At 33.8% G+C, this 115,343-nt stretch carries 91 protein-coding genes, 1 CRISPR repeat array and 1 riboswitch (1 of these 93 cut by a window edge); of the genes, 55 read left to right on the top strand and 36 right to left on the bottom strand.

Annotated elements, in window-relative coordinates; translation table 11 throughout:
* The 5 genes from EV697_RS09805 to EV697_RS02800 all read left to right on the top strand — a co-directional run.
* On the top strand, positions 1-549 hold a 549-nt coding region (locus tag EV697_RS09805; RefSeq protein ID WP_207904085.1), incomplete at its 5' end, for a hypothetical protein.
* A 6-nt stretch (positions 550-555) separates the two neighbouring features.
* On the top strand, positions 556-3,708 hold the full coding sequence (locus tag EV697_RS02785; protein ID WP_132022346.1) for a type I restriction endonuclease subunit R: 3,153 nt from the start codon (positions 556-558) through the stop codon (positions 3,706-3,708).
* A 157-nt stretch (positions 3,709-3,865) separates the two neighbouring features.
* Positions 3,866-4,480 carry a TetR/AcrR family transcriptional regulator gene (locus tag EV697_RS02790; RefSeq protein ID WP_132022349.1) on the top strand — a complete coding sequence of 205 codons (615 nt, stop codon included), beginning with the start codon at positions 3,866-3,868 and terminating at the stop codon, positions 4,478-4,480.
* Between the two features lie 138 nt (positions 4,481-4,618).
* Positions 4,619-5,815, top strand: coding sequence for an iron-containing alcohol dehydrogenase (locus EV697_RS02795; protein ID WP_132022352.1), 1,197 nt, complete (start codon positions 4,619-4,621; stop codon positions 5,813-5,815).
* A gap of 12 nt (positions 5,816-5,827) precedes the next feature.
* Positions 5,828-6,448 carry a glutathione S-transferase family protein gene (locus tag EV697_RS02800; RefSeq protein ID WP_132022355.1) on the top strand — a complete coding sequence of 207 codons (621 nt, stop codon included), beginning with the start codon at positions 5,828-5,830 and terminating at the stop codon, positions 6,446-6,448.
* Between the two features lie 86 nt (positions 6,449-6,534).
* On the opposite strand, the gene EV697_RS02805 is transcribed toward EV697_RS02800, so the two are convergent.
* Positions 6,535-7,827 (bottom strand): citrate synthase, encoded by a 1,293-nt coding sequence (locus EV697_RS02805; RefSeq protein WP_132022358.1) that lies wholly within the window; start codon positions 7,825-7,827, stop codon positions 6,535-6,537.
* Positions 7,828-8,153: 326 nt separating this feature from the next.
* On the opposite strand from EV697_RS02805, the gene sucA reads away from it, so the two are divergent.
* Both sucA and odhB read left to right on the top strand, forming a co-directional pair.
* Complete coding sequence (gene sucA, locus EV697_RS02810; RefSeq protein WP_132022361.1) at positions 8,154-10,952, top strand: 2-oxoglutarate dehydrogenase E1 component; 2,799 nt, start codon at positions 8,154-8,156, stop codon at positions 10,950-10,952.
* A 73-nt stretch (positions 10,953-11,025) separates the two neighbouring features.
* Positions 11,026-12,258: a 2-oxoglutarate dehydrogenase complex dihydrolipoyllysine-residue succinyltransferase gene (gene odhB, locus EV697_RS02815; protein WP_132022363.1), complete on the top strand. Its 1,233-nt coding sequence runs from the start codon at positions 11,026-11,028 to the stop codon at positions 12,256-12,258.
* 104 nt (positions 12,259-12,362) lie between these two features.
* Here odhB and EV697_RS02820 read toward each other — a convergent pair whose 3' ends face one another.
* Positions 12,363-13,205 (bottom strand): helix-turn-helix transcriptional regulator, encoded by an 843-nt coding sequence (locus tag EV697_RS02820; RefSeq protein ID WP_132022365.1) that lies wholly within the window; start codon positions 13,203-13,205, stop codon positions 12,363-12,365.
* A gap of 115 nt (positions 13,206-13,320) precedes the next feature.
* On the opposite strand from EV697_RS02820, the gene EV697_RS02825 reads away from it, so the two are divergent.
* Positions 13,321-14,157 (top strand): cysteine hydrolase family protein, encoded by an 837-nt coding sequence (locus EV697_RS02825; RefSeq protein ID WP_132022368.1) that lies wholly within the window; start codon positions 13,321-13,323, stop codon positions 14,155-14,157.
* A 159-nt stretch (positions 14,158-14,316) separates the two neighbouring features.
* Here EV697_RS02825 and EV697_RS02830 read toward each other — a convergent pair whose 3' ends face one another.
* Positions 14,317-15,168, bottom strand: coding sequence for a co-chaperone YbbN (locus EV697_RS02830; RefSeq protein ID WP_132022370.1), 852 nt, complete (start codon positions 15,166-15,168; stop codon positions 14,317-14,319).
* A 225-nt stretch (positions 15,169-15,393) separates the two neighbouring features.
* On the opposite strand from EV697_RS02830, the gene EV697_RS02835 reads away from it, so the two are divergent.
* From EV697_RS02835 to EV697_RS02845, 3 genes are all read left to right on the top strand, one after another.
* Entirely contained in the window at positions 15,394-16,707 is a 1,314-nt protein-coding gene (locus tag EV697_RS02835) for a DUF262 domain-containing protein (protein ID WP_132022373.1), read from the top strand.
* Positions 16,700-18,499, top strand: coding sequence for a DUF262 domain-containing protein (locus EV697_RS02840; RefSeq protein WP_132022376.1), 1,800 nt, complete (start codon positions 16,700-16,702; stop codon positions 18,497-18,499). Before EV697_RS02835 ends, EV697_RS02840 begins: the two co-directional genes overlap by 8 nt.
* Before the next feature lie 243 nt (positions 18,500-18,742).
* Positions 18,743-20,686, top strand: coding sequence for an ABC transporter ATP-binding protein (locus tag EV697_RS02845; protein WP_132022379.1), 1,944 nt, complete (start codon positions 18,743-18,745; stop codon positions 20,684-20,686).
* A 572-nt stretch (positions 20,687-21,258) separates the two neighbouring features.
* Here the strand turns inward: EV697_RS02845 and EV697_RS02850 are convergent.
* The 10 genes from EV697_RS02850 to argR form a co-directional block, all read right to left on the bottom strand.
* A complete protein-coding gene (locus EV697_RS02850) occupies positions 21,259-22,626 on the bottom strand; it encodes a sodium-dependent transporter (protein WP_132022381.1) in 1,368 nt (455 codons plus the stop codon).
* A 37-nt stretch (positions 22,627-22,663) separates the two neighbouring features.
* Positions 22,664-23,299 carry an endonuclease III gene (nth, locus tag EV697_RS02855; RefSeq protein ID WP_132022384.1) on the bottom strand — a complete coding sequence of 212 codons (636 nt, stop codon included), beginning with the start codon at positions 23,297-23,299 and terminating at the stop codon, positions 22,664-22,666.
* A complete protein-coding gene (locus tag EV697_RS02860; RefSeq protein WP_132022386.1) occupies positions 23,299-23,988 on the bottom strand; it encodes an electron transport complex subunit E in 690 nt (229 codons plus the stop codon). The genes nth and EV697_RS02860 overlap by 1 nt, the downstream gene beginning before the upstream one ends.
* A gap of 3 nt (positions 23,989-23,991) precedes the next feature.
* Positions 23,992-24,624, bottom strand: a complete 633-nt coding sequence (rsxG, locus tag EV697_RS02865; protein WP_132022388.1) for an electron transport complex subunit RsxG — start codon at positions 24,622-24,624, stop codon at positions 23,992-23,994.
* A gap of 10 nt (positions 24,625-24,634) precedes the next feature.
* On the bottom strand, positions 24,635-25,711 hold the full coding sequence (gene rsxD / locus EV697_RS02870; protein ID WP_132022391.1) for an electron transport complex subunit RsxD: 1,077 nt from the start codon (positions 25,709-25,711) through the stop codon (positions 24,635-24,637).
* 49 nt (positions 25,712-25,760) lie between these two features.
* A complete protein-coding gene (rsxC, locus tag EV697_RS02875) occupies positions 25,761-28,379 on the bottom strand; it encodes an electron transport complex subunit RsxC (protein WP_165906461.1) in 2,619 nt (872 codons plus the stop codon).
* Positions 28,379-28,969: an electron transport complex subunit RsxB gene (rsxB, locus tag EV697_RS02880; protein WP_132022394.1), complete on the bottom strand. Its 591-nt coding sequence runs from the start codon at positions 28,967-28,969 to the stop codon at positions 28,379-28,381. The genes rsxC and rsxB overlap by 1 nt, the downstream gene beginning before the upstream one ends.
* 2 nt (positions 28,970-28,971) lie before the next feature.
* A complete protein-coding gene (gene rsxA / locus EV697_RS02885) occupies positions 28,972-29,553 on the bottom strand; it encodes an electron transport complex subunit RsxA (protein ID WP_132022396.1) in 582 nt (193 codons plus the stop codon).
* A 152-nt stretch (positions 29,554-29,705) separates the two neighbouring features.
* Positions 29,706-30,593 carry a TIGR01777 family oxidoreductase gene (locus tag EV697_RS02890; protein ID WP_132022399.1) on the bottom strand — a complete coding sequence of 296 codons (888 nt, stop codon included), beginning with the start codon at positions 30,591-30,593 and terminating at the stop codon, positions 29,706-29,708.
* A gap of 27 nt (positions 30,594-30,620) precedes the next feature.
* Positions 30,621-31,091, bottom strand: coding sequence for a transcriptional regulator ArgR (argR, locus tag EV697_RS02895; protein WP_132022402.1), 471 nt, complete (start codon positions 31,089-31,091; stop codon positions 30,621-30,623).
* A 208-nt stretch (positions 31,092-31,299) separates the two neighbouring features.
* On the opposite strand from argR, the gene mdh reads away from it, so the two are divergent.
* The gene (gene mdh, locus EV697_RS02900) at positions 31,300-32,235 is read left to right on the top strand and encodes a malate dehydrogenase (RefSeq protein WP_132022404.1); all 936 of its coding nucleotides are present in this window, start codon (positions 31,300-31,302) and stop codon (positions 32,233-32,235) included.
* Positions 32,236-32,309: 74 nt separating this feature from the next.
* On the opposite strand, the gene argS is transcribed toward mdh, so the two are convergent.
* The gene (gene argS / locus EV697_RS02905) at positions 32,310-34,043 is read right to left on the bottom strand and encodes an arginine--tRNA ligase (RefSeq protein WP_132022406.1); all 1,734 of its coding nucleotides are present in this window, start codon (positions 34,041-34,043) and stop codon (positions 32,310-32,312) included.
* A gap of 84 nt (positions 34,044-34,127) precedes the next feature.
* Here argS and EV697_RS02910 point away from each other — a divergent pair, with 84 nt between their 5' ends.
* The 21 genes from EV697_RS02910 (at position 34,128) to hrpA (ending at position 61,364) form a co-directional block, all read left to right on the top strand.
* Complete coding sequence (locus EV697_RS02910) at positions 34,128-34,721, top strand: VOC family protein (RefSeq protein WP_132022409.1); 594 nt, start codon at positions 34,128-34,130, stop codon at positions 34,719-34,721.
* The gene (locus EV697_RS02915; RefSeq protein WP_132022411.1) at positions 34,721-35,062 is read left to right on the top strand and encodes a hypothetical protein; all 342 of its coding nucleotides are present in this window, start codon (positions 34,721-34,723) and stop codon (positions 35,060-35,062) included. Before EV697_RS02910 ends, EV697_RS02915 begins: the two co-directional genes overlap by 1 nt.
* 37 nt (positions 35,063-35,099) lie before the next feature.
* The gene (locus EV697_RS02920; RefSeq protein WP_132022414.1) at positions 35,100-35,564 is read left to right on the top strand and encodes an outer membrane lipoprotein; all 465 of its coding nucleotides are present in this window, start codon (positions 35,100-35,102) and stop codon (positions 35,562-35,564) included.
* A 153-nt stretch (positions 35,565-35,717) separates the two neighbouring features.
* Entirely contained in the window at positions 35,718-36,800 is a 1,083-nt protein-coding gene (prfA, locus tag EV697_RS02925; protein WP_132022417.1) for a peptide chain release factor 1, read from the top strand.
* Positions 36,801-36,899: 99 nt separating this feature from the next.
* Entirely contained in the window at positions 36,900-37,316 is a 417-nt protein-coding gene (locus EV697_RS02930) for an RDD family protein (RefSeq protein ID WP_132022419.1), read from the top strand.
* A 66-nt stretch (positions 37,317-37,382) separates the two neighbouring features.
* The gene (prmC, locus tag EV697_RS02935; RefSeq protein WP_269467713.1) at positions 37,383-38,330 is read left to right on the top strand and encodes a peptide chain release factor N(5)-glutamine methyltransferase; all 948 of its coding nucleotides are present in this window, start codon (positions 37,383-37,385) and stop codon (positions 38,328-38,330) included.
* Positions 38,331-38,338: 8 nt separating this feature from the next.
* Positions 38,339-39,133 carry a SirB1 family protein gene (locus tag EV697_RS02940; RefSeq protein WP_132022422.1) on the top strand — a complete coding sequence of 265 codons (795 nt, stop codon included), beginning with the start codon at positions 38,339-38,341 and terminating at the stop codon, positions 39,131-39,133.
* Between the two features lie 28 nt (positions 39,134-39,161).
* Positions 39,162-40,016 (top strand): 3-deoxy-8-phosphooctulonate synthase, encoded by an 855-nt coding sequence (gene kdsA, locus EV697_RS02945; RefSeq protein ID WP_132022425.1) that lies wholly within the window; start codon positions 39,162-39,164, stop codon positions 40,014-40,016.
* 32 nt (positions 40,017-40,048) lie between these two features.
* Positions 40,049-40,993: a 2-hydroxyacid dehydrogenase gene (locus EV697_RS02950; RefSeq protein ID WP_132022427.1), complete on the top strand. Its 945-nt coding sequence runs from the start codon at positions 40,049-40,051 to the stop codon at positions 40,991-40,993.
* Between the two features lie 59 nt (positions 40,994-41,052).
* Positions 41,053-42,237, top strand: coding sequence for a lipoprotein-releasing ABC transporter permease subunit (locus EV697_RS02955; protein WP_132022430.1), 1,185 nt, complete (start codon positions 41,053-41,055; stop codon positions 42,235-42,237).
* Between the two features lie 27 nt (positions 42,238-42,264).
* Positions 42,265-42,951: a lipoprotein-releasing ABC transporter ATP-binding protein LolD gene (gene lolD / locus EV697_RS02960; protein WP_132022433.1), complete on the top strand. Its 687-nt coding sequence runs from the start codon at positions 42,265-42,267 to the stop codon at positions 42,949-42,951.
* Positions 42,951-44,201: a lipoprotein-releasing ABC transporter permease subunit LolE gene (lolE, locus tag EV697_RS02965; RefSeq protein WP_132022436.1), complete on the top strand. Its 1,251-nt coding sequence runs from the start codon at positions 42,951-42,953 to the stop codon at positions 44,199-44,201. The genes lolD and lolE overlap by 1 nt, the downstream gene beginning before the upstream one ends.
* A 109-nt stretch (positions 44,202-44,310) precedes the next feature.
* Positions 44,311-45,396 (top strand): 3-deoxy-7-phosphoheptulonate synthase AroG, encoded by a 1,086-nt coding sequence (gene aroG, locus EV697_RS02970; RefSeq protein WP_132022439.1) that lies wholly within the window; start codon positions 44,311-44,313, stop codon positions 45,394-45,396.
* Between the two features lie 141 nt (positions 45,397-45,537).
* Complete coding sequence (locus EV697_RS02975; RefSeq protein ID WP_236824053.1) at positions 45,538-46,929, top strand: replicative DNA helicase; 1,392 nt, start codon at positions 45,538-45,540, stop codon at positions 46,927-46,929.
* Between the two features lie 15 nt (positions 46,930-46,944).
* The gene (gene alr, locus EV697_RS02980; RefSeq protein ID WP_132022443.1) at positions 46,945-48,024 is read left to right on the top strand and encodes an alanine racemase; all 1,080 of its coding nucleotides are present in this window, start codon (positions 46,945-46,947) and stop codon (positions 48,022-48,024) included.
* Positions 48,025-48,233: 209 nt separating this feature from the next.
* Positions 48,234-49,880, top strand: coding sequence for a glucose-6-phosphate isomerase (pgi, locus tag EV697_RS02985; RefSeq protein WP_132022446.1), 1,647 nt, complete (start codon positions 48,234-48,236; stop codon positions 49,878-49,880).
* 811 nt (positions 49,881-50,691) lie between these two features.
* Positions 50,692-55,383: a YadA-like family protein gene (locus EV697_RS02990; RefSeq protein ID WP_132022449.1), complete on the top strand. Its 4,692-nt coding sequence runs from the start codon at positions 50,692-50,694 to the stop codon at positions 55,381-55,383.
* A gap of 229 nt (positions 55,384-55,612) precedes the next feature.
* Entirely contained in the window at positions 55,613-56,503 is an 891-nt protein-coding gene (locus tag EV697_RS02995) for a Dyp-type peroxidase (RefSeq protein ID WP_165906469.1), read from the top strand.
* A 75-nt stretch (positions 56,504-56,578) separates the two neighbouring features.
* Positions 56,579-57,031, top strand: coding sequence for a DUF441 domain-containing protein (locus EV697_RS03000; RefSeq protein ID WP_132022455.1), 453 nt, complete (start codon positions 56,579-56,581; stop codon positions 57,029-57,031).
* Between the two features lie 9 nt (positions 57,032-57,040).
* Positions 57,041-57,433: a DUF423 domain-containing protein gene (locus tag EV697_RS03005; RefSeq protein WP_132022457.1), complete on the top strand. Its 393-nt coding sequence runs from the start codon at positions 57,041-57,043 to the stop codon at positions 57,431-57,433.
* A 10-nt stretch (positions 57,434-57,443) separates the two neighbouring features.
* Positions 57,444-61,364: an ATP-dependent RNA helicase HrpA gene (gene hrpA / locus EV697_RS03010; RefSeq protein WP_176672792.1), complete on the top strand. Its 3,921-nt coding sequence runs from the start codon at positions 57,444-57,446 to the stop codon at positions 61,362-61,364.
* Positions 61,365-61,576: 212 nt separating this feature from the next.
* On the opposite strand, the gene EV697_RS03015 is transcribed toward hrpA, so the two are convergent.
* The gene (locus tag EV697_RS03015; RefSeq protein ID WP_132022460.1) at positions 61,577-61,855 is read right to left on the bottom strand and encodes a hypothetical protein; all 279 of its coding nucleotides are present in this window, start codon (positions 61,853-61,855) and stop codon (positions 61,577-61,579) included.
* Positions 61,856-62,159: 304 nt separating this feature from the next.
* Between EV697_RS03015 and EV697_RS03020 the strand changes: the two genes are divergently transcribed.
* Positions 62,160-63,023 (top strand): BRO family protein, encoded by an 864-nt coding sequence (locus tag EV697_RS03020; protein ID WP_132022462.1) that lies wholly within the window; start codon positions 62,160-62,162, stop codon positions 63,021-63,023.
* A gap of 114 nt (positions 63,024-63,137) precedes the next feature.
* Here the strand turns inward: EV697_RS03020 and fghA are convergent, their stop codons facing one another.
* The 9 genes from fghA to ydiJ form a co-directional block, all read right to left on the bottom strand.
* The gene (gene fghA / locus EV697_RS03025; protein WP_132022465.1) at positions 63,138-63,968 is read right to left on the bottom strand and encodes an S-formylglutathione hydrolase; all 831 of its coding nucleotides are present in this window, start codon (positions 63,966-63,968) and stop codon (positions 63,138-63,140) included.
* 29 nt (positions 63,969-63,997) lie between these two features.
* Positions 63,998-65,119 carry an S-(hydroxymethyl)glutathione dehydrogenase/class III alcohol dehydrogenase gene (locus EV697_RS03030; protein WP_132022468.1) on the bottom strand — a complete coding sequence of 374 codons (1,122 nt, stop codon included), beginning with the start codon at positions 65,117-65,119 and terminating at the stop codon, positions 63,998-64,000.
* Positions 65,120-65,135: 16 nt separating this feature from the next.
* Complete coding sequence (gene frmR, locus EV697_RS03035) at positions 65,136-65,414, bottom strand: formaldehyde-responsive transcriptional repressor FrmR (RefSeq protein WP_132022471.1); 279 nt, start codon at positions 65,412-65,414, stop codon at positions 65,136-65,138.
* A 433-nt stretch (positions 65,415-65,847) separates the two neighbouring features.
* Positions 65,848-66,882 (bottom strand): ABC transporter ATP-binding protein, encoded by a 1,035-nt coding sequence (locus EV697_RS03040; RefSeq protein WP_132022474.1) that lies wholly within the window; start codon positions 66,880-66,882, stop codon positions 65,848-65,850.
* 2 nt (positions 66,883-66,884) lie between these two features.
* Positions 66,885-68,555: an ABC transporter permease gene (locus EV697_RS03045; protein WP_132022477.1), complete on the bottom strand. Its 1,671-nt coding sequence runs from the start codon at positions 68,553-68,555 to the stop codon at positions 66,885-66,887.
* A gap of 81 nt (positions 68,556-68,636) precedes the next feature.
* A complete protein-coding gene (locus EV697_RS03050) occupies positions 68,637-69,656 on the bottom strand; it encodes a Fe(3+) ABC transporter substrate-binding protein (RefSeq protein ID WP_132022479.1) in 1,020 nt (339 codons plus the stop codon).
* A gap of 118 nt (positions 69,657-69,774) precedes the next feature.
* The gene (hemH, locus tag EV697_RS03055) at positions 69,775-70,755 is read right to left on the bottom strand and encodes a ferrochelatase (RefSeq protein WP_132022481.1); all 981 of its coding nucleotides are present in this window, start codon (positions 70,753-70,755) and stop codon (positions 69,775-69,777) included.
* Complete coding sequence (locus EV697_RS03060; RefSeq protein WP_132022484.1) at positions 70,752-71,171, bottom strand: hotdog fold thioesterase; 420 nt, start codon at positions 71,169-71,171, stop codon at positions 70,752-70,754. The genes hemH and EV697_RS03060 overlap by 4 nt, the downstream gene beginning before the upstream one ends.
* A 21-nt stretch (positions 71,172-71,192) precedes the next feature.
* Positions 71,193-74,297: a D-2-hydroxyglutarate dehydrogenase YdiJ gene (gene ydiJ / locus EV697_RS03065; protein WP_132022486.1), complete on the bottom strand. Its 3,105-nt coding sequence runs from the start codon at positions 74,295-74,297 to the stop codon at positions 71,193-71,195.
* A 538-nt stretch (positions 74,298-74,835) separates the two neighbouring features.
* On the opposite strand from ydiJ, the gene ompA reads away from it, so the two are divergent.
* The 7 genes from ompA to dapD all read left to right on the top strand — a co-directional run bounded on the left by ompA (position 74,836) and on the right by dapD (position 80,219).
* Complete coding sequence (gene ompA / locus EV697_RS03070; RefSeq protein WP_132022488.1) at positions 74,836-75,885, top strand: porin OmpA; 1,050 nt, start codon at positions 74,836-74,838, stop codon at positions 75,883-75,885.
* 150 nt (positions 75,886-76,035) lie between these two features.
* Positions 76,036-76,617 (top strand): LemA family protein, encoded by a 582-nt coding sequence (locus EV697_RS03075; protein ID WP_132022491.1) that lies wholly within the window; start codon positions 76,036-76,038, stop codon positions 76,615-76,617.
* A 17-nt stretch (positions 76,618-76,634) separates the two neighbouring features.
* Positions 76,635-77,075 (top strand): TPM domain-containing protein, encoded by a 441-nt coding sequence (locus tag EV697_RS03080; protein ID WP_132022494.1) that lies wholly within the window; start codon positions 76,635-76,637, stop codon positions 77,073-77,075.
* Complete coding sequence (locus EV697_RS03085) at positions 77,072-77,830, top strand: TPM domain-containing protein (protein ID WP_132022496.1); 759 nt, start codon at positions 77,072-77,074, stop codon at positions 77,828-77,830. The genes EV697_RS03080 and EV697_RS03085 overlap by 4 nt, the downstream gene beginning before the upstream one ends.
* A gap of 82 nt (positions 77,831-77,912) precedes the next feature.
* Positions 77,913-78,245 (top strand): Grx4 family monothiol glutaredoxin, encoded by a 333-nt coding sequence (gene grxD, locus EV697_RS03090; RefSeq protein WP_132022499.1) that lies wholly within the window; start codon positions 77,913-77,915, stop codon positions 78,243-78,245.
* Positions 78,246-78,318: 73 nt separating this feature from the next.
* Entirely contained in the window at positions 78,319-79,290 is a 972-nt protein-coding gene (gene cysB, locus EV697_RS03095; protein ID WP_132022502.1) for an HTH-type transcriptional regulator CysB, read from the top strand.
* 101 nt (positions 79,291-79,391) lie between these two features.
* The gene (gene dapD, locus EV697_RS03100) at positions 79,392-80,219 is read left to right on the top strand and encodes a 2,3,4,5-tetrahydropyridine-2,6-dicarboxylate N-succinyltransferase (RefSeq protein ID WP_132022504.1); all 828 of its coding nucleotides are present in this window, start codon (positions 79,392-79,394) and stop codon (positions 80,217-80,219) included.
* A 270-nt stretch (positions 80,220-80,489) separates the two neighbouring features.
* On the opposite strand, the gene dnaJ is transcribed toward dapD, so the two are convergent.
* The 4 genes from dnaJ to EV697_RS03120 all read right to left on the bottom strand — a co-directional run bounded on the left by dnaJ (position 80,490) and on the right by EV697_RS03120 (position 85,759).
* Positions 80,490-81,614 (bottom strand): molecular chaperone DnaJ, encoded by a 1,125-nt coding sequence (gene dnaJ, locus EV697_RS03105; RefSeq protein WP_132022507.1) that lies wholly within the window; start codon positions 81,612-81,614, stop codon positions 80,490-80,492.
* A gap of 82 nt (positions 81,615-81,696) precedes the next feature.
* Positions 81,697-82,089 carry a GyrI-like domain-containing protein gene (locus tag EV697_RS03110; RefSeq protein ID WP_132022510.1) on the bottom strand — a complete coding sequence of 131 codons (393 nt, stop codon included), beginning with the start codon at positions 82,087-82,089 and terminating at the stop codon, positions 81,697-81,699.
* Between the two features lie 102 nt (positions 82,090-82,191).
* On the bottom strand, positions 82,192-84,099 hold the full coding sequence (gene dnaK / locus EV697_RS03115) for a molecular chaperone DnaK (RefSeq protein WP_132022513.1): 1,908 nt from the start codon (positions 84,097-84,099) through the stop codon (positions 82,192-82,194).
* Between the two features lie 265 nt (positions 84,100-84,364).
* The gene (locus EV697_RS03120; RefSeq protein ID WP_132022516.1) at positions 84,365-85,759 is read right to left on the bottom strand and encodes an MATE family efflux transporter; all 1,395 of its coding nucleotides are present in this window, start codon (positions 85,757-85,759) and stop codon (positions 84,365-84,367) included.
* Between the two features lie 68 nt (positions 85,760-85,827).
* Between EV697_RS03120 and EV697_RS03125 the strand changes: the two genes are divergently transcribed.
* The 3 genes from EV697_RS03125 (at position 85,828) to EV697_RS03135 (ending at position 89,503) form a co-directional block, all read left to right on the top strand.
* Complete coding sequence (locus EV697_RS03125) at positions 85,828-86,439, top strand: riboflavin synthase subunit alpha (RefSeq protein WP_132022518.1); 612 nt, start codon at positions 85,828-85,830, stop codon at positions 86,437-86,439.
* Positions 86,440-86,814: 375 nt separating this feature from the next.
* Positions 86,815-87,651 carry a formyltetrahydrofolate deformylase gene (gene purU / locus EV697_RS03130; RefSeq protein ID WP_132023169.1) on the top strand — a complete coding sequence of 279 codons (837 nt, stop codon included), beginning with the start codon at positions 86,815-86,817 and terminating at the stop codon, positions 87,649-87,651.
* A gap of 60 nt (positions 87,652-87,711) precedes the next feature.
* Positions 87,712-87,887: riboswitch (Lysine riboswitch) on the top strand.
* Positions 87,888-87,970: 83 nt separating this feature from the next.
* Positions 87,971-89,503 (top strand): Na+/H+ antiporter NhaC family protein, encoded by a 1,533-nt coding sequence (locus EV697_RS03135; protein ID WP_132022521.1) that lies wholly within the window; start codon positions 87,971-87,973, stop codon positions 89,501-89,503.
* Between the two features lie 56 nt (positions 89,504-89,559).
* Here EV697_RS03135 and fdhD read toward each other — a convergent pair whose 3' ends face one another.
* Positions 89,560-90,381: a formate dehydrogenase accessory sulfurtransferase FdhD gene (gene fdhD / locus EV697_RS03140; protein ID WP_132022524.1), complete on the bottom strand. Its 822-nt coding sequence runs from the start codon at positions 90,379-90,381 to the stop codon at positions 89,560-89,562.
* Between the two features lie 176 nt (positions 90,382-90,557).
* Here fdhD and fdnG point away from each other — a divergent pair, with 176 nt between their 5' ends.
* From fdnG to EV697_RS03170, 6 genes are all read left to right on the top strand, one after another.
* A complete protein-coding gene (gene fdnG, locus EV697_RS03145) occupies positions 90,558-93,611 on the top strand; it encodes a formate dehydrogenase-N subunit alpha (RefSeq protein ID WP_132022527.1) in 3,054 nt (1,017 codons plus the stop codon).
* A gap of 1 nt (position 93,612) precedes the next feature.
* Positions 93,613-94,518: a formate dehydrogenase subunit beta gene (gene fdxH / locus EV697_RS03150; protein ID WP_132022529.1), complete on the top strand. Its 906-nt coding sequence runs from the start codon at positions 93,613-93,615 to the stop codon at positions 94,516-94,518.
* Positions 94,511-95,200, top strand: a complete 690-nt coding sequence (locus EV697_RS03155) for a formate dehydrogenase subunit gamma (protein WP_132022532.1) — start codon at positions 94,511-94,513, stop codon at positions 95,198-95,200. The genes fdxH and EV697_RS03155 overlap by 8 nt, the downstream gene beginning before the upstream one ends.
* A gap of 85 nt (positions 95,201-95,285) precedes the next feature.
* On the top strand, positions 95,286-96,197 hold the full coding sequence (gene fdhE, locus EV697_RS03160) for a formate dehydrogenase accessory protein FdhE (RefSeq protein ID WP_132022534.1): 912 nt from the start codon (positions 95,286-95,288) through the stop codon (positions 96,195-96,197).
* Between the two features lie 145 nt (positions 96,198-96,342).
* Positions 96,343-97,590, top strand: coding sequence for a paraquat-inducible protein A (locus tag EV697_RS03165; protein ID WP_132022537.1), 1,248 nt, complete (start codon positions 96,343-96,345; stop codon positions 97,588-97,590).
* Positions 97,577-100,264, top strand: coding sequence for a PqiB family protein (locus tag EV697_RS03170; RefSeq protein WP_132022539.1), 2,688 nt, complete (start codon positions 97,577-97,579; stop codon positions 100,262-100,264). Before EV697_RS03165 ends, EV697_RS03170 begins: the two co-directional genes overlap by 14 nt.
* 85 nt (positions 100,265-100,349) lie before the next feature.
* Here the strand turns inward: EV697_RS03170 and galE are convergent, their stop codons facing one another.
* Positions 100,350-101,366: a UDP-glucose 4-epimerase GalE gene (gene galE, locus EV697_RS03175; protein ID WP_132022541.1), complete on the bottom strand. Its 1,017-nt coding sequence runs from the start codon at positions 101,364-101,366 to the stop codon at positions 100,350-100,352.
* Positions 101,367-101,538: 172 nt separating this feature from the next.
* Complete coding sequence (locus EV697_RS03180; protein ID WP_132022544.1) at positions 101,539-102,558, bottom strand: branched-chain amino acid aminotransferase; 1,020 nt, start codon at positions 102,556-102,558, stop codon at positions 101,539-101,541.
* A 430-nt stretch (positions 102,559-102,988) separates the two neighbouring features.
* On the opposite strand from EV697_RS03180, the gene EV697_RS03185 reads away from it, so the two are divergent.
* Positions 102,989-103,876, top strand: coding sequence for a transcriptional regulator GcvA (locus EV697_RS03185; protein WP_132022547.1), 888 nt, complete (start codon positions 102,989-102,991; stop codon positions 103,874-103,876).
* 2 nt (positions 103,877-103,878) lie between these two features.
* Positions 103,879-104,964 carry a 23S rRNA (cytidine(2498)-2'-O)-methyltransferase RlmM gene (gene rlmM, locus EV697_RS03190; protein ID WP_132022550.1) on the top strand — a complete coding sequence of 362 codons (1,086 nt, stop codon included), beginning with the start codon at positions 103,879-103,881 and terminating at the stop codon, positions 104,962-104,964.
* Between the two features lie 56 nt (positions 104,965-105,020).
* On the opposite strand, the gene mrcB is transcribed toward rlmM, so the two are convergent.
* From mrcB to erpA, 3 genes are read right to left on the bottom strand one after another with little or no spacing between them, the layout of a single operon-like run.
* Positions 105,021-107,390 (bottom strand): penicillin-binding protein 1B, encoded by a 2,370-nt coding sequence (mrcB, locus tag EV697_RS03195; RefSeq protein ID WP_132022553.1) that lies wholly within the window; start codon positions 107,388-107,390, stop codon positions 105,021-105,023.
* A 2-nt stretch (positions 107,391-107,392) separates the two neighbouring features.
* Complete coding sequence (locus EV697_RS03200; RefSeq protein WP_132022556.1) at positions 107,393-107,761, bottom strand: YacL family protein; 369 nt, start codon at positions 107,759-107,761, stop codon at positions 107,393-107,395.
* A 10-nt stretch (positions 107,762-107,771) separates the two neighbouring features.
* Positions 107,772-108,113 carry an iron-sulfur cluster insertion protein ErpA gene (erpA, locus tag EV697_RS03205; protein WP_132022559.1) on the bottom strand — a complete coding sequence of 114 codons (342 nt, stop codon included), beginning with the start codon at positions 108,111-108,113 and terminating at the stop codon, positions 107,772-107,774.
* 145 nt (positions 108,114-108,258) lie between these two features.
* Here erpA and map point away from each other — a divergent pair, with 145 nt between their 5' ends.
* The 3 genes from map (at position 108,259) to EV697_RS03220 (ending at position 112,580) form a co-directional block, all read left to right on the top strand.
* Positions 108,259-109,062, top strand: a complete 804-nt coding sequence (map, locus tag EV697_RS03210; RefSeq protein WP_132022562.1) for a type I methionyl aminopeptidase — start codon at positions 108,259-108,261, stop codon at positions 109,060-109,062.
* A gap of 106 nt (positions 109,063-109,168) precedes the next feature.
* On the top strand, positions 109,169-111,760 hold the full coding sequence (gene glnD, locus EV697_RS03215) for a bifunctional uridylyltransferase/uridylyl-removing protein GlnD (protein ID WP_132022565.1): 2,592 nt from the start codon (positions 109,169-109,171) through the stop codon (positions 111,758-111,760).
* A 109-nt stretch (positions 111,761-111,869) separates the two neighbouring features.
* Complete coding sequence (locus EV697_RS03220) at positions 111,870-112,580, top strand: factor H binding protein domain-containing protein (protein WP_132022568.1); 711 nt, start codon at positions 111,870-111,872, stop codon at positions 112,578-112,580.
* Positions 112,581-112,751: 171 nt separating this feature from the next.
* Positions 112,752-114,351: direct repeats of the CRISPR family, unit length 37 nt; unit sequence GTCTTAATCCCTTTCGTACAGGGCGGTGTCTTTCGAC.
* A gap of 177 nt (positions 114,352-114,528) precedes the next feature.
* Here the strand turns inward: EV697_RS03220 and cas2 are convergent.
* Both cas2 and cas1 read right to left on the bottom strand, forming a co-directional pair.
* Positions 114,529-114,801, bottom strand: coding sequence for a CRISPR-associated endonuclease Cas2 (gene cas2, locus EV697_RS03225; protein WP_132022572.1), 273 nt, complete (start codon positions 114,799-114,801; stop codon positions 114,529-114,531).
* Between the two features lie 17 nt (positions 114,802-114,818).
* Positions 114,819-115,343: the final stretch of a CRISPR-associated endonuclease Cas1 gene (cas1, locus tag EV697_RS03230; RefSeq protein ID WP_132022574.1), read on the bottom strand. 549 nt of this gene lie beyond the right edge of the window; the window shows 525 of its 1,074 coding nt (coding positions 550-1,074); the start codon falls outside the window, past its right edge; it ends in the stop codon at positions 114,819-114,821.

Genomic DNA, 115,343 nt, shown 5'->3' on the forward strand with positions numbered 1-115,343 from the left:
GAGGATGATAGCTTAAGTGTTAGTGATGATAGCTTAAGTGTTAGTGATGATAGCTTAAGTGTTAGTGATGATAGCTTAAGTGTTAGTGATGATAGCTTAAGTGTTAGTGATGATAGCTTAAGTGTTAGTGATGATAGCTTAAGTGTTAGTGATGATAGCTTAGGTGTTAGCGGTGATAGCTTAGGGGTTAATCAAACAGCCTATCGTGATAAAGTGGGGCGATTATGCCATACTCAATTAGACTATCCTTGTATTGATAGTTTGGAATATGTAGATAATGCCTATAAACAACAGCTCTATCACATAGCAACACAAGCTAGAGAAAAGAAACGCTTACCTCCACGAATAATGGAAGCAATATTTTTAAATTTGTGTAATGAACAATTTATCACTATCCAAGCATTAGCTGAGATTGTCGATAGGAAAGCAGATCATATCCGTAAAAAATACTTATCCACGATGGTGAAAAAAGGACAATTAGAACTGGCTTTTCCAACAACGCCAACCCACGAAAAACAATCTTACCGCAAAGTAAGTAATGAGGACTAAACAACAATGAACGAAGAATTTATTGAAAATAATGCACTGGCTTGGTTTGAACAAACTGGTTGGGAAGTTTTTCACGGTAAAGATTTATTACCAGAAGGCACTAATCCACAGCGTAATGAGTTAAGTGCGGTGGTTTTAGAGCCAATTTTTCGTTCTCAATTTGCAAAGCTTAATCCACATTTGCCAGCTTGTTGTGTTGAAGAAGTGTTAGCCAAGCTTAAAAAAGCGGAGAGCCGAGATCTGACTGAAGCCAACCTAGCATTCCATCGTTTGTTGATACAAGGTGTGCCTGTTTCTTATCGTGTTGATGATAAAGATGTGTTTGAAACCGCTTTTTTAATGGACTTTAATCAACCAGATAATAATGCTTTTTGGGTGGTGAATCAGTTTGATATACGAGGCAATAAACTTCGTCGTCCAGATATTGTGTGTTTTGTAAATGGCTTGCCGTTGGCGGTAATTGAGTTGAAAAATCCTAGTGATGAAAAAACGGATATTTGGCAAGCATTTAATCAATTACAAACCTATAAAAATGATATTTTTGATTTGTTGATGTTCAATGAATCTTTGGTGATTTCTGATGGGGTCGAGGCAAAAGTGGGTTCACTCTCTGCTGATGAAGAACGCTTTATGCCTTGGCGAACCATTAAAAATGAAAATGATAAACCACAAGTAGAATGGCAATTAGAAACGATGATTAAAGGGTTCTTTTTGCCTGAACTGTTTTGTGATTATTTACGCTTTTTTATTTTATTTGAAAAAGATGAGAAAAATCGTTTAATCAAAAAACAAGCAGGTTATCATCAATTCCATGCGGTTAGAGAAGCGGTGTGTGCCACTGTAATTGCTTCACAACATTTACTTGAAGATCAGATAAATGAACCAAGAGCCAGCTATGGTAAACGTGTTGAAAAAGGCAGTAAAAAAGCGGGGGTGGTTTGGCATACGCAAGGCAGTGGCAAAAGTATTTCCATGTGTTGTTATGCAGGCAAATTATTACAACAACCTGAAATGAATAATCCTACGTTATTGATTGTTACCGATCGTAATGATTTAGATGGACAGTTATTTGCCCCCTTTTCCAATGCTCAAGGATTATTAAAACAAACACCAGTACAAGCGGACAGTCGAGAAAGTTTAAGAGAATTATTGGCAAGCCGAGAAGCTGGTGGCGTGATTTTTACCACTGTACAAAAATTTGCATTGCAAGATGATGAACAGCAGCATCCTTTGTTAAATGGGCGTCATAATATCGTGGTGATTTCTGATGAAGCTCATCGTAGTCAATATGGGTTAAAATCCAAACTCAATGCTAAAGGTGAGTATCAATTTGGCTATGCCAAACATATGCGTGATGCCTTAAAAAATGCGACCTTTATTGGTTTTACTGGTACACCCATTGAATTTGACGATCGGGATACCACAGCGGTATTTGGCGATTATGTGTCGATTTATGATATTCAAGATGCCGTTGATGACGGGGCAACAGTACCGATTTATTATGAATCTCGTTTGGCAAAATTAGACATCAATCAAAAAGAAATTGAGGATTTATCGCAACAAGTAGATGAAATCTTGGAAGATGAAGAAGTTAGTGACGCAGAAAAAACCAAAGGAGAATATACCCGTTTAGAAAAATTAGTGGGTGCAGAGCCAAGATTAAAAGAAATTGCCAATGATTTAGTCGCCCATTTTGAGAAACGCTTAGCAAGCCAAGATGGTAAGGCGATGATTGTAGCAATGAGCAGAGAAATTTGTGTGCATTTATATAATGAAATCGTGGCATTACGCCCAGAATGGCATAATGAAGATCCGACCTTAGGGGCAATAAAAATTGTGATGACCGGTTCGGCAGCCGATAAGGCTTTATTGCAGCCGCATATTTATACTAAGCAAGTTAAAAAAGATTTAGAAAAACGCTTTAAGAATCCTGATGATCCACTAAAACTGGTAATAGTTCGTGATATGTGGTTAACAGGTTTTGATGCCCCTTGTTGCCATACGATGTATATCGACAAACCGATGAAAGGTCATAATCTGATGCAAGCCATTGCTCGAGTAAACCGTGTGTTTAAGGATAAACCTGGTGGCTTAGTGGTGGACTATATTGGCATTGCCAATGAGTTAAAACAGGCAATGCACACTTACAGCAATGCCAAAGGACGAGGCAAACCAACCATTGATACCCACGAAGCCTTAAAACTGTTATTGGCGAAAATAGATGCGATTCGGGGAATGTTTAAAACGCCTGTCAATGAGCATGTTTTAGATATCAGTCAATTTGAAAGCAAAGCTATTGAATTATTGCCAAAAGTAGCAAACCATATTTTAGGATTAAATGATGGTAAAAAACGTTTTTGTGATTTGGTATTAGCTGCAACGAAGGCTTATGCGTTGTGTGCTACCTTAGATGAAGCGAATGGATTACAAAAAGAGTTAGCTTTTTATTCAGCGATTAAGGCGATGCTTAACAAAGAACAAATAAGCACCGGAAAGTTGAAAAAAGAACGTAAAGATCATCTATTAAAACAAATTTTAGATAATTCCGTTATTGCTGAAGGAGTAGATGATATTTTTGCTTTGTGTGGCTTAGAAAAGCCGAATATTGGGTTGCTATCTGACGAGTTTTTAGAAGATATTCGTGATATGCCTTATAAAAATTTGGCAGTGGAGCTATTAGAAAAATTATTAAAAGATAATATTCAAAGTCGAAATGGTAGAAATGTCGTACAAGAACGAAAATACAAAGAACGTCTTGAGGCGACCTTGACTAAATATCACAACAGAGGCATTGAAACCGCTCAAGTGATTGAAGAATTGATTAAAATGGCAAAGGATTTTCAAGAAGCTTTTCAGCGAGCGGAAAATCTGGGGCTAAATCAAGATGAAATCGCTTTTTATGATGCGTTGGCAAATAATGAAAGTGCAGTAAGGGAATTGGGCGATGAGATTTTGAAAAAAATTGCGTTAGAATTAGTAGGGCAGTTAAGGAAATCGGTAACCGTAGATTGGCAAGTCCGAGAAAGTGTACGAGCTAGATTGCGAATATTGGTTCGCCGAGTGCTACAAAAATACAAGTATCCACCTGATAAAGCCAATGATGCTATTGATTTGGTTCTAGAGCAAGCTGAACGGTTATCTCAATATTGGTCTAAATAGCATTTAGTCAAATAGTTGTGTAAAAGAGCGGTCAAAATTTTTTTAGTTTTAAAAATTCTTTGATCGCTTTTTGTGTTATTAAGAAAATCTATAATTTGTTTGTTAGACAATCGGTCTAATGCTAGAATGAGCCAACTTTTATTTATTGTTTACTATTATGATCAATTCATCATCGAAATATTCCGATACAAAATCTGCTATTTTAGAAAATGGTTATCAGCTTATTGCACAGCAAGGATTTGTTGGCGTTGGCTTAAAAATGATTTTAGATTCTGCAGGGATTCCGAAAGGATCTTTTTATCATTATTTTGAATCTAAAGAGGCTTTTGGAGAGGAATTGATTCGTTATTATTTTTCTCGTTATCAAGCAAGATTAGAATCGTTATCCCAACAGGATATTACTGCTCAGCAGAGAATTTGTGAGTATTTTAAATCTTGGTATGAAACACAGCAATTTGATTCCTCATGCAATAAATGTTTATTAGTTAAATTAAGTGGTGAAATAGCGGATATTTCCGAAAAAATGCGTCAAGCGTTAGCTGAAGGTTATCAGTTATTGCTTACTTGGTTAAGTAAACAAATCGAAATAGGTTGGCAAGAGGGATCGATTAGAAAACAAAAAATTTCTTCTGAATCATTGGCTAATCGTTGGTATTATGCGTGGGTAGGAGCGAGTTTAATGGCTAAAATTAACCATTCTAATTTACCTTTATTAGAAGTTTGGCAAATGACATTAAATGAATTAAGTGTTCCAGAATCTTATCATTCATAAGTTGATTATTATTATATTTCCTAATTAATTTTTAATTTACTAGACGACCGGTCTATTTAGTGTATAATAAAGATAAGTCAGTAAATAATGTTTATATTATTTACTTAATTTTAAATACATAAATATAAAGGAAATCTTATGAATAACTTCCAATATTACAATCCCGTTCGTATCGTATTTGGTGAAGGACAAATTAAAACACTTAGTGAACTTGTACCAGAGAAAGCGAGAGTTTTAATTACTTACGGTGGTGGCTCGGCACAACGGACTGGAACGTTAGATGAAGTTAAAAATGCGTTAAAGGCAAATGGTGAAAGAGAGATTTTTGAGTTTGGTGGTATTGAGCCTAATCCAGAATTTAATACATTGCTTAATGCTGCTGATAAAGTACAGGAATTAAATATTGATTTTATATTAGCAGTAGGTGGTGGTTCAGTTATTGATGGAAGTAAATTTATTTCGCTCGTTTCAGGATTAGTGGACGAAAATGGTCGTATTTCTCGTGATAAAGCTTGGGAAACATTGTTGCAATATGGAAGTAATGTTACCGATTCAGTTGTTGATTTAGGAACAGTATTAACGATCCCTGCGACAGGTTCTGAAATGAATTCAGGTGGTGTTATCAATAATACGGAAAGAAAAGCTAAATTACCTTTTGGTAATCCACTTGTTTATCCTAAATTTTCTATTTTAGATCCTGCTAAAACGTTGACTTTACCTGAAAGACAGGTCGTTAATGGTGTTGCTGATGCTTTTGTTCATGTTATGGAACAATATTTAACTTATCCTGTGAATGCTAAAGTTCAGGATGCATTTTCTGAAAGTTTATTGAAAATTTTGATTGATGAGGGAAATACAATAATTAATGAGCCAAATAATATGGATTCTCGTAAAAATATTATGTGGACGGCAACAATGGCATTAAATGGGTTGATTGGTGTGGGTGTACCACAAGATTGGACGGCACATATGATTGGTCATGAAATCACTTCATTATATAAAATCGACCATGCAAGAACCTTAACTATTGTTTTACCTTCGTTAATGCGAGAGCTTAAAAACAGCAAAAAAGAGAAATTATTACAATATGCTCATAATGTTTGGAATATTGATAGTCAAGAAAATGATGATTTAGTAATTGATAAAGCAATATCACTTACAGAAGCATTTTTCCAAAAATTAGGTTTACCAATAAAATTAAGTGATGTTGACCTAAATGAAACGGCAATTGATTTAATTATTACACAATTAGAGATGCACGGAATGGTTAAATTGGGTGAGCATAAAGGTAATGATTTAGATGTATCAAGACGTATTTTACAGAGAGCACTTTAAAAAGGAGATAATATGATTCGTTTACATCATTTGAATAAGTCGCGTTCATTACGTATTTTATGGTTACTTGAGGAACTTCAAGTACCATATGAACTAGTTTCTTATAAAAGAAATCCAGAAACACAGCTTGCACCAGAAAGCTTAAAACAAATTCATCCATTAGGCAAATCGCCTGTTATCGAAATTGATGATCAGGTAATTAGTGAATCTGGTGCGATCACGACAATTTTAATTGAGAAATTTGCACCTGAGAGATTACGTCCAAATTTAGATTCTCCAGAGTATGCAAAATATTTACAATGGATTGAATTTGCAGAAAGTTCATTAATGGTACCTTTATTATTAGAGATTTTTACTCAGGGCGCAGGTATAAAGGACAATGTATTTCTAACAAATTATATAGCTAAAGAAAAAACTAATTTATTAACTTACTTAGATAATGAACTAGAAGGTAAATTGTATTTATTAGGTGATAAATTGAGTGGAGCAGATTTTATGCTATGTTTTAGTTTGATTGCGTTAGAGAGAAAGAAAGAGTTGGATAATTATCTTAATATTAAACGCTATGTGCAGAATTTATCTACATTAGAAAGCTATAAACGCGCAATGGGAATAGAATATGCTCAGGCTTAATGAGTTATAATTAATAGATTTTAATTTGAGTTAAAAGAGCGGTCAAAAATTCGTTAATTTTTTTGACCGCTCTTTTTTGTACTATTTTACTTATCTAATGGTTGGAATGATCTTTCTGTATATCCCTCGTATAGCTGACGTGGTCTAACAATTTTCATATTACCCGGTTCAAACATTTCTTTCCAATGGGCAATCCAGCCCACTGTTCTTGCAAGAGCAAAAATAACTGTGAACATGGATTTTGGAATGCCAATAGCACTGAGAATAATACCAGAATAGAAATCGACATTAGGATAGAGTTTATGATCGATAAAATAAGGATCGCTTAATGCTATTTTTTCTAGCTCCATTGCGACATCCATTAGTGGTGTTTGAATATTTAGTTCTTGAAGTACTTCATGACAGGTTTGACGCATTACTTTTGCTCTAGGATCATAGTTTTTATACACTCTATGTCCGAATCCCATTAAGCGGAATGGATCATTTTTGTCTTTAGCCCTTGCAATGTATTCAGGAATACGATCAACGCTACCTATTTCTTCTAACATATTAATACAAGCTTCATTTGCCCCTCCGTGAGCTGGTCCCCAGAGTGATGCAATACCAGCTGCAATACAAGCAAATGGATTTGCACCTGAAGAAGCCGCTGTTCTTACAGTAGATGTTGAGGCATTTTGCTCATGATCAGCATGTAAAATAAAAATAGTATTCATTGCTTTCTCTAATACGGGATTAACTTCATAAGGTTCACAAGGGGTTGCAAACATCATATGCAAGAAGTTACCTGAATAAGATAGTTTGTTAAGTGGGAACATAAAAGGTTGCCCAATAGAGTATTTGTAACACATTGCTGCAAGAGTTGGCATTTTAGCAAGAAGTCGAATTGCGGTAATTTGGCGATGTTCAATATTATTAATATCTAGTGAATCATGGTAGAACGCAGCTAAGGCACCACTTACCCCACACATCACAGCCATAGGATGTGAATCTCGGCGAAATCCATGAAAAAAGCGAGAAATTTGTTCATGTACTAGAGTATGTTTTTTCACTAATTTCGTAAATTCCTTATACTCTTCTTCATTAGGTGCTTCTCCGAATAAAAGTAAATGAGCTACTTCTAAATAATCTGCTTTTTTCGCAAGATCAGCAATAGGGTAGCCTCGATGTAATAGGATACCGTTATCACCATCTATATAGGTTATTTTGGATACACAAGATGCGGTGGACATGAATCCTGGGTCAAATGTAAAAAGTTTATTTTTAACAAGTGACTGAACATCAACGGCATCATAACCTAATGAACCTTGATGAATAGGTAAGTTAAACTCTCTACCATCACTGAGTGTTAATTTTGCATTCAATTTTTCACTTGTAGACATAAGATAATCCTCTTTTTGTAATGAAAATGATGTTGTGTAATTATTATTTAATATTATGTTGCTGGTTAAATATATCGCTATATTTTCTTGATGTCTTTATAAATTTTAAAAATTTGCAGATTAAAAGTAAATGAATTGTTAAATTTGCGGGTGAGATCAAAATTTTGTAAAAAATATTGGAGATATGTTAAAAATATGTTGAATAAATTCAAGAAATTAATTCTAATCTATGTATTTATTCAATTAGGGATCCGCATAAAGCGATGTATAATATTCAAAATTTATAAAATGCATCGCTATTAGAATGTGAGAATTAGGTGGTTACAATGAAAAAAAATAGCACAATTAGTGAGTGGTTATCTTCAAGTGCCTTGGGTGGTGCAAATCAGTCTTATATTGAAGAACTCTATGAGGATTTTTTGGCTGATCCTTTTTCTGTTGATGAAAGTTGGCAAGAAATTTTCAATGCTTTACCTAAACCAAGTAATCTAATTGAGCAACCTCATTCTCAAGTGCGAGATTATTTTAAACGCTTAGCAAGAGAATATTCTGTAAATGGTGCGACGGTCATTGATCCAAATGTCAGTGCAAGATTAGTAAATGTATTAAAGTGGGTAAACGGACATCGTAATCGTGGACACCTCCATGCTGATCTCGATCCATTAAAAATATGGCAGAGAATGGATGCACCTACACTTGATTATAAGTTTTATGGCTTTAGTGATGATGATCTTGATGAAGTCTTTGATATTGGTGGTTATGTTTATAATAAAGATAAAATTACTTTAAGAGACTTAGCCTTTGCTTTGAAAAATACTTATTGTAGTACTATTGGTCTTGAATTTATGCATGTAAATGATTTAGAAGCAAGAACTTGGTTACAACGAAAAGTAGAGAATTTGTTAAATAAGCCCTTATTCAATAAAGAAGAGAAGATAAAGTTTTTAAAAGAATTAACTGCGGCTGACGGTTTAGAGCGGTATCTTGGTGCCAAATATCCTGGTGCAAAAAGATTTTCTCTTGAAGGAAGTGATTCTTTTATTTTATTAATGAAAGAGATTATTCGCCATGGTGGGCGTAATGGTATCACCGATATTGTAATGGGAATGGCTCATCGTGGTCGTTTAAATATGTTGATTAATGTATTAGGTAAAAAACCTTCTGAATTATTTGATGAGTTTGCTGGTAAATATAATGGTACGGGAACGGGGGATGTGAAGTATCATCAAGGCTTTTCATCTGATTTTATGACCGATAGCGGTGTAGTTCATTTGGCATTAGCATTTAATCCTTCACATTTAGAAATTGTGAATCCTGTTGTGCTTGGTTCTGTTCGAGCTAGACAAGATCGTATTGGTGATATTCATCGCTCTCAAGTACTTCCTGTTACGGTACATGGTGATTCTGCTGTTGCTGGACAAGGGGTTGTTCAAGAAACATTGAATATGTCTGCTACTCGTGGATATACAGTTGGAGGAACAATCCGTATTGTTATTAATAATCAAATAGGTTTTACCACTTCTAATCCTCATGATACAAGATCAACGGAATACAGTACCGATATTGCTAAAATGATTGAAGCTCCTGTTATTCATGTGAACGGTGATGATCCTGAAGCAGTGGCTTATGCTGCTCGTATGGCAGTTGAGTTTAGAACTAAATTTAAGCGAGATATTTTTATTGATCTTGTTTCTTATAGACGGCATGGACACAATGAAGCAGATGAACCATCAATGACACAGCCATTGATGTATGCACAAATTAAAAAACATCCGACACCACCAAAAGTCTATGCAAAACGACTTATAGAAGAAGGAATCATTACAGAAGAAGATTTTATTGAGATAGTTAATGAATACCGAGATGCTTTAGATAATGGTGATATAGTTGTACCAGAATTAACCGAAATGGATCCTGAAACACAAGATTGGCGAAAATTTCTAACACAAGAATGGTCGTCTTATGATGGTAGCTTTGAAAAAGATCGTTTTATGGGATTAGCACAAAAAGTATGCGAATATCCAGAAAATCATATTATTCATAACCGAGTGAAAAAAGTTTATGATGATAGAGCTTTGATGGCAAAAGGTGAAAAGTTATTTGATTGGGGAATGGCTGAAACAATGGCTTATGCGACGCTCCTTGATGATGGTCATAATATTCGTTTATCTGGAGAAGATGCCGGACGTGCGACTTTCTCTCATCGTCATTCTGTGTTACATAATCAAAATGATGGTACGCTTTATATTCCACTTACTCAACTTCATAGTCAGCAAGGGCATTTTGAAGTTTGGGATTCTGTTTTATCAGAAGAAGCGGTATTAGCCTACGAATATGGATATGCGACAGCGACACCAAGAACGTTGACCATTTGGGAAGCACAATTTGGTGATTTTGCTAATGTAGCACAAGTAGTAATTGACCAATTTATTAGCTCAGGTGAACAGAAATGGGGGCGTATGTGTGGCTTGGTAATGTTACTACCTCATGGTTATGAAGGGCAAGGTCCAGAACATTCTTCTGCAAGATTAGAGCGTTATTTGCAACTTTGTGCACAGCAAAATATGCAAGTTTGTGTACCTTCAACACCAGCCCAAATTTATCATTTATTACGTCGTCAAATGCTGAGAACAATTCGTCGTCCATTAGTTGTGCTCACACCAAAATCTTTGTTGCGTCACCCATTAGCAGTTTCCTCAATTGATGAGTTAGTGAATGGAGAATATCGAAATGTTTTACCTGAATATGATGATTTAGATCCAAAACAAGTGAGAAAAGTAGTAATGTGTTCGGGTAAAGTTTATTATGATCTTCTCGAAACTCGCCGTAAAAATAATCAGACTGATGTTGCAATCCTGAGAATAGAACAGCTTTATCCTTATCCTCATGAGGAAATGGAAAAAGTCTTAGCTGTTTATAATCACGTAAAAGATTACGTATGGTGTCAAGAAGAGCCACAAAATCAGGGCGCTTGGTATTGTTGTCAACATAATTTCCTATCTTCTTTACCAAAAGGTAGTGAGTTACATTATGTTGGTCGTCCTGCTTCGGCTTCTCCAGCAGTTGGTTATATGTCCTTACATATACAACAACAAGAAACATTAATTTCAGAGGCGTTGGCGTAGAAAAAATATATTATATGGTAATTAAAAATTAAGATAAAAATTACCGCACTTTTTAGATAATAAGGAATTAAATATGAGTAATTTTGACATTTTAACCCCCGTTCTTCCTGAGTCAGTTGCTGATGCGACCGTTGTGGTATGGCATAAAAAGGTTGGAGATAATATTAAACGTGATGATATTCTCGTTGAGATAGAAACTGATAAAGTTGTTCTTGAAGTTCCTGCAATGTCAGATGGTATCCTTGATAGTATTTTAGAACCTGAGGGGGCTACAGTAACCAGTAAGCAGCTACTAGGTAAAATGTCAGAGTTAGCGGTCTCTGGTGGGGTAACTAGAGCAACGACTCAAGTATCGGAAAAAACACCTTCTGATCGTCATTCAGCTTCATTAACAACAAATACAAAAAGTAGTGATACGGTTAGTCCTGCTATTCGTCGATTATTAGCTGAAAATGATTTAGATGTATCACAAATTAAAGGATCTGGCGTTGGTGGACGTATTACTCGTGAAGATGTTGAAAAAGTATTGTCGTCAGAGAACGAATTGTCAAATAATCAAGAAAATGCAGATGTTAAGCCATTAACTCCATTTAATCATATTGGAGATAGAGATGAAAAACGTGTTCCGATGACTAGATTACGTAAGCGTATTGCTGAGCGTTTATTGGAAGTCAAAAATAGTACTGCTATGCTCACTACATTTAATGAAGTAGATATGCAACCTATTATGACATTGCGTAAAACTTATGGTGAAAAATTTGAAAAGCAACATGGTGCTCGCTTAGGTTTTATGTCTTTTTACATAAAAGCGATTGTTGAAGCCTTAAAACGTTTTCCTGAAATTAATGCGTCTATTGATGGCGATGATATTGTTTACCATAATTACTTTGATATTAGTATTGCGGTTTCAACTCCAAGAGGTTTAGTTACGCCAGTATTGCGTAATTGTGATAAATTAAGTATGGCAGAGATTGAAAAACAAATAAAATTACTCGCAGAGAAAGGTCGAAATGGTAAACTTACCGTTGAAGATTTAACTGGAGGTAATTTCACGCTCACAAATGGTGGAGTATTTGGATCATTAATGTCCACACCAATTATAAACCCACCACAAAGTGCAATTTTAGGTATGCACGCCATCAAAGAACGTCCTGTTGCGATCAATGGTGAGGTAGTGATTCGTCCAATGATGTATCTTGCCTTATCTTATGATCATAGATTAATTGATGGTAAAGAAAGCGTGAGCTTTTTGGTGGCAATCAAAGATCTTCTTGAAGACCCAACAAGATTATTATTGGAAATTTAGCTCATTAATCTAAAAGTTTGTTAATGCTTAGTATTATACAGTATTAACAAACTTTTTTATTTATATGAGGAGATTACCTAAAGCAGAAAAGTCTTTTGTAATGTTTATTTATTGTCGGCAACTTTTATTTTTTCTTGTTGGAGTTTAAACCATTCTATTGGCGATTGACCTACAATACGAGAGAATGCACGCGTAAAAGATTCATTATGACTATAACCAACTCTATCGGCAATAAGCATAATAGGGAGACCTTTTAGTAGTAATGTTTGTGCAAGGGTTATTCGCCAATGAGTAATATAATCTATAGGAGACATTCCAATAATTTGTTTAAAGTAACTTGCAAAGCGAGAACGGGACATTGATGCTTTCTTGGCTAAAATATCAACTTGCCAATTGTATTCGGGTTTTTCGTGAATCTCTAATAAAACACCACTTAATTGTTTATCCGTTAATCCTTTTAATAGCCCTACTTTAATATGTTTTTCTTCTAAACAACAGCGAACAACTCTAAGCGTAAGATAAGCACATAGATGATGGATTGTTGAAGCATATCCTAACGCCATTTTTTCAGTTTCTTCATAAATTAATGATGTGATTGTATCTAGCTCTGGATGAGAATGTAATTGTAAAGTAACAATATTTTGTATCGTATGAGTAAGTGGATTATTTATCCCCTCTCCAAAATCAAAACTAATACAAAAAATATCTAATTCATCATTTAGGGGATGAATATGATGGGATATTTCAGATGAAATAAAGACTATACAAGGATAATCAATACGTTGAACAGGCTGATTTTTAACTTTTAACAAACAGCTACCTTGGCGAATAATATGTAAATGACCTTTATTTTGAGTTTCAAATTGGGTCAGGTGGCATAGTCGTCCAATAAAAAATAGATCTGTTCTAAAAGGGAAATAATGAAATAAATGACTTAATACATCCATTTTGAGATTCTCGGTTAATAAATTTAGAGTATCGGTTAAAACAGTGAAGTATATTCACTTTAGAATAATCACATCTCAAGAGGAGATATTATCAATTATTATTTAAGGAGTTATTATGACAGATAAACAAGCAATTGAACAGATTGATCAAGAACGTCGTTCAACATTACAAAGTGGCTCACGTATTGCAATGGCTGCAAGTGTACTGGGAGCTATGGGGTTAAGCGGTGTTGCAAATGCAAGTAATTCAAAATCAGCTTCAACTGCTTATGCTGAGCCAGAACAATATGCTATGCCAAGAAAAGGAATGTTGATTGATAAAAAACGTGTGGCATTGGTTGTAGTTGATCCACAAATTGATTTTTTAAGTCCTGATGGTGTAACTTGGCCAGTAATGAAAGAAAGTATTATGGAAAATAATACAGTCGAAAATATTGAGCGTTTATTTAAAGCTGCTAAATCAGTAGATATGCCTGTAATTGTTTCACCGCATTATTATTATCCACAAGATCATCAATGGGAATTTGGTGGACCAGCTGAACATTTTATGCATGATAGTGGAATGTTTGCTCGTAAAAGTGCGTATAGTATGGAAGGTTTTGAAGGTTCTGGTGCCGATTTTATGCCACAATATAAACCTTATATTTTTGATGGGAAAACAGTTATTGCATCACCACATAAAGTATTTGGACCAGAAACTAATGATGTAGTACTTCAATTACGTAAACGTAAAATTGATCAAGTGATTCTTGCTGGTATGTCGGCAAATTTATGTATTGAATCGCATTTACGTCAATTAGTTGAACAAGGGTTTGAAGTAGCAGTGGTGAAAGATGCGACAGCAGGTGTTAAATTACCAGAAGGTGATGGTTATTTATCTGCATTAATCAATTTCCGACTCATTGCTAATGATTTATGGACAACTGATGAAGCCGTTAAAAAAATAGCGTAATAAAAATATTTAGAGTAGGACATAAATAAGCATTATATTTATTTAATCCTAATGTAGCAAAGTTAATGTATTTTACTAGTGTCTTTAATTTAATAAGCAATCTGATTTATTTAGATTGCTTATTTTTTCATTGATATTCTAGCCTAGCTATACAAATTTTTAATATAAAATAGAATAAAGTAAACGACGGTATTTATTGGTTATAGGATCGCTATTTCCAATCGCCGATAGAATGGATAAAAATTCTTTTTTTACTTCACCATTTTCTGCACCTAAATCTGTTTTTAAAATAGAGAATAACAATTCTAATGCCTCTTCATTGCGATTGGCTTGGTGTAGTTGAATAGCCAATTTTAAGGCAATTTCAGCGGTTGGGCTTTTTCTATAATCTTCTTGTAATTGCTGAATTTCTGGCGTATCCGCTGCTTTAATTAATAATTCAATTTGAGCTTGTAATCCTTGCCAGCGGCTATCTCTATCTTGTAAAGGGATTTTGTTTAAAATTTCTTGAGCTGGTTCGGTACGTTTCATTGCAATATAGGTTTCAGCATAAAGTAATGCAATATCACTGTTTTTTTGATCTGATAATTCCCAAGCTTCTTTTAACAAAGGAAGAGCATCATTATAGTTTTCTACTGCCAATAAATCTAAGGCTTGATTAAATTTAATTTCCTCTTCTTTAGGGAGAATAGCTGATAAACGTTGTCGAAGTGTTTCTTCATCTAAAGCCCCAGGAAACGCATCTAAAGGGCTACCATCTTTAAATAAATAAGTGGTAGGCAGTGCTTGTATTCTAAATTGAGCGGCTATCATTTGTTCAGTTTCACAATTTACTTTCGCTAAAATAAATTGCCCCTGATAGTTATCTGCATAGCGTTCAAGAACAGCTAAAAATTCCATTGATTGCTGATGACTTGGAGCATAAAAAGTTATCACTAAAGGGATATCTTGAGAACGCTGTAAGGTTTCCGTAAGGTTTTGTTCATTAATTTCAATAATGTATTCAGACATCGTAATTCCTAATAATTAATAGAGTATTTGATTGTAACAAAGTGCGGTTGTTTTTTTAATAGTTTTGTTTGAGGTATTGGTTATATATTAATTAAAGGATTTATATTTTTCATTTTAAGCTTGTTTATTAAAAATAATATACTACGTATCATTTTGATTAAATAAGAACTTATAGTTTAATATAATAAAATTATTTTTTATGTTGTAGAAAAGTTAGGAAATAGAATGGCATTACTTGAGAAAGAATTAGAAATAATAAATTTAGAACAATTATTTGGTTTAACGTTATCTATCCCAGATTATCAAAGACCATATAGATGGACTACTAAATCTACGAATATATTATTTTCAGATACTTATGAAGCATTTAAAAATAATTTAGAAGAATATCGATTAGGTTCTGTAATACTGCATTTGGATAAAAATGAATACAATATTGTAGATGGTCAGCAAAGATTAACTACTCTAGCAATATTACTTTATTGTTTAGATGAGAAAGCTAATGATCTTTTACAAGAAAAATATAATGAATTATCGGTAGAGGCTGTAAAAAATAATAACCAGTTGCTTTCTAAATTAGTTGGAAAACTAGAGGAACAAGAAAGGCAAAGTTATAAAGAATACATTTTGAAGAATTGTAAAATAGTTAAGATTGTTACTGATAATGTACAAGAGGCTTTTCAATTTTTTGATTCGCAAAATTCTAGAGGAAAAGAATTAGAGCCTCATGATTTATTGAAATCATACCATTTAAGAGAAATGAATAATGAAAGTAATGCTTTGAAATTAGAGATTATAGAAAAGTGGGAGAATGTTAATTCATCAGAATTATCAAGCTTATTTAAAGATTATTTATACCCAATTAAACAATGGTATAAAGGAAAAAATGGGCTAGGATATAATGAGAAGAAAATTCATCATTTTAAAGGAATTAAAATGAGTTATGAATATAATTATGTCCACTATCACAAAGCAAGTGCTATTTATATTGAGAATTTTAATGGGTTTTATCATCTTGATTCATTAAGTCAATTTCAATTGACTCAGCCAATAATATCGGGAAAACGTTTTTTCTATTATGTCTATCATTACTATGATTTATTAAATGCAATAAATGAAAAGATAGAAGATTTTTATAAATCGGAACAAATAAATTTAGATAATTTGAGTAGAGGTGCTGGTAATATTTATATATTAAGGTTATATAAATGTGCATTGTTATTTTTTGTAGATAGGTTTGGTTTGGATTTTTTGGATGTTAATGTAATGAGGCAATTATTTTATTGGAGCTACTCCTTAAGGTTAGTAATGAACTCTGTTTATCTCGAAAGCATAAATAAGTATGCAAGAGGACGACATGAAAGAATTAATTCTGGATTAAATATATTTAATGAAATTAGTGAAATGAAAGAGCCAAAAGATATATTGTTATTAGATTTTGAAAATATATTATCTAAAGATAATTTAGATAGTAATGGAAATTACGAAGATATAATAAAAAAAATAAAATTATGGAATGGAGTAAAGAGCAATGTGTAAAAATCCAGAAAAGATTAACATATTAGATATATTTAATGATGTTAGATATATTGTACCTATCTATCAGCGTAATTATGCTTGGGAAAGTGTAAATATTGAGCAATTAATAGAAGATATTAATAATAGTGAAATAAATTATTTTTTGGGAAGCTTAGTCGTTAATGAGCGTGATGATGGCTCATATGAAGTAATTGATGGTCAGCAAAGACTAACGACTTTATTTCTTTTAAATAGATATTTGGGTATTGATATTGATAAATCATCATTGCGATTTGAAGTTAGACATAAATCTAACAAAACATTAGATAATCTTGATTTGATTAAAAAATCAACTCAAGATATAGATAATAAAGAATACTCTGAAAGTATTATTGATGGTTTTAATTTTATTAAACAATATTTCTCTGAAAATGAAGCTAATATAAATGATTTTAAAAATAAACTAAATAATGTATTTATTGTTAGAATAAAAGTACCTAAAAACATAGACCTAAATCATTATTTTGAGATTATGAATACGCGAGGAGAACAATTAGAGTTACATGAAATCGTGAAAGCTAAAATATTAGCAACTTTTGGTAATGATAATGATAAAAGCATTGGTGCTATGATTTGGGATGCCTGTTCTGATATGAATAGCTATGTACAAATGAATTTTAAATCTGATATTAGAAATATTATTTTTAAAAATAATTGGACTGAGCTGTCTGTTAGTACATTTGAGGATTTGGTTAGTAAAATAAACATAGGGAAAGTAAAAGAAAATAAATCATTGAAGGAGTTGTTAATTGATAGTTCTAATGAGGGAAAATTAGACAATACTAAAAAAGTCGATAATGAAGAAAATGAGAGATTTGAATCTATAGTGTCATTTCCTAATTTTTTATTGCAAGTTAATTTAGCTTTAGATTTAGATTCTTCCAAGTCCTTAGATGATAAAAAGTTTATTGAAAATTTAGAAAATAATTGGAAAGATGAAAAAACCGGAAAAGATTTTATTTTTAATTTACTTAAATATAGAGTTTTATTTGATAAATTTATAATCAAAAGAGAGTTTAGTCGAGATTATAAAGATATTGGTAAGTGGTCTTTGCTTAAATTAAAGGAAGAAGATAAAACAGAAAACGCAGAAAAGAGAAGTAAACCTAGCTATCCAAATTCTTTGGATAATGAACTAAAAAATTCACAATTAAAAGTGCTACAATCTTGCCTTAGGATTACTTATACATCACCACAAACAATGGATTGGATTGCGGAATTTTTAGAATTTGTTGGCTCAGATGATAATAAAATAACTAATGAGAGTTTAATAACTCACTTAGAAAATTATTGTCGTAAAAAAGTTAAAGGCTCTGGTTATAGTGATAGGACAGGATTTAATATCCACCGAATTGCTTTTTCTTATTTAGATTATTTAATTTATAGAGATGATCAGAATAAATGTTCCAAGTTTGAATTTCAATTTAGAAATTCCATAGAGCATTTTTATCCTCAAAATCCAACGGATTTAGAAAAATGGATTGATAAAGATAAAGATAAAGATAAAGATAAAGATAAAGATAAAGATCTTAATTGTTTCGGTAACTTAGCATTGATTACTGTATCGGGTAACTCTCGATTTTCAAATTTGTCACCTAAAAGTAAGGTAGATACTTATCCTACAATTATCGATCAAAGTTTAAAGTTAAAAATTATGTCAAAATTGGCAGAGGGGTGGACTCCAGAGGTTGCTAAAAAACACGGGCAAGAAATGATTAATAAATTATCTGAGGATATTAAAAAACTTTCTTAAAATATCACTAAATAAAAATCGTTAAAGTAACAATAATAGAAAATGAGATTACCTTGTATAAGGTTTTAGCGTAAAGTGCGGTAGTTTTTTCGAGTGGTTTTAAACTACCCATAAAAGTAAGAATAACAATTTCTCTTTTCTAAAAATCTTATAATCCATATCTCTTTCTCTTATTCTCTATAAAAACCTCCATAAAACTGGTAGAATTCAGACTAATTTTTACAGAATAATTTAGGAACAATCGTGGCATTAATTAGTTTAACAAATGGCTATCTTTCTTTTAGTGATCATCCTTTGCTTGATTATGCAGAATTACATATTGAGGCTGGTGAAAGGCTATGTCTGGTCGGGCGTAATGGGGCGGGAAAATCTACGTTAATGAAAATTCTTGCTGGTGAAATCATTATGGATGATGGGCGTTTACTTTTAGAGCAAGATATTGTTATTTCTCGTTTGGAACAAGATCCACCAAGAAATGCTCAAGGTAATGTATTTGATTATGTTGCTGAGGGTGTTGAGCATCTAGCGGATTTATTGAAAGAATATCATCGAGTTTCCGCTTTGTTAGCCACTGATTGTAGTGAGCCGGTATTAAATAAATTATCTGAGATTCAAAGTCAGTTAGAACATTCTAATGGCTGGCAATTTGAAACTAAAATTAATGAAGTATTGCAAAAATTAGAATTAAACCCAGATACATTATTATCAGAACTTTCTGGAGGTTGGTTGCGTAAGGCGGCATTAGCAAGGGCATTAGTATGTAATCCTGATGTATTACTTTTAGATGAGCCGACAAACCATTTAGATGTTGACGCGATAGAATGGCTAGAAAACTTTTTACAAGACTTCTCAGGAAGTATCGTATTTATTTCCCATGACCGTTCATTTATTCGTAAAATGGCAACTCGAATCGTCGATCTTGATCGTGGTAAATTAGTTTCTTATCCTGGAAATTATGATCTGTATTTGACAACAAAAGAAGAAAATTTGCGAGTAGAAGCGTTACAAAATGATCTTTTTGATAAAAAACTTGCACAGGAAGAAGTTTGGATTAGACAAGGTATTAAAGCAAGAAGAACACGTAATGAAGGACGAGTGAGAGCGTTAAAAGCATTGCGTGAAGAACGTAGTCAACGTCGTGAAGTATTAGGAACGGCGAAAATCCAATTAGATACTTCAAATCGTTCTGGCAAGATAGTATTTGAAATGGAAGATGTGAGTTATAACGTTGCAGGTAAGCAATTATTAAGCCATTTTAGTACCACGATATTGCGTGGTGATAAAATAGCATTAGTAGGAGCAAATGGTTGTGGAAAAACTACCTTCATCAAATTATTACTCGGTGAAATTCAGCCAACTTCTGGGCGAGTACATTGTGGAACAAAATTAAATATTGCTTATTTTGATCAGTACCGAGCAGAGTTAGATCCTGAAAAAACCGTTATGGATAATGTTGCTGACGGAAAACAAGATGTGGAAGTTAATGGGGTTAAGCGTCATGTATTAGGTTATTTACAAGACTTTTTATTCCCGCCTAAACGAGCAATGACACCAGTTAAAGCATTGTCTGGTGGTGAACGTAACCGATTATTGTTAGCAAAATTATTATTAAAACCGAATAATTTGTTGATTCTCGACGAGCCGACCAATGATCTTGATGTAGAAACATTGGAATTATTAGAAGATATTTTAACGGAATATTCGGGTACATTGTTGATAGTCAGCCATGATCGTCAGTTTATTGATAATACCGCAACAGAATGTTATATGTTTGAAGGCAATGGGGTATTAAATAAATACGTTGGTGGTTTCTATGACGCGAAACAACAACAGGCGAATTATTTTGCAACAAAGGCAGAAAAGCAAAATGATAATAAAAATGTAATAAATAAATCCAATAAATTAGAAAGTGCGGTAGAAATTTCACAAATTTCTGCGAATAAATCTAAATCAAAAAGCGGTAAATTGTCTTATAAAGAGCAAAGAGAGTTAGAGGAATTACCAAAGCAATTAGAAAAATTAGAAGAAAATATTACCGCACTTCAGACAGAAGTCAGTTCTTCGGAATTTTTCCAAAAATCCCACGAATACACCTCCGTAAAATTACAAGAGTTATCAGAGGCAGAACAGGCATTAGAAACGGCATTTATGCGTTGGGAAGAATTGGAAGAAAAGAAGAATAGGTAAAAGTTAAAATAATTTTTTGCTATTATAAAAGTCTAACTTATTAAGATAGTTAGGCTTTTTTATTTATATGGAATAAGACACCTAGTTAATAACAATATTGATATATAAAATATAATTAATAAGTTGATTTATTTTTTTCTTATTTGTTTATAACTTTCCCAAAATAAACTAATGATAAAAATTATTGTTAGACTGATCATTATTTTGGGGAAAATGATAAATAAAAGCCTAATAATTAATATAATTGTAAATAGTTTTAGTATGTTTGCTATACTTTGTCCAAATCCACCACTCCATACCCAGTAGAATATAAATAACCAAATAGCAAACTCCATATAGGGCTCCATTATGTTGATAATTTAGAATTAATAAGATAAATACTAATATAAATAGTTATTAAATGATAACAAACATCAAAAAGGTCGGCAATGTCATGGATAATAGGAATAAAACAGAGATATTTGATAAGCGGGACGATTTTTTATAACTGATAGTAAAAGAATGTATAGTTAAGTGGTAGCTTGTCATTATATAACTAAGGTACCACTTATTATCATTGGATATTTCGTTATTTAAATCAAATTACTCACAAAAATAACTAAAATAATTAATGGAACAACAAATTTAACATAGTTAAACCAGATTGTTGTAAATAATGAATTAGGATTTTCTGGTGAAAGCTCTTGTTTGGCTTTATCTTTAAGTATAAATCCAACAAAGATTGCACAACCAAGTGCGGTTAATAAAAATAGAATATTGCCACTTGCATAATCAAAAGCATCAAAAATATTTTTATCAAAGAAAGTAACATCAGCAAGAACATTATTACTTAATGCTGATGGAATATTACCGAATAGGAAAATACCACCTAAAGTTAAAAAAATTGCTTTGCCACGACGCATTCTTAGCTTTTCTTGTAATGCGGTAATAAGCACTTCATAAATAGTAATTGATGTTGTTAATGCCGCAATTAATAACAAGCTAAAGAAAATAATTGCAAAAATACGCCCAGCCCATAAGTGAGAGAAGACAATCGGCAAACTTTGGAATACTAAGGTCGGTCCTGAGTCAGGAGCTATACCAAAGCTAAATAATGACGGAAAAATCATAAAGCCAGCTAAAATAGCGATAATGGTATTGGTAAAACCAGTAATTACCGCTGTTTGAATAAGATTTTCTTCTTTACTTAAATAACTCGAAAGTGTAATTAATACGCCAAAGCCAAGGCTTAATGCAAAGAATACTTGACCAAGAACCATAATAAAAAGTTTTGCATTAATTTTTGAAAAATCAGGTTTTAAATAATATTCAATACCTTCCATTGCTCCTGGTAGAGTAACATTGCGAATAACCATACCAATTAGGAAAATAAATAATAATGGCATAAGATATTTTACAGAACGCTCAATACCGCCAATAATCCCTTTTGCAAGAATGATATAATTACATATTACAAAAAGTAAGGTATAAAAAATAATTTGTATTGGGCTATTATTGATACTCTGATTGTAAAAATTCTGTGCGGTTTCCTTTGTTATACTGGAAGATATATCCAGACTACCTGTAATTAAACTAATAATATAGTTAATTACCCAACCACCGATAACCATATAGTATGCCATAATGCCAAAAGCACCGAGTAGCCCCATATAACCAATAATTTTCCAATATTTAGAAATTTTTTGATTTTCTAGTTTATCCCCAAAAGCATCAATAGAATTCACACGCAGACGGCGACCAATCACATTTTCAACTAAAATCATTGGAATACCAATAACGATCATTGCAATACAGAAAAGTAGTACATAAGCACCGCCACCATTTTCACCAACTAAATAGGGAAATCGCCAAGTTGCACCAAAACCAACTGTTGCTCCAGCAACTGTCATAATATAAGTCAAACGACTTGACCAAGTTTGTCTTTCAATTTTTGTTGTCATAGTTTTTCTCTAGTTTATTTTTATAAAATTGATTTTATTATTCATCTACTTTTTCTTTGTACTCACAAAGATCTTCAATAATACAAGATCCGCAACGAGGCTTTCTTGCAATACAAGTATAACGTCCGTGTAAGATTAACCAATGGTGGACATCTACTTTAAATTCAGCGGGAACCACTTTTAATAATTTTTCCTCCACTTTGACGACATCTTTTCCCGGAGCAAAGCCTGTTCGATTAGATACACGAAAAATATGGGTATCCACGGCAATAGTCGGATGGCCAAAGGCGGTATTAAGAACAACGTTCGCTGTTTTGCGACCAACTCCAGCAAGCGCTTCTAATGCCTCACGATTTTCAGGAATTTCACCATTATGCTTTTCGATTAAGTCTTGGCAGGTTTTGATAATATTAGTGGCTTTACTATTATATAAACCAATGGTTTTAATATAGCTTTTTAAGCCATCTAAACCAAGATCTAAAATCGCCTGTGGGGTATTGGCAACAGGAAATAATTTTTCTGTGGCTTTATTGACACCTTTATCCGTCGCCTGTGCAGAAAGGATTACCGCAATTAATAGCTCAAAAGGTGAGCTATAATTTAATTCTGTTGTAGGGTGAGGATTTTGATCTCTCAAGCGTGTGAGTATTTCAATTCGTTTTTGTTTATTCATTATTTTATTCTATTATCAATGATATTTTTTAAGGCAAGGATTAAGCCTAATCCTAAGAATGCACCTGGTGGTAAGATTGCGAGTAAAAAGTAATTATCCAAATGAAAAAATTCAATATGTAATACTTTTGCCCAATCACCAAGTAAATGTTCTATACCAATAAAGAGTTTGCCAGTCCCTAAAATTTCTCGCAAAGTACCAAGCACAAACAAGCTGAACATCATTCCGATACCCATTGCAAAACCATCAATAAGAGAATGTAAAATTGAGTTTTTTGAGGCGAACGCTTCGGCTCGTCCAATAACAATACAATTAGTAACGATTAATGGAATGAAAATACCTAAAGATTGATAAAGGGTGTAGGTATAAGCGTTCATAATTAATTGAACCATTGTTACTGTCGTTGCAATGATCATTACATAAATTGGTATACGGATCTCATTAGGTATTTGTTTTTGAAAAATTGATACCACAGTGTTAGTAAACATTAATACGATGACCGTAGCAAGTCCTAATCCCAAAGCATTCGCTGCGGAATTGGAAACGGCTAATAGTGGACAAAGTCCCAATAGCTGAACAAGAGCTGGATTGCTGTGCCAAAATCCTTGTTTAAAAAGGGCTGACCATAATCCACTTGGATTTTGTTCTATCTTTTTTTCTGTTTCTAAGCGAGCCTTATTTTCTGTCATATTTTATTTTTCTAATGTTGATCGATTTAATTCTTTTTCTTGGATATGTTTAAGCATAGCTAAAGATGAATTTTTTACCTGATTTACTACTGCTCTTGGTGTAATTGTTGCCCCTGCAAATTGATCAAATTTACCTCCATCTTTTTTTACCGCCCATTCTGATTGGTCGTTTGGGGTAATTATTTTATTTGTAAAAGATAAAATCCAATCGGATATACGTAAATCTATTTTATCGCCTAATCCAGGTGTTTCTTGATGTTCTACAACACGTACCCCTAGTACTTCACCAACTGGAGAGAGTCCAATTAATAAACGAATATTACCAGAATAACCATCTGGTGCGATGGTTTCAAAAGCATAAGCTGTTATTTTTCCATTTTTCTTGGCAGTGCAAATTTTATTGATATTTTCTGTTTTGATAGTTTCAATAGTTGAATCGGAACAACTAGACAATAAATCATTATCATAATATTTTTGAGGAATGACTTCAGTCAGTCTTTGTTGTTGTTGTTTTTCTATTTCGCTGTCTATTTTGTTTTTGGTTAAAAAATAAATTCCCGTAGAAAGTGCGGTACAAATTAATGCAATAAATGCCAGTAAAATACCATAGTAAGAGGTTGTTTTTAAAATTTGCATTTGTGTATCCTTATCTGTTGTAGCCAGCCACTCTTGGACGAGTATAGTGATCAATTAATGGTACACAAATATTGGCTAACAGAACTGAAAATGCGACACCATCGGGATAACCCCCATAATAACGAATGATGTAAATTAAAAAGCCAATTAATGCACCAAATACTATTTTACCTTTTGGGGTAATAGAAGCCGTTACAGGATCCGTTGCAATAAAAAATGCACCAAACATTGTTGCACCAGTAAAAAATTGCCAAATTGGTGTAGGGGCAATATCAGATAATAACCAATTTATCATACTTAAGATAAAAAGTGCGGTCAAAAAAGCAAAAGGAATTTGCCAATGAATAATTTTTTTCCAAATTAAAAATAGCCCACCAAGCATAAAAAGAAGATTGATTTGTGTCCAACCTAGCCCTGTAAATAAGTAAGTTTTATTTAATGGTAGGATAGATTGAAAAATTGGCGAATGATTAATTTCACTTAATGATGTTACGCCATTTTTTAGCCCTGTTTTAACCGCATCTAGAGGTGTTGCTTGAGTAATGCCATCAATGCTCAATGTTAATTGAGATAAATTAAAGCCATCGCTAGTTATATTGCTAAAGATTAATAAATAAGCATCAGTAAAAGATGGAGGCTCATTGAGTAATTGTATTGGAGGGAGCCAACTTGTCATTTGTAATGGAAATGAGACCAGTAAAATGACATAACCAACCATTGCTGGATTGAATAAGTTTTGCCCTAGTCCTCCGTAGATATGTTTACTTAAAATTACTGCACAAAAGATCCCAATTAAGACCAGCCAATAGGGTGAGTAAGGGGGAATCGCGATAGCTAAAATGATAGCTGTCAACGTAACACTAAAATCACCAATGTAAAATAGTTTTGGTTTTTTTCGTAAAACAGTGACGATAAATTCAAGAAAAAGTGCAAAGGAAATGGCTAGTCCTATTTGAATAAGGACACCGTAGCCAAAGTAATAAACTTGGGCTGTAATAGCTGGAATCATAGCGAGGATAACCCATAACATTATTCTCGCAGTCAGTTTGCCAGAATGGGTATGAGGTGAGCTGATCATCTTAAACATCTAAAATCTCTTCTTGTTCGTTATGCGAATAAAGGATAGTTATAATCAATTATATTTTCTTTTCTTGTTGTTGAGCTAATTTTTTCGCTTTTGCTCTAGCAATAGCTGCTGCAACCGCTGCTTTTTTCGGATCTTTTTCAACCGGTTCAGTGGATTTTATTTCTACTTCTTCAGTATGTTGACTTTCTTGTTGAGCTAATTTTTTGGCTTTTGCTCTAGCGATAGCTGCCATAACTGCTGCTTTTTTCGGATCTTTTTCAACAGGTTCAGTAGATTTTACTTCTACTTCTTCAGTATGTTGACTTTCTTGTTGAGCTAGTTTTTTGGCTTTTGCTCTAGCAATAGCTGCTGCAACCGCTGCTTTTTTCGGATCTTTTTCAACCGGTTCAGTGGATTTTATTTCTACTTCTTCAGTATGTTGACTTTCTTGTTGAGCTAATTTTTTGGCTTTTGCTCTAGCTATAGCTGCCATAACTGCTGCTTTTTTCGGATCTTTTTCAACAGATTCAGTGGATTTTACTTCTATTTCTTCGGTATGTTGACTTTCTTGTTGAGCTAGTTTTTTGGCTTTTGCTCTAGCGATAGCTGCCGTAACCGCTACTTTTTTCGGATCTTTTTCAACAGATTCAGTGGATTTTACTTCTACTTCTTCAGTATGTAGACTTTCTTGTTGAGCTAGTTTTTTGGCTTTTACTCTAGCGATAGCTGTCGCAACCGCTACTTTTTTCGGATCTTTTTCAACCGGTTCAGTGGATTTTATTTCTACTTCTTCGGTATGTTGACTTTCTTGTTGAGCTAATTTTTTCGCTTTAGCTCTAGCAATAGCTGCCACAACCGCTGCTTTTTTCGGATCTTTTTCAACAGATTCAGTGGATTTTACTTCTACTTCTTCGGTATGTTGACTTTCTTGTTGAGCTAGTTTTTTGGCTTTTGCTTTAGCAATAGCTGCTGCAACCGATATTTTTTGAGTATTATTCGTATGATTAAGTGCGGTTAAATTTTTATCTGTTTCTGATTGCTGTGTTGCTTGTTTTGCTAGACGACGAGCTTTACGTTCAGCCATTATTGCTGAATTATCTGGTAATTTTTCGCCTGATTCAGTAATAATAGTTTTTACTTCATTTATTTTTGAATCTTGTTTTTTAGCTTTTAGTCGAGCTAATGCGGCTTGTACAGGATCAACGCCTTGTTGTTTTGCTATTTCCTCTCGTCTTGCTTCAGCTGCACGTTGTGTTCTTTCTTTACGAGCTTGTTCTTCTTTTTCTAGTCTAGCTTGGCGAGCTTCAAAACGAATTTTAGCTTCTTCGGCTTTTTTAGCTTTATCTTTAATTTCCCAAATTTTTGCCTTTTCTTGACGAAAATATTGAATTAAAGGGATATGGCTTGGGCAAACATAGGCACATAGTCCACATTCCATACAATCTTTTAGGGCATATTGTTCTGATTTTTCATGATCTTCACTACGAGCAAACCAATAAAGCTGTTGTGGCATTAAATTTACAGGACAAACATCAGAACAGGCAGAACAGCGAATGCAAGATTGTTCTGGTTCTGGTGGTGCATATTCAAAATGATCTGGGGCTAATAGGCAATTTGTTACTTTTGTTACGGGGGCATTAAGATTAGGAATAATAAATCCCATCATAGGCCCGCCCATAAAAACAGGGAAACGATCATCATATTGGTAATTTACTTGCGCTAATAACTGTATAATTGGTGTACCGATACGAACCCATTGATTTCCTTTATGATGAATTTTATCGCCAGTTAATGTTACAACACGTTCAATTAATGGTTCATCATTAATGACTGCACGTTTTATTGCAAAAGCTGTTCCAACATTATGCATTAGTACGCCAATGCTCGATGAACGTTGTCCATTAGGAACTTCTATTCCTGTTAAAATCTGAATTAATTGTTTTGATGCACCCGATGGATATTTGGTTGGAATTACTCTTATATCTATGTCATTTGCACCGCTAAGTGCTTTTTTCAATGCCTTAATCGCTTCAGGTTTATTATCTTCTATGGCGATAACTGCTTTTTCTGGACGTAGTATATACCTTAATATTCTAATGCCTTCAATGATTTCGTCTGCATAATCTCGCATTAAGCGATCATCACAAGTGATATAAGGTTCACATTCTGCACCGTTAATAATCAGTAATTTAACTTTTTTTTCTGCTGACTGAATTTTTGCTGCCGTAGGGAAAACTGCACCACCTAAACCAGCAATACCTGCTTGATAAATTCGATCAATTAATTTTTCAGGGCTAGAGGTTAAAAAATCTTCTATTGGTTGCTTTTCTCGCCATTGATCTAAACCATCGGCTTGAATTTCAATGGATATTTCAGGTAAGCCTGAAGGATGGGCTGCAATATAAGGGATAATATTAGTAACAACGCCAGATGTAGGCGCGTGAACAGGTAATGCTCGTAGCCCATCACCTAGGGTAAGTTGTTGACCTTTTAATACTTTATCACCAGTTTTAACTAACAGATTACCTGATATACCAACGTGTTGTTTTACAGGGATATAATAAGTGTTGACTAATTTTGCATATTTTATAGGTTGCTGATTAGATTGTGATTTCATTTCAGGTGGATGAATACCACCTTTAAAATCCCATAATTTTCCTGAATTATAACTTGTTAATATATCTATCATTATTTCCCCACAATCATTTTTTTCTGTGTTGATGTAGTATCGACGACGGGAATGATTAAATCAGGATTAAATTTCCAATCCCAACTATTAATATCTTTCTCAATTTTAATCATTGAAATGCAATCAGTAGGACAGGGTGATACACATAACTCACAACCAGTACAAAGATCGGGGATTACAGTATGCATTGCTTTATTGCTACCAATAATGGCATCAACTGGGCAGGCTTGAATACATTTAGTACAGCCAATACACATTGCTTCATCAATTAATGCCACTTTAGGTGAATTATCTTTTTCAAAATCAGCATTTGGGGCTTCAACACCTAATAGATCGGCAATTTTAATTACCAATGGTTGTCCGCCAGGAACGCATTTTGTTATTTCATCTCCATTAGCAATAGCTTCTGCATAGGGCTTGCAACCAGGGTAACCACATTGCCCACATTGACTCTGAGGCAGAATACTATCAATCTGCTCTACAATAGGATCCGACTTTACCTTAAGCTTTACCGCTGCAAAACCTAGGATAATGCCAAAAATTAAGGCAAGAGTAGCAATCGCTATGAGCACATAATAAACGGTGGACATTATTATAATCTCACTAAACCAGTAAAGCCCATAAAGGCAAGCGACATCAATCCAGCCGTAATAAGTCCAATGGAAGCACCTCGAAATGGCATTGGTACATCGGCTGCTTCTAAACGCTCTCTTAATGAGGCGAACAACACTAATACAAGGGCAAATCCTAAGGAAGCACCAAATCCATAGATTACAGATTGAGTCAAGTTATGACTAAGATTAACATTGAGTAATGCTACACCAAGAACAGCACAATTTGTTGTTATTAACGGTAGAAAGATACCCAATAATCGATATAGCATAGGACTGGTTTTATGGATAACCATTTCGGTAAATTGCACTACTACAGCAATAACTAATATAAATACTAATACACGTAAGAAAACGGCATTGAGCGGAATTAAAATATAATGATCAATTAAATAAGAACATAATGAGGCAACGGTAAGCACAAACATTGTAGCTAATCCCATACCAATAGCACTTTCTATTTTTTTAGAAACCCCCATAAACGGACAGATCCCTAAGAATTTTACTAGGACGAAGTTATTGATAAGTGCAGTGCTAATAATCAGTAAAATATAATCTGTCATAATATCTTTATTAATTGAGTCGAGCCCTATATTATCACTATTTCTTGTTGCAAGAACAATAAAAAATTTTTCATCTATTATTTTTTCAACTCAAAATAGTTAAGTAGATAAAGAAGCAGATTAAAAATCATACCATTTACATTGAGTTTTTATTATATTAGAATCTCCTTTAATGCCTCTTGTAATGTTGCATAATGAAATTTAAATCCACATTGAATAAGCTTTTCTGGCATAACTCGTTGGCTATTAAGCAATAATTGTGAGCGTTCACCTAAGATCCATTTAAGAATAAAACTAGGAACGCTTACAAAATAAGGGCGTTTGAGTAATCTTCCTAAGATTTGGTTAAATATTTTATTTTTTACAGGATTAGGCGAACTAAGATTAAACACTCCTCGACATTGTGGGTTATTTAATAAAAAAAGAATACCATTTAGCATATCTTCTAATGCAATCCATGCCCAATATTGCTCGCCATTACCTAACCTACCGCCAAGTCCCCAACGATATATTGGTAACATTTTTTGTAATGCTCCACCAGACTTACTCAGAACTATCCCTGTTCTTAATAAACATACTCTGGTATTGGCTTGTAATGCTGTTTTTTCCCATTTAGCACAAAGTTGAGCCGTAAATTCAGTGCCATTTGTTGTATTTTCAGTAATTACTTGATCATTTTGACTGTCATAATAGCCTGTTGCTGAACCTGAAATAAATGTGTGGGGAGGTTTCGAGCTTTGATTAATAAGTGCAGTTAAATTTTTTGTAATATTTATTCGGCTATCGATCAATTTTTTCTTTTGTTGTGTATTCCACGAATGATTGAAAATAGGTTCACCAGCCAAATTAATTACCGCATCAAAATTATTTAAGTTATTATAAATGGATAGATCAACGATATAATTGATATTATCCTGAAACATTTTTTGTGCTTTTTCTTTATTTCTTACCAAAGCGGTAACATTATGCCCTTGCCTTATTAATTGAAAAACTAAATGAGAACCGATAAAACCTGTTGCTCCAGTAATTAAGATATTCATTTATTTTCCTTAAATTTAGTGTTTAGATCACAGTGATGTTTTAAATAATTCTTCAATAGTAGTGACGAGAACATTAATATCAGTATCCAATGTAGGGGTAATAAAAATCGTATCATCTCCAGCTATTGTGCCTAGAATACCGTCTGCTTTACCTACTGAGTCTAGTAATAAAGCAATAAGCTGAGCTGCACCAGGTACTGTTTTTACTACAATTAAATATTGGTTATGATCAATATCTAAAACTAAATTTTTAAGAGGACTTTTTGTATCTGGAACTTTTAATTTACTTGGTAAACAGTAAACAATTTCATTTCTTGTGTTACGTGTTCTAATTGCCCCAAATTTTGTGAGCATTCTTGATACTTTTGATTGATTAATATTGCTAAAACCTTGTTCTTGTAAGGCATTGACAATTTCAATTTGTGAAGCGAAACATTCTTGAGCGAGTAATTCTTTAAATGCGTTAGTTAATGAATTTGTTTTCTTAGAAGTAACCATTTTATTTTCCTAAAATGCAATTTATCGGGTAAATTGTGCATAAAAATTCAGAATAAGTAAATAATATTAACGATAATTAACTTAAATATTCCTCATATCCTTTTTAATTATATTGAGAAATTAATTTCTTTATTTGAAATCTCGCCCATAAGTCGATAAAATCTACCGTATTCGATAATTAACTCAATATAAGTAGAAGGAGTACTAAATGAAAGTAGCAGTGTTAGGCGCAGCAGGTGGTATTGGTCAAGCTTTAGCATTATTGTTAAAGTTACAATTACCAGCAGGTACAGAGTTATCGCTTTATGATATTGCTCCAGTAACACCAGGTGTTGCTGCGGATGTGAGTCACATTCCGACCGCAGTCAAAGTACAAGGTTTTGGTGGCGAAGATCCAACCCCAGCATTAGAAGGTGCTGATGTAGTGTTAATTTCAGCTGGTGTTGCTCGTAAACCTGGAATGGATCGCTCTGATTTATTTAATATTAATGCAGGTATTGTACGTAACCTAATTGAAAAAGTCGCAGTAGCTTGTCCAAAAGCTTGTGTTGGTATTATTACCAATCCTGTGAATACAACAGTAGCGATTGCGGCTGAAACCTTGAAAAAAGCGGGTGTTTATGACAAACGTAAACTATTTGGTGTGACGACATTAGATGTACTTCGTTCAGAAACATTTGTAGCTGAATTAAAGAGTTTAAATGTTTCTCGTACTGCTGTGCCTGTAATTGGTGGACATTCAGGCGTAACTATCCTTCCATTGCTTTCACAAGTTCAATATGTTGAATGGAATGATGAAGAAATTGCACCATTAACAAAACGTATTCAAAATGCTGGTACAGAAGTTGTTGAAGCAAAAGCGGGCGGTGGATCAGCGACGCTTTCAATGGCTCAAGCAGCGGCACGTTTTGCACGTTCTTTAGTTAAAGCATTAAGTGGTGAAACAGTGGTTGAATGTACTTATGTTGAAGGGGATGGCAAATATGCTCGTTTCTTCTCTCAACCTGTTCGTTTAGGCAAAGAAGGGGTTGAAGAAATTTTACCAATCGGTCAATTAAGTGCGTTTGAACAAAAAGCATTAGAAGATATGCTTCCAACATTACGTGCTGATATTGAATTAGGCGAAAAGTTTGTAAATAACTAATTTTTATTTAACGCTATAATGAATAACAAAAGAGGATCAAATGATCCTCTTTTTTGATCTAACTTGATAAATTATTACATCTTCTCAACAGTTTTAATACCAAGTAAATCTAATCCCTGTTTTAAGGTTTTTTCTGTAAGTAATGCTAATTTTAAACGACTGAGTTTAATGCTTTCATCTTCATTGTTTAAAATTGGGCAGTTTTCGTAGAAACTAGAGAATAGTCCTGCTAATTCATATAAATAAGTACATAAAATATGTGGCGTTCCTTCTTTTGCTACTACTCGAATTGCTTCTTCAAACTGTAATAATTTAATCGCTAATAAACGTTCTTTTTCATTTTCTAATTGTATCTTTGATTCAGAAAATGCTTGTTCATTAATGTCGGCTTTACTGAAAATAGAGCGAATACGGGTATAAGCATATTGCATATATGGAGCCGTATTCCCCTCAAAGCTCAGCATATTATCCCAATCAAATATATAATCAGTGGTACGATTTTTGGATAAGTCAGAATATTTTACTGATCCAATACCTATCGCTTCAATAACTGCTCGTTTCTCTTCTTCTGAAAGTGCGGTACTTTTTTCTGCAATTAATTTATCAGCACGTTCAATGGCTTCATCTAAAAGATCTGCTAATTTAACAGTTCCGCCCGTACGGGTTTTAAAGGGTTTCCCATCTTTTCCTAACATCATACCGAAATTTTTATGTTCAAGTTGGAAACTATCAGGCACATAGCCAGCTTTACGAGTAATCAACCAAGCTTGTTGCATATGCTGACTTTGGCGAGTATCAGAGAAAACTAACGCTCGATCTGCTTTTAGTGTATGGCAACGGTATTTTGCTGCAGCAATATCCGTAGTCGTATAAAGAAAGCCACCATCTTTTTTCTGAACGATAACGCCCATAGGATCGCCGTCTTTATTTTTAAATTCATCAAGATAAACCACTAAAGCACCATCATCTTCAACCGCTAAACCTTGCTGTTTTAAATCAGCGACAATTTCAGGTAACATCGGATTATAAAGACTTTCGCCCATTACATCTTTTTCTGTTAAGGTAACATTTAGACGATTATAGTTATGTTGGTTTTGTTGCATCGTAATATCAACTAATTTTTTCCACATCGTAAGGCAGTACTCATCTCCACTTTGTAACTTAACGACATAGTGACGGGCTTTTTTTGCAAACTCTTCATCTGTATCATAATGTACTTTTGCATCACGATAAAATGCTTCTAAATCCGAGAGATCCATTGCATTAGCATTTTCATTTTCCATTTTTTCAAGATAGGCAATGAGCATACCAAATTGTGTACCCCAATCACCTACGTGGTTTGCTCGGATAACTTTATCACCCAGAAATTCTAATGTGCGAGCGATGGAATCACCAATGATAGTTGAACGTAAATGTCCTACGTGCATTTCCTTTGCAACATTTGGAGAGGAATAATCGATAACCACAGTTTGTTTTTCTGATGTGTAGATACCTAATTTTTCATCGTTTAGAGCATTTTGAAGATTGTTTGCTAACCAATTTTTATCTAAAAAGATATTAATAAACCCTGGACCTGCAATCTCTGTTTTTTCTGCTATACCCTGTAAATCTAATTTCTCAAGGACTTTATTGGCAAATTCACGTGGGTTACAAGCTAGTTTTTTGGCTACCGCCATAATACCATTAGCTTGGTAGTCACCAAATTGTGATTTTGCTGATTGACGGAGCATCGCATCATCTTGTTCACTTGCCCCTGCAAGAATCATCGCTTGTTTTACTTTATCTGATAAGAGAGATTGTATATTCACTATTTATTACCTAGCTTTGAATTTAAAAAATAATCCGTTATGATACCGCCCTTTATTATTTCAGAAAAGATAAAGCAAAGAAAAATGCAAAAAAATAATATAAATCATCCTTTATTTGAGAAAAATTCTTTACCATTAGATAAGTTTATTCTATTTGAACAAAAAATTTTAGCCTTATCTAAGGTAATTAATGTAGCGCTAAATAAGTTTACAATAGACCATATCGCAATTAGAGTAAATCATTGTAAAAGTGCTGAACAATGGCTGACTTTATTATTAAAGTGCGGTAGAATCATATCGGATAATATCATCAATGGGCGTGTTATTTACTTAGTGCAGTTACAACAGCCATTGTATTTTGCTAATCAGTTTATTGATGTTATTGAATTGCCATTTCCCAAAAATAAACACTATCCTGTTGAAGATTGGGAGCACATTGAAGTTGTAGTCCCTTTCTTGGCTAATGAATCTGTTAGTGATTGGGTTTTGAGAATGGAAAAACAATTTTTATGGGGAGAACTTAAGGAAGTTCACATAAAGGTAGATGAACCGAAAGCGGAGGGAGAAATTTATCCTAATCCATCAATTGCATTGAGTTTTATGGATAAACTACATAATCATACATGTATAAAGGTTCATCCTTATCATATTAAGAAAATTATTGAGGTTTTTAAATAATGAAAAAAATAATGTTAGCGTTTACAGTACTATTAACTTTAGGACTAACTGCTTGTAGCTCAAATGGAAGTGACGATGGGAGTGAAGAGGCTACTTATCGTTATCGTGGAGAGGTTGTGTTTAGTTCTTATACAACAGATGGATTAAAACTTACTATTCGCAAGAATGATTGTGATGCGTCGCAAGAAACTTCTGATGTAGTAATTTTACGTAGTGCTTATGATTCTAATATTGTTGTTGGCGCTTGTGTTCAAGTATCTACAAGCGATGAAGGTACAATAGTTACAAATATTTCTCGTTCTAAATCAAGATCTTCTTTATCTAGAACTGGAGAATATTAATTCAAATCTTACATTAAGGTACTAATAGGATTATTTTATGAAAAGAAAAGCGTTGGCGTTATCTGCTTTATTTTGTTTAGGGCTGGTAGGTTGTGCAAATCAAGATATTTACAGTGGTAGTGTTTATTCTGGTGGGCAAGCTAAGGAAGCTAGATCTATTAGCTATGGAACAATAATATCGACTAGACCTGTCAAAATTCAAGCTGATAATCAAGGTGTTATTGGCACTCTTGGTGGTGGTGTTTTAGGCGGTATTGCTGGCTCGGGAGTTGGTGGTGGTACTGGACAAGCAATCGCTACAGCAGTTGGTGCTATTGCGGGTTCTGTAATTGGTAGTAAAGTTGAAGAAAAAGCTAGCCAAGTCAACTCGTTAGAACTAGTAATTAAAAAAGATAATGGGAAGGAAATCGTTGTTGTTCAGAAATATGAGCAAAGTTTAGTTCCAGGTGCGAGAGTTCGTATTGTTGGTAGTGATAGAGATTTAAATGTTTCTGCGATGTAACTAAAGCATTTCTATAATAAGGCTTTTAGGTTTTGTATTCTAAAAGCCTTATTTTTTGTTATTAATAAATTGAAAATCTATAAATTTATTAGAGAATCAGCTAAACTAAGCCAGTTTTTGTTATTAATGATTTTTTATATATAGGGTCAGTAAATGAAACCATCTATTATTAGTAAATTAGAAAGTTTAAATGAACGTCATGAAGAATTAGAAGCATTATTAGGTGATGCTTCGGTAATTAGCGATCAAGATAAATTTAGAGCCTATTCAAAAGAATATTCACAATTAGAAGATGTGGTTAAATGTTTTGCTCGCTGGAAACAACTTAATAATAATTTAGAAGAAGCCGAAATTTTACTTGATGATCCAAGTATGCGTGAAATGGCACAAGAAGAAATTGAAGAATGTAAAACAGAGTTAGAAAATGTTGAACAGCAATTACAAATTCTACTTTTACCAAAAGATCCAAATGATGAGTATAACGCTTATTTAGAAATTCGAGCTGGAACTGGTGGTGATGAAGCGGGTATTTTTGCTGGTGATTTATTCCGTATGTATAGCCGTTATGCCGAAACAAAACGCTGGCGAGTAGAAGTATTAAGTGCAAACGAAAGTGAGCAAGGTGGCTTTAAAGAAATTATCGTGAAAATTAGTGGTGAGGCAGTTTACGGACAATTAAAATTTGAATCAGGTGGTCATCGTGTGCAACGTGTACCAAAAACGGAATCTCAAGGACGAATTCATACTTCTGCTTGTACGGTAGCCGTTATGCCTGAATTACCAGAAAGTGAATTACCTGAAATCAATCCTTCTGATTTAAGAATTGATACTTATCGTTCTTCTGGTGCGGGGGGACAGCACGTTAATACGACAGATTCAGCGGTACGTATTACCCATATTCCGACAGGGATTGTTGTAGAATGTCAAGATGAACGCTCGCAACATAAAAATAAAGCAAAAGCGATGTCAGTGTTAGCTTCTCGTATTGTTCAAGCAGAACAAGAAAAACAAGCTCAAGAACAGGCTGATACTCGTCGTAACTTATTAGGTTCTGGCGATCGTTCAGATAAAATACGTACTTACAATTATCCACAAGGCCGAGTTACTGATCATCGTATTAATTTAACTTTATATCGTCTTGATGAAGTGATGAATGGTAAAATTGATGAATTAATTCAACCGATTATTACTGAATATCAAGCGGATCAATTAGCTGCACTATCGGAATTAAATTAATTTAATATAGGTAACATTATGTTAGTAGAAAATTCAAAGAAAAATATTGTAGAGATTGAAAATGTTGAATTAAAAAAATCATACTGAGCTAGCAAGCCGTTGCGAAGATTAGGAGCAACTTTAGTTAATCCTATTCTTTTTGTATTTTCTATTTTAGTTGTTCTTTTATTAACTATAGGTCTATCTCCTTTAATAGCATATTTTGACTTGGATAGAAAAACTGTTTTTATTACTTCCGATGTATTAATGTTAGTGATTACGTTATTTATTCAATTAATTTTTATGTATGTATATAGACAAACCGTTGGAAAAAAATTAATGAAAATTAGAGTAGTTAATTATTATTCAAAACAACAAGTTAGTTTTATACGTTATGTTTTTAGGGAAATATTTGAAGTTATTGGAGTACAACTTATATTCATTTATCTTATTAATATAGTGATGATTTTTGTTAATAAAGAAAAACGAACGCTAACAGATTTTTTATTTAGTACGATAGTGGTTAAAGATAAATAACACCATTGGGTTTTCAAAGGCACGATATGGTTTCGTGCCTTTTATTTATAAGTGGGGATAGTAATTTTGCTTAATAATATAATAATACAAGATTCTCAAAATTATCAACAATGGTTAGCTAACGCCATAAAACTGTTATCGGAGCATCATCTCAATGATCCCTATGCTGATCCAAAAGTTGATGCCAATGTATTATTAGAATTTGTAACTAAAAAAACACGTTCTTATATTTTGGCATTTCCTGAAACATTACTTAAGCAAAATGAAATTGAGCAATTATCAGAATATGTTTTACGTCGTACTAAAGGTGAACCTATCGCTTATATTCTTGGTGAAAAGGCTTTTTGGAATTTAATATTGGAAGTATCTAAAGACACCTTAATTCCAAGAGCTGATACGGAAATTCTGGTAGAAAAAGCAATAGATATTATAAAACTTACTTTAAAACAACCGCACTTTTTAAATGGTAAAAAAAAGGAATTTAATATTTTAGATCTTGGAACAGGAACTGGAGCAATTGCATTAGCATTGGCTTATGAGTTATTTCCACTTTTTGACAAGTGCGGTATAAAATTAAATATTATTGGCGTTGATTTTCTGGAAAGTGCTGTTTCACTAGCTAAGCGAAATGCGGAAAGAAATCAGCTAAGAGATAAAGTACAATTTATACAAAGTGATTGGTTCAAGCAATTACCTAAGATAAAATTTGATCTAATTGTCAGTAATCCACCTTATATTGATGAAGAAGACGAAAATTTAACACAAGGCGATGTTATTTTTGAGCCGAAAACAGCCCTAATTGCAAATGAACAAGGTTATGCTGATTTAAGATTGATTATTGAACAATCACCTCATTATTTGCAACAAAAAGGCTGGTTGATCTTAGAGCATGGCTGGCAACAAGGGGAAAAAGTGCGGTCAATTTTTAAAGAATTTTTGTGGCAGAAGGTTGAAACGGCAAAGGATTATAACAATAATGATAGAATTACTTTGGGTCAAATAAACAATAATTAGGATAAAATATGACGTATTATCGTAAAGCATTATATGATGAAATGACCTCTTTTTATATCATTACTTCTTTAGATGACGCAGACGACCTTAATCGTATTCGCTCATTTATGGGGGCATTAGTTAGAAAAGCGAGATCTGCTTTAACAGAAGAAATGAATACTAAGCAAAAAGTTGAAAAACTTTTAAAACTGATGTATCAAGATTGGGGATTTCATTGCAATCCAGATAATTATTTTGAATTAGAAAATTTGTATTTGAATAAAGTGTTGGAAAACCATTATGGTATGCCCGTGAGTTTGGGGGCAATTATTTTATATTTAGCGGAGAGTTTAGATCTTCCTATTTATCCAATAAATTTTCCCACACAATTAATCTTAAGAGTTGATATTGAAGATGACATTTTCTTTATTGATCCTTGGAATGGGAAAAAAATTACTTTAGAAAAATTACAAAAATTATATGAGGGAGCTTTGGGATTTGGTGCGAAATTAAATGAAGAAGATTTAAAAATTGCCGATAGTCGTTTGATTATTTCCCGTTTTTGTCAATTAGCAAAAAATGCATTACTTCGAGAAGAAAAAAATTATCAAGCACTTAAATATATTGAAAGTTTGTTAAGACAAAATCCTGATGATCCTTATGAAAGAAGAGATCGAGGAATTAGTTTAGTGCAGCTTGGTTGTTTTAAAGCTGCATTAGAGGATTTTAATTTCTTTATTGAAAAATGCCCAGAAGATCCCGCTGCATTATTACTTGCAGCACAATTAGATGATTTAAAAAAAGAAGTTACTTCAGTACAATAAATCAGCAATAACGTATAAGGAACATAAAATGAAAAATAAAATAATTCAACTTAATAATATTGAAATTGCAAATGATAAACCTTTTGTCTTATTTGGCGGAATGAATGTTTTAGAAAGTCGTGATTTAGCGATGAGAGTTTGTGAAAAATATGTAGAAGTGACTAAAAAACTTAACGTACCTTATGTTTTTAAGGCTTCTTTTGATAAAGCCAATCGTTCTTCAATTCATTCTTATCGTGGTCCAGGAATGGAAGAAGGATTGAAGATTTTTCAAGAATTAAAAGATACTTTTGGTGTTAAAGTGATTACTGATGTTCATGAAATTTATCAATGTCAACCAGTAGCTGAAGTAGCTGATATTATTCAATTACCTGCTTTTTTGGCACGCCAAACGGATTTAGTGGAAGCAATGGCGAAAACAGGGGCTATTATTAATGTAAAAAAACCACAATTTTTAAGTCCTAGCCAAATGGGTAATATTGTTGAGAAAATTGAAGAATGTGGTAATAATAAAATTATTCTTTGCGATCGTGGTAGCAATTTTGGCTATGATAATCTTGTAGTGGATATGCTCGGTTTTAATATAATGAAAAAAGTCTCAAAAGGTTGCCCGGTGATTTTTGACGTAACCCATTCATTACAATGCCGTGATCCATTTGGTTCTGCATCAAGTGGGCGTCGTGATCAAGTAACAGAACTTGCTCGATCTGGTCTAGCTATTGGTATTGCTGGATTATTTTTAGAAGCACATCCAGAACCAAATAAAGCAAAATGTGATGGTCCATCGGCATTACCACTTTCTGCATTAGAGGCTTTTGTTTCTCAAATGAAAGCCGTTGATGATCTTATTAAGTCATTTGATGAAATAGATACAGCTAATTAATCGTGTTATAAATAAAAAAACAGGAGCGTATGATGAATATTGTATTTCTAGATAGCACCGCTATTCCAAACCATATTCCAGTGCCTCGTCCAAGTTTTCAACATACTTGGATTGAATACGAGCATACATCAGCGGAGCAAACTGTTGAGCGAGCAAAAAATGCGGATATCGTTATCACGAGTAAAGTATTATTTAGTCGTGAAGTAATGCAACAGTTACCAAAATTAAAACTTATTGCTATTACTGCCACAGGTACTAATAATGTCGATTTAGTTGCAGCAGAAGAATTAGGTATTACTGTAAAAAATGTAACAGGTTATTCAGCGGTAACGGTTCCAGAACACGTTATTGGATTGATTTTTGCATTAAAACATAGCCTAATGAATTGGTATAAAGATCAATTAACAGCAAAATGGGCAGATAGTAAACAATTTTGTTATTTTGATTATCCGATTACTGATGTTCGAGGTGCTACATTGGGCGTTATCGGAAAAGGTAGTATTGGTTCAGAAATTGGAAAATTAGCGACCGCACTTGGTATGAAAGTGATTTATGCTGAACGTAAAGGGGCAACAGAAATCCGAGATGGTTATTTGCCTTTTGAAGAAGTATTACAGACAGCAGATATTATCACATTACATTGTCCTTTGACTGAACAAACGACTAATTTAATTAATGCTGATACGCTAAAACTAATGAAACCTACTGCATATTTAATTAATACGGGACGAGGTCCTTTAATTGATGAGCAAGCTTTAGCTGATGCTTTAATCAATAAACAAATTGGTGCTGCAGCTGTTGATGTATTAGTTAAAGAACCACCTGAAAAAGATAATCCTTTGATTAAAGCAGCCACTTTTTTACCTAATTTAATTATTACGCCGCATATTGCTTGGGCATCAGATAGTGCGGTCACCACTTTAGTGAATAAAGTAGCACAAAATATTGAAGATTTTGTTAAAGAATTTCATCAGTAAAATAAAATATTAATGATACTAGGCGGATAATTCATCCGCCTAATTTTAAATAGGATTTTATGAATATCTCTTTATTTATTGCGATGCGTTATTGGCGATCTAAAAGTGCCGATCGCTTTGGACGTTTAGTTGGATTTCTTGCTAGTATTGGTATTGTATTGGGTGTGATGGCATTGATTATTGTCTTATCAGTAATGAATGGGCTTGAGCAACATCAAAAAAAACAAGTGCTTAGTAATATTCCTCATGCAATTATTACACCAACAAAAGGACAAATTGATTTACAGCAACAGTCTCCTCAATTAGCTGATTTTATTAATAAAGTTGTCCCAATAAATACAACTAATGTTATTTTACAGACTAGTCGAGGAATTAATGCAGGGCAAGTCATTGGCATTAGTGATTTTTCTGATGATGATTTATTGTCTGCGTTTTCTGCTGATTCTTTTGATAATATTTTACCTAAGGGCGAATATAAATTAATTATCGGGGAATTATTAGCGAATAAATTACAAGTAACAAAAGGTGATAAAATTCGAGTTATTATTACCGAAAATAGTCAATATACGCCTTTTGGAAGAGTGCCGGTACAACGTTTATTTACTATAAGTGGTATTTATCCGTCTTTTTCTGATGTATCAAATTATGAAATATTTGCTAATTTAGCAGATATTGGACGGTTAATGCGAATTAAACCAAATGAAGCTCAAGGTTATCGTTTATTTTTAGAGGATCCATTTCAAGTAACAGATTTAGAAAATAGCTCATCTTTGAAAGATTGGAAAATTTCTGATTGGCGAACACAAAAAGGCGAGTTTTTCCAAGCGGTAAAAATGGAAAAAAATATGATGGGCTTATTGGTGAGTTTAATTATTATTGTAGCAGTATCTAATATTATCACCTCTTTAAGTTTAATGGTGGTGGATAAACAAGGCGAAATTGCTATTTTACAAACTCAAGGTTTAATGAAATCACAAGTTAGGAATATCTTTATTTTTCAAGGTTTTTTAGTGGGAATTATGGGAACGCTATTAGGTTCAATACTAGGTGTCATTATTACTAGTTATTTAGACCAAATTATTCGTTGGTTTAATCCACAAGGCGTTTATTTACCGACAGAAATTAATTATTCACAAATTTTAATGATTATATTAATCTCTCTAGTGTTTTCTTTATTATCAACAATTTATCCGGCATACAGAGCATCAAAAATCGATCCAGCTGCTGCATTGCGATATGAATAAGGTCAATTTAACTAAGATACAATAATTATGAATACAAATATATTATTAGAATGTCGAAATATCAGTAAGTTTTATCAAGAAGGAACGACACAAACTCAAGTATTAAAAGATGTTAATTTTTCTATAAATAAAGGAGAGTTAGTGGCGATTGTGGGGAGTTCTGGCTCTGGTAAAAGCACGTTGTTACATACTTTAGGGGGGCTAGATAAACCCTCTAGTGGCGAAGTTTTTTTAAGAGGGCAATCACTACAAAAAGTCAGTAGTAATGCACTTGCTAGGTTACGTAATGAAAATTTAGGTTTTGTATATCAATTTCATCATCTTATGGCAGATTTTTCTGCATTGGAAAATGTAATGATGCCAATGTTAATTGGCAAAAAAGATAGAGAAGAGGCACTATCAAAAGCAGAGAAAATGTTAAGTGCGGTTGGATTATCTCACAGAATTTCCCATAAACCCTCAGCATTATCAGGCGGGGAACGTCAACGTGTTGCTATTGCAAGGGCATTAGTCAATGATCCTGCTTTAGTATTAGCGGATGAGCCGACAGGAAACTTAGATCATAAAACAACGGAAAGTATTTTTGAATTAATTAAAGAATTAAACGAACGACAACATATTGCTTTTTTGCTTGTTACTCATGATTTAGGTTTAGCCAAAAAGTTATCTCGTTGCTTAACAATGCGAGATGGTGTATTAAGTGAGAATGAATAATGAATACTCCTTTTTTTATTAGCTGGCGTTATCAAAGAAGTAAACAAAAAAATCGTTTAGTTTCGCTCATTTCTGCATTTTCAAGTATTGGCATTGCACTTGGTGTGGCGGTGTTAATCATTGGATTAAGTGCGATGAATGGTTTTGAACGAGAATTAAATCAACGTATTTTAGCTATTGTTCCTCACGTTGAAATATCTGCTTATCAAATAAATGGCGATGAGCGATTACAAACTTGGCAAAATCTAGCCGCACTTTTAAAAGAAAATCAAGAGATAGAAGCGGTGTCACCTTTTGTTACCTTTACGGCATTAATCGAAAATGGTACAAAATTAAAAGTTGCTCAAATAAAAGGTGTGAATAAAGCGTCTCAAGATAATGTAAGCCAAATTGGTAATTATGTATTGAATGAAGGCTGGCAACATTTTGCTCAAGACGGGGGATTAGTGCTTGGTGCCGGAATTGCTAAAGATCTTGGCGTTACGGAAGGAGATTGGGTTACGCTATTGCTGTCTCAAAATAATGAGGACAATAAATTTGCACAGCCTATTCGCCAACGTATGCGAGTAAGTGCTATTTTACGTTTAGATGGGCAACTAGATCATAGCTATGCTTTAATGCCACTTGAACAAGCTCAAGTGTTTCTTAATTATAATCAAAATGAAGTAACAGGATTAGAATTAAAAGTAAAAAATCCTTTTATGGTGAATGAGATTTATTATGAAGGGCTAGAACGTTATCCGCAGATGTTATCTGCTGAAAATTGGATAAGTAAATTTGGGTATATGTATAACGATATTCGCTTAATTAGAACGGTAATGTATATTGCAATGGTACTAGTGATTGGCGTGGCTTGTTTTAATATTATTTCTACTTTAATTATGGCGGTAAAAGATAAACAAGGTGATATTGCAATAATGAGAACCTTAGGTGCAAATGATCATTTTATTCGAAAGATTTTTATTTTTTATGGTTTACAAGTTGGTATGAAAGGTTGCCTTATTGGTATAGTATTAGGTATTGTTTTAGCGTTAAATTTAACGGAAATCATTCGTAGTATTGAATGGTTATTGAACAAAAAATTATTGTCAGATGGTATTTATTTTGTGGATTTTTTACCAAGTGAATTACATTGGCAAGATATTGTATTAGTGTTTATTTCTGCTTTAGTTTTAAGCTTATTAGCAAGTTTATATCCTTCAAACCGAGCGTCAAAATTACAGCCAGCTCAAGTTTTAAGCAGTTATTAGTAAAATATTAAATTTATCTGAAAAATTAAGTTTGCTAGAAAGTATATTTATGATAGATTTCTATTATGAACTATTATAGTAGTACAATAAAAATTAAGGTGAGTAATTTATGACAAATAGTAAGCAAAAATTATATATTGAAAATGATGATAAAAGAATCAATAAGATTGAACAAGTTTTACCACCTGTTGCATTATTAGAAAAATATCCAGCGAGTGCGATTGCGGCAAAAACAGTGAGAGAAACACGCCAAAAAATACATAATATTATTCATGCTCAAGATGATCGATTATTAGTTGTCGTTGGACCTTGTTCTATTCATGATCCTGTTGCTGCGATTGATTATGCAAAACGTTTGCAAGAGTTAAGAGAGAAATATAAAGATACACTTGAAATTGTGATGCGTGTTTATTTTGAAAAACCTCGAACCACAGTTGGTTGGAAAGGGTTGATCAACGATCCTTATTTAAATAATTCCTATGCGTTGAATGATGGTTTACGCATTGCAAGAAAGTTACTTTCGGATATAAATGATCTTCAATTACCAACAGCAGGTGAATTTTTAGATATGATAACTCCACAGTACCTTGCTGATTTTATGAGCTGGGGAGCAATTGGAGCAAGAACAACAGAATCTCAGGTTCATCGTGAATTAGCTTCCGGATTATCCTGTGCGGTTGGTTTTAAAAATGCCACGAATGGCAGTGTACGTATTGCATTAGATGCGATAGGCGCAGCGGAAGCACCACATTATTTCCTTTCCGTCACTAAATTTGGAAATTCGGCTATCGTTTCAACAAATGGTAATGAAGATTGTCATATTATTTTACGAGGTGGTGATCAAGGACCTAATTATTCTGCTAATGATATTGAAAAAGTTTGTACGGATATCAAAAAATCTGGTCGTATTCCACATCTTATGGTGGACTTTAGCCATGCTAATAGTAATAAACAATTTAAAAAACAAATTGATGTATGCGAAGATATTTGTCAACAGATTAGTGGTGGTTCTACATTTATTTTTGGCGTGATGATTGAAAGTCATTTAGTCGAAGGAAGACAAGATATCTGTGTCGATAAACCTTTAGTCTATGGACAGAGTGTTACCGATGCTTGTATTGGTTGGAATGATACGGAATTAGTATTAGAAAATTTATCGAATGCAATTTTAGCAAGACGCCAAAAAAATAATTAATTTTTTGAATAATAAACATTCATAAGTGCGGTTATTTTTGACCGCACTTTTTTATTTTCTATTTCTGATTAAATATTACGGTAATTTGTTATATCATATAAAGCAATTTCTATAAATGATACTCATTGAATGGCAAAACAAATGTCTAAAACAAATCATCAAGTAAAAGAAAGCAAGTTTGAACACATATCAACTCCTCCCCATTCTATTGAAGCTGAACAAGCAGTAATAGGCAGTTTATTATTAAGTGATAGTTACTGGGATGCCGTTAGCGATATTTTGATTCCTGAAGATTTTTATAGTTTTGAACATAAAATGATCTATCAAGAAATAGCAAGTTTGTTTGCTCAAAATAAAGCGGTCGATTTATTGACTCTTGATAATGCCTTAAAGTCTAAAGAATTAGATGAAAAAGTAGGCGGTTTTGCTTATTTAGCTGAGCTACATCACAATACTACTAGTGCTGCAAACGTTGTTGCTTATGCCAATATTGTACGAGATAAGGCAATATTGAGAGAATTAATCGCAGTCGGTAATCGTATTGCTAAAAATGCCTATTTACCGAAGGGACAAGACGTTAAAGAAATTCTTGATGAGGCGGAAAAAGATGTTTTTTCTATCGCAGAAAAACGTACATCTTCTCAAGAAGGACCTGTTAATGTAATGAATATTCTTATGAATACTGTGGATAAAATAGAACAGTTATCAAAAAATAAAAGTAACACAGGGATTACTGGTGTTTCCACAGGTTTTATTGATTTAGATAAAAAAACAACGGGATTACAGCCTTCAGACCTTATTATTATCGCAGCAAGACCTTCAATGGGTAAGACTACATTTGCAATGAATTTATGTGAAAATGTCGCCCTAGCAGCAGAAAAACCTGTTCTTGTCTTTAGCTTAGAGATGCCCGCAGAACAAATTATGGTGCGTATGATTTCCTCACTTTCCCGTGTAGAACAAAATAAATTAAGAACAGGACAGGGGCTTGATCAAAAAGATTTTGCTAAGATTGGTAGTACATTAGGTTTATTTGAGAAAAAACCAAATCTATATATTGATGATTCTTCAGGTTTAACGCCAACTGAATTACGTGCGAGAGCAAGGCGTGTTTATCGTGAACACGAAGGGCTAAGTTTAATTATGGTGGATTATTTACAATTAATGCGAGCCCCGGGTTTTTCAGAAAATAGAACCTTGGAAATTGCTGAAATTTCTCGATCTTTAAAATCATTAGCAAAGGAATTAGAAGTACCAGTAGTAGCACTTTCTCAGCTGAATCGTACTCTTGAAAATCGTGCAGATAAACGTCCGATTAATTCAGATTTACGTGAGTCAGGCTCAATCGAGCAAGATGCCGATTTAATTATGTTTATTTATCGTGATGAGGTATATAACGAGAATTCAGAAGAGAAAGGTATTGCAGAGATAATTATTGGTAAACAGCGTAATGGACCTATTGGAAAAATAAGATTAAGATTCCAAGGGCAAATATCTCGTTTTGAAAATTTAGCAAAAGCAGAAGAATATTAGAGGTAAAAAGTATAAATGGACGTAACTCCCGCAACGGTAAAAATTAGCTCTGTTGCATTAAAACATAACATACAAATTATTAAAGAAAAAGCACCTAATAGCAAAGTGATCGCGGTTGTTAAAGCGAATGCTTATGGACATGGTGTTGAATTTGTTTCTAGTGCGATTGAACATTTAGTGGACTGTTTTGGTGTCGCTCGTTTAGCCGAGGCATTGCGTTTACGTTCAAATGGCATAACAAAGCCTATTCTATTATTAGAAGGTTTTTTTTCAGAGAAAAATTTACCAATTATTGCCGTGAATAATATTCAAACGATTATTCACAATCAAGAACAGCTTGAGGCATTAAAAACAGTTAATTTGCCAAATAAAATTAAAGTATGGCTTAAAATTGACACCGGAATGCACCGTTTAGGTGTCGATTTAGATCAAGTGGATGATTTCTATCAACAGCTAAAAGACAATCCAAATGTCGATGATGAAATTGGTTTTGTGAGTCATTTTAGTCGAGCCGATGAATTAGAATCGGATTATACTCATATCCAATTAAATCGCTTTTTATCTGCGGTAAAAAATCGAGGTGAATGTAGTATATCTGCCTCTGGTGGTATTTTGTTTTGGAAAGAGGCACATTTAGATTGGATCCGACCGGGAATTATTATGTATGGGGTTTCTCCAAATAACGTACCAAGCAAAGAATATGGATTAATCCCTGTGATGACACTCACCTCATCTTTAATTGCAGTTAGACATCATAAAAAAGGCGAGCCAGTGGGTTATGGCGGGGCTTGGATTAGTGATAAAGACACTAAAATTGGCGTGGTTGCCATCGGTTATGGGGACGGTTATCCAAGAGATATGCCAGAAGGTACACCAGTTTATATTAATGGCAGACGAGTTTCAGTAGTAGGACGAGTGTCAATGGATATGATGACTGTTGATTTAGGCTTAGCATCTCAAGATAAAGTCGGTGATGAGGTCATTTTATGGGGAAAAGAATTACCATTAGAAGAAATTGCCCAAAAAAGTGGCTTATTAAGTTATGAACTGATTACTAAATTAACACCAAGGGTTTTAACAGAATATATTGATTAACCTCTATTTTTAAAGCAGTGGTAACACTGCTTTTTCCTTTTGCTTACTTTTTAAAAAACTTTCCAAAAAACAACCGCACTTTTATTCGTAAAAATAACAAAAATTAAAAAATGTTGATTTAACTTAAAGATTTGATCACCCTTACCTTAACTAATACGACGATTTAGTATATTATTCTTATTAATTATATTAACAACAAGGGTATAACAATGAAAAATATTAATCCAACAACAACAACTGCTTGGAAAGCCTTAGAACAACATAAAGCGACTCTCGCACAAACAACTATCCAAGATTTATTTAATCAAGAAAGTGATCGCTTTTCACAATATTCTCTTAATTTTAATGAGCAAATCTTAGTCGATTTTTCTAAAAATAATATCAATCAAGACACTTTAACATTATTACGCCAGCTAGCAAAAGAATGTGCGGTATCAGAAGCCACCGAAGCAATGTTTACTGGTGAAAAAATTAACCGTACAGAAGATCGTGCCGTATTACATACTGCACTTCGTAATCGTGCTAATACGCCAGTATTTGTGGACGGTAAAGATGTGATGCCAGAAGTGAATGCCGTATTAGCAAAAATGAAAGCATTTTGTGAACGAGTGATTTCAGGTGAATGGAAAGGCTACACGGGCAAAGCCATTACCGATGTTGTGAATATTGGTATCGGTGGATCAGACTTAGGACCTTATATGGTAACAGAAGCCTTACGTCCTTATAAAAATCACCTAACGATGCACTTTGTTTCTAATGTTGATGGTACGCATATTGCCGAAACTTTAAAGAAAGTAACCCCTGAAACCACTTTATTTTTAGTGGCATCAAAAACATTTACCACACAAGAAACGATGACAAATGCAATGTCTGCTCGTGATTGGTTCTTGGCGAGCGCAAAAGAAGAAGCGCATATTGCCAAACATTTTGCCGCACTTTCAACAAATGCAAAAGATGTGGCTAAATTTGGTATTGATACTAACAATATGTTTGAATTTTGGGATTGGGTAGGCGGTCGTTATTCTTTATGGTCAGCAATCGGTTTATCTATTGCCCTTTCAATCGGTTTTGACAACTTTGTGGAATTATTAAAAGGTGCACACGAAATGGATAACCATTTCCGTACAGCACCAATAGAAAAAAATATCCCAACAACTTTAGCTTTAGTAGGATTGTGGAATACCAACTTCTTAGGGGCAGAAACCGAAGCAATTTTACCTTATGACCAATATTTACATCGTTTTGCCGCTTATTTCCAACAAGGTAATATGGAATCAAACGGTAAATATGTAGGACGTGACGGTAAAGTAGTGGATTACCAAACTGGTCCAATTATTTGGGGAGAGCCGGGTACCAACGGACAACACGCTTTCTATCAATTAATTCATCAAGGTAAAAGTTTAATCCCTTGTGATTTTATTGCCCCTGCACAAACGCACAACCCATTATCCGATCATCACAGTAAATTACTTTCTAACTTCTTTGCACAAACCGAAGCCCTTGCTTTTGGTAAAACAAAAGAAGAAGTGGAAGCAGAATTTGTGAAAGCAGGTAAATCATTAGATGAAGTGAAAGAGATTGTGCCATTTAAAGTATTTACTGGTAACAAACCAACTAACTCAATTCTCTTGCAAAAAATTACACCATTTACTTTAGGTGCATTGATTGCGATGTATGAACATAAAATTTTTGTACAAGGTATAATCTTTAATATTTATAGCTTTGACCAATGGGGAGTTGAGTTAGGTAAACAGCTAGCTAACCGTATTTTACCAGAGCTTGCAGATAACGAAAAAGTGACTAGCCACGACAGTTCGACTAACGGCTTAATCAACCAATTTAAAGCATGGCGTTAACATTTAAATAGCCTTGCATTAACTGATAAGCAAAAATCCTTATTCGAGAAGAGTAAGGATTTTTTGTTTTATTAGTAGCCATTTTCTCCAACAAAAAACAACAATATTCAGATGAATAGTGCCATCTCGGATAAAGGCTAATTATTATACGCTACATTCCCTTTTTCTCGTATTTTGTGTTTCTATTAAATAACAAACTGGGTAATAAAATATGAGATCCTTCTTCCTTGATAATAAAAGTATTTCCGCATATATTGTTAATTATATAAATGAATATCAGAATGGAAGTGAAGCAATCGCAAGGCAATTCAGAATTATTGATTTTACAAATAGAAATATAACAAGTTGAATCTATATCCGATTATATTTTATTCAAACTTCAAGATATTATTGCAAGGATTTTACAAAATTAGTAGAATGTTATCTCATCATCAGCCACTTAAATCTTAATGGTGCTTTCTTTTTTATGCTGATATTCGATAATAGAAACGTGGCTTGTGATTAAAAAATAGTACGTCGCACCTAAAATCAATTATTTATTATATTAGTTTTTGTCATAGTTTATGTTGCATAATTTTAATTGAGTTGATTGAAATGGTAACACGGGAATAATGCCTAATAATCCCTGTGCTATATTTAAAAACATATGCTGATTTTTATCAAAATATGTTTTATTTCTTTTGACATAAATAAATTATGTGATTATGATCTATGCTGGATTATTTTTATTTAAAGATTGATGTTTTTAATGCAGAATTGAAATTATCTAAATAACAATAATTATTATTATCTATTTTCGTAAGGATTTTTTATGAACCATATTTACAAAGTTGTTTTCAATAAATCAAAGGGTGTATTCACCGTTGTTTCTGAAAACGCTAAATCAAGATGCAAATCAACAAAACGTTCAGTTTTGACTAAAGGAGAGGTGGATTCAACTTCATCTCAGTTAAAATATAAGTTAGGGCTAGTTGCTTTAAGTGTTATGTTGGGGTTATCACCAATCGCAGCAAACGCTTCTATTGCAATTAGTAAGACAAAAAATACAAATACAAGCACTGGAGCAGTTGATAACAACAACAACGATGAGTATAAGGCAAAATTCGCAGGCGATCAATTTGATGGCGATGCCTCCCTTAACTATCATAACCCAGGTAATCCATATTATGATAAAGATGTTGCGGAACCAGAAAAGAAAAATCTTCATTCTCCTGATGGCAATAAAAAAGCAGGACAGACAATCGCAATCGGTCGAGATGCTAATCCTGTAAGAGGTAAGGGAAAAGCCAACAATGGTGGGACTACAGAGTATGATGTAGGCTCAGGTATTGCTATTGGGGATTTCTCTAAAGCGACAGGGGGACTCTCTATTGGATTAGGGCATTTTTCTCAAGCAACAGAAACTGGGGCGATTGCTGTAGGTACTTCTAGTTTAGCCTCAGGCTTTAACTCCCTTGCGCTAATGCGCCAATCAGCAGCAACTGATGATTATGCGATAGCATTAGGAACTACTTCTTATGCTCAAGGCAAGGGCAGTTTAGCAGTTGGATTTTCATCACAAGCCGTAGGAACACAATCAATTGCAATTGGTAGCGCTACCGCTGTGAAGAAAGACTCTGAAGGTGCGGATGCAAAAGTTGCAGGTTTTGATAAGATAACTAATACAGTTGCAACAGGTGACTACGCGATAGCATTAGGCGCACAATCGAAAGGCGAAGGTAAATCATCAGTAGCGCTAGGTAAGGAATCAATAGCTAAAGAAGAATCATCATTAGCGCTAGGTACATCATCTAAAGCTGAAGGTAAATCGTCAATAGCAGTAGGATTATCATCAATAGCTAAACAAGAATCAGCAGTAGCGTTAGGTAAGGAATCAAAAGCTGAAGGTAAATCGTCAATCGCAGTAGGTTTATCATCAGAAGCTAAAAAAGAGTCATCAGTAGCACTAGGTTCGAAATCAAAAGCTGAAGGTAAATCGTCAGTAGCAGTAGGTTTATCATCACAAGCTAAAGAAGAATCATCAGTAGCGTTAGGTGAATCATCTAAAGCTGAAGGTAAATCGTCAATCGCATTAGGTTTATCATCACAAGCTAAAAAAGAGTCATCCATCGCTATTGGTAATAAAGCAATTGTTGATAATAAAAATAGTGTCGCTTTAGGGGCAGGATCTAAAGACAAAGCGGTGGATCTTAAAACTGCAACAGCAACTGTCGGAGAATTTACTTACTCTGGTTTTGCAGCAGTGCAAACAACACAAGATAATGGTGTGGTGTCTTTAGGCGATAAAGGTAAAGAACGTCAATTAGTGAATGTGGCAGCTGGTGCAATTAAAGCAGATTCAACTGATGCTATTAATGGTTCACAACTTTATTTTGTAGCGAAGACGATTACGGATAATATACCTTTTGAATATAAGAATAAAGATGGATCAAAAGTTCGTAAAGAGGGTGATAAATACTATACAGTGAAAACTGACGGAACATTAGATAAAAATAATCCAGTAGATGAAAAAAATGTAGTAATAAATGCAAAAGGTGAAACACCACAAACGGTATCAAATATCGCAAGTAATTTACCTGTAGCAGATGATAAAGGTCTTGTAACTTTAGATGGTAAAAAAGTTGCAGTAGCAAAACCAGATGAATCTAAATTAGCGAAGATTAAAAACAATGCAGCCACAGTTGAAGATGTCTTAAATACAGGCTTTAACCTTCAAAGCAATGGCGAAGCGAAAGACTTTGTTAAAGCTTATGATACTGTAAACTTTGTAGATGGCGTAGGTACAAAAGTTTCAGTTGAAAGTGATGGCGTTAAATCGACAGTTAAATACAGTATTGATAATGGCAAACTTTCTACTAATACTAATGGTGTAGCAGAGGTTGATATTCAAGACGAGATTGCTAAGGCAAAAGATGCGGTAACTAAAGCACAAGCGGCAGCAGAAGCGGATAAAACTAACGTTGGTTTACAAACTAAGTTAAAAGAGGCGAAAGCATTACAAGCTAAGTTACAAGAAAAAGCTGAAAGTAAAAACGTTGCTACAAAAGCTTTAACATCTGCAGAGACAGCATTGAATGCAGCTAAAGATAAGTTAAAAGCAAATCCAGAAAATGCAGCATTGAAAAACGATGTATTAGCAAAACAAAAAGCTCTTGAAACAGCTGAAGCTAAATTACAAGAAGTGGCAAAAGATATTAATGCTATTCAAAATGATAAAGTAGCGACAGTTAGCAATGTAATAGATGCTATTAACGAATCATCATTTAATGTGACTTCAGGTAAGGAAGGAACAGGAGAAGTGAGTGGAACGAAGGTTGATAAAGTAAAAGCTGGTAATACAGTAACCTTTAAAGCTGGAGACAACTTAAAACTTGTTCAAGATGGTAAAAACTTTACTTATTCATTGAAAGATGAAGTAGCACTTACAGATAAAGATGGTAATAAAACTGTTATCAATGGTAATGGATTAACGGTCACACCGAAAGATGCGACTAAAAAACCAGTATCTTTAACAAAAGATGGTCTTGATAATGGTGGAAACCAAATTGTTAATGTAGCGGCTGGTACTAAAGATACTGATGCGGTTAATTTAAGTCAGTTGAAAGATTTAGATGCAAAATTTACGGATAATAGTCCATTTGAATACCTAGATGGAGATAAAAATAAAGTCGTAAAATTAGGTGATAAATTCTATCCAGCTGGAACAACATTAGATGCAAAAGGAAATCCAGTGAAAGATGGAAAACCCGTTAAGCCTGCAGAAAATGTTGTGATTAATGCCAAAGGTACAACACCACAAACAATATCAAATATTGCTAGCAATTTACCAGTAACAAATGATAAAGGTAAAGTGTTAGATAAAAATGGTAAGCCAACAAATGTAAGTGTTGAGAAACCAAATGATGCTAAATTAGCGAAGATTAAGAACAATGCAGCAACTGTTGAAGATGTCTTAAATACAGGCTTTAATCTTCAAGGCAATGGCGAAGCAAAAGACTTTGTTAAGGCTTATGATACTGTTGACTTTGTAGATGGCGTAGGTACAAAAGTTGCCGTTGAAAGTGATGGTGTTAAATCAACTGTTAAATACAGTATCGATAAAGGCACAATTACCGCAGTAGATGGAAAATTAGTTGGAACATCAGAAGCAGATAAAGCGAAAGCAAAAGATGCTTTAGATGCGGCAAAAGCAGCTGTAGATGCAGCGCCTAATGATGAAGCTAAAAAAGCAGAATTGGCAAAAGCACAAGCGAAAGTTGATGCAATAAACAATAAAGTTGCAACAGTTGAAAATGTTGTCGAAACGGTGAATACGATAGTAGATAGAGGAAGTATTTCAACGAGAGATGACGGTATAGCTGTGGCAGATGTTAAACCAACTGCAGCGATTGAAGCTAAGGAAGAAGAGTTACTTAATGCAATAAATGAATTAATGACTTTAGAAGCCGCAGGTGAAGATACCTCTACAGTTGAAAGTAAAGTTGCACAAATCAAAGAAGACTTACAAGAACTTAAAGATAATAGTTCTGTAAATCAATTAGCGACAGTGAAAAATGTTGCAGATGCGATAAACAATTCGTCATTTAATGTTGTAGCTGGAGCGGAAGGTACTGGTGTTGTTGAGAATAATACAAGTGAGAAAGTGAAAGCTGGCGATACAGTAGCATTAAAAGCTGGAGATAACTTAAAACTTGTTCAAGATGGTAAAAACTTTACTTATTCATTGAAAGATGTTGTGACACTTACAAATAAAGATGGTACAGCAGGAGTAGCTCTAAATGGTAAAGATGGCACTATCGGTCTTAATGGTAAAGATGGATCAGATGCAACTATTGGTGTTCAAGCAGGTAAAGCAGGTTTAGATGGAGCAGAGGGTACGACTAAGACTCGTATCGTTTACGAAACTAAAGATGGAACCAAGGAAGAGGTGGCAACACTTAATGATGGCTTAATTTTTGGTGCAGATTCTGGTACAGAATATAAAGCTAAACTAGGCAGTAAAGTTAATGTTCAAGGTGATGGAACTAATATCTCTACTAAAGTTGAAGGTAATAATATTAGTGTTAAATTAAGCAATAACATTAAGGTTGATGGTGCTACTATTGCTAAGAATTTTGTTGTTCAGAATGGGGCGACAATTAATTTAGGTAATAATGTAGTAAACAATGTTGCTGATGGTGAAGTTAGTGCAACCAGTAAACAAGCTATCAATGGTAGCCAGTTGTATAATGTGCAGTCAAAAATTAATGGCCGTATCAATAAAGTTGATAAAGACTTAAGAGCAGGGGTTGCAGGTGCTATGGCAACTGCTGGATTACCTCAAGTATATACTCCAGGTAAGAGTATGGTAGCTGTTGCTGGTGGTACTTACCAAGGTCAAAATGCAGTTGCTCTTGGAGTTTCTCGAATCTCTGATAATGGTAAGGTTATTATAAAATTATCAGGTAATGCCGATAGTCGTGGTAAGTTTGGTGCGACAATTGGTGCAGGATATCAATGGTAATTTGAGAATTAATTAAAGTAATTTAGTTTACTTAGTTTAGCCCTACTGGATATTTGTTTTATAGCAAATATTTGGTGGGGCTAATTTTTTGTATGTAATAATTAACATTTTCTATTAGTAAATTCTATTAGTAAAATAGTGAAAATTATTTTTATAAAATTGAAAAGATATCCATTAAAATGGTATGATCATTAGAATTTTATTGGAGGATATAATGGGGAATAAAAAAGTGATTGCACAAAGTGGTGTTTTGTTAGAAGGAATGAAAGCAGCAGTTTTTTTAGAGGCTAAAATTAATGATTTTTCAACTATTCCCAATGCAGCGAGATTACTTTGTGAAAGAACAGAACAGTTACAAAAAGAATTTCCAGATGCATATTTAGGTGTTGTCATTGCATTTGGACATGAGGCTTGGAGAGCGTTAGCTGGTGCAGAGAGTGCATCAGAGTTAAAACCTTTTGTTACTTTAGGGAAAGGTAATTTATCGGCACCATCCACACAATGTGATTTATTGGTGCATATTCAATCTTTACGCCCTGATGTTAATTTTTCAGCTGCGATGGCTGCAATGCAAGTTTTTGGTCCATCAATTAGTGTAGAGCAAGAAATTCATGGTTTTAGATGGATTGAGGAACGTGATTTAACTGGTTTTGTTGATGGTACTGAAAATCCGCAAGATGAAGAACGTGCAGTAGTCGCTTTAGTTAATGAAGGGGTTGATGCTGGTGGTAGTTATGTATTTACCCAACGCTATGAACATGATTTACCAAAATGGTCTAAATTAACCGATGCGAAGCAAGAAGATGTTATTGGGCGTACAAAACCAGATAGTGTGGAGCTTGATGACGTGCCAGCGACTTCTCATGTTGGTCGAGTGGATGTGAAAGAGAATGGTAAAGGTTTAAAAATTCTTCGTCAAAGTTTACCTTATGGATTAGCAAGTGGTAAACATGGCTTATTCTTTGTGGCATACAGTGCAACTTTATATAATATTGAGCAACAATTATTAAGTATGTTTGGCGAGAAAGATGGGCAAACTGATCGTTTGTTAGGTTTTACTAAAGCAGTAACAGGTAGTTATTATTTTGCACCGTCTTTAGCACAATTAAAAAATTTGTAATTTTATGCAATTTATTTCATAAGAATCATTACCCCAAATTTTGGGGTAATTTTGTTTAAAGGCTAAGGAGATATCGTGTCATTACAATTTAATTATATTGCAGTATTACTGGTACTTTTAATCTTATTAGGAATACTTAGTAATAATAGCTCCATTACTATTTCTGGGACAATTTTGTTGTTAATGCAACAAACTTTTTTAGCCAAATATATTCCATTTATGGAAAAATATGGGGTAAATATTGGCATTATTATTTTGACGATTGGTGTACTTAGTCCTATTGTATTAGGGAAAATACAAATTCCTAATTTAACTGCTTTTTTAAACTGGAAAATGTTTTTAGCGATTGCTGTGGGCGTGTTAGTCGCTTGGTTTGGTGGGCGAGGGGTGAATTTAATGGCATCACAACCTATGTTAATAACAGGTTTATTATTGGGGACGATTCTTGGTGTGGCATTTATTGGTGGTATTCCAGTGGGGCCATTAATCGCCGCAGGTATCCTTTCCCTTTTTATTGGTAAAGTATAGGATAATAGAATGAAAAATAAATGGTTATTTATTACCGCACTTAGTGGTTTTTTAGCTGTCGCACTTGGTGCATTTGCCGCCCATAGTTTGCAAAAAACATTATCACCTCAAGCACTTGCGTGGATTGATACTGGTTTGAAATATCAAGTGTTTCATACATTAGCTTTAATGGTACTAGGCGTATTACAAGTAGTTGTTAATAATTCAGAAAGAACCTTAAAAATTAACGCTACACTAAATATAATTGGTACGTTTTGGTTATTGGGAATGCTACTTTTTAGTGGCAGTTTATATGCCCTTGCTTTTGGTGTGGAAAAATCAGTTATTTGGTGGATAACACCTGTTGGTGGAACATTATTTTTAATCGGTTGGTTAGTGCTAGCTTATAAGGCAATAAAATAGTTAATCATTTATGAAAACAGCAATTAACAAGAATTTTAAAAGATCGGTATTTACTCCATTACAAAAAAAATTATTATCTGAATTAAAGGAGATAATGATCGTTGATCAACGCCGTTTATTTGGGCGTATTAAAGGTATTCAGAATATAAAAAATGAACAAATACGAGAGGCGGTAGTCGCTGAAATTCAACAACAAATTCAAGTGGCACAACAACGTTTAGCCTTGCGTAAAAGTGCGGTACAAAAAATTGACTATCCTGAGGATTTGCCAGTTAGTCAACGAAAAGCCGAAATTTTGAAGACTATTGCTGAAAATCAAGTGGTTGTAATTGCGGGAGAAACTGGCTCGGGAAAAACAACACAATTACCGAAAATGTGCCTTGAATTAGGTTTAGGGCAAAAAGGGTTGATAGGACATACCCAACCTCGTCGAATTGCCGCTCGTTCTGTTGCTAATCGTATTGCCGAAGAATTAAAAACAGAATTAGGGGGGATTGTTGGTTATAAGGTTCGCTTTAATGATCAAATTAGCGAGCAAACGCAAATAAAATTAATGACTGATGGTATTTTACTTGCGGAGATTCAATCTGATCGTTTTTTAAATCAATATGATACATTAATTATTGATGAAGCCCACGAACGTAGTTTAAATAATGATTTTATTTTAGGTTATTTAAAACAATTATTAAAAAAACGTCCTGATTTAAAAGTGATTATTACTTCTGCGACGATTGATGTAGAGCGTTTTTCAACGCATTTTAATAATGCGCCTATTATTGAAGTATCAGGTCGAACTTATCCTGTTGAAGTGCGTTATCGTCCCATTGACCTTGAAAAAGATCAAGATCAACTACAAGGAATTTTAGATGCCGTTGATGAGCTGCAAGCAGAAGGACGAGGCGATATTTTAATTTTTATGAATGGTGAACGTGAAATTCGTGATACCGCAGAAGCATTACAAAAACAAGAATTACGCCATACGGAAATTTTACCGCTTTATGCGCGGTTATCTGCTCAAGATCAAAATAAAATTTTTCATCCCTCTGGATTAAATCGTATTGTACTTGCTACAAACGTAGCCGAAACCTCGTTGACTGTGCCGGGAATTAAATATGTTATCGATCCTGGTACGGCAAGAATTTCTCGTTATAGTTATCGTACCAAAGTGCAACGCTTGCCAATAGAACCCATTTCTCAAGCTTCGGCAAATCAGCGAAAAGGGCGTTGTGGGCGTGTATCGGAAGGGATTTGTATTCGTTTATATTCGGAAGAAGATTTTAATTCTCGCCCAGAATTTACCGATCCTGAAATTTTACGCACTAATTTAGCTTCCGTTATTTTGCAAATGACGGCATTAGGGCTAGATGACATCGATGCTTTTCCATTTGTTGATGCTCCAGATAAACGCAATATTCAAGATGGGATTAAGTTACTAGAAGAGCTAGGGGCATTTCATTTTGTTAAAACAAAATTGGGTGAAAAACGTCAATTAACAGAAGTTGGGCGTAAACTAGCACAATTACCAGTTGATCCCCGTTTGGCAAAAATGCTTTTAAGTGCGGTTGATTTTTCTTGTTTATATGAAGTGATGATTATTGTCGCAGGGCTTTCTATCCAAGATCCAAGAGAGCGACCACAAGAAAAACAACAAGCCTCTGATGAGAAACATCGCCGTTTTGCCGATAAAAAATCAGATTTCTTAGCATTTTTAAATTTATGGAAATTTATTCAAACGCAACAAAAAGAGTTATCAAGAAATCAATTCCGCCGATTATGTCAAAAAGATTACCTTAATTATTTGCGTATTCGAGAGTGGCAAGATATTTATCATCAAATTCGTTTAACGGTTAGGGAATTAGGTTTACCGATCAATTCTACACCAGCAGAATATCCACAAATTCATACCGCACTTTTAAGTGGTTTGCTTTCTCATATTGGTATGAAAGAGGCGGAAAAACATCAATATCTTGGGGCAAGAAATGCGCACTTTGCAATTTTCCCCAATTCAGTATTATTTAAGAAACAGCCAAAATGGTGTATGTCGGCAGAATTGGTGGAAACTTCAAAACTTTGGGGACGAATGGTCGCAGATATTGATCCGCAATGGATTGAGCCATTAGCACAACATCTAGTCAAAAAATCCTACAATGAACCTCGTTGGGCAAAATCTCAAGGGGCAGTGATTGCCGATGAGAAAGTAACCTTATATGGTATTCCTATTGTCGCAAGCCGTTCGGTAAACTATGGCAGAATTGATCCAGTTGTTAGCCGAGAGATTTTTATTCAGTCGGCATTAGTGGAAGGAAATTGGCATACAAAACATAAATTTTTTCATCAAAATAGTCGGTTAATTCGTGAAATCGAAGACTTAGAACATAAAAGTCGTCGCCGAGATATTTTAGTTAATGATCGTACTTTATTTGAGTTTTACGATCAACGAATTGGCACAGAAGTGGTTTCACAACGTCATTTTGATAGTTGGTGGAAAAAAGCAGAGAAAAAAGATCCTGAATTACTGAATTTTGAAAAGTCCTTTTTAACGAATGATGAAGCAAAAGTTAGCGAGCTTGATTTTCCTAATTTTTGGTATCAAGGTAATATAAAATTTAAACTGACTTATCAATTTGAGCCAGGTACAGAAGCAGATGGCGTAACGGTACATATTCCTTTACCTTTATTAAACCAAGTGGAAATGACTGGGTTTGATTGGCAAATTCCTGGTTTACGCAAAGAGTTAGTGATTGCTTTAATTAAGTCATTACCAAAATCTTTACGCCGTAATTTTGTTCCTGCACCCAATTATGCTGAAGCATTTTTAGGGCGAGCCGAGCCTTTAGCAAAACCTTTGTTAGAGAGCTTAATTTATGAATTACGCCGTATGACTGGCGTTGAAGTCGATTCAGAATATTGGCATTTAGCCGACATTCCGAGTCATTTAAAAATGACTTTTAGAGTGATTGATGATAAAGGGCGTAAAATTGCAGAAAGTATGGATTTGGACGAGTTAAAATTCCAATTAAAAGAAAAAGTGCAAGAAATTATTTCAGCGGTTGCGGATGATAATATCGAGCAAACGGGTATTCATATTTGGAATTTTGATCATTTACCTCAATTTTACGAACAGAAAAAACGTGGTTTTACAGTAAAAGCCTATCCAGCGATTATTGATGAAAAAGAATCCGTTGGGATTAAATTATTTGAAACAGAATTTGAACAGTCTGTGGCAATGCGACAAGGGTTACGCCGTTTGCTGTTACTTAATGTTCCCTCTCCAATAAAATATTTACACGAAAAATTGCCGAATAAATCAAAATTAGGTTTATATTTTACACCATTTGGACGGGTAATGGATCTGATTGATGATTGTATTGCTTGTGCAATAGATAAATTAATTGATGATTTTGGTGGGTTTGTTTGGAATGAAACGGATTTTGAAAAATTACGAGATTTTATTCGTGAACATTTAAATGAAATTACGGTTGATATTGCCCAACAAGTAGAACGAATTTTAACCTTAACCTTTGAATTAAATAAACGCTTAAAAGGAAAAATGGATTTTACGATGGCGTTTGCTTTATCAGATATAAAAAATCAAATAGCAGGGCTAATTTATCCTGGGTTTGTTGAAAATACAGGTTATCAACGTTTGCCAGATATTCAACGTTATTTACAAGCCGTTGATAAACGCATTGATAAATTAATGCAAGATATTAATCGAGATCGAGCTTCAATGTTACGTGTTGAACGGGTATCAAAATCTTATCAGCAGTTACTCGGAAAACTACCAAAATCAAAACCAATTTCTGATGAGATTTTGGAAATTCGTTATATGATTGAAGAATTACGAGTGAGTTTATTTGCACAACAACTTGGTACAAAATACCCTATTTCAGATAAACGTATTGAAAATTTAATTGATAGCTTAGGTTAAAAATAAAAAACTTAGTGCTGTATTATGCTAAGTAGATTTAACATAAAAGTGCGGTAATATTTTTATTTGTTTTAAAACAATAAAAAATTTGACCGCACTTTTTTATTATTAATTTGTTTGATTAATCATTTTTATAATGCGTAAATATATAGTATCTGCTGGGCTATTATTAAGGAGAATTTATTTGGGAAAATCAAATAAAGTTGTTGTCCTTAATATTTACCAAATAATCTATCCCACTTTTCTTTTTTAGTTAGTACTGGATTACGTAAAATAGCAACAATCCAAATAATACAAAATACTAATGGGATTCCTGGTAGGATAAGAGCATACAATAACCCACGATAATACTCGTCATTTAAGGGAATTAAATCAATTAAATGAGATCCAAAATAACAATAAGTGACACCAATAACACCAAGTAAAACAAAGATAAATATTCTCTTTAAGCCTATCATAGCTAGTACGAAAAAAGTTGTAAATTCTTCCATTTATACCCCCAATATTCATTGAGCTACTTTATCAAATTTATTTGTAATTTCAATAAAAATCATTTTATTATCAATTTGTTAAAAAGATTCCAAATAATCAAGGTAATAAGGAATAGTGCGATTGTTTTAATGTGTTAGCAATAAAAGGTAATTTTAAATAATTTAAGTGCGGTAATATTTTTATTTGTTTTAAAACGATAAAAAATTTGACCGCACTTTTTTATTATTAATTTGTTTGATTAATCTGTTTTGATAATGTATAAATATACAGTATTTACTGAAATATTATCAAGGAGAATTCATTTTGGAAAATCAAATAAAGTTGTTTGAAGACAGTCAAATCCGCTCTGTTTGGGATAATGAAAAAGAAGAATGGTATTTCAGTGTGGTGGATATTGTAGGGCTATTAAGTGAGAGTAAAAATCCAAGGGATTATTGGTATCGTGTAAAAAAAAGAATGACAGAAGAGGAAAAAAGTGAGTTGTCGACATTTTGTCGACAGCTGAAACTTAAATCATCTGATGGAAAAATGTATGCAACTGATGTAGCCGAAATGCAAGGAATTTTCCGTATTATCCAATCTATTCCATCGCCTAAAGCGGAGCCGTTTAAAATATGGTTAGCTGAAGTGGGTAAAGAGAGAATTGATGAAATAGTTGATCCTGAATTAATCATTGATAGGGCATTAGCTACTTATTTACAAAAAGGTTATTCAAGAGAATGGATTAATCAACGGTTACAAGCTATTCAAGTGCGAAAAGAATTGACGGATACTTGGCAAGATCATGGGATTACTGCAGGAAGAGAGTATGCTATTCTCACCAATGAGATTTCAAAAGCATGGAGCGGTATGAGTACAAAGGAATATAAAGTACTTAAAGGATTAAAGAAGCAAAATTTAAGGGATAATATGTCCACAACGGAACTGATTTTAAATATGCTTGCAGAAACTGCGACTAAAGATATTACGAATGTTTCTCACCCACAAGGGCTAGAAGAAAATAAAAAAGTAGCACAACGAGGAGGAAATGTGGCGAAAGTTGCAAAAGACACTTTAGAATCAGAAACAGGTGTACCTGTTATCACTTCAAAAAATGCTCTTGATTTTGCTCAGCTGATTTCTGATGTAGTAAAAAATATTCCAAATAATCAAGATGATAAAGAATAGTACGATTGTTTTAATGTGCCAGTAATAAAAAAGTAATTTTATAATAATTTAAGTGCGGTAATATTTTTATGTGTTTTAAAACGATAAAAAATTTGACCGCACTTTATTTTTATTTTATTTGCTTAAATTTTTAGCGTGGAATTTTATGTGATCTTCTATGAATGTCGCTATAAAATAATAACTATGATCATAATTATCTTGATAACGAATAGTTGTATTTATCCCCATTTTTTTGCAAGCATCAGCAAACATTTCAGGCTTGAGCTGCGCTGGATAGAAAGGATCGGCTAACCCTTGATCAATAAGAATTTCATTCGCTACTTTACCAGATAGAATAAGTTGCATCGGATCGTATTGCTTCCAATCGTCTTTATTGTTACCTAAATAGGCAGTAAAGGCTTTTTCTCCCCAAGTTACAATACTTGGTGTGAGAATAGGGGAGAATGCCGAAACACTTTGATAAATGTCAGGATTTCTAAGTGCTAACACTAATGCACCCAAACCTCCCATAGAATGCCCAAAAATTCCTTGTTTTCCATTGGTATTAAAATTTTCTTTGACTATTTGACGTAATTCGTTGGTAATGTAGTCATACATTTTAAAATTTTTCATCCAAGGCTCTTCAGTGGCGTTTAAATAAAAGCCTGCGCCTTGACCTAAATCATAGTTTGGATCATCGGCTATATTTTCACCACGGGGACTGGTATCTGGTGCAATAACAATAATACCTAGTTCTTCAGCATAGCGTTGAAAACCTGATTTTGTTGTGAAATTTTGCTCATTACAGGTTAAGCCAGATAAAAAATATAACACTGGGCAAGGTTCAGTTTCCGCTTTACTGGGAATAAAAGCAGAAAATGCTATTAAACAATCCAGCGTATTAGAATGATGTTGCCAAACTTGTTGGCAACCCCCAAATATTAAATGGGATTCTGTTTTTTTCATAAATTTTCCTAACAAGGTATTAAATAATATTAGTAATGGATAACGGTTCGAATTGCTTTACCTTGATGAAGTAGTTCAAATGCTTCATTGATTTTATTCAATCCCATTGTATGAGTGACAAATGGTGCTAGTTCAATTTCGCCATTCATTGATTGTTCTACCATTTTAGGCAATTCACTACGACCTTTAACACCACCAAATGCAGAACCTTTCCATACTCGTCCTGTTACTAATTGGAATGGACGTGTTGAGATTTCTTGACCAGCACCAGCTACGCCAATAATAATTGATTGACCCCATCCACGATGTGCGCTTTCTAAGGCTTCGCGCATTACATTGACATTTCCAATACATTCAAAAGTATGATCGATTCCCCATTTATTAATATCAAATAACACTTCTTTAACTGGTTTATCATAATCTTTAGGATTGATAAAATCTGTTGCACCAAATTGTTCTGCTAGTTTAAATTTTTCTGGGTTCATATCAATCGCAATAATACGGCTTGCTTTGGCTTGACGTGCACCTTGAATAACCGCTAAACCTATTGCACCTAGCCCAAAGACCGCAACAGTATCGCCTTCTTGTACTTTAGCTGTATTATGAACAGCACCAATACCAGTCGTTACGCCACAACCTAATAAACAAACATGCTCGTGATTCGCATCAGGGTTAATTTTTGCTAGAGAAACTTCCGCGACAACGCTTAGCTCACTAAATGTTGAACAACCCATATAATGATAAATATCTTGACCATTATAAGAAAAGCGAGTGGTACCATCGGGCATTAAACCTTTACCTTGTGTTTCACGTACAGATACACATAGATTTGTTTTTCCGGATTTACAAAATTCACATTCGCCACATTCAGCGGTATAAAGCGGGATGACATGATCACCTGGTTTTACACTTGTTACACCTTCGCCAACCTCAACAACAATACCTGCGCCTTCATGCCCTAAAATAACAGGAAATATTCCCTCTGGATCAGAACCAGAAAGCGTAAAAGCGTCAGTATGGCACACACCTGTATGTGTATTGCGAATAAGGACTTCTCCTTTTTTAGGTGCTTCAACATCAACTTCTACTAGTTGTAATGGTTCATTTGGGGCAAAAGCTACTGCTGCACGAGATTTGTATGTTTTTTTCATTAAGGATCCTTTTGGTTTATTTTAAATAGGTACGAATAATATTAATAAAATCATCCGTTGTTGATTGCAGTTGTTCATCTAAAGACAAAGAAGGTGTTGAAAATGTTTCACGTAAATGGCTTTCTAAAATTTGAGCCATTAATCCATTTGTTGCCCCTCTAATTGCAGCAATCTGTTGTAAAATGGCTTTGCATTCCACTTCATTTTCTAATGCTTGTTCCAAAGAGTTAATTTGACCTTTTAAACGGTGTACACGAGTTAATACTTTTTTTCGTTCTTCTGGAGTACTAGGCATAAAATAATATTTCCTTATCAAGAATTAGATTTAATATACTATACCCCAGTATAGTTTTATAATCAAGTGTAAATTGAGAAATGGTAATTATTTAATAGAGAGCTAGTTATCTTTTTATTGTTATCTTATTGAAATTTAAATTATTTTAAATGATGGGAGATTAATGTTAACTACTTTATTGTTGATTTACTTGATCAATATTTTGATATATGAGCATATACCATATTAATAAATATTATTAATTTTACTTTATTCATTTATAGTATGGTTACAGGATTAATTGAAAAAGAGAACTGAGATAAAGAATAGAATATGGCTTTGAGAATATCTGTTGTAAAAATAGTTTTAAATAATTTAAGTGTGGTAATATTTTTATTTATTTTAAACTATTAAAAATATTACCGCACTTTTTTAGGCATTATTTAGAATTTAGTTAGTCAAAAATAACTAAATCCTGTTTTATCGGCGTTACTTTTACTTTTTGACCTAACTCAAGGCATAAAATACTTTGTATTTTTAGCTCGGTATCTGCAATTTTTATAAGGTAATGATAATACTGACCTAAGAACAATTTTTCTAATACAATACCATTGCCTTGTTCATCAATAGTCATATTAAATTGGTGTGGGCGGATTAGCCAGCGAAGTGATTTATTTTTAGGAAGTATTTCACCATTAGCAAGGGTTTTATGCTCTGATATGGCAGTAATACCAAATACAGAATGAAGTTGATTTTGTTCATCAATACGGCAAGTTAGGTAATTAAAATTACCTAAAAATTCAGCAACAAATGGACAGTTAGGGCGTAAATATAATTCATCGGTTGCCCCAAATTGAACAATTTTCCCAGCTTTCATTACGGCGAGTTTATCAGCAAAGGCAAAAGCTTCCTCTTTACTATGGGTAACAAAAATAGCGGAGATATTTTGCTTTTTTAGAATTTGTTTAATTTCATCAATCATTTGATGACGTACTTGTGTATCAATATTTGAAAATGGCTCATCAAGTAACAGCAATGAGGGTTGACAAGCTAAGGCTCTAGCGATTGCTACTCTTTGTTGTTGTCCGCCTGATAACTGATGAGGGTAGCGTTTTTCTAGTCCTTCCAAATGAACTAGGTGGATCATTTTTTGCAAAATTTGCTGTTTTTCTTCCGCACTTTGTTGGTGTAATCCAAATTGAATATTGTCTTCGACAGTTAAATGTGGAAAAAGGGCATAGTCTTGAAAAATAAATCCAATATTGCGTTTTTCAACAGGGAGATTGGCTAGATTTTGTTGGTTTAACCAAATGTCACCTTGCGTAATAGGGAGTAACCCCGCAATAGCTTTTAGTAATGTGGTTTTTCCACAACCACTAGCGCCTAGTAAGCAAATAATTTCATTTTCATCTACTTGTAATTTTAAGTTTTGTAAAACAACTTGCTGATTATATTGACAACTTAATGCATTAATAGTTAATTTTTTCATAATTAGCGATCTTTTTGAGTATTCGACATAAGAGAACGAGTCAACCAAATTACAGGGATTAATCCAACTAATACTAAGGTTAATGCAGGGAGAGCTGCTTGTTCTAACTGTTCATCAGAAGTAAAGGCAAAAACATAGGTGGCAAGGGTATCAAAGTTAAATGGGCGTAATAGTAACGAGGCATTTAATTCTTTCATACTTTCAATAAATACCATAAGAAGTGCAGTTAAAATACCTTTCGATATTAAAGGGAAATGTACTTTACAAAGCATTTTTCGCCCATTGTAACCAAGTGTTTGGCTTGCCATATCTAGCGATGGCGTAATTTTTTGCATTGAAGTTTCCACGCTACCAATTGCCATCGCTGAAAAGCGTACTACGTAAGCAGAGATTAATCCCGCCATTGATCCTGATAATACGAGTCCTACTGTTGGTAATTCTAACCATTTTAGCAAAGCGTGTAATTGATGATCAGCTGCGGTATAAGGAATAAGGATGCCTATCGCTAATACTGTACCAGGGATAGCGTAACTTAAACTGGATAATTGAAGATTATGGCGAGCAATTTTTTGAATAGTTTTTGACTGTTGTAAAGATAATCGTTGTGTAAAATGTAATATTAGGGCAAACATCACACAAATAATAGAGGCAATACTGGATACGGATAGGCTGTGATAGGCGTATTCACTAAAGCGATCTATTTGTGATAATTGAAAGTCACTAATCGCCCAATAAGCGAGCTTTCCTACGGGGATAATAAAAGCGAGCCCTACAACCATCCAGCAGAAAAACAATGCAAACACTAATTTTATGCCAGTTAATTTTTGTAAACTGGTTTTCTTTTCACTGCCTCGTTGATAGGTTTTTTGTTTGCGACGACTATAGCGTTCTAAAAATAATAAACTGAAAATCATTAATAAAACTAGTATGGATATTTGGCTAGCTGAGCCTAAATCACCATAACCTAGCCAAGTGTCATATATCGCGGTTGTAAGAGTTGGAATAGCGAAATAAGAAACTGTACCAAAATCACCAAGTGTTTCCATTGCAACTAAGGCACAACCCACGGCAATAGCTGGACGAATTAAAGGAAAAATAATTTTGAAGAATATTTTTCTAGGGCTTGCTCCCAATACTTTCGCACATTGAACTAAGTTTTCCCCTTGTTCCCACAATGCAAGGCGAACAAGTAAAAATATATAAGGGTAAAGTACTAAACCTAGTACGAAACAAGCTCCCCCTAAAGTACGAATAGCAGGAAACCAGTAATCTTGAGAATTTGTCCAATGAAATGTATTTCTTAAAAATATTTGTACAGGACCCGCATAATCAAATATTTCGGTATAGAGATAGCCAACTAAATAAGCAGGCATAGCTAGAGGTAAACAAAGTAACCATTGTAAAGCTTTTTGTCCTTTAAATTGGTAATTAGATACAAACCAAGCACTTGGTAAGGCAAAGAAGAGTGCAAATCCAATAGTCCCTAAAACTAATAGTAGTGAGTTAACCGTATAATCTACTAATACTGTACGCCATAAATCTTCAATATTTTGCCAATCTGTTTTCCAAGATTGATAAAAAATAGCAGAAACAGGCAATACAAATAATAGGGTAATTAAAAGTGCGGTAAAAAACCATAAATATTTATTTAAATTCTTATTTAAAATGGACATTGTTATTTATTTTTATGCTTAAAACGCAAACAGGCACGCATATTTTATGCGTGCCAACGATTTTAAAAAGAAGAGCTAAAATTAGAAAATATCAAATTTAACTTCATCAATTAATTTTAATGCTTTTTTATGATTATCTGCAACAACATTTAATGGTAATGTATCTGATTTAAATTGACCCCAACCTTTTACAAGATCTGATGGTTCAACACCTGCTTTAACTGGGTATTCGTGGTTAAGTTCAGCATACATATGTTGTGATTTATCATTACTTAAATATTCAGCAAGTTTGATTGCGTTTGCTTTATTAGGTGCATATTTTGCAATGGCAATACCACTTACGTTAACGTGAGTTCCTTTTGCTTTTTGATTTGGGAAGTTAATGTAAGCTGATTCTGCCCATTCACGTTGTTTATCATTGGTGAGCATTTTACCATAATAATAGCTATTTCCTAAAGCATAATCACAAACACCTTCTTTAATGGCTTTAACTTGGTCACGATCTCCACCTTGTGGTTTTTGTGCAAGGTTAGCTTTTAAGCCTTCTAAGAATGCTTTTGCTTTTGCTTCACCATCATTTGCAATCATTGATGCGATTAGAGAAACATTGTAAGGGTGTTTTCCTGAACGTACGCAAACTTTACCTTTTAATTCTGGTTTTGCTAGGTCATAGTAAGTGAAATCTGCTGGTAATTTACCTACACGATCTTTTGATGTATAGATAGCTCTAGCACGCATTGTTAGTGCGAACCATTCATCTTTTGCATCACGGTATTGTGAAGGAATATTTTTTTCTAACACTTCACTATGAATCGGTTGAGAAAGACCTTCATTAACAATTTCCATTAAGCGTGAAATATCAACAGTTAATAAAACATCCGCAGGGCTTAATTCACCTTCACGTTTTACACGATCAACTAGCCCTTTATCCGCAAAGATTACATTCACTTTGATACCTGTGTCTTTTTCGAAATCTTTTAACATAGGTTCAATTAGATAAGGTTGTCTATAAGAATAAACATTAACTTCATTGGCAGCTAAAGCGCTTGTTGAAACGATTGCTGATAATGCAATCGCGATTGTGGAAAGTGATTTTTTCATAAAATATCCTCATAAGTGATAAAATAAACACGATTAATAATTCTTTATCAATCGTGCTAATTAAATCATATTGGGATATTTAAATCAATGAGAATTGTTTTTATTTGTAAGATGGTAATTATGATTCCAATTGAGACAAAATTAATCTTCCTAACATTTCAATGTGATCTTTACTGTCGTTTAGTGCTGGAATATATTGAAAAGAAATACCGCCATTATTTAAGAAGATTTCCCTATTTTCAACTTCAATTTCCTCAAGCGTTTCCAAGCAATCAGAGGCAAAGCCTGGACAAATTACAGCAATTTTTTGTACAGCTTGTTGTTGATTAATAGTCTCAATTAAAACGTCAGTATAGGGTTGTATCCATTCTTCTTTTCCAAAGCGAGATTGAAAAGAAAGTGCCCATTGATTTTCAGTTAACCCTAATTTATCGACAATCGCAATAACGGTTTGTTTGCAATGTTCACGATAGTAATCACCGTTATTTTCATAGCGAAGCGGAATACCATGAAATGAAAAGACTAAAAACTCATCTGATTTCATCCGCTCTTTTATGGAGTTAGCGAGCGCATTAATATAGTGTTCATCAAGATGATAAGAATGTATAAATTTAAAAGAGGGGATATTTCTTTTATGTTTTAATACATCAGCAAAGGCATCCAAAACCGCACCTGTGGTAGAACTACTGTATTGCGGAAATAGCGGTAAAACAATGAGCTGATCAACTTGTTGATCTAGTAAATTTTGTACCGCTTTCTCCATTGAAGGATTACCATAAGTCATTGCTAGCTCGACAACGGCATTAATATCCTGTTGTATTAAATATTGTTGTAGTTTCGTTTGTTGTTGCTTTGATATTTCTAATAAAGGCGAGCCCTGTTCAGTCCAAATAGACTGGTATTTTTGGGCTACTTTTTTGGAACGTCTAGGTAAAATAACGCCTTTTAATAAAGGAAACCATTTCCAACGAGGTAAATCCACTACACGTGGATCAGTTAAAAATTGCCACAAATAACGAGATACAGCACTTGCAGTCGCTGTATCTGGTGTACCTAAGTTTGTTAAAATAATACCGATTTTTTGTTGTTTATTTTTCATTGATTCATTATTAAAAGAGTAAGTCTTGAACAGCAACATAGTTTATCTTGTTGATCTTTAATATCAATTTGCCAAACCTGTGTTGTTTTGCCTAGACGAATGGGATAGGCTCGAGCGGTTACGCTCCCAGCTTTGACTGGTCGTAAATGGCTTGCATTAATTTCTGATCCTACAACAAATTGATTTTCTGCAACACAACAAAAGCCTGCCATTGAAGCGACAGTCTCTGCTAATGCGGTAGATATTCCACCATGGAGCAATCCCATTGGCTGTGTCGTTCTGTGATCAACAGGCATTGTGGCCTCTAACCAGTCATCGCCTTGTTGTGAGAAATTAATACCTAAATGTGCTACGGCACAAGATTTTCCCAGTTCGTTCATTTGTTGTAGTGTATAGTGTTTTTTCCAAATTTTCATTCTATTACTTTAATAGTTAATTTATATAATACTTAATAAGGCTTGAATTGGGTGCTTGAGTATCTGATTCTCAAAGCGTTTTACTTGGCTACGACAGGAATAACCAGTAGCTAAACAATATTCGAGATTTTTATCTTGTAATTTTTTTTGCCAAGAGCTGCTATAAATAGCTTTCGACATTTCGATATGTTGTGTTTCATGGCCAAAAGTACCCGCCATACCACAACAGCCAACGTTTTCTACTTGCAAGTTTTGTCCAAAGACTACAAAAATATGTTGCCATTCTTTAGGGCTATTTGGCATTGCTGTGTTTTCGGTACAATGTGGATATAAATACCATTGTTGTTTATTTTGTGTTTCCTCTTGAGAAATATTTAATTTTTCCACCGCAGTTTTTATTTTTTCAGAATTTAACTGATTAAATAGCCATTCGTGAGAGGTAATGACTTGAAATTCACCACGATCTTTTTGGAGAATTTCCTTATATTCATCTCGATAAGAAAGGACAATGGCAGGATCTACCCCTACCATTGCAATTCCTAATTTTGCCATTCGATTTAAAAAATCTGCTTGATTTTTAGCGGTTTTTGCAAAGCGAGCCAAGAAACCTTTTATGTGTAGTGCTTTTCCATTTGGTTTAAAAGGTAATAGGATCGGTGTGTAACCCAACTTTTGACTGAGATTTACAAAATCTGCGACTACTTTTGCATCATAATAAGAGGTAAACGGATCTTGGACAATTAATAAAAATTCTTGTTTTTCTACCGCACTTTTCGAGGAAAATGATTTTTCTAATTCTTCTAAAGATAAACCTTGATAGCCTATTTCAACTAATTGTTGTTGTAAAGTAGGGTTTGATAACAAAGGTAAATCAGTCATACCTAGCATTTTTTCTGCTAATGGTTTAGTTATTTTAGCTTCTGTAAAAAAGTTAAAAAATCTTGGTGTTTTTGCCATTAGTGGCGCAACGGTTTCTACATTAGACACGACATAATCTTTTACCGGACGTAAATAACGGCTATGATAAAAATAAAAGAATTTTGAGCGAAAACTTGGAACATCAATTTTAATAGGGCATTGGCTCGCACAGGCTTTACAAGCTAAACAAGTGTCCATTGCTTGTTTTACTTCGTGAGAAAAATCATATTCACCTTGTCTTTTTTGCCAGCTATTGCGTATTTTTTTGACTAAATCAGTTAGTTTTATTTCTGCTTTTCTAAAGTCTAATTGTTCAGGTTGTACGTTTTCATTTGCCATTAGACGCAACCATTCTCGAACCATTGCAGCTCGTCCTTTAGGTGAATAAACACGATTTCTACTGACTTTCATTGAGGGGCACATAGTACTATTAACATCAAAATTAAAGCACAAGCCATTGCCGTTACAATTCATTGCGCCCGAAAACTCTTCACGGATTTGCACTGGAATTTGTCGATCATAATCTGCACGCATCGGTGATAAAATTGAGTAAAGTTGTTGTTTTGACTCAAGTGGTGTACAAATTTTCCCTGGATTTAGACGGTTATTGGGATCGAATAAATGTTTAATGTAACGTAATTCACGCCATAATTCAGGTGTAAAAAATTTTTCACCGTATTCAGAACGGACGCCTTTACCATGTTCTCCCCAAATTAATCCCCCATATTTTTTTGTGAGATCAGCTACTTGATCGGAAATTTCTTTTAATAATAAAACTTGTTGTTTATCACATAAATCTAAAGCTGGTCGAACATGTAATACACCAGCGTCAACATGACCAAACATACCATATTGCAGATTGTGTTTATCTAAAATTGCTCGAAACTCAGTAATATAATCGGCTAAATTTTCAGGTGGCACACAAGTATCTTCTACAAAAGGAATCGGTTTTGCTGAACCCTTAGCATTTCCTAATAAGCCAACTGCTTTTTTACGCATCGCATAAATACGAGAAATGGAATTAAGATCCGTACATACTTGATAACCAATAATATTATCCTGTTGCTGTGCTATTTTTTGATCAAGCAATAAGCATAGTTGTTGAACTTGCTTATTAATTAGAGTGTGATTATTACCTGCGTATTCAACAATATTTAAGCCTAAAATCGGATTGCTTTCATCTTCGGTAAGTAATTCATTCACAGAATGCCAAATAATATCTTGTTTTGCTAAATTTAATACTTTGCTATCTATTGTTTCTACAGAAAGCGCATCTGCTTTTACCATAAAAGGTGCATTACGTAATGCCGCATCAAAAGAGCTATATTTAATGTTAATTAATGTACGGTATTGAGGAATGGGTAATAAATTGAGTTTTGCTTCACAAATAAATGCAAGTGATCCTTCTGAACCTGTTAAAATACGAGTTAAATTAAATTTACTTTCATCATCATTGAATACATTTTTTAAATCATAGCCAGTAATAAAACGATTAAGTTGTGGTAAATCATTAATAATTGCTTGTCGGTTTATTTTACAACGTTCAAAAATATCTTTATGTAAACTTTTTGCATATTGTGTTAATGATTGTTGAGTTAAGTTATCTTCAAAATTCAGTGTATTAACTGATTCTGTATCAAGCACTTCTCCATTTATTAATACGGAGCGCAGGGCTAATACATGATTGGAGGTTTTGCCATATTTTAATGAGCCTTGCCCAGAAGCATCAGTATTAATCATCCCACCTAAAGTCGCACGATTACTGGTTGACAGTTCTGGTGAGAAAAATAAACCATAAGGCTTTAAAAATTGATTTAATTGATCTTTTACTACACCAGCTTGAACACGCACCCAACGCTCTTTAACATTAATTTCAAGGATTTTTGTCATATAGCGAGACATATCCACGATAATATTATTATTTAGAGATTGTGCATTTGTGCCCGTACCGCCACCTCGAGGCGTAAAAGTTAGCTCAAGAAATTTTTCTCTTTGTGCCAGTTTGGTAATAATTACTACATCACTGGTACTCTTGGGAAATAAAATAGCTTGAGGTAACTGTTGATACACACTATTATCGGTTGCAAGGCTTAAGCGATCTGCATAGGTTGTAGCTATATCACCTTCAAAATGTTGAAATTGTAATTCTTTTAAGTATTCTGACACTAATGGTGTAATTGCAGGTACATTTTTTAAACAAGGTAGCATATTATTCGTCTTTATTGTGTTGGGTAATATAGAGTATAAATATTTGATTATTACAGAGACAATATCATAGCCTTAATTTATCTTTTAATAAAATAATTTATTAAAAGATTAAGTTTAATTAGATTCATCTTTTTATTAAATTTTTTATTAAGTAATGTTAATTTAAATAGTTAAAGTATGAATTTCAAACAATAAATGACTAAAAAGCTATTTTTTGTTTAAAGTTTGAACAGAATAATAGAAATCGTTTGATTTTATGTCTAGCTAAACGGATAATAGACTCTACCTCAAATAAAGATGCAATAAAAAGCACTTTTTACAAGGTAAAACAAATGAAGGGAACCATAATAAATACTTTACTTATTGTCAGAGTTTTGACAAGGAAAAAAGTAAAAAGTTTCTTTTTTTATAAAAAAGGTTTAATATAAGCGTAACACTTTATGTTATGTGTTTTAAGTTTCAGCATTTAATTACGCTATTATCATTAGCGTATTTGGAACTTTAATTTATTGATGACTAAAACAAGAGGATCATTCAAATGAAAAAAACTGCAATTGCATTAACTATCGCTGCATTAGCGACAGTATCAGCTCAAGCAGCACCACAAGCAAATACATTTTATGCTGGTGCTAAAGCCGGTTGGGCATCTTTCCATGATGGCTTTAAACAATTAGAAACTGATGGCGTAGGAACTAGACGTAATTCTGTAACTTACGGTGTGTTTGGTGGTTACCAAATTACTGATAATTTTGCTGTAGAATTAGGTTACGATGATTTTGGTCGTGTTAAAGCAAAATATAATGGTAAAGTTACTGATAAAATGACTAACCATGGTGCACACTTAAGCTTAAAAGCTAGCTACCCTGTATTAAATGGTTTAGATGTTTATGGTCGTGTTGGTGCGGCATTAATTCGTTCTGACTATAAACCAAATTTTGATTCTGAATCTAAAAGTTTGTTAGTTAAACATGCTGATAGTAAATCTCACAGCACTAAAGTATCTCCAGTATTTGCAGCGGGTGTTGAATATAATTTACCATCATTACCTGAGTTAGCGGTACGCGTTGAATATCAATGGGTTAATATGGTAGGCAAATTGAAAGATACTAATGGTAACCGTGTTGACTTTACTCCAAGCATTGGTTCTGTAACAGCTGGTTTATCTTACCGCTTTGGTCAAGGTGCACCATATGTTGCACCAGTAATGGTTGATAAAACTTTTGCTTTAAGCTCTGATGTTACTTTTGCTTTCGGTAAAGCAAACTTAAAACCTCAAGCGCAAAGTACTTTAGATGGTATTTACAACGAGATTGCTCAAGTTAAATCTGCTCAAGTTGGTGTTGCTGGTTTTACAGACCGTATCGGTTCAGACGCTGCTAACATGAAATTATCACAACGTCGTGCAGAAACAGTTGCTAATTACTTAGTAGCTAAAGGTGTTGCTCAAAACGCTATCTCTGCAACAGGTTATGGTGAAGCAAATTCAGTAACTGGTAACAAATGTGATTCAGTTAAAGGACGTAAAGCTTTAATCGCATGTTTAGCAGATGATCGTCGCGTTGAAATCTCAGTTAAAGGTACTAAATAATTTTTATTAATTATTTGAGTATGTAGTATTATTTTAAAAGACCTAAACAATTGTTTAGGTCTTTTGTTTATCTGTAATATTTCTTTTTGAGTTTGTTAATATAGAAATATAATATGATTATTGAGTGAATTTTCTAATAGGTAGAATAAAATGAAAAAATGGTTATTTTTAATTCTCATTGTTATCGTAGCAGGTTTTACGTTAATGAGTGGGTATAATGGATTAGTAAAAGCAGAAGAACAAATTAATTCTGTTTGGGCAAAAGTGGAATCTCAGTATCAACGTAGAATGGATTTAGTACCTAATTTAGTGAATACTGTTAAAGGCCAAGCAAATTTTGAAAAAGATACCTTGACAGGCGTTATTGAAGCAAGAGCAAAAGCAACACAAACTAAAATTGATCCAACGAATATGGATGAACAACAATTAGCGCAATTCCAACAACAGCAAAATAGTCTCGGCTCGGCATTATCTCGCTTATTAGTAACCGTTGAAAAATACCCAGAATTAAAAGCACATAGTGGTTTTTTAAATTTGCAAGCGCAGTTGGAAGGAACGGAAAATCGAATTACAAAAGCTCGTAATGATTTTAATGATGCCGCTAAAGTATATAATCAAAAAGTTCGTCAGTTCCCAACAAAATTAATCGCAATGATTTTTGGATTTAAAGATAAGCCTTATTTTAAATCTGTATCTGGTGCTGAAAATGCCCCTGTTGTTGAATTTAACTAAATATAATTAGAGTATTTATGTCATTATTTTTCAAAATACCTTTTGATAAAAAACAAATAGAGTTAGCTATTGAGTCATTGGAGTTACAGACCTCGGCAGAGCTAAGAGTTTATATTGAAAGGAAAAAAAAGAATCAACATTTTTCTGCTTTTGAACAAGGGCTAGATTATTTTAATCAACTTGAAATGTTTAAAACTGAAGCTAAAAATGGCGTCTTGATTTATATTGCTTATAAAGATCAACAATGTGCGATTATTGGTGATCAGGGGATACATCAATATGTAACTGAACAGTTTTGGCAACAGCAAAATCGCTTAATGATCGATTATTTTAAGCAGAAAAAATACAATGAAGGTCTAATTAATATAATTGCGAATATAAGCAAGGAATTAGCACGCTATTTTCCTTATCAAGAGAATGATAAAAATGAATTAGACAATGAGGTTATTATCAAATGATTAAAAGCCTTAAAAGTGCGGTAATATTTTGTACTATTTTTATTGTATCAAATGTATGGGCAGTGAATTTTCCTGAAATCCCAAGTCCTTTTCGTTATATTAATGATTACACGAATACTTTATCAACAGCAGAAATAAATACCCTAGAGACTAAGTTAATTGATTATAGCCAACAAACTAGCTCGCAAATTGCAGTAGTACTTGTTCCAACTGTTGATGAATATGAAATAGCGGAATATACTTTTGAACTTGCAGATAAATGGGGAATAGGAAGAAAAAAACTTGATAATGGTGTATTAATGTTAATAGCCATTAATGATCATAAAATGTTTATTGCAACAGGAAGAGGCTTAGAAGGAGCTCTGCCTGATGCTTTTCTTTCCCAAGTAATTCGGAATGTTATTACACCAGAATTTAAACATAATAATTATGCTTTAGGTATTAATAATGGTTTAGATCTTATTATCTCGGCTAGCAAAGGTGAGTATGATGCTTATCAGGATATCGCTCAAGAAGATTGGCGAGATTATTTACCTTTATTAATTTTTATATTATTTATTATTTTTATTGTTTTTGGTGAATTACGAGGCGGTCGTACTCCTTATATTAGCCAAACAAGACGATCTTCTTACAATCATTATCCTCATCATTCAGATGATGATCATTTTAGTGGTGGCAGTGGTTTTGGTGGCGGTTCTAGCGGTGGTTTCGGTGGCGGTAGTTTTGGCGGCGGAGGTGCTGGCGGAAGTTGGTAGTTTATAAAACTATTTTTGATTTTTTTGTAAAATAAGGGTTATACTAGAACCTTAATATTTAAATTATTTAGTGAGAATAATAATGGAAACTTTAGACAAAATTAAACAGCAAATTAGCGAAAACCCAATTCTTATTTATATGAAAGGCTCACCTAAATTCCCATCTTGTGGTTTTTCAGCTCGAGCGGTTGAAGCATTGATGAATTGTAAAGTGCCTTTTGGCTATGTTGATATTTTACAACATCCAGATATTAGAGCAGAATTACCGACTTATGCAAATTGGCCTACTTTTCCACAATTATGGGTTGAAGGGGAATTAATTGGAGGTTGTGATATCATTTTAGAAATGTTCCAACAGGGTGAACTCCAAACTTTATTATCAGAAGTTGCGACAAGACATCCACAGAATTCATAAAATAATGTGCGTTTTATAACGCACTTTTTATTTATAAATTCGTCATATTTATAGACAGAAAAATATTATAGCAATGAAAATTCAACAGTTACGTTATATTGTCGAAATAGTTAATCAAAAATTTAATATTACAGAAGCAGCTAATGCGTTATTTACCTCTCAACCTGGGATTAGTAAGCAAGTACGTTTACTTGAGGATGAGTTAGGATTAACTATTTTTGAACGAAATGGCAAGCATATAAAAGGACTAACACCGGCAGGTAAAAAAATTATTCCAGTTGCCCGAGAGCTATTAATTAAAACACAAAGTATCAAAGCAATTGCCAGTGAATATACTAGTCCTAATTATGGCGTATTAAGGATTGCGACTACAAATACGCAGGCTCGTTATGTTTTACCTAATGTTATTCGCCAATTTTCTAAGCGTTATCCTCATGTTAGCTTACATATCCATCAAGGTTCACCTACTCAAATTTATGATGCATTATTGTTAGGTGAAGTTGATTTAGCTATATTTACTGAAGCACAACATCTTTTTAATGATGCAATTTTATTGCCTTGTTATATGTGGAATCGATCGATTATTGTGAAATCCGATCATCCTTTAGCAAAAAGTAAGGAATTAACGATAGAAGAATTAGGAAAATATCCATTGGTTACCTATACTTTTGGTTTTACAGGGGTATCGGATCTTGATTATGCCTTTAATAATGCGGGTATTTTACCGAATATAGTCTTTACGGCAACAGATGCCGATGTAATAAAAACCTATGTTCGTTTAGGACTAGGAGTCGGAATTATGGCTTCAATGGCTTATACGGAGCTAGATGATGATCTTGTAGCGATTGATGCGAGTCATTTATTTAGAGCAAGTATGACCCAAATTGCAATAAAATATGGTTTCTTCCTAAGGGATTATATGTATGATTTTATTGGTTATTTTTCGCCGCATTTAACCAGAGATTTAATTGAGAGGGCGGAAAGTTTGCGTGATAATCATCTAATTCAAGGGCTTTTTGAAGGGATTGAATTAAGTAATAAATAAAAACAATAGATTATCTATTTTAACAATAAAAAGAGTGAGTTTCTTTGCAAAATATGTTAAAAATAATCTCTTAAATTTAAAATAATATAATAGGAAATAATATGTCAAATTTAGAAAATATCATTGAAAGTGCTTTTGAACGTAGAGCTGAAATTACACCTAAAACAGTTGATAATGAAACTCGTAGAGCAGTAGAAGAAGTAATCGAAGGTTTAGATAGTGGAAAATATCGTGTTGCTGAAAAAATTGATGGTGAATGGGTTACGCATCAATGGTTAAAAAAAGCGGTACTTTTATCTTTTCGTATTAACGATAACCAAATTATTGATGGTGCTGAAACAAAATATTATGACAAAGTCGCATTAAAATTTGCTGATTATGATGAAGCTCGTTTCCAAAAAGAAGGTTTCCGTGTTGTTCCATCTGCGACTGTACGCAAAGGTGCTTATATTGCTAAAAATACAGTATTAATGCCTTCTTATGTTAATATTGGTGCTTACGTAGGTGAAGGGACAATGGTTGATACTTGGGCAACTGTTGGATCTTGCGCTCAAATTGGTAAGAATGTGCATTTATCAGGTGGTGTAGGAATTGGTGGTGTGTTAGAACCATTACAAGCTAATCCAACTATTATTGGTGATAACTGTTTTATCGGTGCTCGTTCAGAAGTAGTTGAGGGCGTTATTGTTGAAGACGGTTGTGTCATTTCAATGGGTGTTTTCATTGGACAAAGTACAAAAATCTACGATCGTGAAACTGGTGAAATCCATTATGGCAGAGTGCCTGCTGGTTCTGTTGTTGTTTCAGGTAGTCTTCCATCAAAAGACGGTAAATATAGCCTTTATTGTGCGGTAATTGTGAAAAAAGTTGATGCGAAAACCTTAGGTAAAGTAGGTATTAACGAATTATTACGTACAATTGATGAATAGTTTTTAAATCAATTTTCAAACTATTTTAAGTTTTAAAATAATGTGTAAAATCTAGTTAAGTATTTAACTAGATTTTTTTATATATTGTGTTTACCGGCAATAAAATAATTTATTAGTGGCTATAAGTAACTATTTTAATAATTAGGATTATTTCATTTCCATAAAAAACCAGTTAGCTAATTTAGCTAACTGGTATCAATAAAAAATGAATGAGTAATGGTTATAAAAAGTATTAAATTTATAATATACTTTATTAATCGTTATCTCGATTTATTTACCTAAATTATCAAAAAAGTTTTTTACGCCGTCTAAAAAACTAGAATTTTTAGGGCGATGTGAACTACCATTTTCCATACTTTCTTCTAATTTTCTTAACAGATCTTTTTGTTCCTCATTTAGCTTAACTGGTGTTTCGACAATAATTTCACAAATTAAATCGCCAGTATAACCACGAGTAGATTTAATCCCTTTACCACGTAGGCGTAATAATTTACCTGATTGGGTTTCAGCGGGTACTTTGACTTTTAAGCGACCATCTAAAGTAGGAACCTCTACCTCACCACCTAATGCTGCCATTGTAAAACTAATAGGGACTTCGCAATATAAATTATTACCATCACGTTCAAAAATATTATGTTTTTTAACGTGAATAACTACATATAAATCGCCAGCTGGTGCTCCATGTTCACCTGCAGCACCCTCTCCAGATAAACGTAATTGATTTCCAGTATCAACCCCAGCTGGAATAGTAACAGAAAGATTTTTCTTCTTATGTACTCGTCCATCTCCATGACAAACACGACAAGGCTTTTCAATTTTTTTACCAGTACCATGACAAGTAGGACAAGTTTGTTCGGTCATAAAAAAGCCTTGTTGACGGCGTACTCGACCAGCACCATGACAGGTAGGGCAAGTTTCTACTTTAGAATCTTTTTCAGCACCAGAACCATGACAATGATCACATTCTGCAAGGGTATTAATTTGAATATCTTTTTTTGTGCCTTTTACCGCTTCTTCAAGGGTAATTTCGATGTCATAACGTAAATCCTCACCACGCACGACGCGTTGACGACTACCGCCACCAAAACCGCCACCAAACATTTCACTAAAGATATCTTCAAAGCCACCAAAACCACCACTGAAACCGCCAGCTCCACCAAAGCCACCTTGTTCAAAGGCTTGATGACCATATTGATCGTAAGCTGATCGTTTTTCTTTATCGGCTAACACCTCATAGGCTTCATTAATTTCTTTAAATTTTTCTTCGCTTTCTTTATCTCCCTTTGTTCTATCAGGGTGATATTTCATAGCTAGGCGTTTATAGGCACGTTTAATCTCTTTTTCATCTGCACCTTTTTGAATACCTAATACTTCGTAATAATCTCGTTTTGCCATAGTTTTTCCGTTTTTAATTGACAATATTTTTATAAATACTTGTTTATTTTCTCGTTATATTTTTTATTAAATACTAGAATAGCTAGCAATGTGGCTGTATTGAAATATAAATTTCAACCTTTTCATCAGGATAATATTTTTCAAAATCAAGAGAATAGGCTCTTTTTAGTAGACCTTGCTGACTTTTATTCCAAATTGTTTTCCAAGTTTCCACAATTTGTTCTCTATCTGTATTAAAAACTTCAAACCAATAATTATTATCATCGATTTCAATCGGATTGGCTTGTTTATTTTGTTGTTCTAATGCGATAGAAAAATCATATTCTCCCTTATAATCACTCTCATAATGATGATATAAACCATACAGTATTTGATCAGAGGGTAAATTTAGAGATTTCCATAATTTTGATAGGTCTTGCTCTGCAGTTCTATTCGTTAAACGAATAGTTTTAATCGGATAAAGTGTCAAGCTCATTTTTATTTTCTCTAAATTTTTTAATACAATAGTTCTTATGATTAGCTTTTTACACATCAAAAGGGCGTATTACTACGCCCTTAGATTGATCAAATTGTGAAATTATTTATCTTTCACTTCCTCAAACTCAGCATCCACAACATCATCATTTGCTTTTCCGCTTTGAGCTTGTTGACCTTGTGCGTCCGCTGCCGCTTGTTGTTGTCCTGCTTGGATAAGTTTTTCTGAAACTTGTACTAAAGCTTGAACTTTTGCATCAATCTCAGCTTTATCTTCGCCTTTAGCCGCCGCTTCAAGATCCGCTAATGCTTTCTCAATAGGTGCTTTATCATCAGCAGATAATTTATCGCCTACTTCACCTAATTGTTTACGGGTACTATGGACTAAGTGATCTGCTTGGTTACGAGCTTGTACTAATTCTTCAAATTTACGATCAGCTTCCGCATTAGCTTCGGCATCACGCACCATTTGTTGAATTTCTTCATCACTTAAACCAGAAGAGGCTTTAATCGTAATTTGTTGTTCTTTACCAGTACCTTTATCTTTTGCTGAAACGTGGATAATACCGTCTGCATCAATATCAAAAGTTACTTCAATTTGTGGCATACCACGAGGTGCTGGGTTAATACCTTCTAGGTTAAATTGACCTAAAGATTTATTTGCAGAGGCTTGTTTACGTTCCCCTTGAAGCACGTGGATAGTTACCGCACTTTGATTATCTTCTGCTGTTGAGAATACTTGCGATTTCTTCGTTGGAATCGTTGTATTTTTCTCAATTAATGCAGTCATCACACCACCCATAGTTTCAATACCTAATGAAAGTGGAGTAACATCTAATAAAAGCACATCTTTTACGCTACCTGATAACACACCGCCTTGTACTGCTGCACCAATCGCCACCGCTTCATCTGGGTTAACATCACGGCGTGCTTCTTTACCAAAGAATTCAGCTACTTTTTGTTGTACTAATGGCATACGAGTTTGCCCACCAACAAGGATAACATCATTGATTTCAGAAACACTTAATCCAGCATCTTTTAAGGCTACTTTTACTGGTTCTAATGAACGAGCAACTAAATCTTCTACTAATGCTTCTAATTTTGCACGAGTTAATTTAATGTTTAAATGTTTTGGACCTGTCGCATCAGCGGTAATATACGGAAGATTTACATCCGTTTGTTGTGCAGAAGAAAGCTCAATTTTTGCTTTTTCTCCCGCTTCTTTTAAACGTTGCATTGCTAATGGGTCATTGCGTAAATCAATCGCTTGTTCTTTTTTGAACTCATCAACTAAATAATTGATAACACGGTTATCAAAGTCTTCCCCACCTAAGTGAGTATCCCCATTGGTTGATAATACTTCAAAGGTTTTTTCACCACCAACTTCATCAATTTCAATAATTGATAAGTCGAATGTACCACCACCTAAGTCATAAACAGCGATAGTTTGGTTACCATTACCTTTATCTAAACCATAAGCTAATGCTGCTGCCGTTGGCTCATTAATAATACGTTTTACTTCTAATCCAGCGATACGTCCAGCATCTTTTGTTGCTTGACGTTGTGCATCGTTAAAGTACGCAGGCACAGTAATAACCGCCTCAGTTACTTTCTCACCTAAAAAATCTTCCGCTGTTTTTTTCATTTTTTTCAATACTTCAGCAGAAATTTGTGGTGGTGCCATTTTTTCACCTTTTACATTTACCCAAGCATCGCCATTGTCTGCTTTAGTAATTTCAAAAGGCATAATATTTACATCACGTTGTACTTCTTCATCTTCAAAACGGCGACCAATTAAACGTTTAATTGCAAAAACCGTATTTTTAGGATTGGTTACCGCTTGACGTTTAGCTGGTTGACCAACTAAGGTTTCATTATCATTTGTAAATGCAATAATTGATGGAGTAGTACGATCACCTTCTGCATTTTCGATAACACGAGGTTTATCGCCATCCATTACTGCCACACAAGAGTTTGTAGTACCTAAGTCAATACCAATAATTTTTCCCATTTTTATTTCTCCTAGTAAAATTCGTTTGATAACTTCAAGATTGGGATAGCTTTTTATTTTTCAAGTAAATTTTTGAAAAAAACTTAAAAAAAGTGCGGTCATTTATTCACGCATTTTATTGCTATCTATACTTGTTACCTAAAATGCGAACAGAAAAATAAATTTCAAGGGGGAAAAATAAATATTTAAGAATTAAGTGCGGTAAGAGGATAAAATTTGAATTGTTTTTAAAACTATAAAAAATTGTACCGCACTTTTAAATGGATTACTTTATATTTTCTAAATGTTTTAATAACGTTTCATCAGGTTGATTTTGAATTTTTCGTAAACGTAGTATTAGTAACAATGCTGCAACCGTTAGACTCACTAAAAAACCAATCCAAAATCCTTTAGCACCAAGTGCAGAAACGATAAGATTGGTACGAGCTAAGCTATAACCCACAGGCATACCGATTCCCCAATAACAGAATAGGGTAATATAAAGCATTACTTGAGTATCTTTATAGCCCCTTAAAATACCGCTACATACTACTTGAATTGTATCAGAAAATTGATACATTGCTGCAAAAATCAGTAAACTGCCAGCCATATTAATCACCGCTAAATCAGAAACAAAAATACTCGCAATATTATGTCGGAAATAAATCGTAATAAATGCCGTAAATAACACAATACTAATACCGACAGCAAGTGCTGAATAAGACACCAATTTTGCTTTTTTGGTCGAGCCTTCTCCTAAAGATTGTCCTACCATAATTGTGGCAGCAGAGCCTAAAGAAAGGGGGATCATAAAAATAAGTGAGCTTGTATTTAGGGCAATTTGGTGGCTAGCGACCACATTTGCCCCTAATGGCGAAAGCAACAACGCAGTTAAGGCAAATAGCGCGACTTCACAACAGATTGCAATGGCAATCGGTAAGCCTAAACGAAGTAATTTATTTAAAGTAGAGAAATTAGGTTTTTCGATAATTTTTTCAAACAACTTTAAATCACGTTGATTTTTCGCCGCTTTAGAATAAAGGAACATCATCAAAAACATCGCCCAATTCACAATACTTGTCGCAATGCCACAACCGACCGCCCCTAATTCTGGAATCCCTAATTTGCCATAAATAAAAATATAATTTAATGGAATATTTAACAGTAATCCCGCAAAAGTGATCACCATTGCTGGTTTAGTTTTTGCCAATCCATCGCTTAAACAACGGAAATTAATCATCAATAAATAACCAGGTAATCCCCAAAGCATACAATGTAAATAATCAATAGTAATCTTGGCAAGTTTCTTTTCCATACCCATAAATTGAATAATCAGATCACTATGATAAAGTATCAAGCCTAAAGGAACACAACTACCTAATACAATCCAAATACCTTGACGTACTTGATGGGCAATTTGATCACGTTTTCCTGAGCCATTTAAGTAAGAAATTGTCGGAGGAAGAGCCAATAATAGTCCGAGTCCAAAAAGCACCAAAGGTAACCAAATTGATGCCCCAACGGCAATCGCAGCCATATCTGCAGCACTGACACGACCAGCCATAATCGTATCCACAATCCCCATTGAATTTTGAGCCACTTGTGCAAATAGAATCGGCATTGCAATCAGTACTAATTTCTTTGCTTGTTCGTAATGTGTTTTTATATGGGTAAATATCATAACTATCCAATTATTGCTATAATACAGAATTATTAACGATTCATTAATAAATTAAAGGGAACAATATTATGTTTACAGGTATTATACAGGGCATTGCCCAAATTCATTCTATTATAGAGAAAGATAATTTTAGAACACACATCATAAAAATGCCACAACAATTATTAGCAGGATTGCAACTTGGTGCATCGGTTGCACACAATGGCGTGTGTTTAACGGTTACGGCAATCAATGATGATTTAATCAGTTTCGATTTAATGCAAGAAACCTTACGTATTACTAATTTAGGTGAACTCAAACAAGGTGATTTTGTCAATATTGAACGAGCAATGCAAATGGGATCAGAAATTGGTGGACATCTTTTATCAGGGCATATCTATTGCACTGCAAAAGTAGCACAAATTATACCATCGGAAAATAATCTACAAATCTGGTTTGCCTTACCAAATGAATTAAATGTGATGAAATACATTCTTAAAAAAGGCTTTATCGCCATTGATGGTATTAGCTTAACCATTAGTGATGTCAAAGATAATCAATTTTCTGTTAATCTCATTCCTGAAACCATTCAACGAACCTTAATTGCGAAAAGAGCGGTCGGAAATTTCGTCAATATTGAAATAGACACGCAAACACAAGCAATAGTAGATACGGTAGAGCGTTATTTATCTTCTAAATAGGAACTAATGCAATAACAACGCTTGCATTTTTGATTTAAATGATGCAACAAAAAATTAGTTTAGCAAAAGCAGATACTGCACTTCAAAATATTACAGATGCCCAAGTAGTAGAAATAACACAAGATTTCTGTCAAACTTGATGCGGGTATGGATACTTGTGATGATATGAACTTTGTTGGTAGTGTTGGTTATCAATGGTAATTAACTAAATACTATTAGTTAATTAATAATAAGGTCTATATATTTATCAACCTTATTTTTTTACTTGAAGATATGTTATTACTAAGTATGAATGATGATAAAGGATTATTGACAGCTACTTCAAAACTGTGTAGTTTTCAAGATATCTTTTTTAATGCAAGAGATATAAACCCGATGATAGAACAAAAAATATTATTAACTGATTGTCCTGATGATAAAGGACTAATCGCTAAAATTACGAATGTTTGTTATAAACATCAACTTAATGTTGTTCACAATAATGAATTTGTGGATTTTGAAACTCGTCATTTTTTTATGAGGACCGAATTAGAAGGTATATTTAATGAAGCTTTATTGCTAGCAGATCTTGAATTTAGTTTGCCTAAAGGTACTAATTGCCAATTAGTTAGCCGAAAAAGAAAAAAAATTGTTATTTTAGTCACTAAAGAAGCCCATTGTCTTGGGGATATTTTGATGAAAAATTATTATGGGGCCTTAGATCTTGATATTGCAGCCGTTATTGGTAACTACAACACGTTGGGGGAGTTGGTTGCACGTTTTGATATTCCTTTTCATTATATTAGTCATGAAAGCTTAACTCGAATCGAACATGATAAATTATTGATGGATAAAATAGATGAATATCAACCTGACTATATTGTTTTGGCAAAATATATGCGTGTATTAAATCCACAATTTGTTGAAAAATACCCTAATCGTGTGATCAATATACATCATTCTTTCTTACCTGCATTTATAGGAGCGAAACCTTATCAACAGGCTTATCAAAGAGGTGTAAAAATTATTGGGGCAACTGCCCATTTTATTAATAATGAATTGGATCAAGGACCGATTATTGTTCAAAATGTTATTAATATCGATCATACTTATAATGAAGAAGCGATGATAAAAGCAGGAAGAGATGTTGAAAAAACAGTACTTAGCAAAGCCTTAGATGTTGTAATGAACGATAAAGTTTTTGTTTATAAAAATAAGACCATTATTTTGTAAAGAATTAATTATATATTTTCCACTTGATTTTTTATAAAATTTAGGTATCTTGTTAAGCACCTTATAGGTAGAGGTGCAATTACTATAAGTATTTTTTCGGAGTGGATAACGTTGATGAAAAATGAAAGGAGTAATTGCCGAAATCAGTTAAGAGTCATTTTAATTGGTTGGTGGCGTGTTCGAAAGGAACGTCACTGTCATAGTTATCTTTTTTACTATGGAGCGCTACTGGCTAGATTAAATATATATTGCCTATTTATTATATTTTTCATATCTTCTCTCGGTGGTTCTCCCTTAAATTTAATACAGGAAGAACAAAATGGAATTAGTCAATTATTCAACGTCAGTTTGGTCGATTGTCCCCCCTATATTAGCGTTATTATTAGCGATTGTTACTCGTCGAGTCATTTTATCATTGAGTCTTGGTATTATTATTGGTTCATTAATGTTGAGCGATTTTAATATTATGAATACGCTTTCTTATTTATTAAAAAGTGTGTCTTCTTTAGTATATAGTACCGAAGAAGGAAGTATTGCGTTTAATTGGGATACTATCAATATTATTTTATTCTTAGTATTACTAGGTATTTTGACCGCACTTTTAAGTATTTCAGGCAGTAATCAAGCCTTTGCAAATTGGGCTCAAAAACGTATTAAAGGACGTCGAGGGGCAAAATTAATGGCAGCTTCTTTGGTTTTTGTTACTTTTATTGATGATTATTTTCATAGTCTTGCAGTGGGGGCAATTGCTCGTCCCGTAACGGATAAATTTAAAGTATCTCGTGCAAAATTAGCTTATATTCTTGATTCAACTGCTGCTCCGATGTGTGTGATGATGCCAGTATCAAGTTGGGGTGCTTATATTATTACTTTAATTTCAGGGCTATTAGCTACTTATTCTATTACTGAATATTCACCTATTGGTGCATTTATGGCAATGAGCGCAATGAACTTTTATGCAATTTTTTCTATTGTGATGGTATTTTTTGTTGCTTATTTTTCATTTGATCTTGGTTCGATGGCAAGACATGAAAGATTAGCCTTGGAAGCTCCTGAGAATGATGAGATTGAAGCTAGTGTTGACGGTCATGTGCGTAATTTGATTTTACCTATTGTAGTATTAATTTTATCAACGGTTTCTATGATGATTTATACAGGTTATCAAGCACTGGTGGCAGATAATAATCCATTTACAATATTAGGAGCATTTGAAAATACAACAGTAGGTATTTCGTTGGTTGTTGGTGGAGTATCCTCTATTATTGTTGCGACATTTTGTATTTTAATCGATCGCCAAGTGAGCGTTGCAGAATATGTAAAATCGTGGGGTATTGGTATTAGATCAATGTTAGGTGCTATTTTGATTCTGTGTTTTGCTTGGACAATAAATTCTGTGGTAAAAGATATGCAAACAGGGACTTATTTAGCAAGTCTTGTTTCAGATAGTTTACCTATAGCAATTTTACCTGCTTTATTATTTGTACTTGGCTCTGTTATGGCATTTTCTACCGGAACAAGCTGGGGAACATTTGGGATTATGTTACCGATTGCCGCGGCAATGGCAGCAAGTGCTGCACCAGAATTAATGTTGCCTTGTTTATCTGCGGTAATGGCTGGGGCTGTATGTGGTGATCATTGTTCGCCGATTTCAGATACGACAATTCTTTCTTCTACTGGTGCAAAATGTAATCATATAGACCATGTAACTAGTCAATTACCTTATGCCTTAACATTGGCTGTAGCCACTATTGTTGGCTTTTTAGTAGTTGGTTTTACACTTTCAGGTACATTAGGGTTTATTGCAACAGCAGTAACCCTTGCAATATTAGTGTTGATTTTAAAGAAACGTTAATAGAATAGATATTAATAAAAAATACGGCAAAATGCCGTATTTTTTATTGGAGATTTTTACTTAATATATAAACGTGTTTTATGTGTATAAATATTCGCTTTACCTTCTCGTGCAAAGCCAATTAAGGTGAGATTGCTTTCGTCTGCGATTTGTACGGCAAGATCCGTTGCTGCGGACATAACGACAAGCATTTCGATACCTACACTTATTGTTTTTTGTACCATTTCGTAACTAGCTCGGCTCGTAGTGATAATAAAACCTTTGGGGGAACCATTTTTTACATACCAACCGAGCAATTTATCTAGAGCTATATGACGGCCTACATCTTCTCTGATTGCTACAAATTCACCTTGTGTATTGAAAAAAGCTGCAGCGTGAGTCGCACCTGTTTGCTTTCCTAATTCTTGCATTTCTTTGACTTTTTTTAGGCAGTTATCAAGCAAAGCTATATTAAAAGTAAAAGTGCGGTCTAAAATAGGCAGTTTTTTTATGACTTGATTAAGTTGCTCTGTACCACAAATTCCGCAACCAGTTTTTCCAGATAGAGTACGACGATGATCTTTAAAATGAACAAAACAGCGTGAAGATATTTCGAGTTGGATCTCAATGCCATTTATTTTTTCTTCTATATCAATACCATAAATGTCCTTTGGGTTTTCAATAATTCCTTCTGTGATAGAAAAACCTATTGCAAAATCTTCAAGATTTTTAGGTGACGCCATCATGACTGTATGAGATATACCATTGTATACGAGCGCAATAGGGGATTCTTTAGCTAGAATATCTTCCTTTTCTAAATAAGAAATATTATCATTTTTATTTGTCAAGCTTTTTTGTTTATTTATGTAACTAATTTTCTTTTTTGTGATCCAAGTCATTATTTTTTCTCTTTATCAATATCTTTTGTGTGGATTTAGACTAAAAAAAGTCGTAATCTAGACATGTATATTTTTTGTTAATAATTTATTAACAATTATATAGCAACCTAATGAATTTAAATCTACTATAAATTATCCCAATAATCTATATTTTGGGGTAAAAGGAGTATCTTTATATGCAGGTCACTAGAAGAAAGTTCTTTAAGATCTGTGCAGGAGGTATGGCGGGAACATCAGCTGCGATGCTAGGTTTTACACCTTCTACGGCATTAGCAGCACCTCGCCAATACAAATTATTACGAGCGAAAGAAACTCGTAATACCTGTACTTATTGTGCTGTTGGTTGTGGAATGTTGATGTATAGTCTTGGTGATGGTGCAAAAAATGCTAGGGCAAAACTATTTCACATTGAAGGCGATCCAGATCATCCTGTCAGTCGTGGTTCACTTTGTCCTAAAGGGGCGGGTGCCGTTGATTTTGTAAATAGCCCAAATCGATTAAAATACCCAGAATATCGAGCTCCAGGTTCAGATAAATGGGTAAGAATGTCTTGGGATGAAGCATTACATCGTATTGCTAAATTATTAAAAGAAGATCGTGATGCTAATTTCCAAGAAAAAAATGCAGAGGGTACAACAGTTAATCGTTGGATTACAACGGGTATGCTATGTGCTTCTGCGGCAAGTAATGAAACTTGCTTATTAACTCATAAATGGGGTCGTGCCTTAGGTATGGTGGTTTTAGATAACCAAGGAAGTACTTGCCACGGTCCGACTGTTACCAGTCTAGGTCCTTCTTTTGGCCGTGGTGCAATGACTAACCACTGGGTTGATATTAAAAATGCCAATGTCGTGGTTGCGATGGGAGCAAACCCTGCGGAAGCTCACCCTGTTGGTTTTAAATGGGTTGTAGAAGCGAAAAAGCAAAATAATGCTAAGCTATTAGTTGTTGATCCGAGATTTAATCGTACTGCGGCGGTATCTGATTTTTATGCAGCTATTCGTGCGGGATCAGATATTGCTTTCTTGCTTGGGGTAATTCGTTATTTATTAGCAAATGATAAGATTCAACATGAGTATGTTAAACATTACACTAATGCGAGTTTCTTAGTAGATGAAGGTTTTAAATTTGAAGATGGTTTATTCTCTGGTTATGATGAAACCACTCGTAGCTATGATAAAGCTACTTGGCGTTATCAATTTGAAGTAAATGGTGAACCAAAACGTGATTTAACTTTACAAGATCCACGCTGTGTAATTAATTTATTACGTGAGCATGTTGAGCGTTATACGCCTGAAATGGTTGAAACGATTACAGGGGTAAAACAAAAAGATTTTCAATATTTCTGTGAAACTGTTGGTGCAACCGCGGCACCAGATAAAACAACCTCTTTCCTTTATGCATTAGGCTGGACTCAACATTCTGTGGGAACACAAAATATTCGTTCTATGGCGATGATTCAGCTATTGTTAGGTAACATTGGTATGGCTGGCGGTGGCGTGAATGCCTTACGTGGACATTCCAATGTACAAGGAGCGACTGATCTTGGATTATATCCACATACTTTACCTGCTTATTTAAAATTACCACAAGAAAAACACCGCACTTTAGAAGAATATCTCTCAAGCGTTACTCCTAAACAGATTGGGGAAGGGCAAGTTAATTACTGGAAAAATACACCTAAATTTATGGTTAGCCTACTCAAGACATTCTATGGCGATAACGCTACAAAAGACAATGAGTTTGGTTTCCAATATTTGCCTAAGTGGGATATTCGTTATGATCCTTATCGTTATATGGATATGATGAATCATGGCAAAGTAAATGGTTATATTTGTCAAGGTTTTAATCCTGTTGCATCTTTCCCTGATAAAAATCGAGTGGTTAGTGCATTAAGTAAATTAAAATTTTTGGTGATTTGTGATCCTATTGAGACAGCGACTTCAAATTTCTGGCAAAATCACGGTGAAATGAATGACGTTAATCCTGCCGATATTCAAACAGAAGTCTTTCGTTTACCGACTACTTGTTTTGCCGAAGAAGATGGCTCTATTGCAAACTCTGGTCGTTGGTTGCAATGGCACTGGAAAGCAAGTGAACCACCAGCAGAAGCAAAACCTGATGTTGATATTCTTTCTGAATTACGTGAGATTTTACTTGAAATGTATCATAAAGAAGGTGGTGTTGGTTTAGAAAGTTTTGAAGCAATGCAATGGAATTATGCTAATCCATTAGAGCCGAAAGCAGATGAATTAGCAAAAGAAAATAATGGTTATGCGTTAGAAGATCTTTATGATACTAATGGTAATTTAATAGCAAGAAAAGGAGAGTTACTTTCTACTTTTGCTCACTTACGTGATGATGGCTCGACTGCTGCTGGTTGTTGGATCTTTACAGGTCAATGGACTGAAAAAGGTAACCAAATGGCAAATCGAGATAATTCTGATCCATCAGGTTTAGGTAATACCTTAGGTTGGTCTTTTGCTTGGCCTGCTAACCGTCGTGTACTTTATAATCGAGCAAGTGCAGATTTGTCTGGTAAGCCTTGGGATAAAAAACGTCAATTAGTAAAATGGAATGGTAAAAACTGGAACTATGTTGATGTGGCAGATTTTGGTAATGCTCCACCGAATACCAAAACCGCACCATTTATTATGCAACCAGATGGCGTAGGTGGGATTTTTGGCTTAAATCGTATTGGCGATGGTCCGTTCCCTGAACATTATGAGCCATTAGAAAGCCCAATCGGAACAAATCCATTACATCCAAATGTGATTTCAAATCCTGTTGCTCGTATTTTGGAAAATGATAAAGATACCTTTGGTAAAGCTGATGAATTCCCTTATGTGGCGACAACATATAGTTTAACTGAACATTTCCATTGTTGGACAGGACAATCACTATTGAACGTTATTGCTCAACCTGAACAATTCGCAGAGATTGGTGAAGATCTTGCAAAAGAAAAAGGAATTCAGGTAGGCGATTATGTGAAAATTTGGTCAAAACGTGGCTATATTAAAGCGGTTGCAGTTGTGACTAAACGTCTAAGAACACTTGATATTAATGGTAAAAAAGTGCATACCATAGGGTTACCTGTGCATTGGAGTTTTAGCACTGTTGGTAAGAAAGGTTTTGTGACTAATACATTAACGCCTCGTGTTGGTGATGCTAATACGCAAACACCTGAATATAAAACTTTCTTAGTTAATATTGAAAAAGTGGGGGCATAATATGAGTAATGTTCAATCTCAAGATGTAATTAAAGCTTCTGCAACATCAGCATTAACACCTCCACCTCAAGCTAGGGATCATCAAGTTGAAGTTGCAAAATTAATTGATGTAACAACTTGTATTGGTTGTAAGGCTTGTCAAGTTGCTTGTTCAGAATGGAATGATTTGCGTACAGAACCACAAGCTTGTGTGGGAACTTATGATAATCCAATTGATATGAATGCTAAAGCTTGGACAGTCATGAAGTTTAATGAGGTAGAGGAAAATGGTCGTTTAGAGTGGCTAATTCGTAAAGATGGTTGTATGCATTGCTCTGAACCAGGTTGTTTGAAATCTTGTCCATCACCAGGTGCGATTATTCAATATGCAAATGGTATTGTTGATTTTCAATCTGATAAATGTATTGGTTGTGGCTATTGTATTGCAGGTTGTCCATTTAATGTGCCTCGAATGAATCCTGAAGATAACCGTGTGTATAAATGTACATTATGTGTTGATCGGGTAAGTGTTGGTCAAGAGCCTGCTTGTGTGAAAACTTGTCCTACTGGCGCTATTCATTTTGGTAGTAAAGAAGAGATGAAAAATTACGCAGAAACGCGTATTGCTGATTTGAAATCTCGAGGCTATAAAAATGCAGGATTATATGATCCTGAAGGTGTAGGTGGTACACATGTTATGTATGTTTTACATCATGCCGATCGACCAGAGATTTATTCGGGATTACCAAAAGATCCACATATTGATCCAACAATTAAGATTTGGAAAGACTTCTTGAAACCTGTTGCTGCGGTCGCTTTTGGCGGTATTGTATTGAGTGAAGTTGCACATTATATTGCAGTAGGACCGAATACTGAGGAACTTGATGAACATGAAGATGAAAAGCATAATGGAGGTAAACATGAGTAAGATTAAGATCAAAGACGATCAAAAGGTCATACGTCATAAACTTCCTGCGCGTTTAAGTCATTGGTTGTTAGTAATCTGTTTCTTTACAACTGGCTTATCTGGATTAGCATTTTTCTTTCCTGATTTCTCTTGGTTGACGGAAATTTTAGGTAATCCTCGCATTGCAAGATTTATTCATCCATTTACAGGACTTGTAATGTTTGTTGCTTTTATTAATTTAGCTTTAATTTATTGGAAACATAATATTCCAGAAAAAAATGACTGGGTATGGTTGAAAAATATTAAAGAAGTATTAAAAGGTAATGAGCATGCTGTTTCTGATAATGGAAAATATAATCTTGGTCAAAAAATGTTATTTTGGTCGTTAATTTTGGCGATGATGACATTGTTAGTGACGGGGATTATTATGTGGCGACAATATTTTTCACACAATTTCCCTATTCCAGTTATTCGAATTGCTATTTTACTTCATTCTGCCAGTGCATTTATGTTGTTTACCGGTATTATGGTACATATTTATATGGCATTTTGGGTTAAAGGTTCAATTCGAGGAATGATTGAAGGTTGGGTTACGGCTCGTTGGGCAAAAAAACATCATCCACGTTGGTTTAGAGAGGATGTTTTACCTGAACTAGAAAAATCAATAATTGAAAAAGAGAATAGCTTAAAAAGAGAGCAATAAATAGGGCTAAATAAGTGCGGTAATATTTACCGCACTTTTAGTTTAAATGATTAATCATTGATATTACTAATATAGAAATCTAATTATGAGTATTAAAATTTTACCAAAAGAACAGATTCAACAAAATGCAAATAACCCTTATTCACCACCACTTTTATTTGGTAATTCAAAAAAAATTTATCAACGCCGTATAGAGCGATTACAAAAACTTGCCGTTAATCATCCTATGGCGGATTACTTACTTTTTGTTTCTAAAATTGTTGAGAGTCAGTTAAGTATTATGAATAGAGCTGATTCCTTTGATATTGTATTACCAGAACAATTATCAGACATTATGCCATTGCACGTTAGCTCTTGGAAACGTGATCAACATTGGCAACAGATTCTTATGATGTTGTTATCTGATGTGAAGTTAGAGGCAAATGAAGTAATTTTGGCGACTATTGATTGGTTAGAAAAATCTTCTAGTAGTGAATTAGAGCGGTTAGCGGATCAGTTATTAAAGCAAGAGATTAGTTCCGTAGGAACTGATAAAGCTATTTTTATTTGGGCGGCACTTTCTGTTTATTGGCAATTGTTGACACAGAAAATATCACATAATGCGATAATGGAAAATAGTGATAATTTGCATATTTGTCCTGTTTGTGGGTCTGCACCTGTATCGAGTGTGATTCAAATTGGGGCAACACAAGGTCTTCGTTATTTACATTGCTCTTTATGTGAAACTGAGTGGAATATGGTGCGATCAAAATGTTCTAATTGTGAGCAAACTGGCCAATTAGATTATTGGTCTATTGATAGCGAGTTTTCAGCAATTAAAGCTGAAAGTTGTGGTGATTGCCATACTTACCTTAAGGCATTTTATCAAGAAAAAGATGCTGATATTGATGCTATCGCAGATGATTTGGCGAGTATTTTCTTAGATATCGAAATGGAAGAAAAAGGCTTTGCTCGTAGTGGTGTAAACCCATTTCTTTTTTCTAGTGAAGAACAATAATCTAAATTTTTATCAGTTAGGATAATTAGGGGATTTAGTATAGAATATTGGCATTAAGTAATAAAATAAGGTATACCGTATTTTAATCATTTCTTTATACAAAAATAATATGCTATTTAAATCTTCTATTATTGGCGAATAACTGATGAGAAAAGAAAATAATTTAATTAATAAAAAATCTCACATTGATCACTGCGTTGATTGTGATACGGTAGTTTCTATTCCTTTTCTCTCTGAATATCAACAAGCTGAATGCCCTCGTTGTCATAATACGGTTATCTCTGGAAGTCGTTGGGGACTACGTCGTTGTTCAATAGTCGCATTATCAATTTTAATTTTATTGCCATTTGCTTTAAATTATCCTTTATTAAGCATTGATTTATTTGGTTCAAAGATAGATGCATCGGTTTGGCAAGGTATATGGAAAATGGCGACTAATGGTTATCCTTATACCGCTTTTTTAATTTTGATTTGTTCTGTTATTGCACCACTTTTCTTTGTTATTTTAATTCTTATGTTGCGTATTTCTCAACTTTTGAAAATTCAACCTCGTAATGTGCTTATTACATTAGGTTATATTCAACCTTGGGTTATGTTTGATGTGTATTTTGTTGCATTAGGGGTAACCATTTTTAAGGTTCGCGAATACGCTTCTTTGTATATTGATATTTATCTCATTGCTTTTATTTGTACTACTATCTTAATTACATTATTGTTTATTAAATTAAATTTAAAATCCCTTTGGTATGATTTTTATCCTGAACATAAAGTGTTAAATAGAAATTTAATTACTAAACCATTTTTATGTACAACTTGTGAATATACATTTCAAAATGCTTATTTTGATAAAAAAGGCAATCAATGTTGTCCTCGTTGTCAAACTATTATTCAGCAATCCTTCGATATTAAATTACAACGAACTTGGGCAACGTTAATTGCCGGCATTATTATGCTTATTCCAGCTAATTTACTTCCTATCTCTATTGTTTATGTAAATGGGGTGGCTACTGCTGATACCTTGATGTCTGGTGTGTTATCTTTTATTAATACAGGAAGCTATTTTATTGCTTTTATTGTTTTTTTCGCCAGTATTTTTGTACCTGTTAGCAAAATTCTAATTATGCTATATTTACTTACCTGTATTCATTTTAAAATTAAACAAAATATTAAATGGCAAATGAAACTATTACATATTGTTCATTTTGTCGGTCGTTGGTCAATGTTAGATCTTTTTGTTTTAGCATTAATGATGTCACTTGTTAGTCGAGGACAGATTATTGATTTTTCAGTAGGGCCTGCGGCATTTTATTTTGGTATTGCTGTTTTTTTAACGATGATTTCAACTTCTCAATTTGATAGCCGGTTACTTTGGAAAATTTATGACAGAAAATAATCAACATAATATAGATAATCATCTTTATAAAGATGTTGCTGCTACTATTCGTAAGAAAAGAAGAATATCACCTTTTTGGCTATTACCTTTTATAGCGTTATGTATTGGTGCATTACTTTTTGTTCAGATTATTCAAGAGCAAGGTACAAATATTAAAATTGTTTTTGATAATGGTGATGGTTTGGTTGCCGGTAAGACTCCTATTCGTTATCAAGGATTGCAGATAGGGGTTGTGAAGAAAGTTAATTTTACTGATAATCTTCAGAAAGTTGAAGTTCGAGCAAATATTTATCCAGAGGCAACAGAAGTATTAAAAGAGAATACAAAGTTTTGGATTGTTCGACCGACTGCTTCTATTGCGGGTATTTCTGGCATTGATGCTTTGGTTTCAGGTAATTATATTACTTTACAACTCGGTGATGGTGATGATGAAGATGAATTTGTTGCTGAACCAGAGGGACCTATTGCTCAGTTAGTTAATGGGGATTTATTATTACATTTAGTCGCTGATGATCTAGGATCTATTTCGGCAGGTTCTTCGGTATTTTTTAAAAAAATTCCAGTGGGAAAAGTTTATGGCTATCATTTTATTAAAGGAACTCAAACAGTTTTAATTGATATCGTGATTGATAAGGCTTATACCCATTTTGTTAAATCAGATAGTCGTTTTTGGAATATTAGTGGTATTAATGCAAATCTTGATTCTTCGGGGTTTTCTCTGAAAGTAGACAGTTTGAATGCCGTAGTTCAGGGGGCGATTACATTTGATTCTCCAGAGAAAAGTGAAATAGCTAAGAATAATGCAGAATTTAAGCTATATGATGATTTCATTTCAGCAAAACGTGGATTTGAAATTACGGTAGATCTTAGTCATATTCCTAAAATTGATTTAACTAATAAGTTTGATGTTTATTATCAAAATGTCAAAATAGGATCGATGTTAGATTATGTTGCAAAAGATGAGGCTAACGAATCTGAAGCTAATGGTCTCAATCAAAACACTATGAAAGCAGAGGAAGTGAGATTATTAATTGATCCCAATATGAGACACTTATTTAAAGAAAATACAAAAATTGTATTGAGAAAAAATAAGTTAAATTTGGCAAGTTTAAAAAATATTAATACATTACTAAGAGATAATTATTTGGATGTTATTCCAGGAGAGGGAAAAGCACAGGAAACATTTACAGCAATTAATGCACAAGATTTACTGTTGCAACAATCTGGTTCCTTGTTGATTACCTTAACTGCACCAGAAACTTACGGGGTAGGTAAGGGTGAACCTGTTTATTATAATAATATTAAAATTGGTGAGATTGTAACACAAAAAGTTGATATTGATTCAGTTACATTTTCAGTTGTTATTTTGGAACAATTTAAGCATTTAATAAAAAAAGATACTTTATTTGTTGCCGCTTCTAATTTGGAAGTAAGTGTTGGTATTGATGGTTTAAAAATGGAAGCCGCAACACCTGAAAAATGGTTAGAAGGTGGGATTCGTGTTATTGCTGGTAAAAAAAATGAAGGAAAGCCTGAACAACGTTATCATTTATATAAAAGTTTAAGTTATGCTGAAATGGGTATTTTAGATACTCAGCTACAACCGAGCATAACATTAAAAACAAGTAATTTACCAAGTATTAGTTCAGGGTCTTTAGTGCTTTATCGACAATATGAAGTTGGTAAGATTCTTGATATTAGACCTACATTAAAAAGTTTTGATATTGATGTCTATATTTATCCTAAGTATCAGCATTTATTAACATCAAAAAGTGTGTTTTGGGTTGAAGATGCCGCTAAGATTGATATTACTCCACAAGGTATTAGTATTCAAGCAAGCCCTGTTGGACGTTCTTTAAAGGGGGCTATTAGTTTTGATAATATTGGTGGAAAAGATAATAAAACACTTTATCCTAGTGAAATAAGAGCAAAATCAGCAGGACAGGTAATTACTTTGATGTCAGATGATGCAACTTATTTAAGTAAAGGTATGGCATTACGCTATATGGGATTAAATGTCGGACAAATTGAAAATATTGTTTTAACAAAACAAAATAAAGTACAAGCGACTGCTTTGATTAATGGTGATTATATGAAATTAATTGCTAAAAGTGGCAGTAAATTTAAAGTTATTTCACCCGAAATTTCCGCAGGGGGAATCCAAAATTTAGAGACTATATTACAACCTTATATTGATATTGAAGTAGGGACAGGAAGTCCCCAAAATAGCTTTGCATTACAGCAATCAGCACCAAATAATCAAAAATATGCTACGGGCTTTCCTTTGGTACTTGAAATATCTGATGCATCTAATATTACGAAAGGTTCACCTATAATGTATCGTGGTGTTGATGTTGGTATTGTTAATAGAATGGAGTTAAATAAGTTAGGTGATCGCGTGTTAGTTTATATTACCATAGCGAATAAACATAAGCATTTGGTAAGACAAAATACAGAATTTTGGATCTCCGCTGGTTATGGAATGGAAATTGGTTTTAGAGGCTTATCAATTAATACAGGAAGTGTGCAACAACTACTAAAAGGGGGAATTTCCTTTTCGACACCTTCTGGAACAGTTGTGCAACCTATGGCTAAAGCTAATCAGCATTTTCTTCTACAAGTGAAAAAACCTGTGGGATCAGCAGATTGGAATTTAGGAATATTAAAAGAGTAGTTATTGTTTTGATATTAATAGGCTTATAATCAATAAAAATCCACCGTGTTTTATAAGTGCGGTGGATTTTTTAAGTATTTTTTAATTAGTTTTGATATCCATTAGGATTGTTTTTCTGCCAATTCCAAGTATCTTGCATCATTTGTTCAAGATTATGTTCTGTTTTCCAGCCTAATTTTTCGAAGGCTTTTTGTGGATCAGAGTAGCAAGTTGCTATATCCCCAGCACGTCTTTCTACAAACTTGTAAGGTACTTTAATGTTATTGACCTTTTCAAAGGCTTTAACCATATCTAAAACAGAATATCCGATACCCGTACCTAAATTATAAACATGATAGCCTCGATCATCTTGGTGTTTTTCAAGTGCTTTAAGATGACCGATCGCCAGATCAACTACATGTATATAATCTCTAACGCCTGTACCATCTGGCGTGTTGTAGTCATTGCCAAAAATAGATAATTCAGGTAATTTACCAACGGCTACTTGGCTTATATACGGTAAAAGATTATTTGGAATACCATTAGGATCTTCGCCGATTAAGCCACTTTTATGAGCACCAACAGGATTAAAGTAACGTAAAATCACAACACTTAATTGAGGATACGCATTAACGGTGTCTTCTAAAATACGTTCTACCATAAATTTTGATGTACCATAAGGGTTAGTTGTGCCACCAACTTTGCAATCTTCCGTAATCGGAATTATTTCAGGATCACCATATACTGTTGCGGATGAACTAAATACTAAGTTATTGACATTTGCTTTCAGCATTTCTTCTACAAGGGTAATTGAACCTGTAATATTATTTTGATAGTAATGAAGTGGTTTGCGAACACTTTCACCAACGGCTTTTAATCCAGCAAAGTGGATAACTGATTCAATATTATGTTGAGAAAATATTTTTTGTAAAATTGTTCTATCTAAGATATCACCTTCATAAAAAGTAACTGTTTTACCTGTTATTTTTTCTACTCGTTCTAGTGATATTTTTGAGGAATTTGATAGGTTATCTAAGACAACGATTTCTTTATTTGCATTGAGTAATTCAACAACAGTATGCGAGCCTATGTAACCCGCTCCACCTGTAATTAAAATTGCCATATTTACTCCTTATCATTTTATTTGTTCATATTTTGAATGTACGTAATTGTACTATTCTTTTTAAATATTAAAAATAAGATTAGCTAAAACCGCAATTTTATTTGATTAATATTAATAAAAAAGGATAGATAATGATCAAATATCTATCCTTGTTATTTTCTATAATTGAGTGTTACTCAACTTTTACAATCCAATTCTCTGGTGCTGGAATATCACCGAATTGAATACCGACTAATTCGTTATAGAGTTTCTTAGTTACTTCTCCTACTTCTGTTTCAGAATAGAAAACATGGAAATTATCTTTATATTGGATACCACCAATAGGACTAATTACTGCGGCTGTGCCACAAGCACCAGCCTCCTTAAATTGCGCTAGTTGATTAATATAAATATCTCCTTCTATTGTTTCTAATCCTAAGCGTTCTTTAGCTAAATACAGTAGCGAGTATTTAGTGATACTTGGTAAAATAGAGGGGGATTTTGGTGTAATAAATTTATTATCTTTTGTGATCCCAAAAAAGTTAGCAGCGCCCACTTCTTCTATTTTTGTATGAGTTTGTGGATCAAGATAGATACAATCACTAAAGTTTTTATCATGAGCTAATTTACCGGGATACAAACTAGCTGCATAGTTTCCACCTACTTTTGCGGCACCTGTACCTTGTGGTGCGGCACGATCATATTCAGATACAATAAAGTTAGTTGGCTTCATTCCACCTTTAAAGTAAGCACCAACGGGACAACAGAAAATGGAGAAAATATATTCTGGAGCTGGGTGTACGCCAATGTTATCACCCACACCAATTAAATATGGACGTAAATATAACGTTGCACCTGAGCCATAAGGTCCAATCCAATCTTGATTTGCTTTAACCACCTGTTTACAGGCATCAATAAACATTTCGGTAGGAACTTCAGGCATTAATAAACGCTGGCAACTACGTTGCATACGTTTGGCATTTTCATCTGGTCTAAATAAATTAATAGAGTTATCTTTACAACGATAAGCTTTTAAACCTTCAAAACATTGCTGTCCATAATGTAAAGCTGTTGACCCCTCACTAATACGTAATGTGTTATCTTGGGTTAGTTCACCGTCAGACCATTTTCCATCTTTCCAGTAAGCAATATAGCGATAATCTGTTTTTACATAACTAAAACCTAAGTTTTTCCAGTCAATATTTTTACTCATTTTACTTCCTTTGTTATTCTAAAAATAAGATGTTTTTAATCTACACCATTATTTTAATATTGAAAATAGTTGGATATAAAATATTTATATTAAGTTAATAGATTTATTTAATTAATCAATATGGTAGAATTTAGACATAAAAAAACACCACCCAATTTAGAGTGGCGTGAATAACCTAACTAGAGGTTAATATATACAGGAAGTGAAATAAGTAACCTAGGTTACTTGGTTCGGATTTCCGAACAATATGCAAACACAACATCATACTTAAGAGTTAGATTCTTTAACGAGTAAGGAAGTGCTAATTACTAAGTATGCGCGTATTCTATTAGCATTTTATTCGGCTAACAAAGGATATTTTTTAATTTGAGTAATAAAAAAAACTAATCCGAAAGGTATATAAAGTAATTACATAAAGTAGGACATAAATATGCATAAACGTTTGCCTCCTCTTAATTCATTAAAAGCATTTGAATCTTCTGCAAGGCATTTGAGTTTTACAAAAGCGGCGGAAGAGCTTTTTGTTACCCAAGCGGCAATTAGTCACCAGATAAAGATATTAGAAGGTTTTTTAGGCATAGAATTATTTATTCGTAAAAATCGATCATTAGAACTGACAGATTTAGGAAAAGCGTATTATGCTGATATAAGTAAGTTACTTAATCGTTTAGCGGATTCGACAACCAAATTATTGTCTCAGAAAAATGATCGTCATTTGACCATTAGTGTACCACAAACATTTGGTATTCAATGGCTTGTACCAAGATTAAGTGAGTTTAATCAGCGCTATCCTGATGTAGAAGTAAGATTAAAAGGAGATGATAGAGATGAGGGGATTTTGACGGACGATATTGATATTGCTGTTTATTATGGAAAAGGTAACTGGGATACTTTACAAGTAGAAAAGTTAGCAGAAGGTGATTTATTACTTCTTGCATCACCGAAATTGTTAAAGAAAAATCCGATCAATGATATTAGTGATTTAAATAAACATACACTTCTTCATATACAAAGTCGGGATAATTGGCAAAATATGGCAAATTATTTACAAATAGAAGGATTAAATATTCAGCATGGACCTTTATTTAGCCATACTTTTATGGCATTACAAGCGGCGGTTCATGGTCAAGGCGTTGTATTAGCAAATAAGATATTGGCGAAACAAGAAGTTGAAAATGGTAATTTAAAAAGGGTGTTACCGATAAAGAATTTACGAGATTCAAAATCTTTTTATATTGTTAATCAATTAGATAAAGCAAATAATGATTGTATTAAAATATTCAAAGAGTGGATCATTGCAAAAATGGCTAAAGGTTAAGAATGAATAAGTTAATTTTATATTGTCGAGCAGGATTTGAAAAAGAAGTCGCTGCTGAAATTATTGAAAAATCGACTGCACTTGGTGTATTTGGATTTACTAAGGTTGTGGATAATTCTGGGTACGTTATTTTTGAATGTTATCAAAACGGTGAAGCGGATTTGCTCGCAAAAACACTTCATATTAATCAGCTAATTTTCGCAAGACAGCTTATTGTTGTATCAGATTTATTATACGATATTCCATTAAATGATCGCATTACGCCTATTTTACAAGAATATAGTCATATCGAAAATACGATCAATCTTAAGAGAACGACAACGTTGTTTGTTGAAACCGCTGATACTAACCAAGCAAAAGAGTTATTAACTTTTTGTCGTAAGTTTACCGTACCACTTAGGCAGAGCTTAAAGCGACAAAGTTGGTTAAATTCTGATGATTTTGAATACGGCATCAGTTTACATGTATTTTTTACTAAAACGGATTGTTGTTATGTTGGGTATTCTTATAATGCTAATCATTCACCTTATTTTATGGGAATACCAAGACTTAAATTTCCGGTTGAAGCACCTAGTCGTTCTACTTTAAAACTGGAAGAGGCAATTTTAACTTTTATTCCTAAGCATGAAGAAACAAAACGTCTGAATGAAAATACCTATGCGGTTGATTTAGGGGCTTGTCCAGGGGGATGGACGTATCAGTTAGCAAAGCGAGGCGTGTTTGTTTATGCAGTAGATCATGGAAAAATGGCTGACAGTTTACACGAAACAGGGCGTATTGAACATTGTCCTGAAGATGGATTTAAATTTCAACCACCTAAGCGTAAGAAAATCGATTGGCTTGTTTGTGATATGGTTGAAAAACCAAGTCGTATTGCTGCGTTAATCAGTAAATGGCTCGTGAACGGTTGGTGTCAAGAAACGATTTTTAATTTAAAACTACCAATGAAAAAACGTTATTTAGAAGTACAACAATGTTTACATAAAATATCAAATGATTTGGATAAACAAGGATTAAGTTTTATTATTCAAGCAAAACATCTTTATCATGATCGAGAAGAAATTACCGTTCATATTCAAATTAAATAGCAAATAAAATAAATGGGAGACATAGGCTCCCATTAAATTTTTTTATATCAATTTTTCTAATTTGTTGGTATCGCTTCTTCTACAGGTGCAGTGTATTTTTCTTCTTCATCTAATACATCCCAAATACTTTCTCTTTTTTCTATATTTTCTAATACAGGGGTAGTTTCAGCGCTTTGAGAATATCCATAAGAACAAAATGAGGTTCCTTTATTAACCCAAACTGGTATTTTTCGAACACTAGAACAGTCCCAGCCACCAGAACTAGTAATCCCTATCCACTTGATTGATGTTGGTTGTTGATAAGATAACGGTAAAATATTGCCATATTGTAAATAGTTTTTATAAACTTGTAATGCACCGCTAGCACCTGTTAGTCTAGTCTTGCCATTATCATCTCGACCTAACCATACGGTAGTAACATTTTTCCCATCAATACCTACAAACCAAGTATCTCTAGCATCATTGGTTGTACCTGTTTTTCCTGCTATATGAAGATAAGAAAAATCATTATGTAAGCTACGACCGGTTCCTCGTTCAACTGCTTGTTGCATCGCAAATAGGGTTTGATATGCCGCTTCAGTTGCTACAACTTGTTTAGGGGTTATAGCACGTTGATAAATAAGGTTACCTTTATTATCGGTAATATTATCAATGGTAGCTAATGTAATATGTTCTCCTTGATTCGCAATAGTTTGGAACAATCTTGTTACATCATAGGGCGAGATAGAGTAAGAACCGAGTAGCATTGCTGGATAATGCGGAATATTAACTTTGTTCCACCCCATTACTTTTTGTGTCGCAATTACTTTATCCAATCCTACTTTCATACCAATATTTACAGTAGGAATATTTAAAGAACGAGCTAAAGCGTCCATTAACATAACTGAACCACTGTATTTTTTACTATAATTACGAGGTTTCCAAGGTGGGCTACCTTTTGTATGAATGGTAATAGGTTGGTTTTGAATTGCTGTATTCAACCTAAATTGATCGGGATCTGAAAGTGCGGTCAAATAAATAGAAGGTTTTACCAAAGAACCTATTTGTCTTCTCGAGCTTAAAGCACGGTTGAATCCAGCATAATTAGTTTGTAATCCGCCTACGATGGCTCTTACTTCACCTGTTTGGTAGTCAGCGACAACCATTGCACTTTCTAAATAAGGATTTTTAACTTTTAGTTGTAACTCAGGCACTTTGGATTTTATTGCTCTTTCTGCGTTGATTTGCGTTTTAGGATCGAGCGTTGAGAAAATTCTCGCTCCAGAAAGATTAGCTAATTTTGATTCACTTAATTGTTCTCTTAGTTCGGCTTGTAATGTTTGAATAAAAGCTGGGTATTGACGATTAATTTTTCCTTTTTCTTGGACACCTAGAGGTCTATTGCTTAACATCTCATAAAGCTCATTACCAATAACTTTATGTGCTAATAACAATCGTAAAACAACATTACGGCGTTCTAAAGCATTATTAGGATTACGCCAAGGGTTGTATAAAGAAGGACCTTTTACCATTCCTACTAATAAAGCAATTTGATCTAAACTGATCTCGTTAATCGGTAGTCCAAAATAAAAATGACTAGCTAATTCAAAGCCATGAACCTGTGTATCGCCATTTTGTCCTAAATAGACTTCGTTTAAGTAGGTTTCTAAAATCAGATTTTTACTATAACGAAAATCTAAAATAATCGACATTAAGGCTTCATTAATTTTTCGAGAAAAAGAACGTTCATTGGTTAAAAATAGATTTTTTACTAATTGTTGCGTTAAGGTACTTCCCCCTTGTACTTTATGTCCTGCTTTGATATTCGCAATTAACGCTCGAATAATTCCCGTAGGGCTGATACCATCATGTTCATAAAAGTGTCGATCTTCGGTTAATAACAATGTATCAATCAGTAAACGAGGATAGTTCTGTAAAGAAATAGCAAGGCGATCCTCTTTTTCTGAATCTGATTGTAACATTGCAATCAATTTAGGGGAAAGTCTAAATTCATCAATGGCTTTGACATTGATTAAGTCTTCGATAACGCTTAATTTATTATTAGTGAAACGTAAACGAAAGACACGTTGTGATTCTGGATGAACAGGAAAAGGAAAAGCACGGCGTAAGATTACAACTGTATCTCCCTCAATTTTAAAATCACCAGGGGATGCAATAATTGTGGTTTGACGATAATCATTATCTAATAAAATATGTTTTATTTCTTCAAGAGATAAGTGATCAGATAAACGAATACTATTGATTTTACTATATACTTCAGCGGGTAATTTCCAAATTTGCCCATCCATTTTAGAACGGATTTGCCCATCTAAGTAGATACCATAAAAAGCTAAACAACAAAGAAAAGTAAAGCCGACTTTCGTAAAAAAGAGTAATATTCTGCGTTTTTTGCTCAAAGTCGTTTTTTTTGTTTTTTGTTTAGTCATAGTTATTTTGCTTGTTTAAAGCTGAGATAAGATTGTAAAAATTGAGAAAAATCTTCTAAACCACAGAATGCGATACTTTCTTCATCATAGTAATTAAAGTTTTCTTCTAGTAGGTTATCATCAGAGAGAGCAAGGTTATTTGCTTTAATTATTACCTCATCTCTGTTAATAAATAAACTGTATTCTTTACCAATTAATTGTAATTTATCAGAAGGGGAGAGCCTACTTGCTTGCTTTAAATATGAAAGTGCGGTAGAAATTATTTCTGGATTTAACCGCACTTCTGTATTGAGCCAATTTGCAACCGCTTCGTGTCCCATTGAGCATTTAGCAAAAATATTGCCAAGATAATAAGTGAATTGAAAATCCATAAAAGTTTTATTAAATACTAAATGATGATCCACAACCACAAGTAGTTGAAGCATTTGGATTATTTACGATAAAACGCGAGCCCTCTAAACCCTCTGTATAATCAACAGTCCCGCCGATAAGGTACTGCAAACTCATTGGATCAATCACTAATTGAACGCCAGCATTTTCAATGGTTAAATCGTCTTCATTGACTTTTTCATCAAAGGTAAAGCCATATTGGAAACCACTACAACCACCACCCGTGATATAAACTCGTAATTTTAAATCAGCATTTTCTTCTTCTGTAATTAATGATTTTACTTTATTTGCTGCGGCATCAGTAAATACTAAAGGAACTGCTATATCTGTCATAATTACTTTTCCCTATAAATAAATTAATCTGAGCATTATCTTACAACTAGAGATACCATTCAAGAAATTATCAAAGATTTTTCAAATGAATTAAGAAGAGTGCTATAATACTTGAACATTATTTTTTGATAAAAGAGAAAAATTTATGAGTATTCCATTAAGAAAAGAAGATGAAATTATTAAATTACGAGAGGCGTGTAAATTAGCTTCTGACGTATTAGTTATGATAGAACCTTATGTAAAAGCGGGTATTACAACAGGAGAGTTGGACCGTATTTGTCATGAATATATGGTTAATGTACAAAAAACAATTCCAGCACCATTAAACTATCATGGTTTCCCAAAAGCCACTTGTATTTCACTAAATGAAGTGGTTTGTCATGGCATTCCGAGTGATGATAAAAAACTGAAAGATGGTGATATTGTTAATATTGATATTACCGTAATTAAAGATGGTTATTTTGGTGATAATTCAAAAATGTACATTGTTGGTGAAACCAATATTCGTAGTCAAAAATTAGTTGAAGCAGCACAAGAAGCCCTTTATGTCGGCATAAGAACCGTGAAACCAGGTATTCGTTTAAATGAAATTGGTCGAGCAATTCAAAAATATACGGAAGCACAAGGATTTAGTGTCGTTCGTGAATATTGCGGTCATGGTATTGGTACAGAGTTTCATTGCGATCCTCAAGTGTTACATTATTATGCCGATGATGGTGGCGTCATTTTAAAAGAAGGTATGGTATTTACGATTGAACCAATGATCAATGCAGGCAAAAAAGAAGTACGTTTAATGGGCGATGGTTGGACAGTAAAAACCAAAGATCGTAGCCATTCTGCACAATATGAGCATCAAATCGTGGTAACCGCAACAGGTTGTGAAGTGATGACCATTCGTGAAGAAGAAGAGAAAGCAGGAAGAATTAGTCGTATTATGCTGAATGTTTAATTTATTCTTTGATAATTTAGGACGTCAAATGGCGTCCTATTTTTTTGTACAATATTTTTATTTTCCAGTATATTATTAAACCTTAGCCAATTGGAAAGGATCACCAATGTTTACTTATTTGCCCGAGAATAATTTCACTGTTTCCAGTATTAAATGTCAAAAGCAACAACTCAAACAATTTGAGTTAGAAACATTTAATCAATTTTCGGTGTATAAGCTAATATTAAATCGTAGTCAATTTTGCGATGATTTACTCATTCATCTTTGGCAAGCCTTTAAATTAGATCAATATAGAGATCTGAGTTTAATTGCTGTGGGTGGTTATGGGAGACAAGAAATGTTTCCTTTATCTGATCTTGATTTTTTGATTTTATCACAAGAAAAAATTAGCCCTGAAATTGAAGAAAAAATTCATCAATTTGTACAGTTTTTATGGGATTGTGGTTTTGATGTGGGACATTCGGTAAGAACGTTAATCGAATGTGAGCAAGAAGGGCGAAATGATATTACTATTGCGACAAATTTACTCGAAAGCCGTTACCTTATTGGAAATCAAAAAAATTATCAAAAATTGACCGCACTTTTAGGACAAGCGGATTTTTGGGCAATAAAGGATTTCTTTAATGCAAAAATTACCGAAAAAAAAGCACGCTATCAACGCTATAATAACACCAGTTATAATCTTGAGCCTGATATTAAACATAGCCCTGGTGGACTAAGAGATTTACACTTACTTTATTGGCTTGCACTAAGAAAAACAGGGGCTAAAAATTTAGAAACTATCCTAAATTCAGGTTTTATTTGTACAGAAGAATATCAAGCACTACAAGCGAGCCAATCCATATTATTTAAAGTACGCTTTGCCTTACACCTACTCTTAAAGCGTTACGATAATCGCTTATTGTTTGATCGCCAATTAAAAGTGAGCGAATTGCTTGGTTATCAAGGGGAGGGGAATCAACCTGTTGAAAAGATGATGCGTACTTTTTTCCAAGCATTACAATCTATTTCAGTATTAAGTGAAATTATCATTCAAGATTATGAAAGTGCATTTTTGACGAAAAGAGTGAATACTGAAAGCATTGCATTGGATAAGCATTTTATTTTAACTGACAATAAAATCTATGCAAAAACAGACTGTTTTACACAACAACCTAATTCTATTCTTGAGTTATTTTATTATTTAACCCAATACTCAAATGCAGAAATTCATTCTGATACCTTAAGAAAACTTTATATTGCCGTTGAACAATTTCAAGGTTATTTAAGCGAACAAGCTATCGCAAGAGAAATATTTTTAAAAATTCTCGCACAGCCTAATGCGATTAAACGAGCTTTTTCGTTAATGCACAAATATGGTGTATTAAGTATTTATCTTCCACAATGGCGAGGTATCAAAGGCTTAATGCAGTTTGATTTATTTCATAGCTATACCGTTGATGAACACACGTTGCGTGTTATGTTAAAGCTAGAAAGTTTTTTAGATGAAGAAAGTCAAATAACCCACCCATTGTGTAGCAATATATTCTCACAATTATCTGACCGCACTTTATTATATATCGTGGCACTTTTTCATGATATAGCAAAAGGTAGGGGAGGCGATCATGCTAAATTGGGGGCGGAAGATGTTGTTATTTTTGCACAACAACATGGTTTTGATCGCCGAGAAATAAAAACGATGGAATGGCTAGTCAGAGAACATCTATTAATGTCAATTACAGCACAACGACGAGATATTCAAGATCCTGAAGTGATTATGGCTTTTACTGAAAAAGTTGAAAATAAAGTCCGCTTGGATTATTTAATTTGCTTAACCGTTGCGGATATTTGTGCCACTAATACAACCCTATGGAATAGCTGGAAACGAGCTTTATTGACCAATTTATATCAATATACTGAACAACAATTCCAATATGGAATAGAAAACTTATTAAATATTCAAGAAACGTTAGAACAGAATAAAAAACAATCACTCAATATATTAAACCAAAATAAACAATTAACGGAAACGCAAATTCAAGCATTATGGCAACGTTTCCCAGAAGACTACTTTTTGCGTAATAACCCTCAAAAAATTGCTTGGCATACGGAGTTATTATCTGAACTAAATAGTCCTTGTTTAGTAAAGGTAAGTAATCGTTTTTCAAATGGTGGGACAGAAATTTTTATTTATTGCCAAGATCAAACTAATCTTTTTTATAAAGTAGTGGCGGCCATTGGTAAGAAAAAATTCAGTATTCATGATGCACAAATTATCACAAGTGAAACGGGAATGGTTTTTGACAGTTTTATCATCACTGAACTTGATGGATCGTTGGTAAAATTTGAACGTCGTAGAGAACTAGAGAAAGCACTAACACAGGTTTTGTCATTACCTAATAAAACATCAATAAATAAAATTAATACGCTTTCCTTTAATAAAAAATTACAGCATTTCAACGTAAAAACAGAGATTAAGTTTTTAAATACCGAAAAACAGGATCAAACAGAAATTGAAATTATCGCTCTTGATAAATCAGGATTGCTCGCCGAAATTAGTGCAATTTTTAATGAATTAAACTTAAATATTTTAAGTGCGAAAATTACCACCACAGGTGAAAAAGCCGAAGACTTTTTCATTCTCACTAATCATCAAAACCAAGCATTAACCAATGATGAAAGGGAAATTTTGAAAAGAAAAATATTGGAGAAGATTTGAGTTGAGTCTTTTATGTAATGCAGTATAATTCCGTGCCCAATTAATTAATATTTTTAATGAAATATTAGCTTCTTAACATAATATAATTTTTCTAAAGAGAGTATTACAAATGAAAAAAACGTTACTAGTTATTTCTTTAGGTTTAGTTCTAACGGCTTGCGGTAGTGGTGGTTCAAGTTCTCAATCCAATAATATGGAAATGACAAAAACTAAGTCTATTGATTTTGTCGTAGATGATTTAAAACAACAAGTTATCGAGATGAAAACTATTGAATTGGATGATGGTTCTGTACTTGAACTTGCTAATATGCCTGTCGGTTTTAATGAGGTAAAGGTAAAAGAAGGCAAAGTAAAAATTCTTAATGGTGTGTATTATATCTTTGATACTTTGATCCCAAATAATTTAAAATATGATGAATATGGGCAGGCAATTAATGTAAATCTTGAAGGTAAGCAAGAATTCGGTGCTATTTTTACCGATATTAATAATTTACCAAAATCAGGGACTGTTACCTATAAAGGAGAGTCTTTAGGTGTTGCAACAAGAGGTAAATTACAATTAGATGTTAATTTTTCTGATAAAACCTTAACTGGTAAAATTTACGATAGACATTTAGAATCAGGAAAACCAATAGCTGATATTAATTTAACAAATGGAAGAATATCTAGTAAAAACCCTATATTTTATGGTGATGCCTCTTATCTAGATGTTAAAAGTAAGTTTGACGGTGCTTTTGTTGGACCAAAAGGTGAAGAAGTTATTGGACACGTCACTAAAGACGGTGCCGTATATGTAGGATTTGGTGGAAAACGTCAATAATTAATTCGATCTTATTTTTATAAAGCCTTTTAGTGATAAAAGGCTTTTTTGTTTCCTAATATATTCAAAATAATGTTTTGCCTTCCTTGCTTCATCAAATCAAATGTTATCTATATTTATGTGCTAGATATGTGAAAACTGGTAATTTTACTTAGCTACAAGTAAACACTAATGTTTATCCCTTTCGAGCAGGGCTGTGTCTTTCGACTGAATAGAGATATTCTAGAGAAGTACTCGTTCCAACGTCTTAATCCCTTTCGAGCAGGGCTGTGTCTTTCGACCTTAGAGTCGTTTGGGGTTAAACTCACTCTGAAGTCTTAATCCCTTTCGAGCAGGGCTGTGTCTTTCGACACGTCCTAGAACTAGGTCTAGTTCGTCTAGAGCATTGTCTTAATCCCTTTCGTACAGGGCGGTGTCTTTCGACTTCTTTAGAAAGCAAGCGGAAATAGTAGAAAAATATGTCTTAATCCCTTTCGTACAGGGCGGCGTCTTTCGACGTACACCCTCAGGCGCAGCCACCGGTGAAAAAGTCTTAATCCCTTTCGTACAGGGCGGTGTCTTTCGACACTATTGCTAGTCGGTGTTTACGAGGAATCACGTCTTAATCCCTTTCGTACAGGGCGGTGTCTTTCGACATTAATCGCTACGATGACTCCGATATGCCTGGCGGGTCTTAATCCCTTTCGTACAGGGCGGTGTCTTTCGACGCAAACAATTAAGCAAGAATTGAGGTAAAAAGTCTTAATCCCTTTCGTACAGGGCGGTGTCTTTCGACTAAGTTTAGTGAAGAAAAATACCGCCAATTACATGAGTCTTAATCCCTTTCGTACAGGGCGGTGTCTTTCGACACGAAAATGCAACAGTATCAGAAATAATAGAGCCGTCTTAATCCCTTTCGTACAGGGCGGTGTCTTTCGACTTTGAAGCTTTTGAGAAGCTACATAATAAACTTGTCTTAATCCCTTTCGTACAGGGCGGTGTCTTTCGACAAAGCTCAGCCTGAGGATTTTGTGCCGGAAGAGTCTTAATCCCTTTCGTACAGGGCGGTGTCTTTCGACAAGACAGTATTGTAAAACAAATGGACGAGTTTGTGTCTTAATCCCTTTCGTACAGGGCGGTGTCTTTCGACTTAACTACAATCCCCGGATTTGAAACCCCAACTTCGTCTTAATCCCTTTCGTACAGGGCGGTGTCTTTCGACAGTACAACAGGCACAAAGTAAAAAACTACCAACAAGTCTTAATCCCTTTCGTACAGGGCGGTGTCTTTCGACATGGCGAAATGCGGTATTAAATTCTGTACCGATGTCTTAATCCCTTTCGTACAGGGCGGTGTCTTTCGACAAAGTGAACGACAAGTAGGGTATGGTGTATATTCAATGTCTTAATCCCTTTCGTACAGGGCGGTGTCTTTCGACAGAAAAATTACTATTGATTCCGGTGCCGAAGTGTGTCTTAATCCCTTTCGTACAGGGCGGTGTCTTTCGACCTAAAAAATAGGAGAAAAACTATGACGTTTCATCAGTCTTAATCCCTTTCGTACAGGGCGGTGTCTTTCGACGTTAAGCTTGCTTATACCATTGCACTAACCTGGTCTTAATCCCTTTCGTACAGGGCGGTGTCTTTCGACACGAAACTAAGGGAGATTATAATTTAGCTAATCAGTCTTAATCCCTTTCGTACAGGGCGGTGTCTTTCGACATTAACCCAGCACCAGCTGCAACTATTGCAATAAGTCTTAATCCCTTTCGTACAGGGCGGTGTCTTTCGACTGCAGATAGTTATATTTTGTTTGTTTTTTAATGGGTTAGCTAAGACTTTCCCAAAATTTTTGTACCAATGATTCGTTGGGTATTGAATTGATTTAAAAATAAACAATCTAATGATCTACTGCTTGTTTTATGTAGTATATTTTACCTTATTTTAAATAAAGATACGATATAATTTTGTTATGTTAAAGCTGTCCAAATAATGCCTTCTGGTAAAATTGGTTTACCTATTTTCCATTGATTTGAGTTTTTAGAAAGCGGATAAATTCGTAAATCATCTTCTTTTTTATTTAGAATAGTTAAGATAGTTTTTAAGCATTCTTGGAGTTTATGTTGATCGCCTTCAAACAAAAAAACACTATATTGGATAGGAGTCGCATATTTTTGCATGCGTCGGTGTATTTTTTGTAAGCGTTTTTCATCTGAGATATCATAGCCAATTAAATATTGCATTTTTATTCCTTGATGAATTAAAAATTAAATTGAATATTACTTAACATGGTTTGTTGATTAAAGTAATAGGTTTCTATACGTTGAGTAATGATTTCTTCTAATTGTATTTTATCAATTTCTGATTGTTGGATTAGACGACGCTGCGGAAGTGCGGTCAGATTTATTCCTTTTAATATATTAACTAAATCGTAACAATTTTCTGTAAGTATCTTTCGCCAAGTTACAATGATTTTTTCATATTCTTGATAGAAATTTATTCGTCCAGTCTTACCTAAAAAACAACCTTCTTGGGTGTTCGAAAAGTGTTCTTTTCTTAATATTTCTTGGTGAAAACAACCAAGTATCCAATTATCGACGAGTGGACGAAGTGGTTCAATTAAATCACAGGCAAGGGATTCTCTGCTGTAATTTATACTATGATAAAAGCCAATATAAGGATCAAGCCCCGCACCATAAGCTACTAATATAGCTTCACTATGTAATAGGGTATAAGTTAATGAAAGAACCGCATTAAAGGGATCTTTTGGTGGTCTTCGATTACG

Source organism: Bisgaardia hudsonensis, assembly GCF_004345785.1.
Classification (GTDB): domain Bacteria; phylum Pseudomonadota; class Gammaproteobacteria; order Enterobacterales; family Pasteurellaceae; genus Bisgaardia; species Bisgaardia hudsonensis.

Coding starts and splice junctions, on each gene's coding strand:
- EV697_RS02785 (WP_132022346.1), top strand. CDS start 556: ATGAACGAAGAATTTATTGAAAATAATGCACTGGCTTGGTTTGAACAA.
- EV697_RS02790 (WP_132022349.1), top strand. CDS start 3,866: ATGATCAATTCATCATCGAAATATTCCGATACAAAATCTGCTATTTTA.
- EV697_RS02795 (WP_132022352.1), top strand. CDS start 4,619: ATGAATAACTTCCAATATTACAATCCCGTTCGTATCGTATTTGGTGAA.
- EV697_RS02800 (WP_132022355.1), top strand. CDS start 5,828: ATGATTCGTTTACATCATTTGAATAAGTCGCGTTCATTACGTATTTTA.
- EV697_RS02805 (WP_132022358.1), bottom strand. CDS start 7,827: ATGTCTACAAGTGAAAAATTGAATGCAAAATTAACACTCAGTGATGGT.
- sucA (WP_132022361.1), top strand. CDS start 8,154: ATGAAAAAAAATAGCACAATTAGTGAGTGGTTATCTTCAAGTGCCTTG.
- odhB (WP_132022363.1), top strand. CDS start 11,026: ATGAGTAATTTTGACATTTTAACCCCCGTTCTTCCTGAGTCAGTTGCT.
- EV697_RS02820 (WP_132022365.1), bottom strand. CDS start 13,205: ATGGATGTATTAAGTCATTTATTTCATTATTTCCCTTTTAGAACAGAT.
- EV697_RS02825 (WP_132022368.1), top strand. CDS start 13,321: ATGACAGATAAACAAGCAATTGAACAGATTGATCAAGAACGTCGTTCA.
- EV697_RS02830 (WP_132022370.1), bottom strand. CDS start 15,168: ATGTCTGAATACATTATTGAAATTAATGAACAAAACCTTACGGAAACC.
- EV697_RS02835 (WP_132022373.1), top strand. CDS start 15,394: ATGGCATTACTTGAGAAAGAATTAGAAATAATAAATTTAGAACAATTA.
- EV697_RS02840 (WP_132022376.1), top strand. CDS start 16,700: ATGTGTAAAAATCCAGAAAAGATTAACATATTAGATATATTTAATGAT.
- EV697_RS02850 (WP_132022381.1), bottom strand. CDS start 22,626: ATGACAACAAAAATTGAAAGACAAACTTGGTCAAGTCGTTTGACTTAT.
- nth (WP_132022384.1), bottom strand. CDS start 23,299: ATGAATAAACAAAAACGAATTGAAATACTCACACGCTTGAGAGATCAA.
- EV697_RS02860 (WP_132022386.1), bottom strand. CDS start 23,988: ATGACAGAAAATAAGGCTCGCTTAGAAACAGAAAAAAAGATAGAACAA.
- rsxG (WP_132022388.1), bottom strand. CDS start 24,624: ATGCAAATTTTAAAAACAACCTCTTACTATGGTATTTTACTGGCATTT.
- rsxD (WP_132022391.1), bottom strand. CDS start 25,711: ATGTTTAAGATGATCAGCTCACCTCATACCCATTCTGGCAAACTGACT.
- rsxC (WP_165906461.1), bottom strand. CDS start 28,379: ATGATAGATATATTAACAAGTTATAATTCAGGAAAATTATGGGATTTT.
- rsxB (WP_132022394.1), bottom strand. CDS start 28,969: ATGTCCACCGTTTATTATGTGCTCATAGCGATTGCTACTCTTGCCTTA.
- rsxA (WP_132022396.1), bottom strand. CDS start 29,553: ATGACAGATTATATTTTACTGATTATTAGCACTGCACTTATCAATAAC.
- EV697_RS02890 (WP_132022399.1), bottom strand. CDS start 30,593: ATGAATATCTTAATTACTGGAGCAACAGGTTTTATCGGTTCTCATTTA.
- argR (WP_132022402.1), bottom strand. CDS start 31,091: ATGGTTACTTCTAAGAAAACAAATTCATTAACTAACGCATTTAAAGAA.
- mdh (WP_132022404.1), top strand. CDS start 31,300: ATGAAAGTAGCAGTGTTAGGCGCAGCAGGTGGTATTGGTCAAGCTTTA.
- EV697_RS02910 (WP_132022409.1), top strand. CDS start 34,128: ATGCAAAAAAATAATATAAATCATCCTTTATTTGAGAAAAATTCTTTA.
- EV697_RS02915 (WP_132022411.1), top strand. CDS start 34,721: ATGAAAAAAATAATGTTAGCGTTTACAGTACTATTAACTTTAGGACTA.
- EV697_RS02920 (WP_132022414.1), top strand. CDS start 35,100: ATGAAAAGAAAAGCGTTGGCGTTATCTGCTTTATTTTGTTTAGGGCTG.
- prfA (WP_132022417.1), top strand. CDS start 35,718: ATGAAACCATCTATTATTAGTAAATTAGAAAGTTTAAATGAACGTCAT.
- EV697_RS02940 (WP_132022422.1), top strand. CDS start 38,339: ATGACGTATTATCGTAAAGCATTATATGATGAAATGACCTCTTTTTAT.
- kdsA (WP_132022425.1), top strand. CDS start 39,162: ATGAAAAATAAAATAATTCAACTTAATAATATTGAAATTGCAAATGAT.
- EV697_RS02950 (WP_132022427.1), top strand. CDS start 40,049: ATGAATATTGTATTTCTAGATAGCACCGCTATTCCAAACCATATTCCA.
- EV697_RS02955 (WP_132022430.1), top strand. CDS start 41,053: ATGAATATCTCTTTATTTATTGCGATGCGTTATTGGCGATCTAAAAGT.
- lolD (WP_132022433.1), top strand. CDS start 42,265: ATGAATACAAATATATTATTAGAATGTCGAAATATCAGTAAGTTTTAT.
- lolE (WP_132022436.1), top strand. CDS start 42,951: ATGAATACTCCTTTTTTTATTAGCTGGCGTTATCAAAGAAGTAAACAA.
- aroG (WP_132022439.1), top strand. CDS start 44,311: ATGACAAATAGTAAGCAAAAATTATATATTGAAAATGATGATAAAAGA.
- EV697_RS02975 (WP_236824053.1), top strand. CDS start 45,538: ATGTCTAAAACAAATCATCAAGTAAAAGAAAGCAAGTTTGAACACATA.
- alr (WP_132022443.1), top strand. CDS start 46,945: ATGGACGTAACTCCCGCAACGGTAAAAATTAGCTCTGTTGCATTAAAA.
- pgi (WP_132022446.1), top strand. CDS start 48,234: ATGAAAAATATTAATCCAACAACAACAACTGCTTGGAAAGCCTTAGAA.
- EV697_RS02990 (WP_132022449.1), top strand. CDS start 50,692: ATGAACCATATTTACAAAGTTGTTTTCAATAAATCAAAGGGTGTATTC.
- EV697_RS03005 (WP_132022457.1), top strand. CDS start 57,041: ATGAAAAATAAATGGTTATTTATTACCGCACTTAGTGGTTTTTTAGCT.
- hrpA (WP_176672792.1), top strand. CDS start 57,444: ATGAAAACAGCAATTAACAAGAATTTTAAAAGATCGGTATTTACTCCA.
- EV697_RS03015 (WP_132022460.1), bottom strand. CDS start 61,855: ATGGAAGAATTTACAACTTTTTTCGTACTAGCTATGATAGGCTTAAAG.
- fghA (WP_132022465.1), bottom strand. CDS start 63,968: ATGAAAAAAACAGAATCCCATTTAATATTTGGGGGTTGCCAACAAGTT.
- EV697_RS03030 (WP_132022468.1), bottom strand. CDS start 65,119: ATGAAAAAAACATACAAATCTCGTGCAGCAGTAGCTTTTGCCCCAAAT.
- frmR (WP_132022471.1), bottom strand. CDS start 65,414: ATGCCTAGTACTCCAGAAGAACGAAAAAAAGTATTAACTCGTGTACAC.
- EV697_RS03040 (WP_132022474.1), bottom strand. CDS start 66,882: ATGAAAAAATTAACTATTAATGCATTAAGTTGTCAATATAATCAGCAA.
- EV697_RS03045 (WP_132022477.1), bottom strand. CDS start 68,555: ATGTCCATTTTAAATAAGAATTTAAATAAATATTTATGGTTTTTTACC.
- EV697_RS03050 (WP_132022479.1), bottom strand. CDS start 69,656: ATGAAAAAATCACTTTCCACAATCGCGATTGCATTATCAGCAATCGTT.
- hemH (WP_132022481.1), bottom strand. CDS start 70,755: ATGAAAAATAAACAACAAAAAATCGGTATTATTTTAACAAACTTAGGT.
- EV697_RS03060 (WP_132022484.1), bottom strand. CDS start 71,171: ATGAAAATTTGGAAAAAACACTATACACTACAACAAATGAACGAACTG.
- ydiJ (WP_132022486.1), bottom strand. CDS start 74,297: ATGCTACCTTGTTTAAAAAATGTACCTGCAATTACACCATTAGTGTCA.
- ompA (WP_132022488.1), top strand. CDS start 74,836: ATGAAAAAAACTGCAATTGCATTAACTATCGCTGCATTAGCGACAGTA.
- EV697_RS03075 (WP_132022491.1), top strand. CDS start 76,036: ATGAAAAAATGGTTATTTTTAATTCTCATTGTTATCGTAGCAGGTTTT.
- EV697_RS03080 (WP_132022494.1), top strand. CDS start 76,635: ATGTCATTATTTTTCAAAATACCTTTTGATAAAAAACAAATAGAGTTA.
- EV697_RS03085 (WP_132022496.1), top strand. CDS start 77,072: ATGATTAAAAGCCTTAAAAGTGCGGTAATATTTTGTACTATTTTTATT.
- grxD (WP_132022499.1), top strand. CDS start 77,913: ATGGAAACTTTAGACAAAATTAAACAGCAAATTAGCGAAAACCCAATT.
- cysB (WP_132022502.1), top strand. CDS start 78,319: ATGAAAATTCAACAGTTACGTTATATTGTCGAAATAGTTAATCAAAAA.
- dapD (WP_132022504.1), top strand. CDS start 79,392: ATGTCAAATTTAGAAAATATCATTGAAAGTGCTTTTGAACGTAGAGCT.
- dnaJ (WP_132022507.1), bottom strand. CDS start 81,614: ATGGCAAAACGAGATTATTACGAAGTATTAGGTATTCAAAAAGGTGCA.
- EV697_RS03110 (WP_132022510.1), bottom strand. CDS start 82,089: ATGAGCTTGACACTTTATCCGATTAAAACTATTCGTTTAACGAATAGA.
- dnaK (WP_132022513.1), bottom strand. CDS start 84,099: ATGGGAAAAATTATTGGTATTGACTTAGGTACTACAAACTCTTGTGTG.
- EV697_RS03120 (WP_132022516.1), bottom strand. CDS start 85,759: ATGATATTTACCCATATAAAAACACATTACGAACAAGCAAAGAAATTA.
- EV697_RS03125 (WP_132022518.1), top strand. CDS start 85,828: ATGTTTACAGGTATTATACAGGGCATTGCCCAAATTCATTCTATTATA.
- purU (WP_132023169.1), top strand. CDS start 86,815: ATGATAGAACAAAAAATATTATTAACTGATTGTCCTGATGATAAAGGA.
- EV697_RS03135 (WP_132022521.1), top strand. CDS start 87,971: ATGGAATTAGTCAATTATTCAACGTCAGTTTGGTCGATTGTCCCCCCT.
- fdhD (WP_132022524.1), bottom strand. CDS start 90,381: ATGACTTGGATCACAAAAAAGAAAATTAGTTACATAAATAAACAAAAA.
- fdnG (WP_132022527.1), top strand. CDS start 90,558: ATGCAGGTCACTAGAAGAAAGTTCTTTAAGATCTGTGCAGGAGGTATG.
- fdxH (WP_132022529.1), top strand. CDS start 93,613: ATGAGTAATGTTCAATCTCAAGATGTAATTAAAGCTTCTGCAACATCA.
- EV697_RS03155 (WP_132022532.1), top strand. CDS start 94,511: ATGAGTAAGATTAAGATCAAAGACGATCAAAAGGTCATACGTCATAAA.
- fdhE (WP_132022534.1), top strand. CDS start 95,286: ATGAGTATTAAAATTTTACCAAAAGAACAGATTCAACAAAATGCAAAT.
- EV697_RS03165 (WP_132022537.1), top strand. CDS start 96,343: ATGAGAAAAGAAAATAATTTAATTAATAAAAAATCTCACATTGATCAC.
- EV697_RS03170 (WP_132022539.1), top strand. CDS start 97,577: ATGACAGAAAATAATCAACATAATATAGATAATCATCTTTATAAAGAT.
- galE (WP_132022541.1), bottom strand. CDS start 101,366: ATGGCAATTTTAATTACAGGTGGAGCGGGTTACATAGGCTCGCATACT.
- EV697_RS03180 (WP_132022544.1), bottom strand. CDS start 102,558: ATGAGTAAAAATATTGACTGGAAAAACTTAGGTTTTAGTTATGTAAAA.
- EV697_RS03185 (WP_132022547.1), top strand. CDS start 102,989: ATGCATAAACGTTTGCCTCCTCTTAATTCATTAAAAGCATTTGAATCT.
- rlmM (WP_132022550.1), top strand. CDS start 103,879: ATGAATAAGTTAATTTTATATTGTCGAGCAGGATTTGAAAAAGAAGTC.
- mrcB (WP_132022553.1), bottom strand. CDS start 107,390: ATGACTAAACAAAAAACAAAAAAAACGACTTTGAGCAAAAAACGCAGA.
- EV697_RS03200 (WP_132022556.1), bottom strand. CDS start 107,761: ATGGATTTTCAATTCACTTATTATCTTGGCAATATTTTTGCTAAATGC.
- erpA (WP_132022559.1), bottom strand. CDS start 108,113: ATGACAGATATAGCAGTTCCTTTAGTATTTACTGATGCCGCAGCAAAT.
- map (WP_132022562.1), top strand. CDS start 108,259: ATGAGTATTCCATTAAGAAAAGAAGATGAAATTATTAAATTACGAGAG.
- glnD (WP_132022565.1), top strand. CDS start 109,169: ATGTTTACTTATTTGCCCGAGAATAATTTCACTGTTTCCAGTATTAAA.
- EV697_RS03220 (WP_132022568.1), top strand. CDS start 111,870: ATGAAAAAAACGTTACTAGTTATTTCTTTAGGTTTAGTTCTAACGGCT.
- cas2 (WP_132022572.1), bottom strand. CDS start 114,801: ATGCAATATTTAATTGGCTATGATATCTCAGATGAAAAACGCTTACAA.